Here is a 115,343-nt window from a genome sequence, read left to right on the forward strand (position 1 = left end):
ATGTCTGTAACTCGACCTTAGGGGTTTTTTTGTGTTTTGTCCAGATAAATACATCATTTAATTACATATTTAGGAATATATTCTAACGAAATATTCATGTTAGGTTTTTTGCAAAGCTTCTGGGTTACCACGGTAGTAGCGGAACTACAGTACCTTATTTCCTCGGAAAGCGCTGAATTCCCCCCGAAAACAGCAAAATAGCGAACTCTAGTTCCCTCCGCCTCGCGATATGGACACTTTTAGTTGGAATAGGGAACTGTAGTTCCCTCAACCTCGCCACAATGACACCTTTTGATAGAATCAGCGTCCCGGCTTGACGTTCCCCTAACTCCGCGCAAGGCAGCTAGGTCATCTACAATAATGAGCAAGGAGATTGAACAAGCAAGCTAAATGTGCTTATTCCCCTGCCACTTTAACGCATCCCATAATGCAGCAAAACATTCCCTGACTCAAACCCTCTCGAAGCAAGAAGCTTTAGATTCATTTTCTCAACTTGGTCAAACAACCCTCTTCCCGTACCCAAAACAACCGGAGTGACCACAATCAATAACTCATCAATCAAGCCCGCAGCCGCGAGCTGCTGAACGATAGTGCCACTGCCAAATACAGTAATATCCGCGCCATCGCCTTGCTTCAAAGTCCTAACTTCTTCCGCAAGATGATCTTTTACCAATCTACTGTTCACCCATGTTACTTCTTCCAAGCTGTTGGAGAAGACGACTTTCGTCATCTGATTTAGCTCTTCCGCCAACGCTCGGGCCTGTTCAGGTGCATTCGGGTTCGTCGCTACATGCGGCCAATAACTCACGAACATCTGATAAGTCAATTTGCCAAATAATAATGTGTCTGCATGCATATATTCATGCGCAGCTTTATCCACTTCCGGATCATGCAGGAACCAATCAATCTCCCCATTCAGTCCAGTAAAAAAACCATCCAGTGATATTCGATTAAACACGATTACTTTTCTCATAACTGCCTCCAATTTGATAGAGATTAATCGTTCCTACTTATACAGACATTATAACAAACAAAAGCTGCAAAACTTTCTTATAGATGGCTAATGTAAAAAAACTCATCCCCACTGATTAGCAACAGAAGGAATGAGGTTCTATGTTTTTGCTATACGGCTTTAAGCCAAAATCTCTTCGATCTTCTGAACAACATCAGCGGGCAATACCACACCAGCTGCTTTCACGTTTTCTTCCAGCTGCTCAATCCGGGTCGCACCGACGAGCGCACTTGCTACATGCGGTGAAAAGACGACTTGAGAGACGCCATTTCGCTCACTCAGCGGAATAATTTCAGACTCAATCGTGCGATTGAACATATTGTATTGCGGCTGATTCACAACAATTCGATCGAGCAAGTAGCGATCCGCCACAGACAGCCCTTCCTGAATTTGCGAAGCAGTCCACTCACTAACGCCAACATTCAGGACCTTGCCTTGACGAACCATATCTTCAATCGTGAGCAAAGTTTCATCAACCGGTGTCTCAGGGTCATAACGGTGGCAGTAAAAAATATCGATGTAGTCTGTTTGCAGACGTTATAAGCTGGCATGAACATTCGCTGTATCCAAAAAGTTAATCCCTAAATCAAAAGCCCGCTGTGTCAGCTTGGCAACCGTTTCTTCTACAACAGAATTACCGTACGCGTGTTCAGTCTATTAGATCACTTCGCAGATTCAGAGGAAAACTTCTCCAGAAACGATTGATTTTTTATCGCTTTCGATTTATACTACATATCAATATTCATACATGATCGTGCCTAGGAAGAGAATCCAACTCGGAGGCGTTATCGCCAAGATATGACCGCTGCTGAAGCTGTCAATCTAAGTTAACCGGCACCGCCCGTTACCGCGGAACCAAGTGGAGAAGCATTCACCGGAATGTTTCTTAAATTGGGTGGCACCGCGAGCAAACGCTCCTCGTCCCAATCGGATGAGGGCGTTTTTTGTCGTTTTTCAAAGTCACAACGTTCGACAAACCACTAACGGGAGGTAACAAGCCATGACGAAACGATTGTACAATTTCAACCCAGGACCCGCAGCTCTGCCTTTGGAGGTGCTCGAAGAAGCTCAAGCAACCTTCGTGGACTTTCAGGGAAATGGCATTTCTTTGCTCGAGATGTCCCATCGCAGCCGCGGGGTTGAAGAACTGAATCACGAGACACAACAGTTGCTGCTTCAATTATTAAATTTGCCAACAAGCGAATATGACGTGCTTTTCATGGGCGGTGGGGCAAGCGCACAATTCGCTCTGCTTCCTATGAATTTTCTTCACGCCAATCAGACCGCACACTACGTGCTAACCGGCAGCTTCGCCGAAAAGGCCTATAAAGAAGCGACATATATCGGGCAAGCAGCGATTGCGGCAAGCTCCAGAAGTCAGAACTGGAGCCATATCCCAATCTTGGATGAGATCCAACTAAGTGGAAACCCCGCCTATCTTCATCTCACCCTAAACAACACAATTGAAGGCTCCCGGTTTAATTCGATTCCGAATGTCGGAAGCACACCACTCGTTGCCGATATGACTAGTGACATTTTGAGCAGAAAGCTTGATCTTCAGCCTTTTTCCATGATCTATGCCGGTGCTCAAAAAAATCTGGGACCTGCCGGAGTCACAGTAGCCATTATACGCAAAGATTGGCTGCTGCAAGGCTCCAAGTTGATCCCAGAAATTATGCGTTATGAGACATTTGCCAAACACCAATCGCTGTTCAACACACCACCGGTGCATGCTATTTATATGATGAATCTTATGCTGAAATGGGTGCTGCAACAAGGCGGTGTTGCGGCACTCGAACAACAGAATGCAGGCAAAGCCAAGCTGATTTACGATGTGATCGATAACAGCAGCGGCTTTTACACAGGAATCATCGCACATAAGGATCGTTCTGATATGAATATCACATGGCGCATGGCAAATGAAGCTTTAGAGAAAGCCTTTATTCAAGAATCATTGGCACATGGTTTCGAAGGCTTAGCAGGCCACCGCAGTGTCGGCGGCTTGCGAGCATCGGGCTACAATGCCGTGCCAGTGGAAGCTTGCCAAGCATTAGCTGAGTTCATGACTGCTTTTGCTGAGCAACACGTTTCCGCATAAATAAAAGAGTCCCGTAGAGCGGCCTAGGCCAAACTCTCGGGACTTTTTATCTAAAGGTAGTAGAAACCAGGGAATAACGTTAAGTTACTTATTTACCCAATTGGTGAATAGGGTGTCCAAGGGCACCTTCTGCTGCATCCATAATCATTTCAGTCAAGGTAGGATGTGCATGAATGGTAAGCGCAATGTCTTCCAGATTAGCGCCCATCTCAACCGCAAGAGCAAGCTCTCCGATCAAGTTCGAAGCTTCTGGACCAACGATTTGACCACCAAGCAGTTGTCCTGTTTCTTTGTCGCCTACAAGCTTCACAAAGCCTTGTCCTGCGTTCAAAGAATTGGCGCGGCCGTTAGCTGCATAAGGGAACTTACCGATTGTTACATTGATTCCTTGCGCTTTGGCTTCTGTTTCGCTCAGTCCTACTCCGGCAATTTCCGGATCTGAGAAGACAACAGCTGGCATAGCTTTGTAATCTACGATACTGGAGTGGCCTGCAATAGCTTCAGCAGCGACTTTAGCTTCATAAGAAGCTTTGTGCGCCAAGGAAAGACCTGGTACAACATCCCCGATAGCGAAGATATGAGGAATGCTTGTTCTGCCTTGGTTATCAACTTCGATCAGACCACGGTCCGTCAATTTCAAGTTAATAAGATCAAGACCAAGCTCGCCATCTGTATTTGGACGACGACCAACCGTTACGAGCACATAGTCCGCAGTAACTTGTTTCTCTTCACCTTTGACAGTGAAAGTAACCGTTACATCGTTGTCTGTTTTCGTGCAGGATTGCGCCAACGCTTCGGTATGAACCTCAACGCCAACTTTCTCCAGGTTGCGGGCAACAAGCTTCGTCAATTCTTTCTCGAAGCCTGGAAGCACATGGTCTGAGCCTTCAAGCACAGTGACTTTCGTACCGAATTTCGCATACGTTTGGCCAAGCTCGATTCCGATGTAGCCGCCGCCGATAACGATCATGCTCTTCGGAATTTCAGGCAAGTTCAGCGCCTCGGTGGAAGAAATAATTCTTCCGCCGTAAGGGAACGCCTTAAGTTCAATCGGACGTGAACCCGTCGCGATAATACAGTGCTTGAAGCGGTAGCGAGGAGCTTCTGCATCATTGAACACACGTGCTTCGTGCTCATTGATGAACATCACTTCGCCTTGGAACGTTTGGATCTTGTTGCCTTTGAGCAGCGCGCTAACGCCGCCTGTTTGCTTAGCAACAATACTATTTTTCCACGCTTGCACTTTCGCGAAGTCAACCTTCACGTTTTCCACGGAAATTCCCATGCTATCTGCATGTTGGGCATGCTCGTAGGTGTGAGCCGCAGAGATCAAAGCTTTGGAAGGGATACAGCCGCGGTTCAAACATACGCCGCCCCAATCCGATTTATCAACAATCAGAACGTTTTCTCCAAGTTGGGCAGCGCGAATTGCCGCTACGTACCCACCTGGACCAGCACCGATGACCAACAAGTCAATATCTAAAGAAGCATCTCCTACTACCATGCTGTTACACCTCCAAGACGAGAAGCTCTGGATCAGCCAGAAGCTGTTTGATGTAGTTCAAGAAGCTTTGTGCTGTCGCTCCATCCACGATACGGTGGTCGAAGCTCAAGGAAAGCGCCATAACCGATGCGGCAACGATTTGTCCGTTTTTCACAACAGGCTTTTCAGTGATACGTCCAGCGCCCAGAATCGCAACTTCAGGGAAGTTGATAACTGGCGTGAAGAACATACCGCCTACAGAACCAATGTTAGTAATGGAGATCGTGCTGCCTTTAAGCTCGTTAGGTGCCAATTTGCCTTCGCGTCCGCGAACAGCCAAATCTTTAATTGAAGAGGCGATGGACCATACGTTTTTGCGGTCAGCATCATGGATAACAGGAACGAGCAAGCCATTCTCTGTATCTGTTGCGATACCGATATTGTAGTACTTTTTGTAGACGATTTCTTGCTTCTCTTCGTCGATCATGGCGTTCATAACCGGGAATTGACGGCAAGCGGCAACCAAGGCTTTTACGATGAAAGGCAAGTAAGTCAACTTCACGCCTTTTTTCTCGGCAAGCGGCTTCGTACGCTCGCGTAGAGCGACTAACGCGCTCACGTCGATTTCGTCCATCAGTGTCACATGCGGTGCAGTGTACACGGATTTCACCATAGCGTTCGCGATGATTTTCCGGATTCCTTTGAATGGAATCCGCTCTTCGACGCGATCGCCCACGACAACCTGCTGCGGAGTCGCCGCAGGTGCCGCTGCACCAGCTGCTGCTACGGCAGCTGGATCAGCTTCCGGAGCCGCGGCTGCGCCCGCTCCGCTAAAGCCAAGCACGTCCTCGCGCGTTACGCGGCCGTGCTTCCCTGTAGGCGTCACCTCTGCGAGTGTGATGCCTTTTTCTCTTGCAAGCTTGCGGATGCTAGGCGTCGCAAGCACTTCGCGGCCCGCGCTTGGCGCGGCCGCAGGCGCTGCTGCAGGAGCCGGTGCTGCCGCCGCTGGGGCAGCAGGAGCCGCTGCAGGCGCAGCGTGGCTGTCGCTCTTGTGATGCATGGATTCCGCAGGCAGTTCGCCCGTCACTTCAATCGTCATCACAAGCTCGCCGATGTTGCACACTTGTCCTTCTTTTACGGAAACAGCAACGACTTTTCCTTCAACCGGACAAGGTACTTCGACAACCGCTTTATCGTTTTGTACTTCCATAAGGATCGTTTCGTCTGTTACGGTGTCACCCGCTTTAACCAACAGTTTGACGATCTCGCCTTCATGTATGCCTTCACCAAGCTCTGGGAACTTGTATTCAAACAATGCCACGTGAACTACCTCCTATTACCTTCGACTGTGATTAGAATTCGAGTACTTGGTTAATCCCTGCAATGACACTTGCTGGACTAGGCAACCAAGCGTCTTCAATTTGAGCGAACGGATAGACGGTATCTGGCGGTGAAATACGCAGAACCGGAGCTTCCAGGTGTAGAATTGCTTTTTCATTAATTTGTGCAATGACTTCTGCGGCAACACCGGAAGTTTTTTGCGCTTCTTGCACGATAATCGCACGATTCGTTTTCTTGATGGAAGTAACAATCGTATCGATATCAAGCGGAAGCAGCGTACGAAGATCGATCACTTCGACTTTCACGCCTTGTGTTTTTTCGATTTCTTCTGCTGCTTTCACAGAAGTGTGAACCATAGCACCGTAAGTGATAATCGTAACGTCAGAACCTTCGCGAACGACATTCGCTTTCCCCAGTTCAACCGTGTACTCACCTTCTGGTACTTCTGCGCGGAATGCGCGGTATAAATTCAGATGCTCCATGAAGAAGACAGGGTCATTATCGCGAATAGCCGCGATAAGCAGTCCTTTGGCATCATAAGGGTTGGAAGGTACAACAACTTTAATCCCAGGCGTTTGAACTAATAAGCCTTCAAGAGCATCGGTATGCAGCTCAGCCGCTTTTACGCCACCGCCAAAAGGTGTACGGAAAACGATCGGTGAGTTATAACGTCCGCCGGAACGGTAACGCATACGAGCAGCTTGGACGCAAATTTGGTCAAGAGCTTCATAGATAAAACCGACGAATTGAATTTCTGCGATCGGGCGGAAGCCTTGAATACCAAGACCAACCGCAAGGCCGCCAATAGCGGACTCAGCAAGCGGTGTATCAAATACGCGGTCTTCGCCGAATTCTTTTTGCAAACCTTCTGTCGCACGGAACACGCCGCCAACATGGCCAACGTCTTCACCGAACAAAATTACATTTGGATCTCTTTCCAATTCAACGCGCATAGCGTCTTTTATCGCTTGAATCATCGTCATTTGTGCCATGACTTCTCCGTGCCTCCTAATTGTTTTCGTGAGAAAACTTGCATCGTAAGCTGATTATTTATTTAAACGCTTGCTTCTGTTCTTCGAGATGTGCTGGTGTTACTTCGAACATGGAATCAATTAAGCCGGAAACGGTCATTTTCTCAGTTTCTTCCGCTTTTTTAATATGCTCAGCAACGGTTGCTTTCGCTTCTTCTTTTACTTGCGCTTCTATTTCTTCGTTCCATAGACCTTTTTTGGTCAGGAACAAACGCATGCGCGTAAGCGGATCTTTTGGCTCCCAATCGGTCTCTTCATCTTTGGTACGATATTTCGTCGTATCATCAGCCAAGGAATGCGGACGGTAACGGTATGTCAATGCTTCGATTAACGTAGCGCCTTCGCCTCTGCGTCCTCTTTCAGCAGCTTCCGTTACAGCTTGAACAACAGCCAATATGTCCATGCCGTCAACTTGAACGCCTTTGATACCGGCAGCAAGTGCTTTATGGGCAACAGAAAGTGCTCCTGTTTGCTTAGAATAAGGAGTTGTAATGGCATACCCATTATTTTGCACAAAATAAATGACAGGCAATTTGAACGCACCTGCAAAGTTCATGCCTTCATAGAAATCGCCTTCGGAACTACCGCCGTCACCCGTATAAGTGATCGCTACACGCGGTTGGTTACGCTTTTTGAATGCCATGGCTACACCAGTAGCATGCAAAATTTGTGCACCAATAATGATTTGCGGCATTAGGACGTGCACGTCTTGCGGAATTTGACCGCCATGTTGATGACCGCGGGAATATAGGAATGCTTGGTAAAGCGGAAGTCCGTGCCATACGAGCTGCGGCATATCGCGGTAACCTGGGCAAATAAAATCATCTTTATTTAAAGCAAATTCACTACCGATCATGGAAGCTTCTTGTCCGGATACCGGTGCGTAGAAACCAAGACGTCCTTGACGACCGAGATTGACAGCTCTTTCGTCCCATACACGAGTGAATACCATTCTTCTCATTAATTCTTTTAATTGGTCATCGCTAAGATTAGGCATTTTGTCGGAATTAACAATTGTGCCGTCTGGAGCCAGAACTTGTAAAGGCTCAACCTTTTCTGTGGTCACTTCATAATTTGCTTGGCTGACAAGTGGCTTACTCATACCATTTCACCTCTTATATGATTTTGATGCCTGCTAGCTACACTTCTGTTATAGTATTATTATAAACCTGTTTTTGTGAATTGTACACCAGTATCCTTGTGGTATATGACCTTTATTCAGGGAATTGAATAGTACAGTTTCGGAAAATATATAATACAGTTAACATAAAATTTACAACTGCTATAATACACCTTACCCTTTTCCAAATAGACTTACGCTTTAATTTCCAAAACTAGCCAAGCGCAATTCAAAGGAGCCTACACATGTCAGATGACTCTCGCTTTTATAAACGGACCATTATCAAAGATGAACTATCCTCGATTCATCTTCAAGAAAATCGTTCACTTCGCATCTATTTGCCTCCTGGTTACAACGAACTGCTGTCCTACCCTGTCATTTACTGCCAAGACGGTGAGCAGTTCTTTAATTTCGGGCGAATTGCCACGACCCTCACGCGCTGCATCTTAGATGAAGATCTAGAGCCCACCATCGTGGTCGGTGTGGATGTGAATAACGTCAACCGAACTTCCGAATATGCGCCTGAAGGAGACCGTCATGATGCCTATTGCCGCTTTTTCGCAGAGGAGCTCCTCCCTTATGTAGAAAGCCGTTATCCTGTCCGCACCGAACGAACAGAACGTATTGTTGCAGGAGACTCACTGGGAGGGACTGTATCCTTGCATCTCGCCTTAGATTATCCTAGCCTTTTTTGCCGCGTTATATCCTTGTCAGGCGCATTTTTCGACATCACGCGAGAACGGATCAAAGCTGAGGATGATTTATCTTGGCTAGAAGTGTACATGTTGATAGGATTGGATGAAACGGATGTAAAGACAGAGCGTGGCACTTTTGATTTTGTCCGCGAAAATCGGTTAGCCAAAGAGGAAATGGACAGCAAGGATGTCAAACTTCATTATATTGAAAAACCAGGCAAGCATCTGTGGGGATTTTGGCAGGGGGAGCTGGACGCAGCGCTGCATTATTTCCTCGCTTAAATAAAACGGCCCAACCCTCAACAGAGAGGTTGGGCCGTTTTGTTTCAAACTTTGATCGCATAACGATTCTTCAACAGTTCCATCATTTCTTGAATTTGTTGTTCTTCAGGATACCCGGGGATTTCCTCCCGTTTCTTCACTTGCCCCCCTTTGGCTGCCATAGCCTCAAGTAGATTAGCTATGAAAAGCTCAGACGTCAAAGGAATCGCCAGGCACTCCGATAAACTGGCCATACTGCCTGGCGCCACTATTGGATAATCCGTAGAGGAATCTTCACCCGCGGCTCTCTCATAGAAATTTCTAGCCAGCGATGCCTTGTCCTCGCCAGTCCCTTCTACGATTATGAAGGCTTGCACTGAAATAGCCCGCTGCTGCCTGCGTTGCGCAATCCCGCAAAACTTCCGTCCTTTGACACTAAGATCAAACTCACCAGGACAAAAGGACCCCAGTACTTCTCCTTGTTCAATCTGATCAGTCAGAGAGCCCATAACTTCGCGAATCAAGGCTACCATGGAATCAAAATCTTTGCGATGTTCCATATCACCTGCCTCTTTGGGCATTAGCAGGGAGATATTCACGACGCCCAAATCAAGCGGTACCGCGGCGCCTCCAGAGTTTCTAACCGCTGTTTCGTAGCCCATCTCAGTCAGCCAAGTGCGGGCTGCTGCAGCTTCTGGAAGCCGGCTGTCTCTGAGTCCCATTACAAAAGACCTAGGGTGCCTCCAAATGTGCAAAATAGGCGGAGTCGCCTGTCCAATGGCCCTGCATAGAAGTTCCTCCAGCGCAAAAGCATATAAAATAGGTTTCGGTTCCATTGCTCCGGACCGATCCAAAACAATCATAGATGAGGTAGAAATAGGTATTTGGGTCATATTTTTATTCTCCTGAACCAGTAAATTAAGTACTCCTAGAGAATTGTATGCTATCCTAGACCTAGTCGCAATGCATATCTGGGCTATCCATGTCATAAAACATCAAAATTTTGGAAAGAATCAAAGGATTTTCATATTTACTGTCGAAATAAAAACTAAGCAATCAAATTTTTTATTAAGTAGGCGAGATCATTGAATGTAATTGACGACTTACTACTCAATATTTTGGTACTAACCTCACCGATCTTACTCTGTCACATCCTATGGCTCGATCGGCCCAATCCCTTCAATTTCAGAAGATTAGGCCGCCCATTAATTGGTCTGAGCTGCTCCATTGCCGCGATATTTTGTATGTCGCATCCATTTTTCACAATAACAGGTGACGACTTTGATTTGCGCATTATCCCTGTTCTTGTCGCCTTTCTCTACGGAGGCATTCGATCTGGCCTTACAGTATCCACGATCATCTTAGCCTACGCTTTCTACATGGATGGGTCCAATTTTATCTCGATCATTACTTTGTCCGCTCTTCTTGTACCCTTCATCTTGGCTTTCATCGCATTAAGTAATTGGAAGCACTTAACCCCCAAAGTCATGTTTCCCAGTCTTCTTGCCTTCATCAGCGCCATAGCTACCTTCTGTATAACCATGCTTTATCGGATCGGTTCATTCGTCGCTATAGATAAGCCCTTTCTTCTTTATGGCTTATTATTTTGTCTCGTACATATGCTCACGATGTGGCTGTTAACTTATCTGATCGTTCGTATTCGAGAAAACAGTGCTATGCGCCTAGAAGTTCAACGATCAGAGAAGCTGAATGTACTAAGTGAACTAGCCGCTTCTGTTGCCCACGAAATTAGAAATCCCATGACCGTCGCCCGTGGTTTTATGCAAATTCTCAGTCAATCTACGGTTACGGAAGAAAAGAAACTGATTTATACCTCCATGGTTATCGAAGAAATCGACCGCGCACAGAACATTATTACCGATTATTTATCTTTTGCCAAACCACAGGCTGAGAAGCTCGAAGAGCTGGATGTGTCGAGTTTATCGCACAAACTCATCAATCTCATTAATCCGTACGCTGCCATGCGCGGAGTAGAAGTCAGTATCGACATGGAGCCTGCGCTCGTAGTCAAAGCCAACAGCGAGAAGCTGATACAATGCCTGGTTAATTTAACGAAAAACGGCATCGAAGCCATGCCTAGCGGCGGTCTGCTGCAAGTCTCCGGCTTCCGCGACAAAGCGAAGATCATCCTACAAATCAAGGATAACGGTATCGGTATGACAGAGGAGCAAGTAGACCGTCTGGGAACGCCATTTTATTCAACGAAAAATAAAGGCACAGGGCTTGGTCTCATGGTCTCTTATCGGATCATCAAAACATTCGGCGGACTCATTGATGTGACGAGTGAACCTGATCATGGCACATGTTTCACCATTTCTTTACCGGCCGCTTGATCCCTCGCTGCTGGCCAAAATATCCATAACACCTTTAAACAAGGGAATGGACTTGTTGCTTTCGGATGCATTCAAGTTCTTAACGACGACAGACACCGCGTACTTTGGCGTCGCAACAGGTCCATATCCAATAAACCATTGATTCACTTTCTCCTGCTTCCCGTTCTGAATCTGAGCTGTTCCTGACTTACCCGCCAATTTCCACTTGGCATCCTGCAGACCTTTCCCCGTGCCGTCAGTCACAACTTCTCTCATCCAGTTTAGCAGCGTTTTGCTGGTAGCAGCCGACACACGTCCCGCTTCAACCTGCTGCAACTTGGGGGCATAGCTTTCCATCAGGCGATCTGTCTGATAACGAACTTCTTGGACAACCCTAGGTGAATATCCTTTGCCGCCATGCAGTAAAGTGATGATCATATTCGAAGCTTGCAGCGGAGTCAGCATCACATCTCTTTGGCCAATAGCTGTTTGCATCAGAACACCTTCGTCATCGTGCGGGGTATGCGCGCCAAATAGCTGACCACTCTCCTCAGCATCCAATTGATGAAGGATAGGCTGGGTATCCGTTTTCCCCGTCCATCCCACTTCATCCAGAACCCCAAGTTTGTGGGCATAAGTCTCCAACTGACTGGCTGTAAGGCGCTGCATTACTTTGGCAAATACAATATTGCAGGACTGCGCGAAGCCCTGTTCTAAAGTTAGCGGCCCATGCCCTGCTCTTAACCAGCAAGTAAAGCCATATTTGCCAAGAGCCCCTTCACAGTTAAATGTCTCCTTAGGATCAACAGCACCTTCATCCAGCGCCGCAGCGGCAACTACTGTTTTGAAAATAGATCCTGGCGCTGTCGCTTTTACTGCGTAATTACTCCAGTTATTGCTTGCCAGATCAACTTGCGTCGGATCATAATTGGGCCTGCTCGCCATGGCAACAATATCACCTTGCTTCACTTCCTGTACGACTACGGCGCCATCTCGAATGTGCATGTTATCCATCAACGCTTCAATTCTCTGTTGTATACTGCCATCCAGTGTGGTGACTAGCTTAACCGGATAGAACGTATTATCAGGGGCAATCATACGAGCATCCAACCCAGCCAGCGGCCGTTTCCCTGCATCCGTGAAATAAGAGATAGAGGTCTCTCCTATGCCGCGGAGCCACAAGTCAAAGGTCTTTTCAAGGCCGGATCCACCAATTTTGGAAGTAAGTGTCAGCTTACCCTTTTCCAAATCCTCCCCATACAAACGCATCACGCGATCCGGGTTTTGCCCGATAAACCCAATCAACTGACGAGCCGTCATCCCAGTGGGATAGCGATCTTCCATCTCAGTCACCTTCACATTCGGCAAGGTCAAAGTCTGTATCTGGGTCTCCTGCCCAGCACTCAAGGCAAAGGGTTTCCCTGTATCTGTTACACTCCAGACCTGTGGTTCTTTCAATTGACTGGAGAATGCAAGCCAGCGTTCCTTGGTTGTCTGCAAGATCCCAACAAGCTGATTAACCCGCTGCGGATCAACGCTGACTTCCTTGCTCATAGGGAAAACAACCAGTGATTTTATCATTTTCCCTGTCAATGGCTTAAGATTGCGATCCAGAATTTCACCGCGGCCGCTGTCGAGCACCAAAGCTCTCTGCCTTTGAATGACCGAGTTTTTGAGCAAATTAACACCTCGGGATGAATAATTCTCTGTTGCCGCAATTTGTATCCAAAAAAGCTTGCCTATGATCCCTATAAACAGAAGAAGGATAGCGAAAAGCACAAGAAAGATCCGACGTTTTTCAAGAGCCGACAATTGGCTTGGTTTCATCTCTTTACTCCTAACTAAAAGTTGGTATAACTTTCAGTATCGTCATTCCTGACCCTAGTCAAACGGTTTGCTAAGCGCCCCTAACATAAAAAATCCACCCTCCGCTTAGGAGAGTGGACTATGTATGAGAAGAAGGATAGCTTAAACTTCAAATTTGGAAAGTGTGTCATTGAGTGACTTGGACAGCAGGTCCAGCTTGTCTGACAATTTCACCAGACCATCGCTGATGCTAAGCTGTTCAGAGCTCAATGAAGCAACTTCCTCAGAGGTAGCAAGAGATTCCTCAGCTACTGCACTTACATTCGTCATGGCGTCGGACAGAACCACTTGGGACTGTTCCAGCGTAGAGATTGAATCGCTCACAGTGCTCAATTGCTCAATGAAACCACCCATATGATTCGTAACTTGTTTGAAAATAATATCTGCTTCTTTGACCGCCAGAATTTGTTCTTGGAAAATCGGCGTTGCTGTCGACAGTACCTTCACCGTCTCGTCAATTTCCTTCTGGATCGTCTCTGTAATCTGACCTACCACATCAATGGATTGTCTGGATTGGTCCGCAAGTTTACGGATTTCGTCAGCAACAACCATGAACCCTTTACCAGCAGCGCCGGCACGGGCAGCCTCAATCGTTGCGTTTAAAGACAAGATGTTGGTCTGCTTCGTCATATTATTGAGCAAATCGAGAATTTTACGAATAGAGCGCGTGCTGTCTTTCAAATTATCAACTTTGTCTGCCATGGATCGAATCATTTCTTCGGTCAGATTCGTTTTGGAAATCAACTCGGACATATATTTCGTTCCTTGCTCACTGGAGCTTTGAACATCTGCCGCTGCTGTACCCATTTCCAGATTGGCTTCGATAACTTGTTTCATCTGAATACCAATGTGATACGTCAACTCGTTGCCTCTTTCGGATTCCGTCGCCAAACCGCCGGCACCGTTAGAAATTTCGTCTGTGGCTACGGCAATTTCTCTTGCTGCTGTAGCTGTGACTTTGGATGAGTTCGTTAATTCTTGGGCTGTTTCGAATACGGATTGAGCAGAAGCACTCGTCTGCGAAACAAGGTTTGTAATCTGCTGCATCATGACGTCAAAGCTTGCGCCCAGTTGGCCGATTTCATCTTGTGTCTTGTAGTTCGCTCGTACGGTTAACTTCCCTTTGGCACCTTGCTGCATCAGGTTGCGAAGATTAACCAGAGGACGACCGATCATTCTAGCCACGAATAATCCAATCATTACCGCTGCAATCGCCGCAAACAAGGCAATCAGAAGGGTATAATTAAATATTTTCTTAGCATCTTTCACCAAGCTGCTTACCGGGATATCGCCAACAAGGTTCCACCCGGAGATGGAAGATTTATAATACGCAACGAGATGATCGTCTTTGGTAATAAACGAACCATGCTCTTCTTCAAGCTGCTCTTTGCTTAATTGAATCGCTGACTCTTTCTCAATATCCGTCAAATTTTTGGCTGCGATATTTTTATTCTCATGATTCGTGATCGCAACTGCGCTGTCATCGCCTAGAGAAATACCATTCAGTTCTTTCGCGAGAATATCTGCGTTCAATTCTAATACTAGAATGCCGGAAGTGCTGTTGGTCAATGTATTTCTCATAACACGACCAACGGCAAACGTATTTGCCGAACTGCTGGAATACCCTTTGCTTTTACTATCCAACCAGGCCACTTTACCGCCTGCATCAACGATCTTTTTAAACCAATCGGTCGATCCTGTGTTGTCAGACAACGAACTTCCGCCAGCACCGGTAATCACGATCAATTTGCCGTCCGGTCTATACAAATGAAGCGTTTTAATCGATTTGTTCGAGAACGTCACAACATTTAATTTCTCGGTCAATTGACGAATAACTTCAAGTGATTCATAAGAGGATGTATCTAATTTCGGAATTTTATCAAGTAAATCCTGCAATTCCTTATTCAACATAATCTGTAACGAGACGTCATCAAAGGTTTGATAAAGAAAATCTAATTTCTGACCTGCTTGCGTAACGGTTTGAAGACTGGATTCTGATACTTTGTTTTTAATAACGCTTTTGGAAATGGAGTAAGAAATCATCCCTACAATAAGTACGAAAAAAAGAATACTGGCAAAAAACATTAAAAACAACTTCATACCTACAGATTTCACGGGATTCTCCATTTTAACTTGCCTCAATTCCTTAAATGCAACCGTGCCCATTTGTTTAGATGTTTTACCTGCGACACCTACCATACGACCCCATGGCACATTTTGAATTGCTTTTGCGAGAGATTGAAGTGCTTTGTTAAGAAAAGCGAGAATACTTTGCAGCTTGTTATTCATTCTGTTCACCGCCATTGGTTTCTACTTCTTAAGGGGCCCCTTACTTTTGAACTATAATGAAAAGGGTTACACAAGAAGTTGGTTAATAAATTCGACACACTTTAACATTTTCCTTTAATATTCGATCCACATTTAAATAAAAAAATAGAAACTTTCTCCAATATACCCCAGTCTGGAGAAAGCTTCCATGGTACTATTTACCTGTTTTTTTACGCATCATATCCCATTGCTTCACAGGTTGATCTGTTTTTAGTTTAATAAGTTGCAGCGGATGTCTGGCAGCATCCAATTCTTGATCCTGCTCATTCCAGATCAAATCGACCTTTTGTTTGAATTGTGTCCCCTGCGGTCCGAAAAATTCAATTTCCTGCCCTGGCTTGAAATGATTTCTCTGCTGAATGACAGCCGTACCTGATTCTTCCTCATAAGACATCACAAGCCCTACAAAATCAAAGCCAACTACCTTATCCTCAGGCTCAAAAATATGATCTTCATGTCCAGGGGCCTCATAGAAAAAGCCGCTATTTAATGGCCTGTTGGCTGCTTTATGAATTTCATCCTGCCAGACTTGACTGATAGCGAATTGCTCCGGATCAGCAAAATAGGCATCTATCGCTTGCCGATAGGCATTCACTACCGTTGCCACATAATGAATACTCTTCATGCGGCCTTCGATTTTAAAGCTGTCTACGCCAGACTCAATCATTTCAGCAATGTGGTCGATCATGCTCAAATCCTTCGAACCCATGGTAAAAGCATCATCCTCTTCACCAAACATAGGCAGGTCAGTTGCTAGAGGAGCTGAAAGCGGCTGATCCTTGGCGAACAGATCATATTTCCAACGGCAAGATTGCGAACAGCCTCCACGATTGGAATCGCGGTCCGTAAAATGGTTGGAAAGCACACAGCGCCCTGAATAGGAGCTGCACATGGCACCATGAATGAAAGCCTCTATCTCCACATCGACATGCGCCTTGATTTGATCAATTTCGTGCATGCTGACTTCGCGGGCCAGAACAACGCGTTCAATGCCTTGATCTTTCCAAAATTTAACCGTTTGCCAGTTCATAACCGACTGCTGTGTACTGACATGTACCTCTAGCTTAGGCGCGACTCGCCGGCAGGTCTCCATAATGATCGGATCCGCGGCAATGATCGCCGAAATCCCTACCTCTTGTAGCCCGCGCAAATAGTCATCCAAGCCCTCGATGTCCTCATTATGAGCGTATATATTCGTTGCCACGAACACTTTGGCTCCATATTGATTGGCAAACTCGACACCTTCCCGCATTTCTTCCAGAGAGAAGTTGTCCGCATTGGACCTCAGTCCATATTTCTGCCCGCCTATATATACCGCATCGGCTCCATAATGGATCGCAAACTTCAATTTCTCCAGACTGCCCGCTGGAGCCAGCAGCTCCGGCTTATCCAGTCTTACCCGTTTGCCTCTTGCTCGTGCTTCTAATGCTGTCGTCATCTCGGAGAGCACCTTCTTTCATTCATATATCAATAAACCTGTTCTTTGTAGAAAAATCCATATGACAATTCACGTTCAGGGTCTTGCAGGCCAGCTATGGCATCCAGCCATTCCTGCCTGAACTCGTACCCTTGTGGATCTGCAGCATAAGCATCGATAGCTGCCCGATATCCTCTTACCACGGTTTCATTATACGCCTCAGACTTCAATAAACCTTCAATTTTCAAGCTATCTACTTGACCATCCATGAGCTCTGGCAGGTTTTCCAGCATACAGATATCCTCAGAACTCATAATGTGGGTGCCGTTGCCGTCTTCATAAATAGGGTACCGCTGATCACGGCGTTCGTGCTCGATCAGGAATAGCCCCCGCTCTATCGAACGATCTTGTGTAGAAGCATCATTGCCCTGATGCTCGATATAATTTTTGACAAGCTCGCGCTTGGAGTGATAGATATTCGTAATTCCATGAACTTGAACCTCAACCGCCAGTTCCGTCTGCTGCTTAAAGGCCAGAACCTGTTCCATGTTCAACTCTCTGGCCAGCACAACACGTGTTGCTCCTTGCCTGCCCCAATAATTCGCTGTTGCGTAATTCGTCGACGTCATTTCCGCGTTCCAGTGCAACGCTAACGGTTTAGCCAAACTGCGAGCAGCCATTAAGACGGACGGATCACCAAAAATAACAGCATCCACGCCATATTCCTGCAATTTGTTCAAATATTCGAACAAGCCGTCCAACGAAGCATTATCGAAAACTTTGTTTACAGCCACATAAACTTTAGCCTGTTTCTCATGCGCCCAAGCGACTGCCTGCTGGATTTCCTCGAGCTTGATCTCTCCCGGAAGGCGCATGCCATATTGCTCTTCCCCGATGATTACAGCATCAGCGCCCGCTTCAATTAATCGTTGCAGCTCAGCGACACTGCTGCAGCTTACTACTAGTTCTGGTTTCTTCACTTGCTTACCCTACCTTCTATCAGCTTCCTAGCCTACAATTAATTTCCAGCCTTTTTACTTTCAGCAATATTCTTCTTATGCGCTTCAAAGGTTTCTGCAAACAGATGTCCCTTCGTGCCGTCCTTTTTCGTAACATAGAACAAATACTTCGTTTCTTCGGGATAAATAGCCGCTTTCATCGAAGCGAGACTTGGACTCGCAATCGGCCCTGGCGGCAAACCAACGTTTAAATACGTATTATAAGGACTTTGGATCTGCAGATCCTTCTCCAGCAGTCTGTCTTTGGACTTATCAAATAAGTATTGGACCGTTGCATCAATTTGCAAAGGCATATTCTTTTTCAGACGATTCTGGATCACGCCTGAGACAAGCGCGCGTTCTTCGTCGACCACGACTTCCCGCTCTATCAAAGAAGCAATCGTCAGCATCTGGTGAATGCTAAGCCCACGCTCCTTGAGCTTGTCCTTCCAATCAGGAGGAAGCGTTGCTAGCTTCTTATCCAACTGCTGCAAAGTACGCTCTATGAACTCTTGTTCGCTCGAGCCTTTCTTGAATTCATAAGTCTCAGGGAACAAATAGCCTTCTAGCCGATGCTTGAGATTCTTATTATCGGGAATCGATGCAGTCGCCTCTGTTTTAACATCAATTGGCGCATCAGCTATCTGTAGAAAAGCTTCCTTTTTCCAAGGTGTCTGCTCACTAATTTTGGCGGCGATTTGATCAATCGTATAGCCTTCAGGAATGGTGATGCGTATCATATCTTCCTTGACGATATCGCCTCTATTCAGCTTGTCAATCATCTCATCGAACGTCATACCTGGCTTCATGCTATATTCGCCTGCCTGAAATTTCGAGCCTTGTTTGTGCCATTTCAAATAATACGTGAAAATCGATGAATTCTTAATAAGTCCTTTGGTTTCCAATTCTTTGGCGATTAACGTAGATCCCGAACCTGGTTGTATCGAAACTCGTACTTCCTGTTCAGCGGCATCGACAGGCTGCAAAGCATTCGCAATATACAGGCCTATACCGCCTGCTGTGCCAATAATAATGAGCAGCAATAAACCAATCACAAGAAGGGCGACTTTCACCTTGCTTCGTTTGGGCTTATTCTGTTCATTCTCTTGCTCAAGCAAGTTATTCACTTTAATCCTCCTAAGAGCTTTCATGAAGAAAGCTATCTTCGTAAACAAACAAAAACGAGCGGATGCAATCCGCTCGGTGGTCATCTTTACACATCATCCTGATCTGGAAATACCATCTCGTCGTAGAGTTCTGAGACGGTTTCCCACTCATCGTCATCTTCAATGGTTTCCAATTCGTACTGCCCATCTGCATCCGTAATCACTCGGAAAACAGCTACATCGTCTTCCTTCTTGAGCGCATCGGATTGCAAAACAGCGTACGTGTAATCTCCATACACAAACTCTTTCAGCAGATGATACACCGTTGACTCATTTTGCTCGTCAAACAAGATAATATCATCCCCGTAAGCTTTGCGCAATACGTCGGAAGGCGTCGTGCTCATGCTTCTTCTTCCTCGTCGAATTCCGCCATAAGCGTGTTGAACGTTTCTTCAACAATATTCCACTCTTCTTCATCTTCGATGGTGAACAGTTTCAAATCTTCGCCATCATCATCTTCTTCATAACGGAAAGCATACACTTCATCGGATTCTTCGTCTCCGCCGTCTGTTGGAACAACCATCATGTATTTCTTGTCGGAACCGTCCACTTCGAATTTCATGATAACCTCGAACTCTTCTTCGTTGCCTTCGTCGTCCGGGATGTAAATGATTTCTGGTTCTTCTTCACGCAATTCTTCTTTGGACATGTTCGTTCACCTCTTCATATTAGCATCCATGTACCCTTGCAGGATGAGCTGTGCAGCCATTTTATCAATGACTAACTTCCGTTTCTTCCGACTAACATCTGCTTCTAGCAGTGTGCGTGTCGCAGCAACAGTCGTTAAGCGTTCATCCCACAAGTGTACAGGCACACTTAATTTCTGTTCCAGTTCTTTGGAGAACTCAATCGCTAGCTCCCCGCGAGGACCTATCGTATTGTTCATATTTTTGGGCAAGCCAACAATAATCTGAGTTACGCCATACTCTTTGACAATGGCTTCCAGCCTATTGATGTCTTCCCCAGGCTTGCGGCGATGGATGACTTCCAGCCCTTGAGCGGTCCAACCAAGCTCATCGCTCATCGCGACACCAATCGTTTTGTCCCCATAATCCAAGCCTATCCATCTCATGCCGGTTCTCAATTCCTTCTATTTGTGTTGACCCAGATATGCACGAACCAACTCTTCAATCAGTTCGTCGCGTTCCCGTTTGCGAATGAGGCTCCGGGCATTGTTATGCCGCGGAATGTAAGCAGGATCTCCGGAAAGCAAGTATCCGACAATTTGGTTGATCGGATTATACCCTTTTTCCTGAAGAGCGTCGTACACCGCTAGTAAAACATCTTTGGGCGACGTCTCAATTTCTTCTGCCTTCACGTTGAACTTCATCGTTTTGTCCATGGAACTCATCAGGAGCACCCCACTTTCCTTGTGTAACCTTGTCATATATTTGAAAAATGTTCCGTGTATACTGGTTATATTCTCTATGGGTTTAAAAATTCCTGTCCCGTCAAAAAATAATTATCCAAATAGGGACAGAAGTCCTTCCACACTGGACAATGCTGCCGGCAATTTGGAAGCATCTTTACCGCCTGCCTGCGCCATATCCGGACGACCGCCGCCGCTTCCGCCTACAGCCAGTGCTACCTCTTTAATAATTTTACCAGCATGGAAACCTTTGGCAACCAAATCAGGTGTGACCGCAGCAACCAAATTAACTTTATCATCCGCTACAGCGCCAAGCACGATAACCGCAGAGCCCAGCTTCACTTTCATCTCATCGACGATGTTGCGAAGTGAATCCATATCCGCTGCATTGACTTGTGCGGCCAATACAGATACGCCTGCTGCTTGCTTCACTTGGTCCGTCAGGGAGCCAGCCTCGATGCGCCCAAGCTTGCCGCGCAGCGATTCATTTTCGCGTGCCAGTTCCTTCACTTGCTGAAGCGTCGCTTCTAGCCGTTTAGGAACATCCTGCACATTCGACTTAAGCAGATTAGCTGATTCCTTCAGCAATTGCAATTGCTGGTCTAGATATTCGTAGGCACTGCGACCGGATACGGCCTCGATCCGACGTACGCCAGATCCAATCCCGGACTCGCTGACAATTTTGAACAAACCGATTTGACCGGTATTCGTGACATGACAACCTCCGCACAACTCCAAGCTGTAATCACCGACTTGCACGACACGCACAATATCGCCATACTTTTCACCGAACAAGGCCATAGCTCCCATTGCTTTCGCATCTGCGATTGCTTTGAGTGAAATATCCACGTTGATGTTATTCCATATTTGACGATTGACACGCTGCTCCACATCCTGCAGCTCTTCGCTGGTGATGCTTCCGAAGTGGGAGAAGTCAAAACGCAAGCGATCCGGTTCTACAAGGGAACCCGCTTGATTGACGTGAGTACCTAATACTTCCTTCAAAGCTTTGTGCAGCAAATGGGTTGCTGTATGATTCTTGATGATGTCTCCACGCTGAGCCGCGGCTACGATCGCTTCGACCGAATCCCCGATACGCAGAACACCGGATTCCACGATCACTTTGTGGACATGCTGCCCATGAGGCGCTTTGCTAACATCTTCCACTTTCAAAGTCACTTGATTGCTGCGAATAATTCCGTAGTCGCTTACTTGGCCACCGCTTTCTGCATAGAACGGCGTACGGTCCAAAACAACTTGGCAAGTCTCGCCTACACCCACGATGTCTACTAGCGTATTTTCATGAACAATAGCTGCAATATTAGCACTAACTACCAATTCATTATAACCAACAAATTCGCTTTTAATCGTCAATTCAGATAGCGGACCGCCTTGAATCTTCATTCCGCCTTCTTTGTGACTAGCTGCTCTTGCGCGGTCCCGCTGCTCCTGCATGGAGGCGTCGAATCCAGCACGATCAACGGTCAATCCCTTCTCGGAAGCGAAGTCCTCTGTTAAATCAAATGGGAAGCCGTAAGTATCATACAATTTAAAAGCATCCGGACCGCTGATTTGGTTCGTGCCCGCTTGACGCGTTTTCTCAACCATCTCTGCAAGAATGATCAAACCATCGCTTAGCGTTTCATGGAAACGCTCCTCTTCCGTGCGGATAACCTTTTCGATAAATTCACGCTTGTCTACAACTTCTGTATAGTAAACTCCCATGATATCGCCCACAGTGGGTACAAGCTTGTGAAGGAACGGCTTATCCAAACCTAGTACCTTCCCATAGCGCACAGCGCGGCGAAGCAAACGGCGAATGACGTAACCACGACCTTCATTAGAAGGAAGCACACCGTCACCAACAGAGAAAGCAACCGTACGAATGTGGTCAGCAATGACTTTCAATGCTACATCATGCTCATCATTGACATGATACTGCACACCGGTTAGCTCACAAGCTTTATCAATAATCGGTTTGAACAAATCCGTATCAAAGTTTGAGTCAACATCCTGAAGAATGGAAGCAAAGCGCTCCAAGCCTGCGCCTGTATCAATGTTCTTGTTAGGAAGCGGTGTATAGCTGCCGTCTTTGTTATGGTTGAACTGGGTAAACACAAGGTTCCATACTTCCAGGAAACGCTCGTTCTCCCCGCCAGGCCAGCATTCTGGATCCGATAAATCACCGTATTGATCTCCGCGATCATAGAAAATTTCTGTACAAGGCCCACAGGGTCCTTCGCCGATATCCCAGAAATTATCTTCTTTCAACTTATAGATACGATCTTCCGGTAAGCCGATTTCTTTGTTCCAAATAAGAAAAGCTTCTTCATCATCTTCATGGACAGTAACCGAGATCCGATTCGGATCAAAGCCGATCCATTGCGGATCGGTTAAGAACTCCCACGCCCAAGGAATAACTTCTTTCTTGAAATAGTCACCGATGGAGAAGTTCCCCAACATCTCAAAAAACGTATGATGACGACGCGTCTTCCCTACATTCTCAATATCATTGGTACGAATACATTTCTGTGCATTCGTGATCCGCGGATTTTCGGGAATTTCACGGCCATCCAGATAAGGCTTAAGGGGAGCAATCCCCGCATTAATCCAAAGCAGTGATGGATCATTGTGCGGAACGAGCGATGAGCTTGGTTCTACTTTATGCCCTTTACTAGCAAAGAACTGCAACCACTTGGAACGAATTTCACTTGCCTTCATCTCTCTCAAGCCTCCATATATATGCATGATCTTCAAAAAAAACAAAAAACGCCCCTGTAACATACAGGGACGAATCATCGCGGTACCACCCTGGTTATTGAAGCCGATTCTTCCTGCCGAAGCAAGAGGAAACGAAACCCAATCTCCTTGTGCGGATCTGTAACGGGTCCAACCGGTGAAGTTCTTCCACACTCCGAAACGAGCTTTGGGCCATCCTAACATCGAAAGGTTCTTTCAGCCGGTAACTAAGCAGCTTATGCTTGCTTCCCGGAACCTTCTCTCTGACAATGGGTCATGGCTTACTAAAGTTTCATCAACGTTTTCATGTTAGATATAGATAAGCCAAATTATAACTTTACGACGCAATGCTGTCAATATTCAGCTTAATAAATGAAACCTTTCCTCTTTGGGAAACGTAAGTAAGATAAAGTTGTTTCCCATTCTTTTACCAAACCTAGGAGGTCTTGTAACTGGATTTCTCTTCGCTTACGCTGCTTGCTTTAATCTCGCCGATTTTTATCATTGTCATCTACATCATGGTCAAAACACTTATAAAAAAAGAAATCCCGGATAGCCGCTACAATCCCTTTGACTATATAACAGGGCAGAGCCGGATCGAATTTCAAGAGCAAAAGGAAGAAAAGGAAGAGGCAGATGACCAAGGAGACGATAAAAATAAGCATTTAATAAAACTAAAAATACACAGTTGACAATCGTTCTCAATGGAAGTATACTAAGTTTATTGATAATGATTTTCATTATCGAATAAGAAATACAAGAATTCAGCATACTTATTCCGTATCCCATTCGATGGTTTACGCATTGCCACACCCTTTCATATCCTCAACCCTCGTGCAGAACCCCTATGTTCCATGATCCCGCAAGTCATGGTTCACAGGGGTTTTGTGCGTCTTCTGAGCCGTTCTCCCTAGGTGGTTGGCTTATGAACATAATGCAGGAACACATGCTGCAGAATAACTTTCATGACGGCAAAGAAAGGCACAGCCAATATTAACCCCACAATACCCGCTACCTCCCCGCCTACAAGCAGCGCGAAGATGATAAACAAAGGATGCATATGCAGCGTTCGGCCTACTACCTGAGGTGAAATCACATTTCCTTCCAAAATTTGAATCGTTAAATTTACGAGCGCTACGAACAGTACCATTTTCAAAGAAATCGTTGAAGCCATGATAATGGCTGGCGCCGCGCCAAAGAAAGGACCTAAGTAAGGAATAATATTGAAAATGGCGACCACGCTCGCTAAGAGCAGCGCATACTGCATGCCAATCAGCCAATAGCCCAAGTACGCAAGTCCGCCGATAATCACGCAAACTAACAATTGTCCGCGAATATAATTGCCGAGTGCGGTGTCAATATCAATTAGCAGCTTGACCGTTTTTTTGCGATGCTCTCGCGGCACGATAGCTAATGCTGTTTTTTCGATGATTCGAAAATCTTTCATAATGTAAAAAGCCATGAACGGGACAATGAAGGCAATGAACAGCATATTGATCGTGTTGCCGATTTGATTCATATAATTCGAAATAGCTAGGGAAATACTGCTTTCCAGCTTGGCCAGTGAATGATTAAATCCGCTGCGCACACTATCAGGCAGCAATTGATTCTGATTAAAGCCATCCACAAGCGATTGCGCGCGCATGGCCATTTGCGGCATATGTTCGTTCAATTCAGCAATTTGCGTCATAAACACAGGCGTCATATTCATGATAATGACCGTAAGCGATGAAATAAACACACTATAAATCAGCAAAACGGCAATTGTTCTTGGCACTTTGCGCTTGTTGAGAAGATTAACAACGGGATTCAAAATGTAGGAAATGATCACCGCAATAAAAAACGGGGTCACAATCGCTTTGATAAATGTGATAACACTAAACAGAATCGGTTTTATTTGCAACAGCATATACAAGGTCATCAAGGCCAGCAGCGTGTACACCAGCCCGATAAACCATCTATTTTTCCAAAATCGTTCCATGTCATTCACCTCGGGACTGTCAGATAAGTTTTCGCTCATACAGTATATGTACAACTCGTCCAAATTAATCCTAAAGCTGACATCCGCGCAACAAAAAAACGCCATTCTCATGCAGTTATCTGCTTGACAATAGACGTTTCGTTATGATCATTATTGATTAATTGGCATGTTCTTGGACTTGAGGCATTTCTTCCTCAAAAAACAAATCATCCAGAGAACTCAGTGTACCGTCTTCCTCAACCTGATACACGGACATTTTCTCTCCGTTAACGCTGAGTTCTATAAAGCAACCCCAGCAGTAAAATTGATGGGAACCGATCTTTCCAATATCTTTGGAATTACAGTTTGGACAACGCATCTCGCTCACCCTATTCTTCTTTGGATACGAAGAGTTCTTCCATTTCCTGAGCGCAATGTACAGGCACTATAATGGCGTCTTCCCCCTTGGTTGCCGATTCCGGCATGGGTAGCCATTTACGCCCTTCCTTTAAATCAGAAATAAACCCTTCGGACAATTCATAACCTACTATTTGTTTACCCCAATCTTGGTTTAAATAAACATCCTCCACCACGCCTAATTTATGTCCGCCTACGGTTATGACCGGAAGTCCTTTAATTTTGCGGCTTCCTTCAAGGAAAGCATGACACTCATCCACATGCTCGAGCTCTTGCATAACCGTTTCGTTCGGTATGGTAACGGCATCTTCTCCCACAGCAGTAATTCCCTCCCAAGGTACGTAGCGTAAGGAGGTGAACCATACTTTCACTTCAAGAACGATACCTCGTATGTTCCAATCAGGGTCAATCAACAGATCTTTCACTTGACCAATCTGCTTACCGGAATCTACCGTGATGACAGGAAGTCCGATCACATCATGCGCTTTGCGCAAGTTCAATTCCTCCTAGAACCACCCGGTACTAATTCATACGCAACCGTTGGATAATGGTTGCAACTTTCTGGGCAGCTGTTTCGATTTGCTCTTTAGAGTTCCCCATTCCAAAGCTAAACCGAACCGCGGAGGCTGTAACATTTTCTGGAAGTTTCATAGCTTTTAGAACATGCGACACTTCAAGGGAACCTGATGTGCAAGCAGAACCGCTTGCCGCAGCCACATTGTCGAGATCTAAATTCATAAGGAGTGTTTCTGTAGAAATACCTGGAAAGCTGATGTTCAGAATATGCGGGACTGACTGTTCCGTGTGGCCATTAATCGTAAAACCTTCGCTGCCTAATTGCTGCTCCAAGACATCGATCATCACTTGGCGCAGTTCTGCAGCCTGCTGCTGCATGCTGATCTGCTGGGGTAGAAACAGCTCCACCGCTTTGGCGAAGCCGGCGATAGCCGCCACATTCTCCGTTCCAGCGCGGCGCTTTCTTTCCTGGGATCCCCCGTAAACGTGAGGTATTAATTTCGTATGCTTCGAAACATACAAAGCTCCGACACCCTTGGGGCCGTATAACTTGTGTGCGGAGAAGCTCACTAAATCGACAGGAAGCTCATGCAGGTTAATCGGCAATTTCCCCAGAGCTTGAACCGCATCCACATGAAAAGGAATCTGCCTTGCCCGTGCAAGTTGACCTATAGACTCAATGGGCTGAATCGTCCCTACTTCGTTATTCACATACATCACTGAAATAAGCGCTGTATCAGGGCGAATCGCTGCTTCGACATCCTCGATTTGAGTAAGACCAGTCGGACCTACTGGCAGGTAGGTCACCTCGAATCCGAGGCTCTCTAATCGCTCACAAGGATGTATGACAGCATGATGCTCGATTTGAGTTGTAAGGATGTGCTTCTTCTCTTCTTTGTTCGCATTCAGAAGGCCAAATATCGCCATATTATTGCTTTCGGTTCCACCGCTTGTGAAAATCAGCTCAGCAGGCAGACAGCCCAAGGACTTCGCCATCGCATCACGAAACCGATTAAGTGCTGTCCTCGTTGCTCTGCCGAAGCTGTGTGTACTCGAAGGATTGCCATAAAAGGCTGTATAGAAAGGAAGCATCGCTTCCAATACGTCGGGATGCACTGGCGTGGTTGCCGCGTAATCAAGATAAATAGGATTCATTAGACACCTTTAAATGTAGAACATGTAGTTGTCACTTGAGCCTTGGTCTTCGTAAGAGATCAGGTTTGCAAGTGTAGTTGAATCCAAGACATCCGCAATGCTGTCGCGGATACGTATCCACAGGTCACGCTTAGCCGGATCATCTTCTTCTGTAAAATCAACAGGGCTGATCGGCCCTTCCAGAACGCGAATAACCTCGCCTGCCGTCACTTGATCCGCAGCTTTGGAGAGAATATATCCACCGTAAGCTCCGCGAATACTTTTCACCAATCCTGCATTGCGCAGGGGAGCCACGAGCTGCTCCAAATAGTGCTCGGATAGTTGATGTTTCTCAGCAATACTTTTCAGTGAAGTCGGTCCTTCACCAACGCGATTGGCCAGCTCCATCATGATCGTTAGACCATAGCGGCCTTTTGTAGAAATTTTCAAAATCACACCTCATTCAACATTTATGCCATCAGGAAGTCGGATCAATATTTTATGAATCTTATGTTCTGTTTGGTCCACATGCAGATACTGGGGTCGTCCCTATCTAGGTAAACAGCGTTTCCAATTTTCGCAAAAACATTCCTAAACATCCGTATATCGTATATATGTTATCATAGTTTCCTTGATTTGTGTGGGAAAATCCATGACATTCTCATGAAATATTTTAATTTTTCGAGGTAGAGTTGTATAATAGTGAAAGCTTTATTTCTGATATATCAAATTAGACTCACAAGATAGAAAAGAGGTTCATAGTTATGAGCAAAAAAACACGTGTCATTCTAGGTATGTCCGGTGGTGTCGATTCCTCCGTAGCAGCGCTGCTGCTCAAAGAGCAAGGTTATGAGGTCATCGGCATTTTCATGAAAAACTGGGACGATACAGACGAGTTTGGACACTGTACAGCCGAAGATGATGCAGAGGATGTCAGACGCGTTTGCGATCAGCTCGATATCCCTTTCTATACAGTTAATTTCGAGAAGCAATATTATGACAAAGTGTTCGCTTACTTCTTGGACGAGTATACCAAAGGACGTACGCCGAATCCGGATGTCATGTGCAACCGCGAAATCAAATTCGGCGAATTGCTGCAAAAAGTACTCGACCTGGGCGGCGATTATATCGCTACGGGTCATTATGCACAGGTGAAAGAGCAAGATGGCGAATATGTGCTTCTGCGAGGCAACGATTCGAATAAGGATCAAACTTATTTCCTGAATGTCTTGAATCAACAACAGCTCTCCAAAGCCATGTTCCCGATCGGCCACCTGCCGAAACCCAAAGTCCGTGAAATTGCCGAAGCAGCCGGACTTGCAACAGCCAAGAAGAAAGACAGCACAGGCATCTGCTTCATTGGAGAACGCGATTTCAAAGGCTTTCTCAGCCAATATCTGCCTGCCAAGCCCGGTAACATGGTCGATATTCGCAACAACGAAGTCAAAGGACGGCATGATGGTCTGATGTACTATACACTTGGTCAAAGACAAGGACTCGGCATTGGTGGTTCAGGTTCAGGCGAGCCTTGGTTCGTCGTTGACAAAAATCTGGAGAGCAACGAATTGCTCGTCGTGCAAGGCGAACAATACCCAGGCCTTTATTCCAAAGGACTTACAGCTACAGATGTCAACTGGATTTCATCCAACAAGCCGGAGGGTTCGTTCGCTTGCACAGCTAAATTCCGTTATCGTCAAGCCGATCAAGGCGTGGTTCTTACCTTTGCTGACAACGGGGCCTGTGAAGTTGTGTTTGATCAGCCGCAAAAAGCAGTCACACCAGGACAGTCCGTTGTTTTCTATGCAGGTGACGTGTGTTTGGGCGGCGGGGTCATCGATAAAGTGCATAAATAAGTTTGGACGCTTGAACCAGAGGAAGGATGAATCCAAATGTTCAAAACGAACGCAAGTACTTTAAAAATTGCAACTTATGAAGATGCCATAAGACTTGTCAAAGAGATTGGGATTCTCCCTCTCTCTTCCTTCATCCCTGATCATCCGTCACTGGATTCCGTGACCGAATTCAAAGATTGGCATACTGGCTTAGACACAGATCCTTGGTTATGGCGGGATCGTTTTCCCGGGGAAGGCATCGCTGTTTATGGCCGTTTTTTTGCTAAGAAGCCTTTATTGATTTCTGCTGAGCTTTTCCCTCTGGTCAAAAACTTGCTGGAAGATCCGTATTCCGTCGAAGAACGTTATGATGACGGCCTGCTTCCCAAGGCATCTGTCGAGATTTATCAGGCGATCGCCGATCAAGAAGGCATTGACGTTAAAACATTGCGGGCTAAAACAGGAATGAAAGGCAAAGAATCCAAAAGTGAATTCGATCGTGCGCTCATCGAACTGCAAAGCTCTGCGGACATTGTCATTGCCGGCATCGGTGAAAAACGTAATGCAGATGGCAATAAAAGCGGTTGGAACAGCACCTGCTATATGACCGCTTCACATTGGATGGAACTGTATAACCACGAGCCTAACACGCTGCCGACTCCGGAAGCCAAGAATAAAATGAGAGCTTGGATTGCAGAGAACTACAGTGAAGCCGCTGGTCTTTATTTGCGAAAGATTTTTAAGCTTTAAGTTTTGAAGAAGAGCCTATTCGGGCTCTTCTTTTGCGTTGTACCCAAATTTACCTGTGCCTCAGGAAGTATGCACGTGGAACTCTGGGCAAACGATAATGGCGAAAGGTGTGAGCGCATGTTTAAATTCTCAACCGCCCTTCTGCTTATGGGATTTGCTTGGAGTGACGATGTGCAGGCATGTGTAGGTGAAAGTGAACGATTCCTAGGCGCTGAAGTTATTGCGTATCAAGAACCCGACCCTGAATATGCCAAATGGAGCCGTTTAGCTTTTCACGAAGCTGGCAAGGTGTACACCTTGCTTGATTACAAATATCTAGGACGTTCTATCGTTGCCTCTGGGGTAGCCCAGCAGCAATTCCGATTCTGGGTCAGACATCACGGTGTTGAATTCCCTCTGATTGTCTCCATTCGGTATGATCCAATCTCGGAAAAAGTTTTTACGATTGAAATGGCGCAAGAAAAAAGAGGGAACTTACAGATATTATAGCTCTGTAGGCTTCCCTCTTCTTTTTTGTTGATTGAGCTTCATCTTCTCTTCCGTTCCTTGCTCACTGGCCTCGAAAATGATCTCCCTCTGAATTTCATCAGGCAAATATTGCTGGCGTACAAAGTGGCCGGGATAATTATGCGGATACATATAGCCTTTATGTCCTAACTGATCAGCGCCTTTGTAGTGTGTATCTCTCAAATGCAGCGGTACATTCGCCGATTTCACTTGATCCATCAATTGCTCTGCGCGCATGATCGCCAGCGGGATTGAATTGGATTTAGGACTTTCTACGGCGAATAAAATTGCCTGGGAAATGATGTACTTCGATTCTGGCCATCCAATCTTATGATAGGCATCCATAGCCGTCACAGACTGCACCATGGCCTGCGGGTTCGCCAGGCCAATATCTTCACTGCTGGCGACGATAAGGCGCCTCAGGAACGTCATAGGGTCCATGCCGAGCTTCTCAACGGCATAGAGGAACCAGAACAGCGCGGCGTCACTGGAGCCGCGTATGCTCTTGTGAAAGGCGGACAAGACGTCATACTGCGTCGACTCGTCCGCTTTCACGATGGGGCGGCGGATCGACTCCTCCGCCACCTCAAGCGTGATCCGAACCGTACCATCCGGTTCGGGCGAAGTCGTCAGCGCGGCGAGTTCCAGCGCGTTGAGGGACCTCCGGATGTCGCCGTTGGCCATCCGGGCAATATGTTCCAGCGCCTCCTCCTGGGCGTGGAGGCGCATGAATCCGAGCCCCTTCACGGGATCGGCAATCGCTCTTTGCATGGCGATGAGCGCATGCTCCGCCGTGAGCGGCTCGAGCTGAAACAGCGTCGAGCGCGACAGCAGAGCCCCGTTCACATGGTGAAACGGGTTCTCTGTGGTCGCCCCGATGAAGATGAGGATGCCCTGCTCGACCGCAGGCAGCAGAGCATCCTGCCGCGAGGTGTTGAAGCGATGCACCTCGTCCAGGAAGAGGATGGTCTTACGTCCGTACATCGCTTTATTCGTCTTCGCCAGCTCGATAATCTCTCTGACGTCCTTAACCGAAGCGTCGACCGCGTTCAGCTTCATGAACTCCCCTTGGGTGCGGTTGGCGATGATGTTCGCCAAGGTTGTCTTGCCAGTCCCTGGCGGACCATAAAGCAGGATCGAGGACACTTGGTCGGCTTCAATCGCTCTTCTTAGCAGCTTGCCTTTGCCGACGATTTGCTCCTGACCGATATATTCATCTAATGTCGTTGGCCGCATGCGGTCTGCGAGCAGCTTGCTGCTCGGCTCTTGAGATGAGGCATATGTAAATAAGTCCATTGAATGAGTTTCCTTTGCTTTCATTTCTTTGCAACCATGGCCTTCATTATAACTCGGAGAAGAAAACATGTCATTTTTTCTGGCGGAGGGATTTTCAATCCCCAATGCTCACAAAAAGTGTGCAAAAGGATGTCCCTGCGGATCGTTGTTCAACTATTTCGCTTTTTCGCTTTCAGAAAGAGCAGATTTACTGGAAATAGCGCCTCTACGATCCGCAGGAGCGCGAAATCGGCCAGTTTGTCACAAATAATGGATCGACGTTCCCCGAAAAAGAAAACGACTTCGCCGCCCTGAGAGATCACCCTCTTAGTAGCGACAAAACCTGTTAAGGGAACTAGAGGACGCTATATAGGCAAATAACAGGGATGCTGGGGTATTAGCGAAACTACAGGGTCTTATTTCCACGAAAAACACTGAATTTGCCTTGAAACAGCAAAATAGCGGACTGTAGTTCCCTCACCTCTGCGATATGGATACTTTTGGCTAGAATAGCGGACTGTAGCTCCCTCCAAAACATATAAACTCTTATATTTAAATTAAAATAACCTAGCCTGTGGCTAGGTTATCTACAATATTTGTGCGCTCGCTGATAAATAAACAAGCTAACGTCATCCTTGCTTTTTCAAACCAATTTCCAACAATTCTTTCACAGCTACGCTCACCATAATCAAACCCGCAACTGGCGGAACGAAAGCATTGCTCGCCGGAGGCTGCTTTGCTTTGCGAATTTCAGGCGCATTCGCCGGAACAATTTGTTGCGTGACATCTTCGCGCGGCTTCATTGGCTCTTCTGTCGAGAAGACGACTTTCACGCCTTTTTTGATGCCTTCTTTGCGCAATTTTTGTCGCACAACACGAGCGATAGGGTCCATGCTGGTTTTGGAAATATCCGCAACTTTGAACAGCGAAGGATCCATTTTATTCGCCGCTCCCATGCTCGAAACAATTGGAATCTTGCGCTCCAGACACTGCTTGATCAGATGAATTTTGTAGGAAATCGTGTCGCTGGCATCGAGCACATAGTCGATGTTGTGAGCGAAAACTTCTTCATACGTTTCCTCTGTATAGAACATCCTCAGCGCGATTACATCGCACTCCGGATTAATTAATTTGATTCGGTCCCGCATCAGATCAGCTTTGGGCTGACCAACAGTCGTCGTGAGGGCATGAATTTGTCGGTTGATATTAGTAATATCAACGACATCCTTGTCGATCAGAATTAGACGGCCAACGCCTGTACGCGCCAACGCTTCGGCAGCGATAGAACCTACGCCACCGATCCCTAGCACAGCGACCGTGCTGTTCTTCATGATTTCAAGGCCTTCAGGCCCAATGGCTAGTTCCGTCCGCGAAAATTGGTGAAGCATAGATACACTTCCTCTTCCGTGTTCTTAAGCTTTGGCAGCAGGCTGCTTAAGCGCTGTGCGAATGGACAGCTGCTCCAGCTGTTTGTCTTCTACCGTACTTGGGGCATCCATCAACAAGTCTGTTGCATTCGCTGTTTTCGGGAATGCAATCGTTTCGCGCAAGTTGGTGCGGCCTGTGATCAGCATGACCAAACGGTCAAAACCAAAAGCAAAACCACCGTGCGGAGGCGTGCCATATTCAAAAGCTTCCAGCAAGTATCCAAATTGCTTCGTAGCTTCTTCTTTGGAGAATCCGAGTGCTGTGAACATTTTCTCTTGCACTTCGCGTTGGTAAATCCGCATCGAGCCCCCGCCCACTTCGTAGCCGTTGAGCACAAGGTCGTATGCTTGCGCACGAATTTGACCGGGATCTGTATCGAAGAAATGAATATCTTCTTCACGTGGACGTGTGAACGGATGGTGTTCTGCTACATAGCGCTTCGCTTCTTCGTCATAGCCGAGAAGTGGGAAGTCTACAACCCACGCATATTTGAATTTGGAGTCATCGATCAGACCGAGTTGACGTCCGATTCTCAGACGAAGGTTACCGAGAACATCAGCCACAACTTTCTTCTTGTCAGCGGAGAACAGAAGCAAATCTCCTTCTTCCACGCCAAGACGCTCCGTTAACGCAGCAATTTCGGCTTCATTGAAGAATTTCACAATTGGCCCCTTGAATTCGCCGTCTTTCACTTGAATCCAAGCCAGACCTTTGGCACCATAACGTGCAGCAAATGGCAGCAGGTCATCAATTTCCTTACGGCTCCAAGTTCCGCAGCCTTTGGCGTTCAATGCTTTTACTTGCCCGCCGCCTTTAACTACATTCGCGAATACTTGAACGCCGGAAGTCTCAACGATATCCGATACATCTTCAAGCTCCAAACCAAAACGCAGATCCGGTTTATCAGAACCATATTTGGCCATCGCATCAGCATGCGTAATACGTTGGAATGGACGCGGGATTTCAACTTGCGCTGTTTCTTTCATAAGCTTCACGACAAGTTCTTCCAAAATCTCAAAAAGCTGATCCTGGGACAGGAAGGACGTCTCAATGTCGACTTGGGTGAATTCAGGTTGACGATCTGCGCGAAGATCCTCATCACGGAAACAACGTGCGATTTGGTAATAACGCTCTATTCCGCTTACCATCAACAACTGCTTGAAAATTTGCGGAGATTGCGGCAGCGCGAAAAATTCGCCCGGATGCACGCGGCTTGGCACCAAGTAATCACGAGCGCCTTCTGGTGAGCTTTTTGTCAAAATTGGTGTTTCCACATCGATGAAGCCTTGAGCATCCAAGAAGTTGCGGAAAATATTGGAAGCTTTGGAGCGCAGCATCAACGTTTTTTGCATTTCCGGACGACGCAGATCCAGATAACGATATTTCAAGCGAACCGCTTCATCAACATCAACCCCGTCTTCAATGAAGAACGGAGGCGTTTTGGCTGCATTCATGATTTCAATCTCGGTAACTTGAATTTCAATTTCACCTGTTGGGATGTTTTTGTTCACGGTCTCAGCGTCACGTTCAACGACTTTACCTTTGATCGCAAGCACGTACTCATTACGCGCGCGGTCAGCGATCGCAAGAGCATCCCCTGAGAAATCAGGGTTAAATACGGTTTGAACAAGTCCGCTGCGGTCGCGCAAATCAATGAATAGTACGCCGCCTAAATCACGTCTTCTTTGTACCCACCCGTTTAATGTAACTGTTTGTCCTACCTGATCTTTCGTAAGCTGCCCGCAATGATGTGTTTTTAGCATCATGATTGTTTCCTCCTAATATAGGGATCTTTGAGCGGAGCTCAAAGTCTCTCCTTTGTGGGATCTTTGAGCCAGAGCTCAAAGTCTCTCCTTTTGTGGGATCTTTGATCATCTATTGGAATAGTGTCTTAGCTGCGTTCGAACCAATATCCACTAAACTAACCGTTAATTGAGCGCCTGTATCCATTTTCTTCAGCGTAATTTCGCCGCGCGCTAACTCGTCATCTCCAAGGATGGCCACGTAGGTTGCTTGAAACCGGTCAGCCGATTTCATTTGCGCCTTCATTTTGCGCCCTTGGTAGTCCTTCTCAGCTTTGATTCCTTGTACTCTCAGCTGGTGCAGCAGCTTCGTAACTTCCTTCTCAGCCGCTTCCCCTAAACCAATCAAGTAGACGTCCAGCGGGTCCGGCTTCGGAATTTCTACACCTTGCGCCTGTAGAACGAGCAGTATACGCTCGAGTCCCAGACCCAAGCCAACGCCCGGCTGATCGTTGCCATGGCCGCCGATTTGCTCAACCAAGCCATTGTAGCGTCCGCCTCCGCCAATCGTATCAATTGCACCAATACCAGCTGCTTTGTACTCAAAAGCGGTATGTGTGTAATAATCCAAACCGCGAACAAGTCGAGGATTAATGCGGAATGGAATCTCCATAGCTGTCAAATGCTCTTTCACTTGATCGAAGTGAGTGCGGCATTCTTCGTCCAGAAATTCCAGAATATCAGGAGCGCCTTCGCCAAATTTCTGATCGATTTTACAATCCAGCAGACGCATTGGGTTGCGTTCGTAGCGAATTTGACAATCTTTGCACATCTGATCTTTCACAGGGGCAAAAAACGCCTGCAACTGCTCGCGGTAAGCCGCGCGGACAGAAGGTGTGCCGACCGAGTTAATTTCCACGGTAACTTCCTTCAGACCGATTTCTTTGTAGAAGGTGTAGCCCAGCGCTATGACTTCAGCATCTATACTAGGATCAACTGAACCAAACGCTTCGATACCGAATTGGTGGAACTGGCGGTATCGACCTGCTTGAGGCTGTTCGTAGCGGAACATGGGTCCCACATAATACAGCTTGGTAAGATCAGGTATTCCGTAAAGCTTATTTTCCACATACGCTCTAACAACCCCGGCAGTGCCCTCGGGACGAAGTGTCATGCTGCGGTTCCCCTTGTCGAGGAAAGTGTACATTTCTTTGCCTACGATATCCGTAGTTTCTCCGACACCTCTGATAAACAGTTCAGTCTCTTCGAAGATCGGGGAACGAATTTCTTTGTAATTAAAACGCTGGCACAACTCTCTTGCCTTGTTCTCCAGATACTGCCACTTCTCCACCTCGCCGGGAAGAAGATCTTGTGTGCCTTTTGGCTTTTGGATGCTCATATGGTCAACCTCCCTTTATCTCATGCAAATAGCAAAAAATCCCCCATCCCCGACAAACGTCAGGGACGAGAGATTTGATTAACAAATTCACCCGTGGTACCACCCACATTCAGAACGGCAAGATAGCTAGGCCATCCAACTCACATTCTGCTCTTGACGGTTAACGCCCGCTACACGCACAACAGCTACTAAGTTAGTCGACAAATGTCGATGCACGGTTCCCAGTTGGTCCTCAGGGAGGTCTTTTGGCTCGCTCATCATTAGGAAGCTTCCAGCCTAGGCTTCCTTCTCTGACAATGTGGGGGCGAATTACTTTGTCCCTTCAATGGATCACAAAAGTATCGAATTACAATATTGTTTATTGTAAACATTGGCAGAAGTAAAGTCAAGAGACAGACGTCTATTTACAAAACGACTACACTATATTAGTTAATGAGAGTCCGCCCACTTTTGCAACTCATCCATAACTGGCTTGAGCCCTTTGCCTTTGGGTGTCAACTCATATTCAATCCGAACCGGCGTTTCGGGGTATACGTGACGAATAATGATCTCAGCAGCCTCAAGCTCCTTGAATCTCTCCGAAAGCATCCGGTCGCTCATGCTGGGAATGAGAACGGATATATCTTTGAAACGCTTAGGTCCTGATAACAAGACATGCACGATAAGCCCTGTCCATCGCTTACCCAGAAGTTCAAACGCATTTTCGAATTTCGGGCATAGTTGATAGTCTTCCATATAAATCATCTCCTCAGAGTTTTCTTACGAAAACTTGCATCATAAGCTTATGATTAACAATTTTAACATAGTCGCTTGACAAAAGTAAGTGCTTCGTAATAATATACTAACATAAAGTAAGTTGTTAAACAAAATATATTTAAAGAGAAGTTGTTAGTAATGGCTTTAGGTCTTCTTATTATTCGTTTGGTCATAGGGTTAACATTCGCGGCGCACGGTACACAGAAATTATTTGGATGGTTCGGGGGCTATGGTCCAAAAGGAACTGGAGGCTTCTTTGATTCCATAGGTATTAAGCCGGGGGTCTTGATGGCTGTGCTTGCAGGTCTAGCGGAGCTTGGCGGAGGCCTTCTCTTCGCCGCAGGCCTTTGGACATGGTTAGGAGCCGCGCTCATGGCGTTGACTATGCTCATCGCCATGCTTAAAGTGCACGGTAAGAATGGTTTCTGGGTTACTTCCAATGGAATTGAGTACAATTTAGTATTGCTTGCAATCGCTGTTGGCGTTGCCCTCATCGGTGCCGGCGATTATTCCTTCGATGCTTTGATGTAAAGTAGATAAACGCCAAACGCGCGTGAACATGGTGAGGGAGTCACTCTCCAACACTACATTCGTGGTAAGCTTCGCTCACCCAAAACTAGAAAAAGGAGTTAAGCGGCTTGTACGCTTAGCTCCTTTTTTTGCATCCACGGGTGTTTTATACGCCGTCCTGCAGCTTTTGTACACCAGAAGCCCGCAAGCAAACAAAGTATGAGCACCAGGAACGGGCAAAGCTGAGTATCAGAGTCGCCCTTTCAGGTGAGATAAGGTTGAATTTCAGCGTTACTGCAGCGATTGAAGCTACAACGAGAGCTGTAACATTGAAAAACAGCGTTAACAGGCATAGCTGAGCACCAAAAACGACACATCGGGTGAGATAAGGTTGAAATTCAGCGTTACTGCAGCGTTTGAAGCCACATCAAGAGCTGTAACGTCGAAAAACAGCGTTAACAGGCAAGGCTGAGCACCACCAGCCGCCTCCCCATCAACTTGGCAATCTAATGAACAGTAGGAGGCTTATTGACGGGAAAATGGGCATCATTGGCAACCTAATGAACTGGATTGTCCTTATGGAGCAGCCTACAAGCGGAATGGTGTGCATTTGCATCAAATAACGCAGCGAGAATTCGTTAGATTTTCAAAATGAACCATTTTGATCATATAAAGGTTAATGAGTTCGTAAGAGGGCGACCTTCAGAATCAACGTCCACTTCGGTCATTAGCACAGCACTTTTTGACGTGTCCACAAAAGAAAATAGCCTGCAGCACAATGGCTGCAGGCCTCAAGTTACATTATATTTTAAAGGGGGTCATCTATAAGTATAGCCCTTAATCATTAAAACGAGATGAAAATTAAATTACAATTTCATTACAGCGATTTTTTAATATTTTCATTCACCTGTCCCCGTATATTCGGATAAAATCCACATATACATGTACAACAAGGCAGATGGCCTTGAATTTATCTTCAGGAGGCTGTAACAATGACAAAACAAAACGAGTTTCAAGATGATCGGCAAGACCTAGTGGTGCTCTTCTCTGAAGAATCTGAAACCGAAGCAGAAGTAGAAGATGATGCAGCTGAGGAAACAGCCGAGGATGAGGCCACTGAAGAGTCGGATGATGCCGTAGAAGCGGAAGAAGCCGCTGAAGAGGAAGAAGTAGAAGCTGAGGAAGAGGCTGAAGCTGAAGAAGCTGCGGATGAGGAAGCATCTGCCGAAGCAGAAGAGGATGCTGCAGAAGCTGACTGATATATGTAAGCGTGCACACTTTATTCTCATCCTGACTCAAACTTAGAGCCTTACCGCCACATTCATTGCGGCAGTAAGGCTCTTGTTTTTATTTATGGCTTTCCGGTCAAACCTGTCTTCACATCTCGAATGATCAAATAGGTATCTCCGTTGGTTAGCTTCGTCTTGTCCGCAATCAGCTTCAAAGTCGCGTCGGTCAGCAGCTTGTTCTCGACCAGCTTCGCTTGCGCTTCATTCTGGGAAGCTGTAATTCCAAGCGCTTGGGTGATCGTATAACTGGCTTGCTCCAAAGTCAATGATACTTTATCGGCGTTATCAAGCTTGTCGATCGCCTTCGCAACATCCCCTTTGAAAGCATCCGGTTTCATCTTCTTCGCGCCGCTCACAAGGTTCACCATCCGCTTAGGATTCGCGGCATCATCTAGACGGAAGTTATTGGTGTACGCGCCTGAGGCTAGTCCCAACATCAAAGCAGACTTTAGTCCCTCATAGGCTTTGTGCTCCATAAAAGGCTGCGGCTTGAGCGTCATCGGCGGTATTTCCATCCCTTGTTTCGTTAACTGAGCTTGCAGCTTTGCAATGGTTTCTTTGGATGCGGAGAGCTGACGGAACGTCATCTTCTCTTGCTTCGCCAGCATTGCAGCAGCACCTGCTGCTTCGCCTTCGGCCATCCCCGTAGGCATTACTCTCGCGCTTCCGTGCGGCAACGTATCGTAGCTGGCCGCTCGACCTACAACAAGCAGTCCATCCACTTTCTGCGGCACAATGCTGCGGAACGGAATTGCATACTGCTTCGGTTTGCACACGACATTGCCGGAGTCAGTAGGCGAAACCCTTTGAATATCGACAGCATAAGAGCCGAATCCAATACGGTCCCACTGATCATTGTTCGTACAAACATCAACAATACTCAAACGGTATTCACCCTGCATATGGCGTGTTTCCCTCACATAGAGTTCTGGCGCCGAACCATCGAGCTCGATAGTTGCGAATTCGGGGAACGTCTTTTTCATATAAGCGACTATATTAGGCAATTCTTTTTTTCCGATATCAAAAGCTTCTTGAACCGATTTGGGATCAAAGGTATCTACGCCAAAAATTTGCAGGGCATTAATAAGGACGGTATTATCATTCTGCCTGCCCATATTAAATCCTCTCATTTTGGCTTTTTCTTTGTTAAGCGCCGGATAGCTGCTCATTTCCCCATAACCAAAAACACTTACTTCGTTGACACCCGTGTCAGGACTATCATCATTGTTCAATCTTTTGGCCATCATATTCCAAACATCCTGCGTCACATTTTTGAGACGGAAGGCGAGCGTAACAGCCATTTTGGAATTAGGATCCCCAATATCTTCATGTCCGATTGTAAAAGGAACACCTGCCGCTGCGGCAAAATCCCCATCCTGCGTAGCATCGATCACAGAGGCAGCCTTCACCGTCTGCGTATCACCGTTTTGAAGCGTAATTTTGGCCCCTTGAACTAAGGTCTTATTATCATTAATGAGCGGCTCAATGGATTTCGTTTTAAGTAACAGATCAATATTCTTTTCGTTTTTGACCAAGTCATAGAACGCATTCGCGGCCGTATTCACATCAAAGGAATCACCTTCGATTTTGGCATACCATTCCGAGAAGAAACCCTTGTTAAATACATCATCTTTCCCTAATAGGGTTTTGCCTGGAGAATAGTTCATATCGAGGGAGTTAATCCATCCCAAGGTCATAAGCCCGCCTAGAATCTCGCGGTTGCGCCCGTCAACGAGCAAGGTTGTCATTCCGTTGCGAGCCGCTGAAACAGCCGCTGCGACACCCTCCGGATCTGTTCCCACGACAATAACATCGTAAGCCTCTTTCACTTTTTTAACCGATTTAACTTCTTCAATGCCCTGTTTGCTAACTTTATGCTCAGTTTCCGCCAGGTGTTTGTATTGATAATACAAGGATGAAGCTGCTGCTGCCACCGCGAGTAAAATCAAGATTCCCATCAACCAAACCCAGCCCTTGGATGAGGACGTATTACGATTTGAATTTGCCATTAAAACAAAAGCACCCGCCTTGTCTCCTGCTCTATGCTTACCTGAATGGATCGCAGGATAAGCCTTTTTGCGCAGTTGTTTGATTTGTTGCCTGAACATCACTTGTTAGTTTACCACAACTTGGAGGTCTAGAGAAATTCTGCGCATGCACAAATAAAGCCTCACCATGCGTTTTTAGGTGCATGCGAGGCTTTATGGTTACCGATAGGCTTTCTTGGGGATGCTTTTCATCTTCTCTTGATCAGACGTGAATTCACTGCTTATTTCCACATCAGCAAGCGCTGGTGCTTGGCTCATACGCTCAGCAAGGCTGGTGTGAAAGATCTGTTGCTCTGGTGCGGTCATGGCTTTGTGTTTGATCGATTGTCGCATCCGGATGCTCCTAACTGCATGAATATACCTATTCAGTATAACCAGTCAGTTAAAGCCTTATCCTTTGGCGTCCTGTCCAAGATAAGCCTATTTGCTGTCAATTACGAGAGTCACAGGTCCCCAATTGGTCAAAGAAACATCCATCATTTCACCAAATGCCCCCGTCTCCACTTGCAACCCTTGAGCTCTAAGCAGGTCATTGAACTTATCGTATAATGGCTCCGCTTGCTCCGGCCGCGCCGCTGCCATGAAATTAGGACGCTTCCCTTTGCGGCAATCCCCATACAAGGTAAACTGCGAAACCGACAAAATTTGGCCATCGGTCTCAAGGACAGAAAGATTCATTTTGCCAGTTTCATCTTCAAAAATACGCAGTCCGGCGATTTTCTCCGCCAAATATTTGGCATCCTGCTCCGTATCCTCATGGGTGACGCCTACAAGCAGCATGAGTCCCTTATCGATACGGCCAATGGATCTATGATTAACTGTAACCTCGGCGCGCTTGCAGCGCTGCACAACAACTCTCATCGCTTCTCCAAAACTCCTTACCCTCACAGCATCAATCCGCTAGCTCTGCATGATTCGCTGTACGGAATAAACATCTTTGACCCTTTTGATTTTCTCGACGACTGACTGCAAATGGTCGATATTTTTGATCAAAATCGTCATATGAACCGTCGCCATCTTATTTTTATCCGAACGTCCGGAAACGGCTGAAATCATCGTCTTGCTTTCGGAGACAGCTTGCAGTACTTCATTCAAGAAAGCGCGGCGATCATGTCCAGTGATCTCAATCTCCACGTTGAAGTTGGATTCCACGGCTTCCGCCCAGTCCACTTCAATGACGCGCTCTTCTTCTCCCATGCTGGAAGGAATGTTCGTGCAATCCGAGCGGTGAACTGACACCCCGCGACCGCGCGTGATATAACCGATAATCAAATCGCCAGGCACCGGATTACAGCAGCGGGCAAAACGAACCAGCAAGTTATCGACGCCTTTGACGCGCACGCCGTTCGTCGGCCGGCCTTTCCGCTCATTCTCCTTGGATTTAACTTCCTTAACCTCGCTGGTCAGCTGGAGCACTTGTGCTTCCTCAGCTTCTTTCCGCAGCTTCTCGGTTAGTTTCGTACAGATTTGGGCTGCTGTAATACCGCCAAACCCAACAGCGGACAGCATATCTTCGATATCATTGAAGTTGAATTTCCTGGCTGCTTCGAGCATTTTGTCATCGCTCATCAGCGTCGGAGGATCGATCGCCAACCGTTTGAGTTCGCGCTCAATCATATCCTTGCCTTTTTCAACGTTTTCTTCGCGTTTTTCTTTCTTGAACCACTGCTTGATTTTGCTGCGCGCATGAGAGGACTGCGCAATTTTCACCCAATCCTGACTAGGTCCGTAGGAATGCTTGGACGTCAGAATTTCGATAATATCCCCCGTTTTGAGTTTGTGGTCAAGCGGAACAATCCGCGAATTGACCTTGGCGCCAATCGTGCGATTGCCGACTTCCGTATGAATGCGGTAAGCAAAATCCAGGGGTACGGAACCGGCAGGAAGCTCGATCACTTCACCTTTTGGCGTAAATACGAAAACAAGGTCTGAGAAGAAATCCATTTTCATGGATTCCATGAATTCGGAAGCATCGTTCGTTTCATGCTGCAGCTCCAGAATTTCACGGAACCAGCTCATTTTATCTTCAAATGTGCCGGAAGGGACGACTGTTCCCCCCTCTTTGTAGGCCCAATGAGCAGCGATACCGAACTCTGAGGTTCTGTGCATCTCCCAAGTCCGAATCTGAACCTCCAAGGGCTCTCCCTTAGGCCCGATGACAGTCGTATGCAGGGATTGGTACATATTCGGCTTAGGCATCGCAATATAGTCCTTGAAACGCCCTGGCATCGGCTTCCACAACGTATGAATAATGCCCAAAGAAGCATAGCAATCTTTGATTCCATCGACAATGACGCGCAGCGCCATGAGATCATAAATCTCATTGAACTGCTTGCCGCGGGAACTCATTTTTTTGTAAATACTGTACAAATGTTTGGGTCTTCCAGAAATATCTCCTTGAATACCCATCTCATCCAATTTCTCTTTGATGCTGTGAATAACATCCTCAATATACTGCTCGCGCTCGATCCGCTTCTTCTGCATGAGATTCACGATTCGGTAGTATTGCTGTGGATTCAAATAACGGAGGGCAATGTCCTCCATCTCCCACTTGATCGTAGAAATACCAAGGCGATGCGCAATTGGACAGAAGATTTCCAAGGTTTCTTCCGCGATACGCCGCTGGCTTTCTTCCGACTGGTACTTCAATGTGCGCATATTATGCAAGCGGTCAGCCAGTTTAATCAGAATAACCCGGATGTCCTGCGCCATCGCGACGAACATTTTACGATAATTCTCGTTCTGCTGCTCTTCCTTGGACTTGAATTTAATCCGTTCCAACTTCGTCAAGCCATCAACAAGCATTGCGCATGTTTTCCCAAACTTATCTAAAACAGTTTCCAGTGAAACTGTTGTATCTTCAACGACATCATGCAGAAGTGCCGCAATGATGGATGTCACATCCATCTGCATATTCACCAATATATCTGCAACAGCGAGTGGATGCAGAATATAGGGCTCCCCCGATTTGCGAACTTGGCCATGATGGGCTTCATCCGCGAATTCATAGGCCTCCCGAATCCTCTGCAAATCATTCTCTTTCAGATAGGTGGCGGCCTTCTCTAGAAGCTGCTCTATACCCATGCATCTACCCATTCCCTTTAATCGATTTTTATCCATTATGCCTGCAAGGCAGGCTCCGCGTCAACTATTCGCTCCTACACTTTCGACAAATTGCATCATTTTATCGCAATCCTTTGGTGGTTTCTCAAAATGTTAGGAAAACACCCCACGGTTGCCTAGGCAATCATGAGGTGTTTCGGTGTCATTAATATTGAACTAGGGATACCACATCGATGCCGTCAAACTTGCTTCTTCCGTCCAGGTAGTTGAGCTCAATCAAGAATGCGGCCCCGACAATATCGCCGCCCAACTGTTTGATCAAATCGATGGAAGTTTGAATCGTCCCGCCTGTGGCCAGCAAATCATCAGCGATCAGAACCTTTTGACCTGGTTTAATCGCATCTTTATGCATCGCCAATTTATCTTTGCCGTATTCCAGCGCATAATCCGCTTCGATCGTTTCACCAGGCAGCTTGCCGCTCTTGCGAATCGGAATAAAACCAACCCCAAGGGAGTAAGCAAGCGGAGCGCCAATCACGAACCCGCGGGCTTCAGGGCCGGCAATTACATCGATTTGCTTCTCTTTGATCAATTCTTTCAACTGGTCAATAGCTTCTTTGTACACAGGACCATTTTGGAGCAACGTTGTAATGTCCTTGAATCGAATGCCTGGTTGTGGAAAGTCCGGGATTACGCGAATATATTCTTTGAAATTCATATGATTTCCTCCAATAAGTGATTTTCTCTTTGTAATTGTTCAGCAATCCATTGTTCAAGCTCTTTGGCTGAGGAATACATAACAATGGACTCCACTTCCTGACGATGCAATCTATGTTGATACAAGCGGGATGCTGTAAGATCTTTTTTGGCCGGTGACGCCTGCAATCTAACATGAGGACCTTGCCGCTCAACAAAGCCCAACTCTTCAAACACCGATAAAATGAATTGAATCATCGCAGGTGAAAGTCCGGAACGTTTGCTAAATGAGGTCATGATACGCACATCTTGCACGTTCAGCGAACCGTCCTTCTGCAAAGTGCCATAAAGCATTTTGAACATCTCGCGAGACGGCATCGTACTGCCGCTATCAGGTCCCAGTTCCGCAAAAACTGGGTAGCAGCGCATCATACCGCTCGCTTGTTCAAGCACGCTTTGCAAGCTGGCGATGCTTCTTGGAATCGTATAAAGAATGATGTCCTGCATATGGGCAAAATCATTAAGCCTCGCTGCTTCGTTCCCCGGTCGAATCTGCTCGTCATCTTGAACAACCCAGTAAGGCACGGCGTCGCCTAACTGAAAAGCGGTTGATGTGAATCTGCTCACATCCGCCTCATCGAACAGAACAATGGCTGGCGTCATCACACTTTTTTGGTTGCTTGAAGCCAAATTATTCTCAAGCACTTGCAGCTTAGCGCTCAGTTGTCCGGCTCCGCGCCAATCAAAAAGCTGCATATGCGTAATCCGCAAATCCTGCATCACAATTTGCGGCTTGCGTACGCCATTCCATTCATTGATGGAGAGTTCACCCAACACATCGACTTTGGCAGCTGGCGCCATCAAAGTCGCGAGATTGCCTTTGCCAAAGCCCACCGCTTCTACTGCGCAGCTGACTTCCTCTTTGGCCTGCGACAGCGCGAGCTTCAAGTGCTGTTTCTCTTTGCCCATGGTGCGAATCTCACCTAACAGCAGATCCGTAAACATAAATTTCGGTGCCGGATTCCCCATACCGAAGGGCGCGAGCTTCTCTAACTGCTCAATGCTGGCTATCGGCACATCTGGCAAGCTGCATACAGCATCTGCTTTGAACAGCGGAATATAATCCTGTTCCGTCAGCGTAGCTGCGGCCAGCTCATTGAGCTTCTGCGTGAAAGCATCGAGATGAATCTGATTTAAGCTCATGCCCGCTGCTGCTTGATGGCCGCCATAGTGATCCAGCCATTCGTCACAAGCTGTCAAAGCTTTGTGCAGGTCGAACCCTGCAATTGAGCGGGCAGAGCCTTTGGCTATCCCCGTTGCAGGATCAAGACTGAGTACCAGGGTCGGCCGATAAAATTTCTCCACAATTTTGGAAGCGACAATACCGACTACACCCACGTTCCACTGTTCTTTGACAACCACGATGACTTTATCCAACCCTTTGGCCATCTGTTGTTCGGCAAGCACGAATGCTTCCTTCACCATCTCTTCAACGATAAGTTGACGTTCTTTATTCAGCTCATCCAGTTCATAAGCAATCTGCTCGGCTTCTTGGTCATCGGTCGTTGTCAGCAGCTTAACCGCAATGTCAGCGGCTTCCAATCGACCGCTTGCATTAATTCTCGGAGCCAACGAGAAACCAATATGAGACGCGGTGACTTCCTTGTTATCGATGCCCGATACCCCGATCAGAGCACGAAAGCCCGCATACGCCGAATCCTGCATACGCTGCAAACCTTGCTTCACAATCAGCCTGTTTTCCCCCGTCAGAGGCATCAAGTCTGCCACTGTGCCCAGTGCGGCAAATTCGAGCAGCTCCTCTGGCAAGCGCTCCAGAAGGGCGTGCGCCAACTTCAAGGCAACACCGACCCCTGCAAGATGTTTATACGGATACGGGCAGCCAGGCTTCTTCGGATTGATGACGGCAAGAGCTTGCGGCAGCTCATCTGGCGGCTCATGGTGATCCGTTACAATCACATCTAGGCCGAGCTCCTGACAATACGCGATTTCTTGCACGGCGCTAATGCCTGTATCAACGGTGATCAATAAATCGACGCCTTGTTCCTTCGCTAAATCGATGGCACCTCGATTCAGGCCATAGCCTTCTCGAATCCGATGAGGGATGTACGTGTCAAAGCGAGCGCCCAAGCCTTTTAGCAAATGAGCCATTAAGGAAGTACTGCTTACGCCATCCGCATCATAGTCCCCATATACACGAATAAATTGCTCATTCTTAATCGCTAAACGGATGCGTTCCACTGCGGGAAGCATCCCATCTAACAGATACGGGTCAAGATAATACTGGACTCCACCATGCATATATTGTTCGGCATCCGGCACGGTGCGTATATCTCGCAGAACAAGCAATCTGGCGACAAGCGGGTCAACCTGCAGCTCACGCACAAACGTCTCTACGATCATTTCATCCGCATTTCCTATGCTCCATCTTGCCTTAGGTGCTAGCACTTGGTGTGTCCTCCTTCTTTTTTAATGAACTACAGACGGAAACTCACTATGCTCTGTATCCACATTATGTTTATAGGGAAAGCCCGCATCATAGGGGGCCACATGGACAAGAACATCTGAAACATGTTGGAACCGTTTCATAAGCAGTTGCTTGACCCTTTTGGAAAGCTCATGCCCCTCCCATACAGATGCTCTTGGATTTACACTAATTTTAATATCAATGATAACATAGTGGCCCTGCTCGCGTGCTTTCAAGTCGTCAACCGTTATAATTCCTTTTATGGCCTGCACGGCTGCGATGAAATCTGCCGCATCTTCTTGCTGCCAAGCCTCACTAGGAGGGGTGTGTAACGCGTCTTTCACAAACAGATAACCTTTGCGAATCACCAATATGGATATCACCAGCCCTGCTAATGGATCCAAGTAATAAAGAAATGAAAGACCTGCATACTGACCGAGCAAAGCCCCTGTTACACCAATCAAAGCCACAAGAGTAGAGTATATCTCGGAACGATGTCCTCTTGCATTGGCAATTAATTCCTTATCTTTTAAACGCTTGCCCAGCCTGTAAGTATATTGAAAAAAGAGTTCTTTCGCCAGGAGCGCAACACCGACAGCAGCCAGTGCATAAACTTCCGGAGCCTGATTGCCCCCTGTCCATAGCGACTTCGCGGATGAGAATCCCATCTCAACGCCTAAGAGCAAGATGACCAGGGAGAGCAGAATGGTCGAGATGGATAACATCTTATTGGATTTGCGAGAACTCCGTATGGCTTCCGATGCTGAATGTGCTGCGTCAGCAAGCAGCGCGGTGCTCTGCGCCATAAAGCCGACGATCCCCTTGAGGAGCGCCAGTCCTACATTTCCTGCAATTCCGAGCCCCACTATGAGTTCGGCCCTTTGAAAACGCTCATCAGTCACCTTGACACTCCCCCTGAACGGATACAAAGGCCGCGCAACATACACGCGGCCGGTTTATTATGGTTATTACGCTGCAGCTTTCTTTTTAGAACTACGCAAGGATTTTCTTTTCAACAAGTACCAAAGCGAACAAGCGATAAAGATGGAGGAGTAAGCTCCGCTTGTCAACCCGATTAACTTCGCCAAAGCGAAAAGCTTAATGGATTCACTACCGAAAATGTATAAACATCCTGCTGCAATCAAGACAACGAGAACCGTGTTGATATTCCGTGCCATCGTTTGCCAGATACTATCATTCACCAGTGCAACCAAGTCTTCGTCCGTTTTGAGCTTAGCAAATCTTAAATTCTCACGAATACGGTCAAAGATAACGATTTTATCATTGATCGAATAACCAATCGTGGTTAAGACTGCCGCCAGAAACGGCAAGTTCACTTCAAATCTGAAAATCGCGAACATTGCGATAACCATGAAAGCATCATGTAAGATAGCGATAATCGCCGCTATGGCAAAGCGCCATTCGAAACGAATGCTTACATATAGACAAATTAGTACGCTTGAAATGGCAACCGCATATACGGCTTTAAGCAGCAATTCTTTTGCCAGTTGTGGATCAACCGTATTAATTTCTTTGGAAACTTCCGCACTATAGGCCGTTGCAAATGCCTTCTGAATCTTATTTACTACATCGTCAGTCAACACATCGTCGAAGCGAATTGAAACGCGGTCACTATTGTTGCCGCCAATCGTAGGATCAGCAAATTTGGAATTCACATCGCCGCTTGAAGTCAGTGTATGCAAGATTTCTTCCACTTTTGCTTTATCCAGCTGTTTACCAACCACGAGGTCAATATTCGTGCCTGCTTTGAAATCGACACCGAAATTCATGCCGGAGAACAGCATCACAGCTAAGCCAATGATGAGAAGAGCTGCAGAAACGATAAAGAATTTATTGCGGTTTTTGACAAAATCAAACTTTTGTTTAGAGCCCACGAATGTCTGCCTCCTTCACACCAAAATAACTTGGCTTCTTCAGCAAGTTGCCTCGTATGATAAGATGCAGCAGCCATCTGGAGAACAGGACGTTCGTTAAGATACTGATAATAATACTCATCATCGTAATAACCGCGAATCCGCGGATTGCACCGTTCCCTACATAATACAGGACAATACCGGCAATTAAGTTTGTTACGTTAGCATCCATAATGGTACGGAACGAATGCTTGGTTCCTGCTTTTAAAGAGGAAAGAATGCTTTTGCCCGCGCGAATTTCCTCACGGATTCTTTCGTATGTAATGATGTTCGCATCCACCGCCATACCCGCTCCTAACACAAGGGCAGCAATACCTGGCAAGGTCAGCGTCGCATTCATAAAGTCGAAAATAGCGAGAAGCACCCATACGTAGGTAATGAGCGTAAATGCTGCTACCAGACCAGGAACGCGGTAATAAATCACCATGAATAAGAAGATTAAGATCGAAGCAATCAGACCTGCTCTTGCTGTTTCATGCAGGGAAGCTTTACCTAACGTTGCATCTACACGTTGAATATATTTCTCAGTTAACTTCAAAGGCATCGCGCCCAAGTTAATCATTTTGGCTACTTTCGTGGCTTCTGCTACATTGGTTTGTGTAATGATCGCAGAGTCGCTGTCAATCGGGAAATTAACGGAAGCCGTGGACTGAACAACATCATCCAAGTAAATGGACAGGGTGCTGCCTACCAGCTTTGTTGTAACTTCCTTGAATTTCTCTCTGCTCTTCATTTTGATCTCAACGATCGGCTGTTTCGTGTTCGGATCGTAGCTTAATTTCGCTGCGTTCTCTACGAAATCCGTTCCGTTCATGTAAATCGTTCCATCCGGTCCTCTGAAGGTTAGAACAGAAGGTTTGGACATCAGGGTTCTGACTTCCTCTTCGTTCTCCACACCGGCTAGACGAACACGAATGCGGTCTGATCCTTCCGGATAGACCTCAGGTTCAGCTACACCAAGGGTATCGGCACGTTTGGCCAAACTTTCTGCCGCTTGCGTAAGCGTTTCCTTCGTCAGAGGTTGTCCAGCCGACAAAGGCTCAGCGGTGTACAAAATTTCAAACCCGCCTTTTAAATCCAATCCAAGCTTGATTCGTTCTACTAGTCTAGGACTTGTTGCCCCAATGGCTCCGAGCACAATTATGACCGTAAGAAAAAAGAACGAAATTCTTTTCCAATCCAGCATCTCTTGCTTGTCTCCCTTCGATACTCAATATGCCTATTATACTCAGGTCTGAAAATCGAGTCAATTTAAGTCGATAACTATCCTTATCATTTCACATTCACAGAAAAATAAGCCCTATTCTTAGAATTGGGCTCCTCTATACATGCTAATCGTCATCCAGTTCATAAACTGAGTCGATTTCAGTGATAAAATGTCATTCACGATTTGATGAAGCGAAGGAACACCGGTCTTCCGATATTTATCACTCACACAATCCCATATATCCTTGCCGCTCACATGATCGTAGCCGAGCAAGATGAATTCCTCCACTTTGCTTAAACATAAGCTCTCAATAACTTCATTGAGTTCTGTGTCAGAAAGGCCATTCTCCTCTTCCTCTTCAACGCTCACCGAAGCGTCTTCTTCTGCTGCCTGTTCGTTCTCTGTATCCTCAGGATGATGAGGGACTTGATCGTTATCTTCTCCGTTCATGGGGAGATCCTCCTAAGGTGTGATTTACCTTCTGCTCTATCTCATTCGCTAGCCATCCATGATTTTCCTGCCTAGCAGGTACCTGTCCCCAAAATGTTAGCATGAGCTTGACCAACTCCTGCATATTCATAAGGTATGTCAAGTATCGGAAGAGGGAGTGGCATTGACCAAGCAGTCATTTATCAGAGGCACGATGATCCTGTTAGCCGCAGGGATTTTGAACCGCATATTAGGATTCATTCCGAGAATTACTTTACCGCGTGTCATCGGTGCGGAAGGCATCGGTATTTACCATATGGGCTGGCCCTTCTTGTCTGTTATCCTGACCATCATTACGGGCGGAATCCCTATTGCGATTGCCAAATTAATCGCTGAAGCGGAAGCTGAGCAGAATGAAACAAGAATTCGCAGTATTTTGCGCATATCCCTAGCCACCACTATCGCCTTAAGCATCCTGTTTACAGCAGCTTGCGTGGCCGGAGCTTCCTGGATTACTTCTCATTTATTAACCGACTCGCGGGTCTATTACACATTTCTGTGCATGAGTCCCATGATTCCGATTATTGGGATTTCCGCGGTGTACCGCGGCTATTTCCAAGGCAGGCAGAATATGATTCCAACCGCTACTTCGCAGATTATGGAAACATTAATTCGTATCGTTATGGTGCTTGTCTGCTCGTATGTCATGATTCCTTATGGCATCGAATATGCGGCTGCCGGGGCGATGATAGGTGTGCTTGCCGGTGAAATAGGCGGTTTGGTTGTCCTGGCCATCCATTTCAGATATGACAAAAAAACATCCCCCAAAGTTCCTAACGCTCACATTGGTTCCACAAAAGGGAAAGGAAGATTAGCCAACTTTCGCCGAATTATGCGAATTGCCGTCCCCATTACAGGCAGCAAATTAATCGGCGCCAGCTCTTATCTCTTCGAATCGATCTTGATCGCGCAAAGCTTGGCTATTGCAGGCATCTCTACCTCTCTCGCAACGGCGCAATACGGCGCTCTGCAAGGCATGATTATTCCCATTATTCTTTTGCCCAGCGCACTCACCATGTCCTTGTCCGTATCGCTCGTTCCCTCATTAAGCGAAGCCGCTGCTCGCAAGGATATGAAAACCATTCATATGCGTCTGCATCAATCATTGAGATTAGCTCTGGTGACAGGGGCTCCCTTCACCGTTCTCATGTTCGTGCTTGCCGAACCCATTTGTACGTATATGTACAATCAACCGGATGTCGGTGTGATGCTGAAAATGATGGCTCCAATCGCCATATTCATCTATTTCCAAGCTCCCTTGCAGTCCACTTTGCAAGCTTTGAACAAGCCAGGAGCTGCTTTGATTAATACGTTAATCGGTTCCATCGTTAAGCTTGTGCTGATCTATTGGTTGGCCAGCAAACCGGAAATGGGCATTCACGGCGCTGTCTTCGCGATTAACGTCAACATCGTATTAGTGACTCTTCTGCATTGGAACAGTGTTGTACGCTTGCTGAAATTCCGTATGGAAGGAAGCGATTTCGGCAAAATAGGAGCAGCGATGGCCCTATCCGGGCTTTGCAGTTACTTCGTCATGTATACAGCTTGGACATCTGCCGATTGGCTTCGTTTTGTTACCTCTCTCATCATTGGGTTCCTGACCTACATGATGCTTATCACGCTTTTCCGACTGATCAGCCTGAAGGATATCAGCCGCTTAATGAATATGGGCAAGAAAATGATTCGCTAATCGCGGGTAAGGTAGCACCATGAATGGGCTGCCTTATCTTTTGCGATCCAAAAAGATCCGTCCTCTGTGATCAATTGAGCAGTAAAATACCTCTTTGAAATCACGAACCCCTTTGACTTGAATTTGATTTTTCAACCAAAACCTCGTTTTCCCGATCTTTTCTAAATTCTGATCCTGCACCTTACTATCCATAATAAGTGGCAGCGGAAGTCCTTCATATCGGAAAGTGCCTTTCGTCGCTTCTACCGGTTCTGACTCTTTCACCGCTTTTTCTACTACACTCAATTTCCCCGACGGCTCGAGCACCGCAAACTCCACATCGGCGACATTCATGATCTTATTTTGCCGCAATTGGAGCATCAAATCATCCAGGTTATACCGATGTTTCTTCATCTCATCGCGATCGATCATGCCTTTGCTGATAATGACGCTTGGCTTTCCGTCGAAAAGAAGCCGCAGGGTTCTGCTTTTTAGCGTTAGGTAAGCGATGAAAATTTGGATAATGACCAGTGTCCCCATAGGGATAAGGCCATCCAAGAGCGGCTTTCCTGAATCCTCTAAAACGAAAACAGCAATTTCCGCAATCATGATTGAAATCACCAAATCGAACAGTGACAGTTTGCCGATTTCCCGTTTCCCCATCAGGCGAAGCATAAGAAAAACGACAAAGTAAATCAGCACAGTGCGCAAAAAAATGGTCAGAATATCCATCGTCGGCCTCCCCTGATCTAAGCTCTTGCTCGTTCTCGGAGTTCAATGGTATTCTGACCGCGGATGTACTTCATCATGCAGAATTTACGTATTCAATTGTTGGCAATTACAGCAGAAACAAGTTGAAATAAATCGTCGCGATGATGCATAAAAGCAGAGAAATTGGCGCTGCCACCAGAAAGTAATTGCGCTGTGTCAATCCTCCGCCTTCCTGATCTGACAATACGGCCGCATACATGCTGGTTGTAGAGCTCAGCAAAGTTACCCCGCTTCCTATCGCAGTTCCAATCAGTAAAGACCACCATAGCGGCATAGCCGTGGTAAAGGAAGAATAACTGAGAATTACATTGCTCATGTCTTTGACAACTGGAATCATTGCAGCCGTATAAGGGATGTAGTCCATCATGGCAGATCCAAAGGCGGTAAGCCATAAGAGAAGATTCGTTAAGAAAGGCACATTGCCTTGACTTAACTCCAAGCCTTTGACAGCGATTAAACCGGTGAAACCCGCATGGATTAGCCCACCCACCATCACAAACAATCCGAAGAAAAATAATAATTGCGAGTCCTTTATAGTGATCCACGCTGCCAGCCAATCCTTTTGCTTCGCAAGCCCAACGATAGATTTGTAATTGAGCAAGGAGAAGAGAATAGCCCCGCTTGCTGCAATATAGGAAGCGTGCCACCCCAAGAGATTCTGCAGCAAAAGCGCGAGTAGCGTTAGACTGGCAATGAGGCTGCCGCCTATCAAGTACGTGCGATCATCCGTTAAATAAGAGGCAGGCTGCAAGCTGAGCAGTTCCCTTTTCCCCGTCTCCGCAATGATCATCCGCTTGCCGTACAAAAACCACATAACGATGTAAACGAATGCCAGTAAAATAAGGCTAAGCGGCCCAATGTTAAGCAGCATATCCGCGGCCGATATGTCGACAGCTTCGCCAATCAACCGATTCGGCAGATTGCCCATTAAGGTTGACGCTCCGCCGATATGAGCAGATAACAGGACGGAAATCAGAAAAGGAACAGGTGATACTTTCATCATCTTTGCTGTTTTCATCACAATCGGGACGATGACTGCTATGGCTACTAAGCTATCCCATAAGGCTGAGGAAATCGCCGTTAGTAGGGATAAACCAACTAAAATGGTAAAAGGCTGCAAGCGAAACTTGCGAATCATACGGCTTGCCCCATAAGAAATAAGTCCTGTCTTCTGAAAAAGTCCAGCAATTATGAATAAGCTGGCGAGCAGCATAAGAACTCGCCAATTCGCGTAAGTCGTAAGGGCTTTGCCTATGGGCACAATGCCCAAAACAATCATTAGCACGGCTCCGCCTAACGCTGTATACATGCGTTCCCATCGCTCAATCAAGATGAAGATATACGCCGCTGCAAAGATAACAACAGCCGCGATGGCTTGCCACAGAACAGGACCTTGCGAAAATTCCATCATATTTATTCACTTCCCCCTTAAACAGTCTGTACTAATTCTATGTGCTTGGCCATACAATGATGTTAATGAAAAGAACGAATATAAGAAAGGACTGGTGTCTGTGAACCCTATGAAAACGGTCAGTCAGGTTCGAATAACGTCTCCTTTATTTTCCGGACTCACGTATTCATTAAGTATGATGACAATTGGAACCATAGTAACGTCCTTGTTTCTGCTATTAACCAGCACACAAGAAAGCTCCTTACATACGTTAACGACAATTATTCATGCGGCATCATTATTTATTGGAGGCTGGGTTTCAGGCAAAAGAGCCGGCACCCGCGGCTGGTACCACGGAGGCATCGTTGGATTTGTTTATTTCATCCTTATTTTCCTCGTTGGGTTCCTGGCTTTCGATGCAGGTCTGAACCTGCAATCCCTGCAGTTGCTTGGCATTTTGTTCGTTTCTGGCGCTCTTGGCGGCATGCTTGGCGTCAACACTAAAAAATAAGACGTTTCCGTGAAAATATCACTTTCCCCCTCAGATTGTGGTATAATATCAAAGTTATTGCCGCAATATATTTCCAATATTAGGGGGAAAACACCATGAGTCCGTTTCAGTCCATGACGCATGCAACGGTCTATATAGTTATTACCATCTTTGTCTTTCTGATTGCTGCAACACGTTCAAGCCCGTTTAATATTGCCGGCAGCTTTGTGCAAGAAGTGTTTACTTCACGTAAATATGTCCTTCATTTCGCTGCACTCATTACCATTTTATTTTTCAATAAAGTTGAAATGATCATCGAAAAAAAAATGCACTTTGGCGCTGATTTCACCAAATCGATTTATGGGATTGAAGGCAATTTCGTACCTGCGATCCAGAACTTCTTCCATAATGATATCCTAACCTATGTCAGCAGTTATTTCTATGTCGTCGTCTTTCCGGCCGTTATGATTGCCTCTATCGCACTTTATACGTATCAGAAAAATTATAAGCTGTTTTACGCCATTTGCTATGCTTTAATGTTCAATTATATGGTTGCTATTCCCTTTTATCTGTTCTTCCCAGTGAATGAAGTGTGGTCCTTCCATCCTAATGTCAAATTGTTGATTCTGGATGCGTTCCCTACCTTCGAACAAGACTACCGTCCACTATCTGGACTGGACAATTGTTTTCCAAGCTTGCACACGTCGATCTCTGTCTCCATGGCTGTAATCGCGGTGAAGAGCCGCAATACATTTTGGAAAATCTTCGTGCCTATCTCTTCAGCCTTTATCATTTTCACCATCTTCTACCTCGGTATCCACTGGTTATCGGATATGTGCGCAGGTGTTGTACTCGGTGTTGTCGCCGCGAGAGTCGGGTTACGCATCGCCGAAGGCCGACTGGTGCTTGGCGAGCAAGCACTGCTCAAGCCACTCAAGAATAATGAGCTTTAACTGCCTCTGATAAAAAAAGCCAAACAAAAAGCGAGAGCCTGATTGAAGGTTCTCGCTTTTTTATTTTATTCCTTTGCTGCCGATTTGGAGATCGCATTGACGGCGGAACGGTCAAACGTCATTTTCGTTGCATCATTGACACGAAGTACACAAATGTCATCCGTAATTTCCATAATCGTTCCGTGTAAACCACCAATCGTAACGACCTTATCCCCTTTTTTCAATCCGCCAAGCATTTGACTGCGTGTTTTCTGTCTTTTTTGTTGTGGACGAATAAGTAAGAAGTAAAGTACGACAAACATGAGCACTAAAGGTCCGTATGTATACAAATACCCAACTGCACCTGTATTGGCAGTATCTGCTGCTAGTAACATAGGTATCCTCCTTTCTTAAAATCCTCTTTCATTATCATTCAGCCCATAAGCGGCAAAGAATTCATCCCGGAAATCAAGCAAACGATCTTCCTGGATAGCTCCTCTTACATCACGCATGAGCTGTAGTAGAAAGTGAAGGTTATGAATCGTTGTTAAGCGAATACCGAACGTTTCGTCCGCTTTAATCAAGTGGCGAATATAAGCTCTACTGTAATTCTTGCAGGTATAGCAAGAACATTTGGGATCCAATGGTCCGAAGTCAGTCGCGTGCTTCGCATTGCGAATCACCAGACGTCCCTCGCTCGTCATACATGTCCCATTCCGTGCAATCCTTGTCGGCAAAACGCAATCGAACATATCGATTCCACGGATAGCGCCTTCAATTAGAGCATCGGGTGAACCTACCCCCATCAGATAACGCGGTTTGTTCGCAGGCATAAGAGGTGTTGTATAATCCAGCACATCATACATCAAGTGCTTAGGTTCGCCAACACTCAGTCCACCAATAGCATACCCCGGGAAATCCATGGAAGTCAACTGCTCCGCGCTTAACCTGCGCAGATCCTCGTGCATGCCACCTTGGATGATGGCGAACAAGCCCTGATCCTGCGGTCGGCTGTGGCTTTGCAGGCAGCGCTCGGCCCAGCGTGTCGTGCGTTCTAGCGATTTCTTCACATAGTCATACTCAGCTGGGAAAGGCGGACATTCATCAAAAGCCATCATAATATCAGAACCCAGGGCATTCTGAATCTCCATCGCCACTTCTGGAGAAAGGAACAATTTATCTCCGTTCAAATGCGACTTGAACTGAACGCCTTCTTCTGTAATTTTACGCATATTACTCAAACTAAATACTTGGAACCCGCCGCTATCGGTCAAAATCGGACGATCCCAATTCATGAATTTATGCAAACCGCCTGCGGCTTTCACGATTTCATGTCCAGGACGAATGAATAAATGATACGTATTGCTCAAAATAATTTGTGCGTCCATCGTCTTTAATTCCTCAGGACTCATCGTCTTAACGGTCGCTTGTGTGCCAACCGGCATGAAAGCAGGAGTCTCAATGACGCCGTGAGGCGTGTGAACTTTTCCTAGTCGTGCCCCCGATTGCTTGCAAGTTTTAATTGCTTCATACGTAACTGCTGCTGCCAATACATCCACTTCCTATTCTGAGCTTCATCTTTGTTTGAATCTTAATAGATCAACATGGCATCGCCAAAACTGAAAAAGCGATATTGTTCCCGAACAGCTTCCTCATAGGCTTGTAATACGTTTTCTTTCCCAGCTAGAGCACTAATCAACATAAGCAGCGTTGATTTAGGCAGATGGAAATTAGTCAACAAGGCATCTACGACGCCGAACTGGTATCCGGGATAAATAAAAATACTCGTCCAGCCCTGAGAAGGCTCGATATATACAGGCTCATTGCCGCTAGTTCCCGCCTGCTCACGACTGATTCCTGCTGCTGTCTCCAGGGTGCGTGCCGATGTGGTCCCTACGGCGATAACGCGTTTGCCCGTTGACTTGGTTTCATTGATGAGAGCCGCTGTCTCGGGAGACAGCACATAATATTCCGCGTGCATCTGATGTTCTTCAATCGTATCCACGGAAACAGGACGGAATGTTCCTAGCCCCACATGCAGCGTAACAAAAGCAATACGAACCCCTTTTGCTTGAAGCTTATTGAGATAGGCTTCCGTAAAATGGAGTCCTGCCGTTGGAGCGGCCGCTGAGCCTTCATGCTTCGCATAAACGGTTTGATAACGTTCCCGTTCTGATAGCTGCTCCTTGATATAAGGAGGCAGCGGCATTTCACCCAACCGATCGAGGATTTCATTGAAAATACCCGTATAGTTGAATTTCAGCACACGACCTCCCATGTCGCTCGATTCCACCACTTCTGCGGTCAACAGCGGTTCATCGGGATTTGCCGGATTTGTGCCAAAGACAGCAACCGCCCCAAGCTTCATCCGTTTGCCCGGTTTAACCAGAGCTTCCCATCGATCGTCGCCAAGCGGCTTCAGAAGCAGCAGTTCCACCTTGGCCCCCGTGTCTTTCTTCGCACCAAAAAGCCGGGCTGGAATGACCCGTGTATCGTTCATCACGAGCAAATCGCCGGCTTCTGCATAATCAATCAATTGCTCAAATGTTTGGTGGTTGATGTCGCCTGTTCGTTTGTTCAACGCAAGCAGCCTAGACGCGGTGCGGTTCAGCAGCGGCGTCTGGGCAATTAAATTTTCGGGTAAATCAAAATCAAAAGATTGTACATCCATGAAGTAGTTTCATTCCTTAGTTATGTTAATTCCAGCATAATAAGACTGGAGTATTTTCTTATAATCATAGCCGATTTCGGCGTAGCCTCTTGCGCCCCATTGCGACATGCCCATGCCGTGGCCGTAGCCTGTCCCGCGAAAGACAAACTGCTGCCCTTGTCCAATCGGCACCACAGCGCTTGGATTGCTGCCTGTGGTTGCAGCCGGTTTGGATACCCCGGATGTGCTGATAGCCGTCAAATCTGTTTTCTTTAAGGTCACAGGTTGGGACTGCCCACCCGATAGGACATAGATTGTATCAGCACTAGCGCTGCTTGTCTCCGTCGTGGTTGCTCCCGCGATCGCCAGACCTGACGAATTTGGCGTATTAGGCGTATTACCAGTATAACTGCCAGCAGGTTCAATTTCAAACAGGGTACTCGGCAGCCCTCCAAGCACAGTTCTTAAAGCATCCGGATAAGGCACCTTCACGACAACTCCGTTGGCTTTCATCTCCGTCACGCGACCCGACGGACCACGTTTGGATATTTCCAGCGTTTTCAAGTCCCCACTAACCGTTATGCCCGCAGCCGTTAGTTTGCTTTTCATGTCACTGGCGGTAAAAGGACCACGGATCCAGGAATAAGCGTTTGATTCCTTTTCCTGACCAATAACAAGCACCTTTTCTTTGTTTGCAAGCTGTGCAACGGAAGAATTGGCCGTATTGTCCACGTAAGGGGCCAAACGTACATTTACACCTTGCTCCGTCGCCTCATAGTAAGATTTGCCATCCTTAGCTTTCTGACCGCTATCTTTGAGATACATAGAATGAACATATCCTGCTCGTCCGTCTGCTAATTGAATCCTGTACCAGACAGCTTTGCCTTTCTCTGCGCCCTGATCGGGGCTCGTGACGCTGCGCAAATAAGCAACCGGATTTCCCCATACCTCCGAAGGATCTGCCGTCACACCACCGGAATTGGAAGAAAACACAGGGGATATAAGGCCATTTTTATCCGATAGCACTTCATCCTTCGTTGCCTCTACCGCTTGGTTGCCTGCCGGGAATTCCTTCAGAATCCCATAATAAGCCTGATCCAACGTCGTATCTGTCACTTGCGCGATCTCATATTTATTCCCTTGATTGATGGCAAAAGTCCTTGCAGCAACCGCTTGCGCCTTGAGTGCCTCAACAGGCCAGCCTGCGCTTAGCTCTGATCCTAGCACTCCATACAAATAGGACTCCATGGCGACTTCATTCACTAACGCTAATTTGTCATGGTACGTGCTAATTTCCATATCCCCACGATATTTGCGATCTCCCCGCTCCTTGATCGTTATTCCTTCGCTTTTGGGATGAACCAGCGTCCTTTGTTCACTTGCAGCTGAAGCATAGTGCGGCACAGAGGTCGCGCCATTAACAGAAGTCGTAGCTTCCGATTTGCGAATGAGATATGCGCTCTTCGGATTTACCGCTTGCAAAATGACATTAGGCACTGCCTTTAATACGGCCTGTTTAACTGTTTCCAACTGGCCCGCCGTTGCCTCGCTCCCAACAAAAACACTATAAGCCAACTGCCCCGATGCATCCTCCTGAAGTGCAAGATCCGCTTGAATTCCCGCTTGGGCAAACAAGTTTAATTGCTGCTGAGCCGCTGCTTCTGAAGCATAACTCCCCGCATTCCAATGCAGAGGCCCCGTTACTGCGGGAGCTGCCGATTTCATCAAGGCCGCAACCGTTGCATCTTTCAGCGCTTGCGCTGCCGTTCCTTCGGCTGCTTCTTTGGTGGGATAGCTTCCGTAGTACACTTGATAAACGGTTTTCCCTAGTTTCACTCGACTTATTATGTATCCGTCTGCGGGCAGAGTAGCAAGTTTTCCATATAGCGCCTTGGCAGCAGTAAAGTCCGTCGTTTCCAGCATCAGAGCACTATATTGATCCAGAGACATGCGGATGGAAGCATCCGCAATCGAGATCCATGGCCTAACAGCTGCACTCGCTGCGGAACGAACGCCAATATCTAGCCCTCCGGCCACTGATAGCGTAACAACAGGCTCTATCAATTTATATTTCGCTGAATCTATGAACAGAGCAACACGAATTTGATCTAGATGCTTAATTTCCGCTGCATTCGCGGTGGACTCCTCCAAAGGGTATGTTCCCAAAGTCAAAGCGGCTGTTGTAATGACAATCAATATCTTAGGGGCAAGCAGCTTTTTTCTCCAATTCATTCGACAATAGTTCCTTTCTTTCGATGCATTCTAGTAGGTTAGACTCTAAGAATCGGAAGAAGTTTTGTTTACTAGTGTCGATATTGGCAAAAAGTCGGATTTTCAGTGGCGGTGAGGAGTGCGGATAACCCAAGCCCCCTAACGAACTCAATACCCTTTATTCGGTCAAAATCGCTCATTCTGAAAAACTAATGAATCCCAGAAGCTCTATTACAACCAAATGATCACCTTTCCGCCAATAAAGTGCCGGGTAGCGCCAACTCCGTTCATTAAATCTCAAAAGCAGCCATTTTCCGGTCTATAAGCATCTTACAGTTCATTAGATACACTTTGAGACCGAAAAGCCCTAAAGCGAAGAAGTCTGCTTTGGACGTCAGTAAGAAAACCCTAGCCTGCGGCTAGGTCACCCAGTCAAAGGACCTTGAGGCAAACCCAAGCCCCCTAACGAACTCAATACCCTTTATTCGCCCAAAGTCGCTCATACTGAAAATCTAATGAATCCCAGAAGCTCTATTTCAACCAAATGATCACCTTTCCACCAATAAAGTGCCGGGTAGCGCCAACTCCGTTCATTAAATCTCAAAAGCAGCCATTTTCCGGTCTATAAGCATCCTACAGTTCATTAGATGCACTTTGAGACCGAAAAGCCCTAAAGCTAAGAAGTCTGCTTTGGACGTAAGTAAGAAAACCCCAGCCTGCGGTTAGGTCACCCATTCCATGGACCTTGAGGCAAACCCAAGCCCCCTAACGAACTCAATACCCTTTATTCGCCCAAAGTCGCTCATACTGAAAAACTAATGAATTCCAGAAGCTCTATTACAACCAAATGATCACCTTTCCGCCAATAAAGTGCCGGGTAGCGCCAACTCCGTTCATTAAATCTCAAAAGCAGCCATTTTCCGGTCTATAAGCATCCTACAGTTCATTAGATGAACTTTGAGACCGAAATCCGTCGTAGCAAAGAAGTCTCCGGTGGACGCCAACTAAGAAAACCCTAGCCTGCGGCTAGGTCACCCAGTCAAAGGACCTTGAGGCAAACCCAAGCCCCCTAGCGAACTCAATACCCTTTATTCGGCCAAAATCGCTCATTCTGAAAATCTAATGAATCCCAGAAGCTCTATTTCAACCAAATGATCACCTTTCCGCCTAAAATTTGCTCGATAGCGTTAATCTAGTTCATTATATCGCCAAAGTAGCTATTTTCCGGGTCTATAAGCATCCTACAGTTCATTAGATGCACGTTGAGACCGAAATCCGCCGTAGCAAAGATGTCTCCGGTGGACGCCAACAATAAATGGTAAGCTTCGCTCACCCCCAAACCCAAAAAAATCTTTCGCCCCACCTTCCGGTACGGGCAAAAGATCTATTTCTGTTCCGGTACCGGCAGGCCCAGATGGTGATAAGCCGCAGGCGTGACGGTTCGGCCGCGCGGTGTTCGCTGCAAAAAACCGATTTGCAGCAAATAGGGCTCATATACATCTTCGATCGTCTGGCTCTCCTCGCCGATCGTCGCTGCAATGGTCTCCAGCCCGACAGGGCCGCCCTGGAAGCTCTGAATGATCGCTCGCAGCATTTTGTGGTCAATCTCATCCAAACCTAAGTCATCGACCTGAATGAGCTTCAGCGCCTCTCTGGAGATGTCTAGCGTGATGATGCCATCGCCTTTGACCTGGGCGAAGTCGCGTACCCGCTTCAGCAAGCGATTGGCAATCCGCGGTGTTCCGCGGGAGCGCATGCCAATCTCGCGCGCAGCTTCGCCGACAATGCCGACCTGCAGGATGTCGGCTGTCCGGCTGACGATGTAGGTGAGCTCCTCCACCGTGTAGAACTCCAGCCGGCTGACGACCCCGAAGCGGTCGCGCAGCGGCGCAGACAGCAGTCCGACGCGCGTCGTCGCGCCGATCAGCGTAAACGCCGGCAAGTCCAGACGCACCGAGCGCGCGCTCGGCCCCTTGCCGATGATAATGTCAAGGGCAAAGTCCTCCATCGCCGGATACAACACCTCTTCCACCGTCCGGTGGAGACGGTGAATCTCGTCGATGAAGAGCACGTCCCCCTCCTGTAGATTCGTCAGGATGGCAGCAAGATCTCCCGGCCGCTCAATAGCGGGACCGGAGGTTGTTCGTATGCTTACGCCAAGCTCATTGGCGATAATGTTTGACAATGTCGTTTTACCTAAGCCTGGAGGGCCGTAGAGGAGCACATGATCCAGTGCTTCTTTCCGCATCTTCGCGGCTTCGATATAAATTTTGAGGTTCTCCTTCGCCTGCTTCTGGCCGATATATTCGGCCAAATAACGAGGACGCAGACTATATTCAATGACATTGTCCTCCATCATCAAATTAGCCGATATAATCCGGTCATTATCCATGGTGATCCTCCTAAGAGCTTTCCACAGGAAAGCTGACTTCGTTTGCTCGTTTGCTTCTGTTGCTTCTGTTGCTTCTGTTGCACTTGCCTCGTTTACTTCGTTGCACTTACTGGTTTGCTTCAGCAAGCGTTACTTCGCAAGCATTCACTTCCCCTCAAAACAAGCCCTTACTACATCGTATACAAAGCCTGCAAAGCAAGCTTCACCAACACATCCACCGAATCCCCCGGAGTCGTTTTGGGCTTCACTTGCAGCCAAGCTCGGTCTGCTTCTGCTTCCGTATAACCCAGCGTCATCAGCGCTTCCTTCGCTTCGCTCCAGGCATGGCCGCCTTCTGTCAATTGCGCAGAACCTACTACACTCAGAGCAACAGCCGCTTCCGGACTGGAGAAACTCACAGAACCTAATTTGTCCTTAAGATCCAGAATAATCCGTTGCGCCGTCTTCTTACCAATGCCTGGAAGTTTCGTCAAGAAAGCTAAATTCTCCTGGCTAATCGCCAAAATAACAGCCTCTGGCCTCCCGCCAGCTGCAAGAATGCCCAGTGCAACCTTAGGTCCTATGCCGGTGACATCCAGCAGCAAGCGAAACAAGGATTGCTCATCCCGTGAAATAAAACCAAATAACAAGTGGGCATCTTCACGCACATGATAATGTATGAACATCGTCACATCCTCATCTTCCTTGTGAGGCAAGGCATAAGGATTGGGACAAAATACACGGTATCCTACGCCGTTAACGTCCAGCACCGCATAATCGCTATCGCGAAACGCAACTTTCCCTCTTAAGAAATCTATCATCGTTTCCTAACCTCATTTATCCTGGATTGCAAAGCTGATGAGTGTGCATGACAAATAGCAATCGCAAGGGCATCGGCCACATCATCTGGTTTAGGTATCTGCGAAAGTTTAAGTAAAATTTTGACCATTTCCTGCACTTGGCGCTTCTCCGCATTGCCATAGCCAACAACGGATTGCTTCACTTGCAGAGGGGTATACTCAGCTACGGGCAGCCCGGCTTGAACACCTGCAAGAATCATGACACCTCGCGCTTGCCCTACCGTAAATGCCGTTGTTACATTCCTATTAAAAAATAATTTCTCAATCGACATCGCGTCGGGTTTATATTTCTCTATTAATTGCACCGTAGCATCATAGACATCCTTGAGCCTGATGCCAGGGTCCGTATGTGCCTCGGTTTGAATGGAGCCATACTGCACAGGAACGAGCTTGCTGCCAATCTTATCAATAAAGCCAAAACCTACAATCGCGATCCCCGGATCAATCCCCAGAATACGCACAGCATTTCTCTCCCATCTAAAAAAAGCGAACATATGTAGTCATTTCTCATTATAGCAGATAACAAAAAAAAGAGATAGACTCGGGAATCCCCTTATCCATCTCTTCTTTTCACCTTATTTTAAGGCCTTGTCATCGCCCGTTCTGTCTCCTCAACGGCATAATCGCTGAATGTAGATAATACGCTATTATACTCCTCTATATCCGATACACGTATTCCCTCATGCAGCTGCTGAACCGTATCGCGAGGTAAACTGCTTTCCAAATACTGAATATTCAACTGGAAAAATGTCCGAATCACATTGTCCTTGGTCGGCGTCCCGTTAAAAAGCGAGAGATTGCTGCTGCCATCGATCCCGAATACCGCTTTCTCTTTGCAGGCAGGCGATAAATCCTCGATATTTTCGGTGAATGTCACCTCACCGCCAGCGTTCAGGCTGAACACCCACTCAGGATGTTTGAGCTGCATAGCCAGCAGTTGTTCTGAGGTTTGGAGGCCTAGTTGACTTTTTTCTTCGCCACAGACATAAGATTTCAGCAAATAACTTTCTCTGCTATCAGTTATTCGTTTCAGGGTTTCCATCGCTTCTTTTAACCGTTCATTGTCTACTGGCGTTAATTGCGCCATAGCCGACCTAACGTCTGCGCCCGAACGTCCTGCATTTAAACCCATATTAGAAGCATACAACTGCCAACCCGCAATTCCGGCAAGAAAGAACATCCCTAACGTCAACAAACTGCGTTTTCGCCGCAGCTTTCTTTTCCAATGCTTCAAAAAGCGTTGTACATTCACTGATATCCCCTTCTATCTCTTTTTTCCGTATTGTTTCCATTTGCATCAAACGCTATACATCATTTACCATAGAGAGAGAAGCATGAAAACAATCAAGACGGACGGTGAGCCCTATCATGAAAAGTAAAAAACGGATCAAACGTACAACACTCCTAATCATAGGAGTTGTCCTGTTATGGGGGTCAGTCGCCATTTGGAATGAAGTACAAAAAAGCAGGTCATCTGTAACCACACCACGTTCAACATCAGCCTCACATCCTTCACCTAGTCAAAAAAGTAACCAAACCTCCATAAATTCTGTCACAAATGGGTATAAAATCAGCTCTCAATAGCTTACAATTTGACTGTAGCCACAGAAATGATATAGTCAGAAGTAGATGAAATACTCTCATACTTATTCAGGAAAAACGATATAAATGGAATTAGGAAAAAATGACTAAATTTTATGCTTTCGAAGCCAGTTTTCTAACGAAAACTCTAAGGAGGGGAACCATCATGAATGTGGCAGAACTGCAATTGATCCAATTATCCAGACGTGGCGATCGCAACGCTTTCGTGGAATTAGTCGAGCTGTACCGCAACAAAATACAAAAGCTGGCTTTCCGAATGCTGCACAATCGACCAGATTCGGAGGACATTGTCCAAGAAACTTTTATCCGTGTCTATCTGAACTTAAATCATTATGATGAAAGCCAGAATTTTTCTACATGGATTTATCGCATCGGCAAAAATGTGGCTATTGATTTGCTCCGCAAAAAAAGACCTGTTCAATCCCTTGACGCCGAGCTTAACGATCATGACGATGACTACAGCTACTACAGCAAGCTGGCCAGTCAAGACCAATCTCCGGAGCATGCCGTGCTGCAAACCGAGATTCAGGATCACGTGCATACGTCGATTAATAAATTAGCTGATAAATACAAAAGTGTCATCACACTTTACTATCTTGAAGAGCTGTCACTGCAAGAAATCAGTTCAAAGCTGAATTTGCCCATTACAACGGTGAAAACCCGCTTGCATCGCGGACGTGAGCTGCTCCGCAAGAAATGGGGCATGAATTTCGTCGTTGGATTAATGGTGTTTTTTACGATCGGCATGATTGCCTAAGATTGAACAAAAGCAAAAAGCCTCCTAACCCACAGCCGTGGTTAGGAGGCTTTTTATTCGCTCAGTAATTAATCCAAGGTCCAACAGGTTTGGTATCCTCTTCCTGCCTGTCAACAGCTCTCTGTTGACGTCTCAAGAAGGCATTCAAAGCTGAGTTGCCTGATAGTCTCACTTTTTTGGTGGATCTGCTGCTTTTGGATTTTGCTGGCTTCTCCGAACGGATGTCAATTTCGACCACTTCTTCCGTATCCTTTTCTTTGGCTAATTCATGTGTATGGACTTGCGGCATCATAGGAGCCTCGTAAGGAGCCTGATAGTGCGCACCGGCAAAAGGGATCCCGTACGGATCCTCCGCATAGCCATAAGGGTTATGACCCGCTTGAGCGTGATGCATGTCGTAAGGCGATGCCAGTGGAGGATACAGACCAGGAATGGTCGGCAAACCTTGTTGAAAGCTATCCCATGGCATTCCTACGGAACCGGTTGGATAACTGGCCGGGAAGGCTGACCAAGGCTGCTCCATCATTGAAGGACCGCCACAACCGCATCCTTCTTCGCTGGCAAGATTGGCTTGCGGCATCCCTCCATAAGGATGCTGCTCCCACGGAGGCTGCTGATACGATGAAAAAGCTGGATAAGTCGCAGCTTCCGGCTGCTCATTGGCGGGCTGCGCGAATACCTCTGTTGCCTTAATATGAAATTGGTGAAAAGGATGAACCGCTTGCTCATACGGACTTTCCAAACCGATAACACCAGGTTCAGGTTGCGGTATCACCGGAACCGACGCTATTGGTGCTGCCGCAATTGGTTGTTCTGCAACCGGGGCTTCTTCCACTTCCGGCGCTGGTACTATTGCAGGTTCAGGCGTTTGAGCAACTGGAGGTGCTGCCTGCTGCCCGCTTGTATCCATATTCGGCCAAGGCTGTAAATTCGGCACTTGTTCGAATGGCATGGTCGAAGGCTTCGCAGAATTTATAGGCTTAATCCCCGCATGGTCTTGACCCTGATGATGTTGATGATTGGCTTTGGGAACATAAACGATTTCCCCTGTCATAAGTACATTGGGATTCTTAAGCTGTGGATTCGCTTGAATCATCGCCTGCAGCGGTACATCCCACGCTTTGCCCAATTTCCATAAGCTATCTCCCTGCGCCACGACATGCTTATACGCATACTCCTCAGGCGGCGCAATATGACTCGGTTTCGAAGGTATCTTCACCTTCATCCCGATGTCAAGATGATTCGGGTCTGCCAGCTGCGGATTGAGTGCGATAATCTGGTCCAGCGTGGTGTGATACTTGGTTGCAAGCTCGTACAGGGAGTCTCCCTTTTTGACAATATGGATTTTCAACACCATACCTCCTTTGAGTTTTTCGTCAGAAAAACTGGCTTCGTAAGCATAATCTTCAAGACTCCTCACCAAACCTGCTGTGCGTCTTATGCTTATTCACATTGATATTACAGTTTATGCACGTTCCTAGGCTTTTGCCCCTTTTGGACAAAAAAATTCCCATGCGCTTATAACGCATGGGAATAGCTGAATCAACTTATATACGAATAGCTTGGGTAACTGCCCAAAATTCGGACCTGACAACCAATGGCTTCAATTTCTTGAATCGCTGATGGCAGAAGCACGGAATCCAATGAATCTGCGATGTCGATATAAAAGTAGTAAGTGCCTAATTTCTTCTTTGTCGGCTTGGACTCAATCTTGGACAGATTGATTCGGCGCCAAGCAAACGCGGACAGCACTTGATGAAGAGCTCCCGGGTAGTCTTCAGGCAACGTCACCAATATCGTTGTTTTCCTATCTGCCGATGTCGGAAGCTCAGGAGCCTCTTCGCCCACCAATAGAAAGCGAGTCATATTGTCTTTATGATCCTGTATTTCCTTCTCCAGCATGGGTACGCCATAATTGGTTGAAGCAATCGCCGTTCCGATCGCAGCGACCGCAGGGTCCTGCAAAGCGGACACCAGCCTTACCCCTTCAGCTGTAGAACTCACCTGCTCAAACTCGGCTCCGCTCAAATATTTCTTCATAAATCGGCTGCACTGCGCAGGAACGACATGATGAGACAATACCTTACGAATATGCTGATACGGATTCGATCCCTCATCTTGGCCTTCCTTATTGGCAAAACCAATCAGATTCATATCAATGGGGAATACCCACTCCGCGCGTATCGGTAAATTCACTTCATGCACCAGCCAGTCAACGTGCAAATGTACTGAGCCTTCCAAAGTGTTCTCAATCGGAATCACACTGAGATCTGTTTCCCCCGCTACCGTCGCATTAAAAACTTCGGAAATCAATTTATAAGAGATATAAATAAAGTCATCTTTCAAGAAATGACGGGTAGCTTCTTCCGAGAAGGTACTCGGCCCTAGAATAGCCACTTTCTTCATGCGAGAACCTCGCTTTCAACGAGTGACTGCAGATCTTCGTCACCTTCGAGAAGCTCGATAACTGAAACACCTTCTTGGCTTGGCTTGAGCCACAGCGTTTGAGCCTCAATACCTTCTTTCGCCAAGGTATCTTTAAGGAAAGCCTCAAGCTCGGCCTTCTGACCACTGCGCGCGTCCACAAGAGCGAGCATCGTCGGCCCTGCTCCGCTAAGGGCAACCCCCAGCGCGCCGTGATTCTCGGCTTGTTCAAGCAGTGTCGTCATGCCCGGAATAAGCGCAGCACGATAGGGCTGGTGCAGCGCATCTTTCATGGCATGACGGATCATACCCAAGTTGCCGGTGCTTAACGCGGCAACGAGCAGTGATGAATGGCTGAGGTTGTACACCGCATCCTTCATCGAAACCTGCTTCGGCATGACGCCTCGCGCCTTCTCAGTGGACAGCTGGAACGCCGGTATGGCTACCAGTACTTCCAGATTGCTGTCTGGCTCGATGCGAATCGATTCAGCGCGCTCGCCATCCCAGAAAGCCACGACAATACCGCCATACAAACTTGCTCCGACATTATCAGGGTGTTTCTCGAGACGGCTAGCCAGTTGGAACAACGCGTAAGGCGTAAGCTTGTTCCCGATCAGCGCATTGGCTCCTGCCAATGCGCCCACGATAGCCGAAGCGCTGCTGCCTAAGCCGCGTGTCAGTGGGATATCACTATACATGGTAATCTCTAGCTCTGGGTGAGAGACACCCGCTTCTTCGAAAACCATTTGGGCCACTTTATAGATTAAATTGGACTTGTCCGTTGGAATGCCATGCATCTGATCACCGATTAAATGAATCGTCGTTTGATTCGAAATGGCCAGATCGATCCAGGCGTACAGATTCAGGGCCATCCCCAGTGAGTCAAAGCCAGGACCTAAGTTAGCCGTACTTGCCGGCACCTTCACTCTTACCTTTTGTACTGCCTTATAACTCATTTCGAAATAGCGCCTCTTTTCAATAATTTAGCTTTATGCTTCGTTGCTATTAACCTTCTACACGGTAGACACTTTTGATGGCATGGATAACATCCATCGATTCAAATTGCCGCAGCACATTTTTCATGCTAGCTTGGTTCGCATCATGCGTGATAATGATGATTTCAGCTTTCGGATTGCTTTGGTTCGGATGTTGAAAAACGGATTCCAAGCTTACTTCATGGTGAGCAAAAATTTGAGTAATTTGCGCTAACACCCCAGCTTTATCCTCCACATGCAGAAGAATAAAGTTTTTGGACGCGATTTGCTCATCCGTTTTGAGCTTCTTCTCTTTGTAAGGTGCAAGCACCGTACGTCCGTTCACACCCAACTTCAAGTTGCGAACAACCGCGACCAAGTCAGCCACGACGGAAGTTGCCGTTGGCAATTCACCCGCGCCAGCTCCATAAAACATCGTTTCTCCAACAGCTTCACCTGTTACATAAACGGCATTGAAAACGCCATTTACGGAAGCTAGCGGATGAGAGTTTTTGACCATTGTTGGCTGTACACTTACGGAAATGTGTCCATCATGGTTTTCAGCGATGCCCAGAAGTTTTACTTCGTAGCCTAACTTTTTACCGTATTGAATATCTTCCTTCGTTACATTCGAAATCCCTTTCGCTTCAACGTCACTCAAAGCAACATTAGCATGGAAACCTAGTGTAGAAAGAATCGTCATTTTGCGAGCCGCGTCCAAACCTTCGACATCCGAAGTCGGGTCTGCTTCTGCATAGCCCAGCTCTTGCGCTTCTTTTAAAACATCGGCATATGCCGCGCCTTCTTGGCTCATTTTTGTTAAAATGTAATTCGTCGTTCCGTTCACGATACCCATAATCTTCGTAATCCGGTCGGATGAGAAGCCCTCTACGAGCGCGCGGATAATTGGAATACCGCCAGCAACACTGGCTTCATAGAATACGTCACAGCCATGCTCTGCGGCTTTCGCCAAAATTTCAGCACCGTGCATAGCCATAAGGTCTTTGTTAGCTGTAACGATATGTTTGCCATTGCCTAACGCAGTCAAAATGTGATCCTTTGTCGCAGCAACGCCACCCATAACCTCAATAACGATATCAATCTCACTATCGCCGATGACATCCCATACGTTTTCAGTAAGTTTATCTGCATCAACGCTGATGTTGCGGAGCTTCGATTTATCTTGCACCAAAATTTTGGCAATTTCAATCACAGAACCCGTTTGGCGCTGTAAATCTTCCTGATGCTTTTCGACAATACGAACAACACCTGTTCCTACTGTTCCTAGTCCGAGTAATCCAACCTTGATGGGTTTCATTTTATTTACCTCCAGTTTAATGTTCCTGATCAGCTGCCCTGACCGATAATAGTAGCACGTTTGACGCCATCCTGCGCCTGAAGTCGATCCATAATTTGACGAATTTCTTCCCCCATGGAAGACGTTTCTACGGAAATAACCACATTCGCCATGCCTTGCAGAGGAATCGTTTGATGAATCGTCAGGACATTTCCATCCAAATTAGCAATGAGTGCCAGCACGCGGGACAGGATCCCGGACCGATGCTCCAAATCCATCGATATTGTAATAATGCGTTCTCTTTCCAGCTTGCTGAGAGGATGAATGCCATCCTTATACTTGTAGAATGCGCTCCGGCTGAGCCCTACTTGTTCAACAGCCTCATGAATCGTCTTCACTTCGCCTCTTGCCAGCAATTCCTTCGCCTGCGCCGTCTTGAGCACACCTTCCGGCAAAATATCTTCCCGGACTAAATAGTACCTCTCAGGGCCGGTGTGCTTGATCGTTTGTAAAAACTCTTTGCTTTCCGGCACTGCGCTACCGTCCTCTCTAGAAAGACCATTGTTTCTCTATAGAGGACATTATATCGAATCAAGCGAGTAGATGCAATAGGCATCGCTCGTCTTATTCTTGCATTCTTTGCAGCTATGCTCCAACCTATGATAAGCTGAGTTTACTAGATCAGAAGGGAACCTTTCCATGATTACATTGCGCATGATTTCAACGGCTCTCTTATGGAACAGCCAGAACGAATTACTGATGATGAAACGATCCCTGTCACGTACCGTGTCGCCGGGACTTTGGGCTGCTGTAGGCGGTCATTTGGAACCAAATGAATTAAACAACCCGCGCGAAGCCTGCTTACGAGAAATTTGGGAAGAAACAGGCATCGAGCACGACGAAATTCAAGGATTACGCTTGCAGTATATACTGCTGCGTTTAAATGGACAAGAAGTCCGGCAACAATTTTTCTATATCGGAACCACCGATGTCAGCCCACGCATAGTCACCAACGAAGGAGATCTACACTGGATCGCAAAGGATCAAGTTTTGGATCGACCTGTCCCTTTTATCTTCCGCAGTTTGCTAGAACATTATTTCACAGTTGGCCTTACACCACATCCATGGATCGGATCGGCCGGCGTGATTGCAGGCACAGAGGAGCCAACGATTCACTGGAACCCTTTGATCGATCCTTTACAGGCTTAGCATTTTAAAATACGCAAAAAAGAGGCTTTCCTCAAAAGGTTGATACCCTAGAGAAAGCCTCTTCTTTTGTTATCGTAACGTCTATAGGAATTCCCTCAGCAAAAGCCTAGAGCGCGCTTCCCCCAAATAAGAACCGATACTCCCAATGCTTATTGGCAATGGAGTCAATGCGTACCCCGCCGCTTTCCTTGGAGTAAGTCGACAAGATCTGGCCATTGCCCAAGTAGATGGCAACATGTGTTATCTTCTGCGTAGATTTATTGATGCCATTGTAGTTGGATTTGCTTGTCCCTTTATAATCCATGAAAAACATCAGATCTCCCGCCTTCAGATCATGCCAGTCCGTTTGGGCATGTCCCAGAGATTTCACATAACTGCCTTGACCTCGGGAGTCACTTGGAAGCGTTACGCCAATCCCATCCAAGAAAGCTTGCCGAACAAAGTCGGAACAGTCGAATGTCGCTGTATTATTGCGGCTTGAGCCGTATTCATAAGGTGTGCCTAAATACTTTTTGCCTGCTGCTATAATTTTCTGTACCTTTGCACTGGTTGAACCGCTTTCCGTTCCGCCATTTGTATCGCCTCCGGAGGATGATCCTCCCGATGTTTGTATGTATTTGGAACTCGTACTTATGTAACCTTCGCGTCCGTCCGATGCTTTAACTTTATACCACCAGCTGTTTACTTTAGATAAAATGGTGACTTGCTCACCTTGCTTCAGGTAGCGGATTCGAGTAGAATTCTCGTCCGCGCTTTGACGCATGCTGACACTGCTTACAATTTGAGCTGTAGCAGCCGAAGCTTGCTGTGGCATTGGGATCGCAGCTGCACCAAAAATGAGAGCAGGCAAAAGCGCAAGAGCCAAAAGTTGTTTTTTCATGATGTTAGCCTCCTAAGCATATCGCTTTTAGTCTATGAACATGGTACCCAAACATAGAGTTCGTAAGGACTGGCTAATTTCAGTCTATTCTGAGAAACATGGCTTCGCCGCCCTGAGAGATGAGCCTCTTATAAGCGATAGATCCTGTTAAGGGAACTACGATGACTCAGAACGCAGTGTGAAAAGGAACTATGATCCGCTAATTGGCGGAAACTGTGGTAAAAGCAGTATGAAAGGGAACTGAGGTATGCTATTTAAGCAGAACATGCTGATTCCGACGAGAAATGATGAAATAGCGGATCGTAGTTCCCGTTGGTGTGGAATTTGGCAGAACTCAGCATTATAGCTGATCGTAGTTCCCTTTGGTTTATGCGATGCTGAATTCCCAATTAAAAAGCAAAATAGCACCGCCCGACACTACACTCTAATCTATCAAAAAAGATCCCCCCTTACCTCATCAAACTGTGGCAAAGGTAGGATCTTATCCGATTTTTGTGGAAGAATCATTGGTATTCAGCTGGTCTTTTCGTGCATAGCGATGGCTCTGGTCCACCCACTTTTGCATGACTTTATGCGCTTCTTTCCTCTGTAAAAGTGATTCGGCCAACTGAAAGCCCTCTTCGTAGCTCCCCACTTTATCAAACCAAGTCAATCGCAAGCCTGCATTAAAAATAACATGGTCACGTTCCCGCTTCAATTCCTCTGAATTGTCTCCGGCAATGATTCGCTGCACAACAGCAACTTGCTCCTCTTTACTAAGCGGCAGCAAGGGCTCGCTCATAAAACCAAATTTCTGCGGCTCTACCACGCGCGACTCATCGCCCCATGGTGTAACGATCCGAATCGTGCTGTTCTGATAGAGGGGCAAATCCTCAGATCCGTCAATCCCATTTACAATATACACATTCTGCAGACCGGATCTCATGGTAATCGGAATCAATGACTCCATCATTCTCCGTTGATTGACGCCTATAATCATATTCATGGACTGCACGGGGTTCATCAATTTCTCAACGGTATTCATCACGGTTCGCAAACCAATTTGTTCACGTACCTGTTTCAACTTCCCCAAAGGGGGACAGAGCTGTTCCGTATGGAGAAATCCGATATGCAGATGAAATAGCATCGTTTCCCATGCTTTGATAGATACATCCAAAGCTATCCCAAAGCTTTCGAGCAGTTCTTTCATAGCCGTCCCCTGTCTAGGCGGAAATGTATCGCCACCATGCAGAACTTGCGAGAAGCCGACAGAAGCTAACAGCAAACTGACCGGAAGGGAGATGGGGAAAAATTGACGTCCCTCAGTAGGGCCAGCACAATTCAGCGAATCCGCAAAAGCATGGTAGTTCAAGGAATAGCTGCGAAAAACATCAACGAATGCGCGAAGCTCCTCATCGGCTTCTCCTTTCATGCAAAGGGCCATCAGGAAAGCTGCGCACTGCGCATCCGTTGAGTCTCCTCTAGCCATTTCATGTGCTGCCTCAACAGCTTCTTCGTAAGATAAATCTCTTGTGCCTTGCTGGCCAGAGCCTATGGCTTGAATCCATCTTTTCATCCTCACTCCTCCTTCCGCCATTAATCTTTATGTCATATTAACTAACAAATATAGAGGTTGTATTAAGAAAATCGTAAACCTTTTCCATACTTATGTCAAGTTTTATAACACAAAACAAAGATAACGAAAAAATGGCAGATTCAGGCTGTTGAGTCGAATTAAGTCCTTGAACTGTCCAATAAAGAAAAACCTAACCTGCGACTAGGTCACCCAGTCAATGAACCTTGTGGCAAACCCAACCCCCCCTAAAGAACTCAATACCCTTTATTCGGTCAAAATCGCTCATTCTGAAAATCTAATGAATCCCAGAAGCTCTATTACAACCAAATGATCACCTTTCCGCCAATAAAGTGCCAGGTAGCGCCAACTCAGTTCATTAAATCTCAAAAGTAGCCATTTTCCGGTCTATAAGCATCCTACGGTTCATTAGATGCCCTCTAAGACCAAAAACCTTAAAGCGAAGTAAGCGGTGGACGTCAGGAAATAAGGGAAAAGCTACGCTTACCCCAACACCCAAAAACATATAAATTCTAGCATGCGCACAAAAAAAACACCTATCCTCCTGCAAGGATAAGTGTTCCATTTCAATTACTGCTTTTCATCAAATTCAAAATCGAAGTCACCGATTTGAATCGTCTGTCCGTGAACAGCTCCACGACTACGCAAATCTTGATCAATCCCCATGTTGCGCAAAATACGTGCAAATCGGGAGACGCCGTCTTGCGTACTGAAATTCGTCCGTTTGATCAGCTTTTCAATGGAAGGACTTTCAATAACGAAGACATCATTATCACGACGAATTGTGTAGTCATTTTCTTCGCGCTTCTCAAAGCGATATACTTTACGCTCTTCTTTAGCCGAAACGCCTTCCACTTCAGGCGCATTCGGAATGCTTTCAACGATGTCCGAAATCTTGTAAAGCAGTTCCTGAATGCCGCCACGCGTCAAAGCCGAAATCGCATACACGTCCACTTCTTTGCCATCCGCTGCCAATTGCTCCTTGAACAAGGTCAAATTGTCCTCGGAATCAGGCATGTCCATCTTGTTCGCAACTACGATCTGCGGGCGCTGTTCCAGCTTCGCATTGTAGAGCTTGATTTCCTCATTGATTTTGAGGAAATCTTCGTAAGGGTCGCGACCGTCCGCAGCGGACATGTCCACGACGTGCACGATCACTCTCGTCCGTTCTACGTGACGCAGGAATTCATGTCCGAGCCCCACGCCTTCGTGGGCGCCTTCGATCAGACCCGGAAGGTCCGCCATCACGAAGCTGCGTCCATCGCCAACATCCACCACCCCAAGGTTCGGGGTAAGGGTTGTGAAATGATAGGCCGCAATCTTTGGCTTCGCGGCAGAGACGACCGACAATAGCGTTGATTTCCCAACGCTAGGGAAGCCCACTAAGCCGACGTCGGCCATCACCTTCATCTCAAGCACAACCCAGCGTTCCACGCCCTCTTCGCCATTCTCGGCGATCTCAGGGGCTGTAACGCGCGCTGTCGCAAACCGTGTGTTGCCTCGTCCGCCTCGGCCACCCTTAGCAACCACGACTTCTTGACCGTGACGCGTCAAGTCGGCGATGACTTCTTGCGTGTCATCGTTAATAATCGTCGTTCCTGGCGGAATGCGCACAACCATATCGTCGGCGTTAGCGCCGTGCATGGACTTATTGCGGCCTTTCTCGCCGCGCTCCGCTTTGAAGTGCTTCTGATAGCGGAAATCCATCAGTGTACGGAGACCCTCGTCGACTCGGAAAACGACATCGCCGCCATTGCCTCCATCACCACCGGCCGGTCCACCCTCCGGTACATATTTCTCACGACGGAAAGCAACTAACCCATCGCCGCCGTCGCCGCCTTTTACAAAAATCTTCGCTTTATCAACAAACATTCCTACACCTCAACTAAGGAGAGACTTTAGCCCACGGCCAAAGATCCCTTCTGTTCTATTTGAAACGGCAGCCGCAAAGTCACAACAGCTTCTTCCTCTTGCCAATCATGCTGCTCGAGCGAGCAAGCATTGGCATTCAATCCCAGGCGTTCATTCAAAGCGTTCTCAAGTTGCTCCCTTTCATAGGGGCCTTGATATACAAAATCAAGCAGTAAGCTATCTTCTTGAACATCGAGCTCCAAGCTAAGCGTGCCATACTCACCTTCACCCGTAGCCGCATGCTGTTGAACGCATTCCACCGTTTGACGGACCACTCTCTCGATCAGTCCGCTGCGCAGAGGAAGTTCAGCCAGGTTTATTTCCTGATCTAATTCAACCACGAACTCGAGTGACTTCGATTCGACTCGGAACAGCAACAAGAAAGCAATAAAGGAGGGAAGGCCTAGCTTGGATAGATTACTTTCCTGCTGCATATTCAATTTTATTTTTTCCATATAAGGCTGCAAATTATCAAACTTCTTCATTTGAATGTATCCAAATATAATTTGAGTATCATTCATCCAATCATGCCGCAAACGATTCATCACTTGAATCAGCTTGCGATGGCTTGTCTGTTCCTGCTCGTGAAGGGTTTGGCTCCACGCCTCTTGCACTCTGCTTGTTTCCAACTTGAAAGCTGTATATCCACATAACACAATAATAATCAGTAATGCGCCTCTGACTAACCAAGGTTCTACAAACATCATCCCTGTTAGCCCGATGAGCACAAGTGCCAATAAGTAAATCTGCGCGCTGCCCACTCGCTTCATTCCCCGTCCGCTCCGTTCTCCCTGCTTTGTAAATGTTCATCCAGTATACCATGATGTACTAGCAAACTTCACCAAACAAATGAGAAAACCTCCGCCCTCGGCCATCGGAAACCGTGACCGCGTTTAGAGGTTTGTTTCGTACTTGAGAAAAAATCCCTGAGCGAACTTACGCTCGCCAGGGATTCTTATTACGCTTCTAAAGCTGCAGCTACAGGAGCTACATCAACTGGGTATACGCTCACTTTTTTGCGATCGCGGCCCCAACGTTCGAATTTCACTACGCCTTGTACCAAAGCGAAAAGTGTATCATCCGAACCAATGCCTACGTTCGTTCCTGGGTGAATTTTCGTACCGCGTTGGCGATAGAGAATGCTTCCCGCAGTAACAGTTTGACCGTCAGCACGTTTAGCGCCAAGGCGCTTGGAATGCGAGTCACGTCCGTTCTTCGTGGAACCTACTCCCTTTTTGGAAGCGAATAACTGGAGATCCAATTTCAACATGGTGTTTATCCTCCTTTGTGATAGATTGTTTCAATCGTTATATAGTCACCGTAGTTTTGTTCAATCGTTTGCAGCATAACGACCATCGATTCCAGAATCAACTGAACTTGATTCCACGTTTCCACCATGTTCCGCGTGCTCTCCGGGATTGTAACATCCAGAAGGCCTCGTTCCATTTCGTGAATAGGAATCACACCGGTTAAAGATTCTATAGAATTGAAGGTACCAACGGAAACCGCCGATACCGCAGCACAGACTAAGTCTTTGCCGGGCACGTCATACTCAGCATGGCCTTCCACTACATAAGATAAGATCTGAGGCGAATCCGGTTCAAGACGCTTTATGGTCACGTAGATCATAAGTCAGCCTATTACGCTTGGATTTTCTCAACAACTACTCTTGTGTACGGTTGACGATGACCTTGCTTTTTGTGATAGTTCTTTTTCGGTTTGTACTTATAAACGATGACTTTAGCGCCTTTGCCGTGTTTCTCCACTTTCGCGGAAACTGAAGCACCAGCTACCAATGGAGCACCTACTACTAAGCCACTCTCTTTGGAAACCAGGAACACACGATCAAAAGAAACAACTTCACCTTCAGCAGCGTTCAATTTCTCGATGTAAAGAACATCGCCCTCTTGAACTTTGTACTGTTTACCACCTGTTTCAATAATTGCGTACATTTTCATTACCTCCTCATGTCTCAGACTCGCCTTGTCCAGGTGACGGTCAGGATCGAAATCCGTTCCGTGCTTAAACCCGATTCGTGCGGTTACAGCATGCCTAAACAACACACTCCGAGTATTGTATCACAGAAACATTTTGATATGCAAATCTTTATTTGCGTTTGCGCGTCATTTCCAGCAAGCCTAACTTCGTCCAACCAACAATAATCGTTTTGGAGCGATCCTTGCGTACCGCTTGCGTCATGGTGTCCATAACAGCCGCGCGGTTTAATTCTGAGATCATATCGATGAAATCCACAATAATAATCCCCCTGATATTGCGAAGACGCAGCAGTCTTGGAATTTCTCCAGCTGCTTCTCGATTAATATCTGTGACCGTCTGCTCCAAATTAATGGATCCGGTATATCTGCCTGTATTCACATCAATAACTGTCAGCGCTTCGGTTTGATCAATAATTAAATAACCTCCGCTAGGCAGCCAAATCTTTCGTCGGAAACTAACATTAAGTTCTTCCGTCACGCCAAACTGATCAAAAAGCGGGGTTTTGCGGTCATAATAAGCAACTCTTCCTCGCCAATTGGGGTGCTGCTTGCGAAGCAGCTGCCTCATTTCTTCATACACTTTGGCCTCGTTGAGCCATACTTCATTCACGTCATCCGAGATGACATCTCGCGTTAGTCTAGGAAGAAGTTCTAAATCTTGATACAACTGAGCGGGCGCATGCGCTCCCTCCATTTTGGAGCAGATCGTTTGCCATAAGTCCCGTAAATTTTGCAAATCATCGCGAATGGATTCTTCACTTTGACCGATGGATCCGGTTCGAAGAATGACGCCTTCACCAGGGAGCAGACTGCCTTCAGCCAATTGTTTGAGCCGCTGTCTTTCCGCTTCCAAATCAATTTTGCGGGAAATAGCAATATAATCAGCATCCGGCATATACACAATCCAACGACCAGGAATGGAAATATGTGTCGTTACTCTTGCACCTTTGGTACCTTGGGGATCCTTGGTAACTTGCACCATCAGCGTCTGTCCAACTTCAGCGAGCTCCGTTATGGAGGGTTTAATCTTAGGTTGCTTGTCCAAATGGACAGGGAGGAGATCGTCTATATATAGAAAGGCATTCTTCGCAAGTCCGATATCGACGAATGCCGCCTGCATGCCGGGAAGAACATTGACGATGCGACCCATGTAGATGCTGCCTGCTCTTTGGGAATCAAGCGGATACTGCGTATCATACTCAACAAGACGACCGTCTTCCAGCAATGCCGCCTGTGTAAGTTCGGGTGCGCAGTGAATTATAAGTTGCTTCATACACGTTCACCTCAACAGTTATTTTACATGAAAAGATCGGAAACTGCACTCCCCGGTTTTTTCCCATCCAAATAACCGCTCACAATTTGCTGCTCTGGCAGCACAGCTTGTATGCGCCCAACTTCGTTGACAACATAGATTAAATGGTATTTTTCGCGCATAAAAAGCTTAAGCGTTTCAGCCATCGTTCGATGTTTGGTAATGACAATCGGCTGTGCCAGGGTGCCGCGGCTTACCAATTGACTCATCCGGGTTCCGCGGCCGATCAAGAAGCGGACAAAATGATATGGCAGCTGCCGATAGGCATACCAATTGGAAACGAGCAGGAAAATGCCGATGACCATGACATTTAGCGGAAGATGCCCGCTGATCAGCTGCGTGATGGCCGTAACAATAATCGCAAGACTAAGCATCATGCTGATCCAAACCGTATACAAAATCGTGGTGTGATACGGCATCAAGTATCCCAGCAAAGACTGCAGCACTTTCCCTCCATCAAGAGGCATGACCGGGATCAGATTGAATAATCCAATCATCAGATTGGCTTGAATAAAGTAGTCCCACCACGTGTCAACGCCTACCCCCAGCCACTTCATGAGCAGCGCCAAGACGATCATCCAGACATGCTGTATGGGACCAGCCAACGATACAACCAGTTCTTCCCATGTTGGTGCAGTTCCCAGTTCGTCGACTACCAGAACTCCGCCAAAAGGCAGTAATTGCACTTCTTTCACTCGCCAGCCTAGGCCGTTGGCGGCAGCCAAATGTCCCAGTTCGTGGACAAGCACGATGCCAAATAACGTAACAGCTTCAAGAAAATAACCCGTTAGGGCAGAACCGATCATGATGAGCGTAAATAAAGGATGAAAGCGGTACGTTGTCCCGGCCCATTTAATCAAAGTTCGTCACATCCAACGGGTTAACGGGATGCCCATCCCTCGTCAAAGCCACGTATAAGGTTCCTTTGGCCGGGTCCTTCTTGGAAGCTTTGCCGATGGACTCACCTACTTTCATCCAGTCACCGACTTCCACTGCCGCCTCACTTAACCCGCCGTATAAGGATTGCAGCCCGCCCGGATGGCGAATAATGATCGTTAGCCCCGTATCCGTGGCTACCCCGGAGAAAATCACCTGTCCGGTGTCCAGGGCATAGACCGGTGCGAACTCGGCCGTATTGACATAAACGCCCAGATGGGTCGTCCCATCATAGGGCAGAATAATATGACCTTTGGCTGGAGAATAGAAGGACCGTTTGGTTGTGCTCACTTTAACGGCTTCATCCCCCTCCTTGCTAAAACTGGGAATAAACGAGGGAGAACCGCCAAACTGATTCGTATACCATGCGGAAAGAGCCGAGAAATCATAAGAAGTCGTTAGCGAGGCGGTGATGAACTGTTTCCCCTTGATCGCCCACGGCTGATTCAGCTGAAACATGCCGTAAGTCGCTGCAAACAACATACCGCTTATCAACAGCTTGACCGCAATTTTGCGGCTGGATGGAGGCGCTAGGAGCCCTCTATCTTCATCTACCCGATAATTCCGGCCGTGTAACGATTTTTCCAGCAGCATTTTTTGCTGCCAAGCGTATTCAGGATCCTCCATCCGTCGTTTCCAATCGGTATCCGCATAGAGCGGTGGTTCCTCCATATGCCTCGAAGGCAGCAGCGGCTCGTGAATTCGTGAAGGTCGGGGTGGTCCTCCGCTTCCATTCAGGGGCTCTGGCGTTTCGCGCAGATTCCGAAGTCGTTCCAATCGTCTTTGTTTCACTTTATCTTTGACTTCCATGGAAGCCCCTCCTAAACAGTACTAGCTAGGTATGCTTAGTACAGCCTATGAGGAGAAGGACAAGATTATGTGAATAAGAAAAAAGCCCCACGACCAAGGGTCAGGGGCTTGTAGGCAGCAAATCGTTAAAACAATTCCGGTTCTCGATCCTGATGCAGCTTTACGCTCATGACTAACCCTAAGGAAAGCATGTTAATCAGCAGCGAGGTGCCTCCGTAACTGACGAAAGGAAGGGTGATGCCTGTCAAGGGCATGATGCCGATCATCATACCTACATTTTCAAAAATTTGAAAAACGAACATGGACACTACGCCAACAACGATATAGGCGCCACCCAGATGCGAGCTTTGAATGGAGATGAGAATCATCCGGTAAATTAACAAGAAATAGATGAGCAAGAGAACTGCCGATCCGCGAAAACCGAACTCTTCTCCAACCACAACGAAGATGGAATCGGAATACGCGAATGGGATAAAGTTACTGTGCACAGAAGTTCCCTTGAGGAAACCTTCTCCCTCTAATCCTCCTGAACCAATCGCTCTTACCGCGTTCTTCACTTGATAGTTATCGTCAGCGGATACTTCTGTAGGATACAGGAACGTATCGATCCGATCCATCCAGTGGCTGAACCCGTACCCCTTGAGTGCTTCAAACAATGGCTGATGAAAATGCTTATATAAGGTCATCAGCAGGAACCCTGCCCCGACCAAGATCAAAATACTAAGAAGAACATGCGTATACTTGATATTGCCGATCCATAGCATCCCAATCAAAATAATGACAAAAATAATCGCATTCCCTAAATCAGGCTGAATAAGAACCAGAAAAAATGGCAGTGCGACAGCTGCTGCAACGGGGATAAGATCATTCTTTATTAACAGCAAGCTCCCACCTCGTCTGGCCAAGAGTGCCGTAATACAAATGATTAATATTAACTTTACCAATTCTGCCGGTTGAAAGGTTAATCCCCCGGGAAGCTCGAACCAGCCGCGCGCTCCGTGTATTTTTTTACCAAAGAAATACACCGCAACCAATGAAACAATGCCAATCCCATATAGGTAGGGCGCAATGCGAATAAGAACACGATAATCAAACAAGCTGCAAGCCAGGAAGGCTGCTAATCCAACTGCGTATAAGATGAGAATTTTGCTTATGCTGATCACAATCGACGGATGATCGACCGACGCGCTGTACACCATCATTGTGCTGATAACCATGAAAGCAAACAAAATAACTACAATAGGAATATCTATGTTTTTCAGTTTGGCAAGCACTGTCCAATCATCCTATTCCGATAAACTTTTTCATGCGCTTCACCCAACCCGTTTTGTCTTCCAACTGCATGAGTGGCACGGTGTCGCCCAAAATACGACGAGCGATATTCCGGTAAGCGATAGCGGCGCGCGATGATGGATTCATAACCGTCGGTTCCCCGAGGTTAGCGGCTTTGATGACATATTCATCATCAGGCACGATACCCAGCAAATCAATAGCAAGCACGGAACAGATTTCGTCAATATCCAGCATCTCGCCTTTTTTCATCATCAGTGGACGAATGCGATTGATAACGAGCTTAGGGGAGGAAATTTTCTCATTTTCCAAAAGTCCGATAATCCGGTCAGCATCACGCACAGCCGCATTCTCAGGTGTCGTCACGACAATCGCTTTATCTGCCCCGGCAACCGCATTTTTGAACCCTTGCTCAATACCAGCAGGGCAATCGATAATGACAAACTCGAAATCCTTTTTGAGCTCCAAAATAATATCCCTCACCTGCTCAGGCGATACGGCGTGTTTATCCTTCGTCTGAGCCGCTGGCAGCAAATACAACTCATCGAAACGCTTGTCTTTGATTAACGCTTGCGGCAAACGGCAGCGACCTTCTGCCACGTCCACGAGATCATAAATAATCCGGTTTTCGAGTCCCATCACGACGTCCAAGTTGCGAAGCCCAATGTCGGTATCTACCATGCATACCTTTTTGCCTAACAGCGCCAATGCTGTTCCAAGATTCGCAGAAGTTGTAGTCTTGCCAACGCCGCCTTTGCCTGAAGTGACAACGATTGCCTCTCCCATGTTTTCTCACCCCACACGCAATTTTTCTATATTTACGAACTAAGTTTTCATAGTGGTATTGGTATCTGGCCACAACCGATGCATTTGGTGCACCTTATCGATTTCCATTTTACCTTCTTTGACATAGGCAAATTCCATAAACGCCTCTTCGATCCCCCACTCATCCGGAGAGCGGCTAATAATACCGGCTATTCGCAATTGCGTCGGCCGCATATGAGAAGCTGCGATAATCGCTTTATCGTCGCCATCAATGCCTGCATGCGCCATTCCGCGCAAGGAACCCATAATATAAATGTTGCCCGTAGACGTAATCGTCCCGCCAGGGTTCACATCACCCAAATATAATAAATCACCCTCATGGTGGAGGGTTTGTCCCGATCGAATCATCCCTTTAATCGTTGTCATTGAAACCCTAGGTTCGTCAGCGACAGCCTCCTTGCGGGGCTCATTATCGATTGATTGAATAAGCAGATTGCCTTTTTGCTTAATGACAGATCTAATCTCATCTCTCATCTCGTCCGTCACTTCACGACTGCCTAATTTCACATGTACATGAATAATCGGTCCGGTCAATATCTGTTGATGCGTTTTCTCAAGCTTATGCTGCAGCTCGCTCAGCAAATCTTGCCATTCGCATGCATCGTTTAGTAAAAAAACTAGGCCATCTTTGACCCCTTTTATCATCACATGGTGTTTCGCTACGGACATAATAGTATGACAACCTCCCAACCTATACATTTCGGTTCATGTCCTGAGTTCTCCTGCTGAGCGCCCAGAAAATTAATCTTCGTTACCAGTTGGCGCTAACCGCTTTCCTTCAAGCAGCTTGCGTATAGGCACGTAGAAAATCAGGGCAAATAACAGATTAAACAGCACACTTGGAAGCATGTAATGGGTGAGAGCAAATTTCAAATCAATGTCAATAAGCTTGAACAACCGATTGATGCCGTAATTGAGAAACTCAAACAAAAGCAATCCCAATCCCGTAATCAACAAATTATAGAATATTAAATTAGGCTGCCTGCGCTGTGCCAAACCGGCCAAATAGCCTGTAAGTCCCATACCGAAGGAATACACACCAAGCATAGATCCATAATAATTGAAATCATGCAAAAGCCCAAACAGCAGCCCATAAATGAGAGCGGTATGACGATGATGAAAAAGTCCGATAAACAAAATAAAAACCAATGTGAAATGGGGAGTTACATGTACCGTCCCTTGCCAAGCCGAAGGGATCAGCCAAATAACAATACTGCCTTGCAGAATAAAAATGCCAAGTAAAATGAGCCACAGCAGATGTCGATTCACTTCACGGCTCACCTCATTTCACTTCTGGGACTTCGACCACAAACACTTCGCGAATATGGCTGAACGAAGCTTTGGGCTTCACCATAACCTTGTAAGTGATGCCGAATTCCCCAGGGCCGATGGAGGCAATGGTTCCAACCTCAATGCCTTTAGGAAACACTTGACCCATGCCTGATGTAATAATCGTGTCTCCAACTTTCATATCGTCCGCATGCTCAACCTTGTTCATCACGAGCTCCCCAGTATCGGCATACGACTCAATGATCCCGAACGGCTGATTCTCATTTCCCTTAACCGTAACGGCGATGGCCTTGGAGTTATTGTCAGAATCATTGATTTCGTTGAGCAATTGCACATTCGAGTGAAAGCCGAACACTTTGCTTACTCTGCCTATCAAACCGTCCACGGTCATGACGGCCATATTTTCCTTGATCCCGTCTTTATCGCCTAAATTAATCGTTACCGTTGTGTTGTATGGATCTGTATCCATCGTGACCACTTCAGCAATGCGATACGTATAGACGTTGGCTTGACGCTGTCGTTCTGTGAAGCCAAGCGCTTCCATCAACCGTTTGTTTTGGGCCTCTAGATCGTTCAGACGCTGTGTATCTCTGGCGTACTGCGTCAGCGTCAACTTGAGTGTCTTATTTTCTGTGTAGATGACTCTTAGTTGCCGGATATCTTCGAAGAAACCCGCTACCTGCGCAGCGGGCTTATAGAAGAGTCCTTGCGTCCATGAAACCGAGTCTTTCACGAATTTCTCCGGCCACGTCATCGGACCCCGATTTCCTAGTGTCAATCCCATCAAAATGAAGAAGCAGACAAGTCCGAACATCAGGAAAAATAGCCTCTTGTTTCCCATAAATTTAAACAACATGAGCACCTTCTAACGAATATTAACGCTGCTTATATCGCGAGCCTGATCCAGACTTGTTTTTGAACAAATGAATATTTTCTAAAGCACGGCCAGTACCGATCGCCACGCAATCCAGCGGGTTCTCTGCCACGAGTACAGGCATTCCTGTCTCTCTGGCAAGCAAGCGGTCCAGATTGCGGAGCAAGGCGCCGCCGCCCGTCAGGACGATCCCGCGATCCATAATATCCGCTGACAATTCTGGCGGACATTTCTCAAGCGTGACTTTGACCGCTTCCACGATCGCATTGACCGTGTCCTGAAGCGAATCTGTGATTTCATCCGACGATACGCTCATCGTTTTGGGCAATCCCGAAACAAGATCACGTCCACGGATTTCAAGCGTTTCTGGCTTCTCCATCGGAAGCGCAGAGCCAATTTCCATTTTGAGCGTTTCGGATGTGCGTTCCCCAATCATCAAATTGTATGTACGCTTAATGTATTGAATGATAGCTTCGTCCATTTCATCCCCGGCGATGCGGATCGAGCGGCTGGTCACGATGCCCCCGAGAGAAATAACCGCGACTTCTGTCGTTCCGCCCCCGATGTCGACGACCATACTGCCTGTTGGTTCCCAAACAGGGAGATCGGCTCCAATCGCTGCGGCGAACGGCTCTTCAATCGTATACGCTTCGCGCGCTCCGGCTTGCTTGGTTGCATCCTCTACGGCACGTTTCTCTACCGCCGTAATCCCGGAAGGTACACAAACCATGACATTCGGGTGACGTTGGAACAACCAACGCTGCTTCTGAGCTTGTCTTAAAAAGTAGCGAATCATCGTCGCTGTTGTCTCAAAATCGGCGATAACGCCATCTTTCATCGGACGAATCGCTCGGATATTGCCCGGTGTGCGTCCGATCATTTTTTTGGCCGCGTCTCCGACAGCCTCGATTGTTTTCGTATCCGTACGTAGAGCAACCACGGATGGCTCTCTAACGATAATTCCTCTGCCTTTTACATAAACCAGCGTATTCGCTGTACCCAAATCAATACCCAAATCTTTCGTAAAACCGCCAAACATGGCAAAGCTCCTTTCCTGTTGCCAATCTATTATATTACATAAAGCCTTGTTCCTTCAAACTAATGAATCGCTGATCACCAATGATAACATGATCCAGTACTTCAATACCAATGATTGTTCCAGCCTCTATCAATCGATGAGTAATTTGGATATCTTCCGGACTTGGCGTAGGATCGCCACTTGGATGATTATGAACACAGACGATCGAAGCGCTGCTGCGTTTGATCGCTGCACGAAACACCTCTCTGGGGTGAACAATCGATGCATTCAAGCTGCCCATCGACAACGTCTCCTGTCCAAGCAGATGATTCTTCGTATTCAGAAACAAACAAACGAAATGTTCTTTCTGCAAGTACCGAAGATCTTCGCTCATGAAATCAGCGATATCCTTAGGTGATCGAATCGTCACCCGCTCGGAATGTTTACTCTTGGCAAGCCGGCGTCCGAGCTCGATTCCTGCCAGAATCTGCAATGCTTTGGCATCTCCAATCCCCTTGATCTGCGTGAGCTGATCTTTGCTCATATCAACTAGACTGCGCAACCCACCACTTTCGTTCAATATTCTTGCAGCCAAATGCACGGCAGATTCAGATACCGTCCCGGTTCGCAGAATAATCGCCAGAAGCTCGACATGACTCAAGGCCCCGGCGCCGTATTGCAGCATTCTCTCTCTCGGTCTTTCCTCGGATGGTACTTCTCGCAGCATCAAGCTGATGGCTTCCATGAATTCCCCTCTTCCATCTTATAGGTTATGTTACTTCGTTGTATCCCATTCATCTCTCTATATGTGCATAAAAAGACATAAAACCCCCGGAATCATAAGATCCGAGGGCTTCTAGGACAATAGCTCATTATTCGTTTGTGGGCATTCGAACGCTTTAATTCGTTCCAACATACTGCCGATGGTATGACCATTGAAGTAAAGTTCCATCTGCTTTTCCGCGTCTGCGAACATATCTCCCATCAATTTATCCATCTTGGATGAAATCATGCAGGGTTTATTCTCATCTCCGGAACACCAACTTGGTTTCAAGGATCCTTGGCAAGTCAATCGATATATTTCACCGAGTGTCACTTCTTCCGGCTTGCGGCTAAGGATAAAACCCCCGCCAATTCCTTCTTTCGTTGAAACGTAACCAGCTTTGCGCAGGAAGCCCATCACTTTGCGAATACGAGCAGAATGTGTGGATACATTCACCGCTATTTCTTCACTTGTTGCCATATGATCAGGCAAATTCGCTAGAAAAACGAGACTGTGGACGGCTATCGTAAATTCGCTGTTCATGGTTGGATCCCCCCGGTAGAATGCGATGTTATGTCGCTTACTGTCATTGTAACCGTTACAGATTACACAGTCAATGGATGGGCCCTTTTCGGGAGGAACAACCGTGAACATTTAGAGAACTTCGATATCAAACGCGAGAAGCAAGTCGCTTAGCTTGGAAAGCGGCAAGCCAACCACGGTAAAATAGTCGCCTTCAATCGCTTGCACAATCGTTGCCCCAATCCCTTGGATCGCATAAGAACCTGCTTTATCCTTGGGCTCGCCTGTTGCAATATAACGCAGAATCTGCGCATCCGACATCGGCTTCATGGTCACATGGGTCACACTGTGCGAAACGACATGCTTCCCATTAGAAGCATCTATGCAAGCGATACCGCTGTACACCTGATGAGTGCTGCCTTGCAGCGATTGAAGCATGCGATAGGCATCCTGCTCGTCCACAGGTTTCCCCAAAATTTCATCCTTATAAACAACTACCGTATCAGAGCCGATAATAATACCATGCTTCTCTTCGGCTTCTAGCATTTCACGGACCATCGAGGCTTTGCGTACAGATAATACTTCTACCAATTCAGATGGCGTAATTTTTCCTTCGACGGTCTCATCTGCGTCACTGACCCGAATGATATAGGGTAGTCCAAGTGCTTGAATCAGTTCTTGTCTTCGCGGTGAAGAGGAAGCAAGAATCAGTCGTTGATTAAAGTTCGTGCTCGTGCTCAAATGAAACAACTCCCAGCTCATTATAATATCGGACGAATGTCGGATAATGCTTTTTACACCTTGCGATACAGGAGGAATGCGCCCACCAATCCAAGAATGCTGCATAAGTTTAGTTTCACCAACAGATGGAACTCATATTTCACAACTTGCAGATCGGCTTTAGGCTCCCAAGTAATTTGCGCTGATTTGGTCAAAAAAGCGAGGGCAGGGACCGGAGCCAGCAACTGGCCTATGATAATCCCGGCAATGAGACCGACGATTAAAAAAACGATTAATGTGAAGGTGTTTTTCTTCATGCCCGACATCCTCTCTCCTATGTACAAGCCCTATTATACTTGCACACACCCCTTTTTTCCATGAGAAATGTGGGCGTATGGTGATTGTTACCTGCTTACATCCCATACCGATCCTAGTAAGATAGTTACCGGAGGTATTTCAACCATGACGCTACTTAAAAGACTTGTTCTGTTTACATTACTGTTAACTTGCGCCTTTCCGTATCAAGCTTTTGCCTACAAAGTTGTGCTGGATGCCGGACATGGCGGAAGTGACCCCGGTGCATCCGGCGTGAATGGACTCCGCGAAAAAGATGTCAATTGGGACATCACCCAGAAGGTACGAGACGAGCTGACAGCACTAGGCTATGAGGTTGTACTGACAAGAACGGATGATTCCTACTGGTCTCTTGCGCAGCGGGTCGAATTCACGAATACGCTGCAAGCGGATTTGTTCGTATCCATTCATGCGAATGCACATCCCGATGGCAAAACCAAAGGTTCTATGGTGCTCTACTACGACAATGCCTACCCGCAGGAGGATTATCCTGCCAGTGAAACGATGAAACAATTAACACCCTATAGCAAAGACCTCGCACAGCATGTTCTGGATTCACTCGTTTCCGCAGCGGGCACCAAGAACTTGGGACTAGTGCCAAGCGCCGTATATGTCGCCAGAATGGGCACCATTCCCAGCATCCTTGTAGAAACAGCATTTCTGAGTCAATCCAGCGATGCCGCTTTACTCGCCAATGATGCCGTTCGCGCCAAAATGGCCAAAGGGATTGCGAGTGGGATTGCTGCCTATACACCGCCGCTTTTTACTGACACATTAGTACACTGGGCCAGAGATCCGATCTTGCGTATGAAAAACAAAGGCGTTATCGAAGGTATCGCCAACCGTTATGAACCAGATCGCGCTCTGACCAGAGCGGAATTTCTCACCTTGATGGATCGCGTCTTCACCTTCAGCGGCCTGAAATCATCCTGTGACCCTGGTAGGAACGGAACCGTCACCTCGATTGTGTACGGCTGCCAATCCGTGACTGAGCAAGACTACAAAGATTTGCCCGCTTCTCATTGGGCCAGCGCCGTGTTTGCCAAAGCCAAGAAGCTGAATCTACTGCAAGGCTATTCGGATGGAACAATTCGTCCCAATCAATCGATTACAAGAGGTGAAGTCGCTTTTCTCTTTGATCGCCTCTTGCAGCTTTCTTCCAACAACAGCATTCAGGCAACTTTACCGTCAACCGATAAATTTGACGATGTGCCTTCCGACTTATGGAGTGCCAAAGCTATCTACGCTTTGAAAAAAAAGGGCATCATCAATGGGATCACCGACACAACCTTCAAACCGGATCAAACGATTACGCGTGCCGAGATGGCCGCCCTGTTGGATCGTTATTATGTCAAATAAACAAAGAGCGTGTCTGAACCCTCTAGAGGTTTGGACACGCTCTTCCTGTTAGTTAGCGCTGATTTTTTTAAGCAGTTCCTTCTGCGCAATAATATATTGCATCAACGACGACTGGGTTTGCCATAGCATCGCCGCGGAAGGCGTTTTCTTGTACTCATCCATCGATTGGACAGCGCTGTTCATGGCTGAGACCATTTTTTGCACGATCGCTTTGGAGTCATCGGCTAAGCCTTCAATCATCGTCGTCGACAACGTCGTCAACTGTTGATGCGAGGCATGAATCGTCTGCACAGAGGCATCGGCCAAAGCTCCTGGCTTCGTCTCTGCCAAATGCACAAGCGTCAAACCTGTCATCGTATTTAAAAGTTTGTCCCCTTCCGCTAGAAACGCGGGAACTGCTTCCGGTTTCTGTCCCCCCCAACGAATCCCTGTCGCGGCCGGGATCTCCAAGCTTTTCATATAAACTTCGATCGATTTATCCGCAGACTGAACCTCTCCCCTTAATGTGAGCGCGTCATATTTGGTTTTGGCAAAACCAACGAAAACCGTCAGCTTATCCATGGTATCCAGCGCCGAGGCCAAACCTTTCTTTTTCAGCGTATCCTGGGTGGCTTGAGCTCCTTGCAAGCTGCTAAACACCCCATTTTGCAAAAAGGTATAGGATTTGGCTGGAATTTGTACCGCGGTGACGACACCTGCGTTTGCCGTTGCGGCAATCGCCGTCCCCTGATCGGGCGTGACTTTGGTAGCTCCAGTCGGCGCTTTCGAAGGTACGACTGCTTGCGCCTTAGGCGACGATACCGCCACCGTATTTTTAACAGCTGCCGGATCACCGCTTTTGGGATCAGATGAAAACATGGAGAGTACGAAAAAACCAAAGGCGATGCCCGTCACGACCGCCCCAGCCACTGAAGTCGCAATTCGCATCCACGGCGTCCCTGACGATTTGGCATATCGAGCACCTGTCTCAGGCTCTACATATGGCCCCTTAGGCGTCCAGCTTGACCACTCATCCTGATTTCGCTCTAAGCTAGGCTCTAATCTATCTAAGGGCTCTTCTCTTCCACCTTGACGCTCCTTGGCCTCCTGAGAATCGCGAATGATCCGTTCCACACGATCGCTTTCCGTTTCTATTTGGCTGTGCCAATTTCCAAAATCCGTTGTGAACGTATTCAGCGCATGAGGCTCGAACAAATGCTCGACTTGCTCCCTCTCCGCCTGTTGGTAGGGAGTAACCTGATCGGGTACGACATGTGTTTGTTCTTCGGGGATTATTTTAAATTCTTCTTGATAGAGAGGAATTACTTTCTCCTCTTGATCCGGTACGCGTGAAGCTTTGCGGGTCGATTCTGCGGCTTCTTTTGGATCGAAACGATAAGTAATTCTGGCTTTATTCATTCTCTTCACTCCCTCGCAAAATGTATTTGGAATCGGGCGAAGCGCCGCGTTGTCTTGTCCAAATCTTCTGATACTAGATTATGATTGAGAGAGTTGAATTATGTTCCTTTCTACAAAAAAAGACCGCCTTAGCCAAATTGGCTAACAGCGATCTTCATCCTAAGCTTTCGTTTCGTACGTTTTGCGCAGCGATTTTGCTAGTCCATCCGCCGCTTTCCAAATGTCTCCTGCACCCATTGTTAAGACAAGATCCCCAGGCTGCACACGCTCGATCAGATCGGCAAGCACTTCTTCCCTGGTTGCAATGTGTCTCACATTGGGGTTGCTGTTGCTTCGGATCAATTCAACGAGTTTGACGGAATCTACGCCCTCGATGCGCTGCTCCCCTGCAGGTGAGTAAATATCTGTAATAATCACTTCATCCGCTTCATCGAATGATCGGCTGAATTGTTCAAACAAATAATAGGTTCGTGTGTACCGTTGTGGCTGAAAAACCGCAATGATACGCTTTCCTGTTGCTTTCGCCGCCGATATCGTAGCTTGAATTTCTGTTGGATGATGCGCATAATCATCGATCACCAACATATTTTCAACTTCGCCCAACACTTGGAATCTACGTTTTGCGCCACGAAACTCTTGAATCGCATCGGCGATTTTATCGAAAGGCAGTCCCGCTTCCAAGCAAGTGATTAAGGTTGCCAATGCATTGTATACATTGTGCTTGCCTGGCACTGACAAACTGACCTGGCCTAAGGATTTGCCGCGGAAGTCCACCGTGAAGCTAACCTTACGATCGCCTAACGTGATGTCCTTGGCTACATAATCAGCCTCTTGATCAATCCCATACGAAATGACTTCACTTTGGATATCTGGAATCATTTCCTGCAAGAACGTATCATCCTGACAAACAATCGCTTTGCCGCCCGGTCTGACCTGGCTCAAGAATTGCTTGTATGCCTTTTTCAAATTCTCGAAATCACCATTATAGTTTTCCAAATGATCGGCTTCGATATTATTCACCAAGGCAAGGGTTGGATGATATTGCAGGAACGTGCCATCACTCTCATCCGCTTCAGCTACAACGAACTCGCCTTTCCCCGCTTTGGCATTGCTGCCGACATTCATGATCTCTCCACCAATAATATACGTTGGGTCTAGTCCGCAAATCTCCATGACCAAAGCAATCATCGAAGAAGTCGTTGTTTTGCCATGAGCGCCTGCAATAGCAATCCCTTTGCGTTCGTTCATCAGTCTGGCCAGCATCTGTGAGCGATGAATGACGGGAATATTCAATTCCTCCGCTGCCTGCATCTCCACATTATCCTTGGATAGGGCTGTTGAATAAACAACCAGATCAGCACCGGATACATTCCCGGCTTCATGACCTATGAACACTTGTGCACCTTTTGCGATTAGCTTTTCTGTTAGTTCTTGCTGTGCTAGATCGGAACCGGAAATTCGATATCCCATTTCAAGCATGACTTTGGCAATAGCACTCATGCCGTATCCGCCGATGCCAATAAAATGTACGTGTTCTGCTTGACTCACGCCGTTCTCACCATCCTTTTTCAGAATCGGTTTGATAGGTAATCCAAGAACGAACATCAGAAATTAAATACAGCGTGCCGGATACGACCGCCAAATCATCCTGCTCAGTTCTGCTTGTAAGGACTTCTAATGCTCGCTTCCAATCGCGCTCCACCACGATCTCCACAGTTCGATTCATTTCCTGGAGCAGTTCGTTGGCAAGCTCGGCAAGCTTGGAAGCATCACCTTTTTTATGAAAATCAGGTTCCGTAAGAATAAGAGTATCCACCAATGGTAGTATATGCCTGAGGTAGCCTGTATGATTCTTTGTCGAAAGCATTCCCATCATCAGATGCAGCTTTCGATACGAATAAACACTTTGAAGCGCTGCAGCCAGTGTCGCGGCTCCTTCGGGATTGTGCGCGCCGTCAAGCAAAATGCGCGGCTCCTGCGATATCATCTCAAGGCGTCCCGGCCAACGCGTTTCCTTGAGGCCTTTGAACAAATCCTCATCATCCACGATGCAGGCATAATATTGACGAAGTACTTCCAGCGTCATAACCGCCACTGCGGCGTTCGTCAGCTGGTGTTCCCCATTCAGCGTGATTGGCACGCCTTCGATGCTGCGGAAAGGTCCGCTGAAATCAAAGGTTTGTTGATCCAATTTACTCGACGCATTGGCATAGTTGAATTGCTGTCCCAGCGAGTAAAGCGTCGCTTTCTTCGCCTTGGCCGTCTGTTCGATCACATGCCAGCCTTGTTCCGGGCTAACAGCAGTGATAATAGGCACGCCAGCTTTAATGATACCCGCTTTCTCAGCAGCTACCAAATCCAGCGTGTCACCTAGAATATCCATGTGGTCATGGCCAACATTCGTAATAACGGTCACAACTGGATTGACAATATTCGTGCTATCCAGCCTTCCCCCTAGGCCTGTTTCCCATACCACATAATCCGGATAGGCGACTTTGCCAAAGAACAGAATCGCTAACGCCGTGGAAATTTCGAACATGGACGGCGCACCCAGCTCCGTCTCCCCAATTTCATCGACAATGGGCTTCATCTGATTAACTAGACGAAGCAGCACTTCGTCCTCAATGTCGACCCCATTGACTTGCATACGGTTCGTATATTTCTCCAAATAAGGAGAAGTAAAGGTACCCACATCATACCCGCAGGCCTGGAGTACTGATGATAAATAGGCGCAAGTGGAGCCCTTCCCATTCGTTCCAGCCACATGGATGAACTTCAACCTGCGCTCGGGATGTCCGAGCTTTTCCATGAGCAACTGCATGCGTTGAAGTCCTGGTTTGATGCCAAGTTTCTCCATTCGGCCAACAATCCAAGCAATCGCTTCTTGCGCTGTTTGAAATTCAGCCGAACGGTTATCTTTTATATCAGTCATTGATCTCATCCTCATTTACTATATGAATCAACTTGTCTCTGTAACTAGGCAATTGCGTATTTACCAGAATTATCCTTTTAATTCCGCTAATCGTACAATTACTTTGTCACGTTTATCCGCATAGTCAGCTAGTTTCGCTTTCTCTTCTTCAATAACCTTGGCAGGCGCCTTCGCTACGAAGCCTTCATTGCCCAACTTCTTCTCAATACGTTCTACTTCACCATGCAAGGATTGAAGCTCCTTATCCAGTCGAGCAAGCTCTTGCGCAATATCAATGAGACCTGCTAACGGCAAGAATAGTTCAGCTCCTGTAAGGATAGCCGTCATAGCTTTCTCAGGCGCTGGCATCTCGGCATCGATTTGCAGCAGTGACGTGTTGCAGAAACGCTTCAAGTACTCTTCATTGCTGCGAAGGATGCTTAGGGATTCAGTGGTCGCCGGTTTCACCAGAAGCTCAATCTTCTTGCTCATCGGCACATTCACTTCAGCACGAATGTTGCGAACAGAACGAATCGCGTCCATCAGAAGCTCCATCTCTCGAACAGCATCAGGCGATTCGAAAGCCGCCTGCTCCACTGGCCATGAAGCCAATGTAATCGTCTCGCCTTCGTGAGGCAAATGCTGCCAAATTTCTTCTGAAATAAACGGCATGAACGGATGGATCAATCGTTGTGTTTGGTCAAGTACATAGGCCAGAACGGATTGCGTTTGCTTCTTAGCTGCCGGATCTGCCCCATACAAACTAAGCTTGCTGAACTCAATATACCAGTCGCAGAGATCATCCCAGATAAAGTTGTACAGAAGTCGGCCCGTTTCACCGAACTCATAACTATCAATGAGACGGGTAACATCACGAACAGTTTCATTCAGACGGTGCAAAATCCAACGATCCGCTGTTCCCAGTTTCCCTGACAGATCGATATCCGCTGCGCTTACACCTTCCAGGTTCATCAAGGCAAAGCGGGAGGCATTCCAGATCTTATTGGCAAAATTCCGCGCCTGTTCCACACGTTCCCAACGGAAACGAAGATCTTGACCTGGTGTGCTGCTGGTCGAAATCATATAGCGCATCGCATCAGCGCCATACTTCTCGATAACTTCCAACGGATCGACGCCGTTGCCTAGGGATTTGGACATTTTGCGGCCTTCCGAATCACGTACAAGTCCATGCATCAATACATCTTTAAACGGAATTTGCTTGGTGAATTCCAGCCCTGTGAAGATCATCCGGGATACCCAGAAATAGATGATATCATAGCCGGTTACGAGCACATTGGTCGGATAGAAGCGTTTCAAATCCTCAGCTTCTTCATTGGGCCAACCGAGCGTTGAGAACGGCCACAAAGCCGAGCTAAACCAGGTATCCAGCACATCGTTATCTTGGTTCAGGTTGGTGCTTTGGCAGTGCGAGCACGAGGTCGCATCTTCACGAGTTACTGTGATTTGACCACAATCCGCACAGTGCCAAGCTGGGATGCGGTGTCCCCACCATAACTGACGGGAGATACACCAATCACGTACATTTTCGATCCAATTCAAATAAATTTTCTCGAAGCGATCGGGAACAAAATTAACGCCATTGCCTGATTTCTGAGCATCAATGGCTTTCTCGGCAAGCGGCTGCATCTTCACAAACCATTGTGTCGATAAATACGGCTCGATAACCGCGCCACTGCGCTCACTGTGACCAACTTGATGAACGTGTTCTTCAATTTTGATAAGAACGCCTTGCTCCTTCAGATCAGCAATGATTTGCTTGCGGCATTCAAAGCGATCTTGCCCTTGGTAAGGGCCTGCGTTGGCATTCATCGTGCCGGTTTCATCCATTACGAGTATTTGCGGGAGATCATGACGTTTGCCTACTTCGAAATCGTTCGGATCATGCGCAGGCGTAATTTTAACCGCACCGCTTCCGAATTCTTTCTCTACATACTCATCGGCAATGATCGGAATTTCGCGATTAACAATCGGCAGCAGCAAAGTTTTACCGATAAGGTGCTGATAGCGCTCATCTTTGGGATGTACAGCAACAGCGGTATCTCCGAGCATTGTTTCCGGTCTTGTCGTTGCCACGACGATAGAATCTGTTCCGTCAGCGGTTCTATAAGAAAGATGATAGAGGGCGCCTTGCACCTCTTTGTACTCTACTTCAATATCAGACAAGGCCGTGCGTGCAGCTGGATCCCAGTTAATAATATAATTGCCGCGATAGATAAGCCCTTTCTCATACAAGCTTACGAATACTTCGCGTACCGCTTGGGAAAGTCCCTCATCCAGTGTAAACCGTTCTCGGGAATAATCGAGCGAGAAGCCCATTTTAGCCCATTGCTCACGAATCGTATTGGCGTAAAGTTCTTTCCATTCCCATACTTTCTCCAGGAATTTCTCGCGGCCTAGATCATAACGCGTCTGGCCATCTTCACGAAGCTTCTGTTCCACTTTGGTTTGCGTCGCAATACCCGCATGGTCAGAACCTGGCAGCCATAGCGTGTCGAATCCTTGCATCCTCTTGGTACGCACCAGAATATCCTGCAAAGTGAAATCAAGCGCATGCCCGATATGCAGCATACCGGTAACATTCGGAGGCGGAATGACAATTGTATACGTTTCGGCATCCGGACGGTTGCCCGCTTTGAAAAACTCATTCTTAATCCAGTAATCATACCACTTACGTTCCGCTTCTTTCGGATCATACGTTGTTGGCATTTGTAACTGCTCTTTGGTTTCGTTAGCTTCAGTCATTGGACTACCTCCATTACTAGGATCTCTGTTTATAGGCTTCGTGAGCCTGCAATTCATCGTAACCAGCTAAATTCAAACAAAAAAAGCCCTCCGCCCGCAAAGGACGAAAGGCTTGCGCTTCCGTGGTACCACCTTCATTCCGCGCAGCTTCAACTAAGGAAGCGCGTGGCTCTCAAACAGATAACGGCTGCGGCCGGCAAATGCTATTACAGCGATTCCGAATATACGGATGCTGCAGTCACATTTACAACTCCAGGGCGACTTCGTTCGGTTGCTTCCTATGGAACCTTTCAGCGCTACCAGTTCCACTCTCTGAAGGGCTTACCGCCTACTACTCCCTATCAACGTTTCCATTATTACTCAAAATGGTTTACATCATATGATAACCAACATTTGAAACAGAGTCAATATATCATTCCAGTATTACCGATTATCCATAAAATATGCTTCTTTTTTGCAAGATGTTACAGCATGCCATAAAAGCCCCCAGCCGCAAAAAGCAGCCAGAGGCTCTTGCCTATGTATCTTGTTACTTACCTTGGTAGATAAATAACTTGACCAATGGAAATATCCTGATCGTTCAAACGATTCAAAAGTTGAAGCTCTCGCGGATTAAGCTCATATCGCTTAGCGATCGACTCGAGCGTATCTTCCTTTTGAACAATACACAGCTTGAGCTTTCTGAATTCCTGGGAATTCGTGCTGCTGGAGAGGAACAGACGACGCCATTCTACCGGATCTGCTCGCGACTCCTCAGCAAGCGCAGCCTGCGCCGCTTCCTCCGCTTTCCTTTTATCAGTGAGATATGAGCCCGCCTTGGATAGTAGCGATTTGATGCCGTAGGGATTGAGGTCAGTCGCCTCATTGGCTTTCTTGCCAAATGCGACTTTAAGATCCTTCTTCTCTTCCGTAACAACCGTGTTTTCAGGATGGGGAGTCACCTTCAATTCTGTTTGTTCAATGTCAATGACCATCGCGCCCTCAGTATCGTCATCTTGCGGCATCTCTTCCTGTACGAAAGGAGCTGCCGGATTCGCAGTTGGTGCTTCCGCTATCGGCCCTAAATCTTTAAACTCAGGTACAGGCTGCATAGCGGGCGGTTCCTGATAGGTCTGCGCCGGAACGGGCGGCGGCTCTTGGGCGTTCTGCACTGGCATAGGCACAGGCTGTACAGGAGCTGGAGGCTGGACGGGCGCAGGCGGCTCGTACCGCGGTATGCCAACTTCGTGCACGAAAGTTACCTCTTCTTCCTCTCGCCAGCTTTCTTGTGGAACAGAAACAATTTCGATCCCTTGCAGGGAAAGCACACCGGTCACATTCAAACTTCGCGCAGACAACAGATCGATATCAAAGTTCTCAATCTCAACCTGAATATCTTCTACACGATGGATACGGTTCAGCGGCAATGTGATTTCCACTGGAATCAAGTGCTCGAGAGAACGAGGCGTTCCTCCGTCCTCACCATTGTAATTGCCTGTGAGAAGTAAATTCCCCTTGAGGATGGCCTGATCATCCAACGTAAGCACTTGAATATGAGGAAGCAATTCAACATCATTTAATTCTTGAATCCCCGCCAAATCCTCCTGCAAATGAACCCGCTCATAGATATCAAATCGTAAACCTGGTTGTTGTTCAGACACCGAATGAATCCTCCCTTCCATCAAATCCGGCAGCTTATCAGCATTCGGATTGTTTGGCCATTTACTTGTTTGTCTCTAAAAGTATATGGATAGGAAGGGCCAGGCATGACTACATTTTTATGGGTTTGAGACTTTACTCAAGAGCAATTGCATATCTTGCGGCAATGCCGCATGCACTTCGATCTGTTTGCGGCTAATCGGATGCTCAAATAACAGCCGTTCTCCATGGAGTGCCTGCCTGTGAAATAATCGCGTCGAACCGCCATACAGCGTATCCCCGACAAGCGGATGACCCAGATAGCTAAGATGAACGCGAATTTGGTGCGTTCGCCCCGTTTCCAGCTCTAGCTCCACCAGAGCAGCTCTCTTCATTTGCTGAAGCACTCGGTAGTGGGTAACAGCCTGATCCCCGCCTGATGCCACCCTGCGCTTGCCTGCCAGATGGCGATCCTTGCCGATGGGTTCATCAATGGTTCCCTTGTTCGAGCCAAATACACCTTCAGCAATTGCCACATAACGGCGGTCAATCCGCTTTTCACGCATAGCCTCATCCAACAGGACATGAGCCCACTCATTTTTGGCATAAAGGACAGCACCGGTCGTATCTTGATCTAGACGATGAATATGCCTGACACCGCAGGCCTGGCCTGTCGAAACATAATGATGAGCTACAGCAGAAGCTAATGTGCCCATCTGTCCCTTCTCAGAGGGATGAACAGACATGCCTGCCGGTTTATTCACAACGAGGCAGAAATCATCCTCATAGAGGATCTCAAGATCATGCGCCTCTGGTTGGAATGCAGCCTGCTCTTTGGGAAAGAGATGAATTCGAATCGTATCGTCCTGAACGCGAATCAGACCTTGCGAAGCCAAACGCAGAAAAAACTTGCGCGGGACGGGCAGCAATACGGCCAGTTCTTCTATAGCACCAGGTTTCAATGGCTTCCATTGCGCATTAGGCAATGGAAGCTCTAACCACTCGCCGCTGCGCGTGCCTGCCATCATGAGCGCATTCCTTTGCGAAAGGCAAGAACGATAACGACTAGGAGAATTAGAAACACACAAACAACCGCCATTAAATCTATCGGAAAATCAAAAAAGTAATATCGCTTCATTCGTTTCAAAAACTCCTTACAGGAATAGGGATTATGTACACTTTATTTTAACAATTACCAATAACAATTGCATGCGAAAATATGATAATATAAGTCTTGTATTGATTTTTTTCGACATTAACACATCAAAATAGAATAATAGAGCAGGAGAGGAACATCTTTGGGTAGTTCAATCGTAGAGCATTTCCGCAATTATAGTTGGCTTAAACGTATTTTTCTCGTCATAGCAGTTTGCACATTTCTAAGTTCAAGCTTTTTATTTCTTACGCCGCCAGGCGAATTTATTCGTGAGTACTTGGCCAAAACGGTCATTACGACACAGCATCGGGATTGGGCTTGGATTTTCGTAGGTGCTCAGCGAAGAGATCAAATGGTGCTTGAAATGCAAAATTTAACCGAAGTTAACTCTGTTGAGAAACAGGATTTGCATGCGGTTCAATTTAACAAGAATCGTCCCCTAGAAAGTCTAGTGAAAGTAGAAGATATATCCGGACAGTTCTGGAAAGGCAAGAAAATGTATGTGTATGACCCACGAACCATTCGTGTTGTCGTTCCTGCCAAACAAGGCGAGGGCGAGCGAATTACGGCGATGGTTCAGCGTACAGGAGCTGTTGCAGGCGTTAACGGCGGTGGATTTAATGATCCTGACGGACTTGGAAACGGATTTGCGCCAATTGGTGTTATTATGTCCGGCGGCGAAATTCTGTATACCGACCAAGAAGGCAGCATCGCGCAGCAAATTGTCGGCTTCACCAAAGAAGGCACGCTCATCATCGGGAAATATACGATTAATGAACTCCTGAGACTTGGTGTTTCAGATGCCGTTTCCTTCTACCCTCGCGTAATTGCCAACGGCAAACCGCTCATTACTAGCGGCGACGGAGGCTGGGGCCGTGCTCCGCGTACAGCAGTAGGTCAAAAAGCCGATGGAACGGTCATCTTCATCGTGATTGACGGCCGACAAACGAGCAGTGTAGGGGCAACGCTGAAAGAAGTCCAAGATATTTTCTTAGAGGACGGTGTTATTAATGCCGGCTTCCTGGACGGAGGAGCTTCCTCCGAAATGGTTTACAACGATGAATTGATTACGAAGCCATCCAGCCGTTACGGAGAGCGTCGTCTGCCTTCTGCTTTCTTGGTTTTCGATCATCCGGATGAAGTAAAGGTCAAGAATGTTTGGGAAGGTCTTAAAACGATTGATCCGGGTGGTGCCTATGACCATCCTGATTTCTTGAAAGAACAGCAGGAGAAGAAAAACAATCCGCCAAAAGCAACACCAAAACCTTCAGCAACAACAACAGCAACACCTACGGCAACACATAAACCGGAATCCAGCAGTGAAGCTGGCAAGAACGGCGCAACACCCAATCCAGAATCAACGGAAAATGGGACAACAGGCAAACCAACTTCTTCTGCGAAGCCAGAAACTTCGCCTACGACACCGGTTAACCCTACGCCTACCCCAACTCCGAATACGAATGGCGGTACTACGGGAACAGGAGGCTCCACTTCAGGAGCTTCCAACACCGTCAAGCCAAACGGAACGCCAACACCAAGTGCAACACCTGCTCTTCCAGTGAATAATGGCAATTCCGTAGCGCCGACACCTACACCATCACCAGTGATCAAAACTAATTGATTACATAACTTGAAAGCAAAAAAGGCAGCACCACAAGGTTGATAACCTTGAGGGCTGCCTATTTTTTTCGACCTGTGACCTGTTATATTTTAAATCTCTTAACCAACCGATTCATATTATCCGACATTTCACTCAGCCTGTTTGCGGATTTTGAAATTTCTTCAATGGATGCCAATTGCTCTTCCGTAGCCGCCGACACAGTCTGTGATGCTCCCGCGGTATTGGAGGACAGCTTCTCCATTTCTTGAAGCGCAGCGGCAATTTCTTGCGAGCTTGCAGACATCTGCTCAGCTGCAGCGGAGGCTTCTTCAACTTGATCAACAACATTGCGAGTTGCTTCCAGGATCCGCGCGAACGCAGCACCTGTCTCCTTGATTGAAGCAACACCAGATTCAACTTCATGCTCTCCTTTGAGCATAGAAGCAACTGCATAATCAATGTCATTCTGTATCGTTTCAATCAACTCAGCTACTTGGCCGGCAGAATCGTTAGACCGCTCAGCTAGTTTCCTTATTTCACTAGCGACAACCGCAAACCCTTTCCCCTGTTCACCAGCGCGTGCGGCTTCAATTGATGCATTAAGAGCTAGCAGATTCGTCTGCGCTGATATTTCCCTAATCACTTCTGCAATATGGCCAATTTGCTGCGAACGATCGCCAAGCTGTTTAACGACCGCGCTCAGGTCGCCTACCGTATCACTTACCGCTGTCATTTGCGATCCGGATTGCGTAATTAATTGGCTGCCGTTCTCTGCTTCCTTCAGCGTACCAAGCGAAGCTTCAAAAGCTTGGCTGGATGTAACGGCAATCCGTTGAATGCCAGTCGTCATTTCTTCCATGGCTCTGGACGTCTCCCCGATACTGGCAGCCTGCGTTTCATTATTGGCAGCAACTTCAGTAATAGCTTCTGAGGTTTGATGAACCGATTGAACTGTGTCCGTAATGACTGTTGATAACGTCCCTGAAGAAGAAGCCAACGCATTGGCGCTTAGCAATTGATTCCCTGCAAGCTCTCTCAAACTGCTTAACAAGGAATTGAACGAATCGGCTAATAGTCCTGTTTCATCGCGGTTGGAAACCTTGACTTCTTCGCCGGTCAAATCACCACTAGCCATAAGCTTCGCCTGATTAGCTACTCGTGTAATTGGCCTGGAGATATGCAGAGCAAACAAAGTTAATAGCGTTGTCCCAATAACCAAACAAATGCCTAACGTTAGCAGCATAGCTGACAAGATATGTCGTTGGCCTGCATTATAGTCCTGAACATAGGAGCCTGCGGATACAACCCAGCCCCATGAAGGAAATAGCTCGCTGTAGGCTACTTTGCTAGCTTCTTTGGTTGAATTCGGCAGCGGCCAATCGTAGTAAGTGAAGCCGCCCCCTGATTGCGCAGTTTTGACCATATCCCGTATGTAGAACGTGCCATCCGATGTTTGCTTATCCCAAATACTCTGGCCTTCCAGCAGCGGATGCGCAAGCAAATTGCCTTTTTCATCAAGAACAAAGAAATAGCCATTATCCCCCAAATCAATTTTCTTATTGATCGACCTTGTGTTGTCTGACTTCTTTTCTCCGAGCAAAATAAGGCGAAGTTTGTCCTGCGCTTGCTCTTTGCTGATGGTACCTTTCTGTACGTCTTTATCCAGTGAATCTAGCATTTCGCCTACCATTCTCACATTATTCTTCAATCCACTTTCGATGAGTGCTCGATTAGAGTCGTCTGTCACTTGATAAGTGACAATCCCCAACGTAATGATAGGTACAACTAGTAATAGGATGGATACGTATAACAGCTTTTTACGGATTGTAAGCCTAAACACGGTCCTCACACCTTTCGACAAAATACTCATTTAGGGAAATATATTTAGGTATATATCCCCCTTAAGAGTAATCCTATAGAACTACAAATACAAATTTTTCCGCCCCTTTCACAGTTAAAATCAGATATCTTTTGGCAATTCAGTGAACTTGCTGAATGAGAAGCCCCAGCATCAACTATGAAAACCTAATCTGCGGCTAGATTCTCTTCCATATGCAGCTAGGAGATGGTTAGGCAAGCTAAACGTGCTTATTCCTGCGACTCCGCTTTACTTCGTGAGATAAGTACCGCAGCGCGTGCCTATTTACTGCATTTCCTTGCATTCGCAGCACATGAACGACCAATAAGTATTCCTGCCTTGCTTATGTCTTACTCCTAAGGAAATCCTCCTAAGGAAATCCCATGAAGGGGAACTGTAGTACGCTATTTAGGCATATGGCAGGGTTGTTAGGACAGTAGCGGAACTACAGGACCTTATTTCCACCAAAAGAGCCAAATTTCTCATCAAACTTCAAAATAGCGCACTCTAGTTCCCTCACCCTTGCTATATTGACACTTTCAGCTATAATAGCGCCCTGTAGTTCCCTCAGCCACGCTATCAGGACACCTTTTGCTAGAATAGCGGCCTGACGCTTACTTATCTCCTTGCGAGCCCGCCGAAGGAAACTCCTGGATCACGCCAAATCTCGCAAAAAAAGGACCTAACGGTTATTAACCGCCAAGTCCTTGAACAATACTCTATAATCGGTTCAACGCTTCACGATGCGCTGCGATCGTTGCGTCAATGTCCTCATCCGTATGAACAGTGGATACGAACATCCCTTCGAATTGGGAAGGAGCTACCGACACACCGAGATCCAGCAGATGACCAAAATAAGCATTGAACTTCGCTAAATCCGATGTTTTTGCTGAGTCATAGTTCGTTACCTTCTGCTCCGTAAAGAACGGGCAAATCATCGATCCGACCCGGTTTATCGTGCTTGCCACACCAAGTTCTGAAGCGTTCCGCGTGAACCCGGCTTCCAGCTTGGCTGATTTACGTTCCAGCTCCTCATACACATTGGCTTCACCAAGTAGAGAGAGCGTCGCAATGCCAGCCGCCATGGCCAGTGGATTTCCGGACAAGGTACCCGCTTGATAGATCGGCCCAGCAGGCGCCATATGCTCCATGATCTCCAGCTTGCCGCCATAAGCACCGACTGGAAGACCTCCTCCGATCACCTTACCGAGGCAGGTTAAATCCGGTGTAACCCCATATAAGCCCTGTGCGCAATGCTTATGGACGCGGAAGCCTGTCATCACTTCATCGAAGATCAAGAGGGAGCCATACTGCTTCGTAACCGCACGCAAACCTTCCAAGAAACCAGGCGCAGGAGGCACAACTCCCATATTACCGGCAATCGGTTCAACAATTAAAGCTGCGATTTCTTCACCAAACTTTTCAAATACCAGGTTCACTGATGCTATATCATTATAAGGCACTGTTATTGTATTGGAGGCTACGCTAGCCGGTACGCCTGGACTATCGGGCAATCCCAGCGTCGCGACACCTGATCCCGCTTTAATCAGCAAGGCGTCCGCATGACCATGATAGCTGCCTTCGAACTTGACGATTTTATCACGTTTGGTGTAGCCGCGGGCTAGCCGCAAAGCACTCATGGTCGCTTCGGTTCCTGAGTTAACCATCCGTACCATCTCAATAGATGGGACTCGCTCAATAACCAGCTTGGCCATTTCTGTTTCCAGCAGCGTAGGCGCACCGAAGCTCGTCCCCTTCTCGGCAGTAACTTTGATAGCCTCCAGCACGACTGGGTGACAATGCCCAACGATGAGGGGCCCCCATGAGCCCACGTAGTCAATGAATGTGTTGCCATCGATGTCCGTAACTCTTGAGCCTGCCCCTTTATCCATAAACATTGGCGTCAGTCCAACTGATTTGAACGCACGGACAGGACTGTTCACACCACCAGGAATCAGCTTCTTAGCTTCTTGAAAAGCTGCCGATGAGCGCGTGTCGATTCTGCTCGAATTTTCCATAATTTCATACCCCCGTTAAGCTTTATATGATAAAATGAGTTGAAATCATTCCAAAAAAGGCGGTACCTTCTATGTTGGAATTCATCAAAAAAGTCCCTTTATTTTCTCAGTTGAATCCAGATCAATTGAACGCGCTTGCCCAAATTTGCACCAGACGTTCCTACAAAGGGAATACCATTCTTTTTGCCGAAAAAGAAAGCGGTTCTGTCTTTTACATGGTCCTCAGCGGCTCTGTCAAAATTTACACAACCGGCATCACTGGCGAAGAAAAAATACTATCCATCTGCAAAGCAGGAGAAAGTTTTGGCGAGCTTTCCTTGATAGATGGCAAACCTCGCTCGGCATCAGCCCAAACCTTAGAGGATTGTGTGCTGCTTACCTTAACGGGACCGAACTTTCTTGAACTGCTGCGCAACCATTTTGACATTACGATAGCCATTATGCAAGAACTTAGCAACCGCCTGCGCGATACGAATCAACATGTGTTTGATTTGACCTTCCTGGACGCCAGAACACGCGTAATCAAGAGTTTGATCACAATGGCTAACAAGCATGGCTTGCGCAGCGGAAATATCATCACAATTAAGCTAGTTTTGAACTTTGACGAAATTTCTCAACTAGCCGGCGTACAGAAAACAACGCTCATGCAGGTTATTCGGGATTTGGAAGAGAAGCAAATCTTGACCATCTCGCCTTCGGACTTCAAATTGGATTTGATCAAGCTTCGTTAAGATCAGCCAGCTGCCATGCTGCTTCCTTCCCTTGCCGAATACAGTCCGGCAGACCTACACCATGGAACCCAGCCCCCGTGACGAATACGCCAGGCAGGGATACGGCAAGCGCATCGCGGAACTGCGCAAGCTGCTCCAGATGGCCTACAGGATATTGCGGCATTGAATGCATCAGACGCGTGACTTCCGCGAAGAGCGGCTTTGCTTCTAGACCAAGCAGTTTCCGAATATCCTCGCGTGCCTTGCTAATGAGTTCGTCATCCGACAATTTTGGCCACTCCTGCTCGCCGGAACGCCCGATATAACAACGCAGCAGCACTTTCCCGTCTGGGGCCGTATGAAGCCACTTAGCGGAGGTTAGCGTGCAAGCGGTAATCGTCAATCCCTCGCTTCTAGGCACCAGAAAGCCTGATGCATCCAGTTCAAAAGGAATATCCTTCCGATCAAAAGCCATAATCACATTCGCCACAGAAATATAATCGATATTTTGAAGTACGCTTGCCGCAGGTACATGCGCCAGCATCCGCGCAGACTGATGGGTGGGTGTTGTCAGAATAAGGCCATCCACGATTTCACTATGCCCATCCTCGAAAGTAATCTCTGTTTGTCGGCCTGCTTTCTTAATCCCTGCAACTCCTTCACCACTTCGTAAATCAACGGCTTGCAAAGCCTCAAGCAGCCCTGAGACGAGCGTCTGCAGCCCTTTTTTGAACGTCACAAAAACCGAATTCCGCACATGTGCAGGCAAATGAGCACTCTCTTCACTGACATTTTTGCGGCTTGCCATCATCCCGAGAATTAAACTGCGATGCTTTTGTTCCATCGTCCCGAATTGGGGAAATGTTGCTTTAAGGCTAAGCTTAAACGTGTCTCCGGCATATATGCCAGCAAGCAAAGGCTCCACGATGCGCTCCAGCACTTCTTTACCTAAGCGGCGTTCAAGGAAGTGTCCAAGCGACTCATCCGTCACTGCCTCACGCTTGGGCTTCATTAGATCCATAGCAGCTCTAACTTTTCCCCAAGGCGAAATGAGACCCGTCTTCATAAATGGCGTCATTTGGGTGGGAATCCCTAATACGAGACCTGGCGGCATACGATGCAGCTTCCCCTGACGAACAATGTAGGTTTTTTTGGCCGCCGGATTCGTACCGGTAAGCTCATTTTCCAACCCCAAATCGTAAGCCAAATCAATAATAGGACGCTTGCGCGCTAGAAAAGAGTCCGGTCCTTTTTCAATAACGAAACCGTCACGCTCTAATGTGTGAATTTTCCCGCCAAATATGGGGGATTTCTCAACGATGGAAAGTCGAAAGGATTTCCCTTCCGACTCCAATCTTTTCTTCAAATAATAAGCAGCGCTTAACCCCGTAATACCCCCGCCAACAATCATGTAGTGAGGAGTCTGGGTACTCATGATGATATCGCAGCCTTTGCCCATTGCTGATAAACAACATCGCTCAAGGTTTCCATATACAAAGGGTCCGTATTCAGCGATTCCGTCCGCTCCAGATGGAGCCCCAACTCTTTGGCCAGAGCCTGTGCTTCAATATCAATATCGTAAAGAACTTCAAGGTGATCGGACACAAATCCAATCGGACAAAGCAAGACGTTCTTCACGCCTTCTTCTGTGTTAATCGTTCGCAACACATCCAAAATATCAGGGCCAAGCCATGGCATTGCCGTTTGTCCGGCACTTTGCCAACCAAACTGCCAATTCGTCAAGCCCACCCGCTCTGCGATGACTTTGGAAGTAGCCAGCAATTGATCGGGGTACGGATCTTTCAACTCGAGAATTTTCTCCGGCAAACTGTGCGCCGTGAAAATAACACGAACATCATTCCGCTCCACACCAGAGAACTTCTCCAAAGCTTTGTCTACTCGCAGGCTAAGTGCATCCAAGAGCTTAGGATGAAGATGATAGTCCAGAACAAAATCGATCTTAAGGCCAAGCGCATCCGCTTTATCCTTCGCTCTCTTTACATAACCGCCAACACTCATAGTTGAATAGTGAGGTGCCAACACAACGCCTACAGCTTCTGTAAGGCCATCCTTAACCATTTGTTCCACGCCGTCCTCAACATACGGTTGTGCATGTTTGAGGCCCTGATAGCAGACGAACTCCACTTCAGGATGCTCTTGGCGCAATGTTTCTTCAAGTCCTTTGACTTGTTTATTCGTATTTTCACGCAGAGGGAAGAACCCTCCGACAATCGCTTCATAGCGCGCCGTCAACTCGTGCAGCTGCTCAGGCGTTGGCGGATTTCCGCGCCTGATATGGGTGTAGTAAGCTTCAACTTGATCCAAACTTTCCGGCGTACCGTAAGACATGACTAAGACACCAATGCGACGTTTCGTCATCTTAAACACCACTCTTTTCTGCTTGCTGTGTTAACACCGAATGGGAATAGGTATGAATGAACGTTGTCAGCTCTTTCAACTTCTCCAGCGATGCTTCCGGGAATAAACCATGACCAAGGTTGAAAATGTAGCCTGGCTTCTGGATGCCCTCATCGATGATAGCTTTCGCCTGTTTCTCAATAACAGACATGGGCGCTGTTAGAATATAAGGATCCAAATTACCTTGCACGGCATAACGTTCACCGACTCGCTCGCGACCTACCGAAATCGGCACACGCCAATCCAGGCCAATTACATCCGCTTGAATGCCTCTCAGATAAGGCAGCAGCTCACCGGAGCTTACGCCTGGGAAATAAATCTTAGGCTCTTGGAGATTCGAGAGCTCTTGGAAAATCCGCATCATCGTTGGCAGCACATACACCTGGAAATCAGCAGGAGAAAGCGCGCCGACCCAGCTGTCAAATACCTGGACAGCTTTGGCGCCTGCGGCAATATGAGCGCGCAAATAGGTAATAACCATGTCGCCAAGCTTATCCATAAGTAGGAACCAAACGGTTGGTTCGGAGTACATAAGCTGCTTCGTGCGAATATAGCTTTTGGACGGTCTGCCTTCAATTAGGTAGCTCGCAATCGTGAATGGCGCTCCGGCAAAAGAAATCAACGGAACCTCAAGCTCCTTGTCCAAAATACGAATGGTTTGAATGATGTGCGATAAATCTTTCTCCACATCAATCGGACGCAGATTGGCAACATCCTGCGCTGTCCGAATCGGTGTATGTATGACAGGCCCCACATCTTTGACAATATCAAAGTCAATCCCAAGTGAAGCGACGGGATTCATAATGTCTGAATATAAAATTGCTGCATCTACACCTAGCTTCTTGATAGGCATCATCGTAACTTCTGCAGCGAGTTCCGGTTGCTGGCATATTTCGAGGAGTGAATACTTTTCTTTAATTTTGCGATAATCCGGGTCATACCGTCCAGCTTGGCGCATATACCAAACAGGCAGTGTATCCACCTGCTCCTGGCGGCAGGCTTTAATAAAATTGTCGTTGTAGCTCATGAGGCACCTTCCTCTTTGTTTCCATCTATTCTCATTCATTATGCCCTAATTATACCCCTGTCACAACTCAAGTAAGCTTGCGTTTTGCGACAAAAGTATGACAATAGAAACCTGCAAAAGAACCATTCACGTCTAGAAACGGCCGGCTTGTCAATTTCTTAACGAAACTGCGCGCTGATACCTTCTAGGGTGAATGGTTCGCATCTTGATTAGCTATTCTTGAGATAACGAGCGATATCTTTGGCAAAATACGTCAGGATAATGTCAGCGCCCGCACGCTTGAAGCTTACCATGGTTTCCATAACGATGGCTTCTTCGTTAATCCAGCCTTGACTTGCGGCAGCTTTCACCATCGCGTATTCGGCACTTACGTTGTAGGCAACGACAGGTAAATCAAAGTTGTCTTTCAACATGCGAATAATGTCCATGTAAGCAAGCGCAGGCTTCACCATCAGGAAGTCAGCCCCTTCGCTTACATCGCTTTCCGCTTCACGCAGCGCTTCACGGCCATTGGCCGGATCCATTTGATACGTTTTGCGATCGCCGAATTGCGGAGTCGAATGCGCCGCATCACGGAACGGACCGTAGTAGGCCGAAGCATATTTAACGGAATAAGCCATAATCGGCGTATTCTCGAAGCCCGCTTCATCCAGCCCTGAACGAATCGCATGGACATACCCGTCCATCATGTTCGATGGCGCAATGATATCCGCTCCTGCTTTGGCTTGCGAAACCGCCGTGCGAACCAGCAGTTCCAGAGAAGGATCATTAGCTACATCAGCAGCTCCGGTAACCGGGTGATGATGAATCACGCCGCAATGGCCTGTATCCGTAAACTGGCAAAGGCACGTGTCTGCGATAATCAGCAAATTCGGGTTCAATTCTTTGATAAACCGCGTGGCTTGCTGGACAATGCCATCATCCATATAAGCAGATGTCCCTGTTGGATCTTTGTAATCCGGAACTCCGAACAAAAGGATTGCTTGGATGCCTAACTGCGTAATTTCGTCAATTTCTTCCTTCACACGGTCCAAGGAGAAATGATACACACCAGGCATGGAAGCAATTTCTGACTTGACATTCGTACCGTGGGTAACAAAAATAGGTTGTACAACATCATGAACGGTGACTTGATTTTCACGAACCAAATTACGAATAGCAGCATTACCGCGCAAACGGCGGTTGCGAACGATGGGAAAACTCATGAGGAATTCCGCCTCCTTATTGACCTGATAGACTTCGAACGAGTGACGCAACGGTTGCCTCTTCGGCCAAGTAGGTAATCGGTAGTCCGAATTGACTGACCGTTTCTGCCGTTTTGGGACCGATACAGGCGATTTCAACACCTTGCAGCAAAGATAAAGGATCTTCTACGCCTAACTTGCGCAGAGCCTCAATTAAATTAGTTACGGTAGATGAACTTGTAAAAGTTATGATATGAATGCTTTGATTTTGCAAAAGATGAATAATTTCATCGCCATCATCTGTCGTTAGTACATTCTCATAGACATCGACTTCAGCGACTTCAAGACCCAGTTCTCTCAGCTTAACGGGTAAATAGTCGCGAGCGAGATCCGCCGTTGGGAGCAGAACTTTCTGCCCTGCCTTCAAATCAGCTTGAATCGCCTCCAGGATGCCTTCCCCATGATATCTGGCTGGAAGTACATCAGCAAGAATGCCTCGCTCTGCCAGCGCTTCTGCGGTCTTAGGGCCGACTGCCGCTATGCGAGCATTCCCCATTTTACGTACATCTATTCTTTTCTCGCGCAATCGTTGAAAGAAAAATTCAACCCCATTAACGCTCGTCAATACGATCCAATCGAATTGTTGAAGCTCATCCAAAGCCTGATCCAGAGCCGCCAACGCTTCCGGACGACTTGGCGACTGCAAGCGAATGACAGGAAACTCGACAGCTTCTCCGCCTAAATCATCAATTAAATCGACGAGTTCGCTTGCTTGGCTTCTTGCTCTTGTAACGAGTATGCGGCGCCCGAACAACGGTTTCTTCTCCACCCAAGCCAGCTTCTCACGCAGTTTAACGACCTCACCGACAATAATAACCGCTGGCGATTTGAAATCAGCTGCTCTGACTTTCTCCGTGATATCACCGAGGGTTCCAGTGATCGTCGCTTGATCTGCCCAGGTTCCCCACCGAACAAGCGCAACCGGCATGTCCGGCGACTTGCCGCAGCGAATCAATTCACGGCATATCTGTTCGAGATTAGCTACACCCATCAAGAAAACCATGGTGCCAATCGCTTTGGCAAGATGCTCCCAGTCCAAGCTGGAATAGGTTTTGTTCGGGTATTCATGCCCTGTAATAATCGCAAAGGAAGAAGTGAAATCTCGGTGTGTCACAGGAATACCCGCATAGGCCGGTACGGCAATGGAAGAGGTAATGCCCGGAATGATATCAAAAGTCACATCATGATCGGCGAGCAATTCCGCTTCCTCCCCGACCCGACCGAAAACACTGGGATCACCGCCTTTGAGACGGGTAACGATCTTCCCTTGCAGCGCAAGATCCACGAGCAATTGATTGATTTCTTCTTGTTTTAGAATATGTTTATCCGGCAGCTTGCCAACAAAGATCAGCTCTGCTTCCGATCTGCGATGCTTGAGTAAACGAGGATTCGCCAGCCTGTCGTACACGATGACATCCGCTTTCTGAATGGCCTCCATACCACGAACCGAAATCAGCTTGGGATCTCCAGGACCTGCTCCAACGAGATAAACTCTGCCTTTGCCCACATGGCTCACTCCCTTACCTCAGCAAGGATTCGTTCTGCTCCTTGTGCAATCAACTGATCGGCGACAAGGAGCCCTAGCGCTTCCGGATCACGCCCGGAAGCCGATTCCTTCAGCATGGTTACGCCGTCTGGCGTCCCCACCATGCCTGTGAGGGTGAGCAGCGGCCCAGCTTCCCCGCTGCTGTCTTCGCTGACGCTCGCGTAGGCGCCGAGCGGCACCTGGCAGCCTCCATTGAGTCTGCCCAGGAAAGCCCGCTCCGCTCGCACCGCGAGCGCAGTAGGCTCATGCTGGAATCTGCCCAGCAGGTCCAGCATGAAGGCGTCGCCGCCCCGGCACTCGATGCACAGCGCCCCCTGCCCTACGGCAGGGAGGCAGATCTCGGGCGGCAAGTACGCGCTGATGCGATCCTGCCAGCCGATCCGGTGCAAACCGGCAGCGGCCAGCATAATCGCATCGAAGTTCTCTTCTTCGAGCTTGCGCAGCCTCGAATCGATATTGCCGCGGACCGACTCGATTCTCAGGTCCGGGCGGTAGTTCTGCAGCTGGCTGGCGCGGCGCAGCGAGCTTGTTCCGACGAGCGCGCCTTGCGGCAGCTCGTCCAAGGAGCGATAGCCGCGCGTGATGAGCGCATCGCGCGCATCTTCACGCTTGGGAATCGCTCCGACCACTAGCCCTTCGGGGAGCTCGAAGGGCATATCTTTCATACTGTGGACGGCCATGTCAATATCGCCATCTGTAAGCGCCTGTTCGATTTCCTTGACGAACAGCCCTTTGCCGCCAACTTTCGACAATGTCACATCCAGAATACGGTCACCTTTGGTCACGATTTTCTTAATTTCGAATTGACAAGCAATGCCGTGCTCGGCAGCCAACTGTTTCAGAAGTTCCACAACTTGTCCTGTCTGGGTTAAAGCCAGAGCGCTTTGCCTTGTTCCTACAATAATGGTTTTCATCTCGATGCGCCTCCCTCTACTCTCTATTCGAAATCTCTGATCGCTGACCAAGCAGATGGACTGATTTCCGCTTCACCTGTTTGTTCATTCAACCGCATTTCTTTCTCTAAAGCATCGTAAAGCTTCTCTTTCCAGCGTTCAAATGTACCCTCACGAATGCGGGCAAGTATATCCCACGCCAGCATCTCTTTGAACATCCGCTGTCTCTCTTGCTTATCCATTACCTTCTTCTGGATGAACAAACGCAATTCACTCAGAAATTCAAGATAGAGCTCGTACTCTTCGCCGTAGCGCTCATCCAGCTCTTGAACGATTTTCCTAGCTGCCGAAGGACTAGCTCCGCCGGTTGACACCGCGATCACTAATTTTCCTCTGCGCACGACGGAAGGCACGATAAAAGAACTGAGCTGCGGCTGGTCAACCACATTGACTAATATGCCTTCACGCGAGGCCAAAGCTTCAATCTGCGCGTTTACCAGAGCATCATTCGTAGCAGCTACAACCAACGTATAACGGGAACCGTTTAAACTTGAGTTCAACCTAGCTGGATCGAAACTCTGCCGGCAGAGAACGATTTCCGAGCGGCTTCCCAAATCCATCAATGCCTCTGTAAAAGATAAGCTTATAACGGTAATAGCAGCTCCTGCTTGGAGCAAGGATTGGACTTTGCGCTGAGCGACAAGGCCGCCTCCAACAACCAAACATGTGCGGCCTGACAAATTAACCATAATCGGATACGGATGCTTCATCTCATTTAGCTCCATATCCAGTCATGGAAACCTGAGAAGAAATTCGAAACAACGAAATTCAACACAACGATGAAGAATGCCGCGAGATTCCAAGCTGCCAATTTATAACCAGAAATTCGCATCGACTTTTGTTGAAATAAATAGAACGCATAGGCAACTAGTACAAAAAAGGAATTGATCACTTTAGGATCGTACAACAAGTTCTTATTCCCTTGTAAGACGACCCAAACTACGCCCAAAGATAATGCCATTAAAAGCAGCGGCGCCCCAATGATGACCGAGAAATACGTGTAATGATCGATTTTCTCGAGCGATGGCAACCGCATCACGGTTTGCGAGAATTTCTTCGCCTTCAACATGTTATGCAGGAAAACATACATCCCCGAGAAAATAGCAGCTATGGAAAAAGCCGCGTAACTGCCAATGGCCAAAGTAATATGTATAAATAACAACTCATCGCTGATGTCCCAACCGGCTTTGATCGGCTTTACATGCGGGTTCCCAAAGATATTCAGGGCAAGAATGGCAAAACCAAGCACATTGGCGAAAAACACAAACAATTCAATACGGAAAAAACGATTTATCAACAATGAAACGGTGACTATCAACCAGGAGAACATAAAAAGCACGTCTGAGCGAGCAAAGGCCCCTTCGGTCAAATGACCGTATAAGTAAATTC

105 protein-coding genes, 1 pseudogene and 2 other annotated features (1 of these 108 running past the window's edge) are annotated in these 115,343 nt (G+C 47.1%); of the genes and pseudogenes, 17 read left to right on the plus strand and 89 right to left on the minus strand.

Annotation, left to right across the window (positions count from 1 at the left end; translation table 11 throughout):
- Positions 1–412: 412 nt before the first annotated feature.
- Positions 413–973 (minus strand): dihydrofolate reductase family protein, encoded by a 561-nt coding sequence (locus IEY34_RS17030; protein WP_189013300.1) that lies wholly within the window; start codon positions 971–973, stop codon positions 413–415.
- A 159-nt stretch (positions 974–1,132) separates the two neighbouring features.
- Positions 1,133–1,618 (minus strand): annotated as a pseudogene (locus IEY34_RS17035) (aldo/keto reductase).
- 394 nt (positions 1,619–2,012) lie between these two features.
- On the opposite strand from IEY34_RS17035, the gene serC reads away from it, so the two are divergent.
- Entirely contained in the window at positions 2,013–3,110 is a 1,098-nt protein-coding gene (gene serC / locus IEY34_RS17040) for a 3-phosphoserine/phosphohydroxythreonine transaminase (RefSeq protein ID WP_189013302.1), read from the plus strand.
- A gap of 88 nt (positions 3,111–3,198) precedes the next feature.
- Here the strand turns inward: serC and lpdA are convergent, their stop codons facing one another.
- The 4 genes from lpdA to pdhA are packed head-to-tail and all read right to left on the minus strand — an operon-like array spanning position 3,199 to position 8,067.
- Complete coding sequence (gene lpdA, locus IEY34_RS17045) at positions 3,199–4,614, minus strand: dihydrolipoyl dehydrogenase (RefSeq protein WP_189013304.1); 1,416 nt, start codon at positions 4,612–4,614, stop codon at positions 3,199–3,201.
- 4 nt (positions 4,615–4,618) lie between these two features.
- Positions 4,619–5,914: a dihydrolipoamide acetyltransferase family protein gene (locus tag IEY34_RS17050; RefSeq protein ID WP_189013306.1), complete on the minus strand. Its 1,296-nt coding sequence runs from the start codon at positions 5,912–5,914 to the stop codon at positions 4,619–4,621.
- Between the two features lie 31 nt (positions 5,915–5,945).
- On the minus strand, positions 5,946–6,926 hold the full coding sequence (locus tag IEY34_RS17055) for an alpha-ketoacid dehydrogenase subunit beta (RefSeq protein ID WP_189013308.1): 981 nt from the start codon (positions 6,924–6,926) through the stop codon (positions 5,946–5,948).
- 58 nt (positions 6,927–6,984) lie between these two features.
- Positions 6,985–8,067 (minus strand): pyruvate dehydrogenase (acetyl-transferring) E1 component subunit alpha, encoded by a 1,083-nt coding sequence (gene pdhA / locus IEY34_RS17060; RefSeq protein WP_189013310.1) that lies wholly within the window; start codon positions 8,065–8,067, stop codon positions 6,985–6,987.
- Between the two features lie 263 nt (positions 8,068–8,330).
- On the opposite strand from pdhA, the gene IEY34_RS17065 reads away from it, so the two are divergent.
- Positions 8,331–9,062, plus strand: a complete 732-nt coding sequence (locus IEY34_RS17065) for an alpha/beta hydrolase (RefSeq protein WP_189013312.1) — start codon at positions 8,331–8,333, stop codon at positions 9,060–9,062.
- A gap of 44 nt (positions 9,063–9,106) precedes the next feature.
- On the opposite strand, the gene IEY34_RS17070 is transcribed toward IEY34_RS17065, so the two are convergent.
- Positions 9,107–9,934 (minus strand): lipoate--protein ligase family protein, encoded by an 828-nt coding sequence (locus IEY34_RS17070; RefSeq protein ID WP_189013314.1) that lies wholly within the window; start codon positions 9,932–9,934, stop codon positions 9,107–9,109.
- 192 nt (positions 9,935–10,126) lie between these two features.
- Here IEY34_RS17070 and IEY34_RS17075 point away from each other — a divergent pair, with 192 nt between their 5' ends.
- On the plus strand, positions 10,127–11,395 hold the full coding sequence (locus tag IEY34_RS17075; protein WP_189013316.1) for an ATP-binding protein: 1,269 nt from the start codon (positions 10,127–10,129) through the stop codon (positions 11,393–11,395).
- Here IEY34_RS17075 and IEY34_RS17080 read toward each other — a convergent pair.
- From IEY34_RS17080 to alaS, 10 genes are all read right to left on the minus strand, one after another.
- On the minus strand, positions 11,381–13,201 hold the full coding sequence (locus tag IEY34_RS17080) for a peptidoglycan D,D-transpeptidase FtsI family protein (RefSeq protein WP_189013318.1): 1,821 nt from the start codon (positions 13,199–13,201) through the stop codon (positions 11,381–11,383). The two genes, IEY34_RS17075 and IEY34_RS17080, sit on opposite strands and share 15 nt — an antisense overlap.
- 141 nt (positions 13,202–13,342) lie before the next feature.
- Positions 13,343–15,544: a methyl-accepting chemotaxis protein gene (locus IEY34_RS17085; protein WP_229757694.1), complete on the minus strand. Its 2,202-nt coding sequence runs from the start codon at positions 15,542–15,544 to the stop codon at positions 13,343–13,345.
- A 178-nt stretch (positions 15,545–15,722) separates the two neighbouring features.
- Entirely contained in the window at positions 15,723–17,006 is a 1,284-nt protein-coding gene (locus tag IEY34_RS17090; RefSeq protein ID WP_189013320.1) for a peptidase U32 family protein, read from the minus strand.
- Positions 17,007–17,035: 29 nt separating this feature from the next.
- On the minus strand, positions 17,036–17,965 hold the full coding sequence (locus tag IEY34_RS17095) for a peptidase U32 family protein (RefSeq protein ID WP_189013322.1): 930 nt from the start codon (positions 17,963–17,965) through the stop codon (positions 17,036–17,038).
- Between the two features lie 38 nt (positions 17,966–18,003).
- Entirely contained in the window at positions 18,004–19,110 is a 1,107-nt protein-coding gene (gene mltG / locus IEY34_RS17100; protein WP_229757695.1) for an endolytic transglycosylase MltG, read from the minus strand.
- 86 nt (positions 19,111–19,196) lie between these two features.
- A complete protein-coding gene (locus IEY34_RS17105) occupies positions 19,197–19,493 on the minus strand; it encodes a DUF1292 domain-containing protein (protein ID WP_189013324.1) in 297 nt (98 codons plus the stop codon).
- A complete protein-coding gene (locus tag IEY34_RS17110; protein WP_167067890.1) occupies positions 19,490–19,798 on the minus strand; it encodes a DUF1292 domain-containing protein in 309 nt (102 codons plus the stop codon). Before IEY34_RS17110 ends, IEY34_RS17105 begins: the two co-directional genes overlap by 4 nt.
- A gap of 6 nt (positions 19,799–19,804) precedes the next feature.
- The gene (gene ruvX / locus IEY34_RS17115; RefSeq protein ID WP_189013326.1) at positions 19,805–20,221 is read right to left on the minus strand and encodes a Holliday junction resolvase RuvX; all 417 of its coding nucleotides are present in this window, start codon (positions 20,219–20,221) and stop codon (positions 19,805–19,807) included.
- Between the two features lie 18 nt (positions 20,222–20,239).
- Positions 20,240–20,500 (minus strand): IreB family regulatory phosphoprotein, encoded by a 261-nt coding sequence (locus IEY34_RS17120; protein WP_028555746.1) that lies wholly within the window; start codon positions 20,498–20,500, stop codon positions 20,240–20,242.
- A gap of 111 nt (positions 20,501–20,611) precedes the next feature.
- A complete protein-coding gene (gene alaS, locus IEY34_RS17125; RefSeq protein WP_308423029.1) occupies positions 20,612–23,239 on the minus strand; it encodes an alanine--tRNA ligase in 2,628 nt (875 codons plus the stop codon).
- Between the two features lie 470 nt (positions 23,240–23,709).
- Between alaS and IEY34_RS17130 the strand changes: the two genes are divergently transcribed.
- Entirely contained in the window at positions 23,710–23,949 is a 240-nt protein-coding gene (locus IEY34_RS17130; RefSeq protein ID WP_189013537.1) for a DUF3951 domain-containing protein, read from the plus strand.
- A gap of 218 nt (positions 23,950–24,167) precedes the next feature.
- Here IEY34_RS17130 and IEY34_RS17135 read toward each other — a convergent pair whose 3' ends face one another.
- The 5 genes from IEY34_RS17135 to cymR all read right to left on the minus strand — a co-directional run bounded on the left by IEY34_RS17135 (position 24,168) and on the right by cymR (position 27,734).
- Positions 24,168–25,238 carry an AI-2E family transporter gene (locus tag IEY34_RS17135; RefSeq protein WP_189013330.1) on the minus strand — a complete coding sequence of 357 codons (1,071 nt, stop codon included), beginning with the start codon at positions 25,236–25,238 and terminating at the stop codon, positions 24,168–24,170.
- 157 nt (positions 25,239–25,395) lie between these two features.
- A complete protein-coding gene (locus tag IEY34_RS17140) occupies positions 25,396–25,596 on the minus strand; it encodes a YrzR-like zinc ribbon domain (RefSeq protein WP_189013332.1) in 201 nt (66 codons plus the stop codon).
- A 10-nt stretch (positions 25,597–25,606) separates the two neighbouring features.
- The gene (locus IEY34_RS17145) at positions 25,607–26,128 is read right to left on the minus strand and encodes a PRC-barrel domain-containing protein (protein WP_189013334.1); all 522 of its coding nucleotides are present in this window, start codon (positions 26,126–26,128) and stop codon (positions 25,607–25,609) included.
- Between the two features lie 28 nt (positions 26,129–26,156).
- Positions 26,157–27,305: a cysteine desulfurase family protein gene (locus IEY34_RS17150; protein WP_189013336.1), complete on the minus strand. Its 1,149-nt coding sequence runs from the start codon at positions 27,303–27,305 to the stop codon at positions 26,157–26,159.
- A 9-nt stretch (positions 27,306–27,314) separates the two neighbouring features.
- Positions 27,315–27,734, minus strand: a complete 420-nt coding sequence (cymR, locus tag IEY34_RS17155; protein ID WP_189013338.1) for a cysteine metabolism transcriptional regulator CymR — start codon at positions 27,732–27,734, stop codon at positions 27,315–27,317.
- A gap of 314 nt (positions 27,735–28,048) precedes the next feature.
- Between cymR and mnmA the strand changes: the two genes are divergently transcribed.
- The 3 genes from mnmA to IEY34_RS17170 all read left to right on the plus strand — a co-directional run bounded on the left by mnmA (position 28,049) and on the right by IEY34_RS17170 (position 30,355).
- A complete protein-coding gene (gene mnmA, locus IEY34_RS17160) occupies positions 28,049–29,137 on the plus strand; it encodes a tRNA 2-thiouridine(34) synthase MnmA (RefSeq protein WP_189013340.1) in 1,089 nt (362 codons plus the stop codon).
- 36 nt (positions 29,138–29,173) lie between these two features.
- Positions 29,174–29,866 carry an AlkZ-related protein gene (locus tag IEY34_RS17165; protein WP_189013342.1) on the plus strand — a complete coding sequence of 231 codons (693 nt, stop codon included), beginning with the start codon at positions 29,174–29,176 and terminating at the stop codon, positions 29,864–29,866.
- A 75-nt stretch (positions 29,867–29,941) separates the two neighbouring features.
- On the plus strand, positions 29,942–30,355 hold the full coding sequence (locus IEY34_RS17170) for a DUF3889 domain-containing protein (protein WP_189013344.1): 414 nt from the start codon (positions 29,942–29,944) through the stop codon (positions 30,353–30,355).
- Here the strand turns inward: IEY34_RS17170 and IEY34_RS17175 are convergent.
- The 6 genes from IEY34_RS17175 to IEY34_RS17195 form a co-directional block, all read right to left on the minus strand.
- Positions 30,350–31,669: a replication-associated recombination protein A gene (locus IEY34_RS17175; protein WP_189013539.1), complete on the minus strand. Its 1,320-nt coding sequence runs from the start codon at positions 31,667–31,669 to the stop codon at positions 30,350–30,352. The two genes, IEY34_RS17170 and IEY34_RS17175, sit on opposite strands and share 6 nt — an antisense overlap.
- 608 nt (positions 31,670–32,277) lie before the next feature.
- Positions 32,278–33,036 (minus strand): tRNA threonylcarbamoyladenosine dehydratase, encoded by a 759-nt coding sequence (locus tag IEY34_RS17180; RefSeq protein WP_189013347.1) that lies wholly within the window; start codon positions 33,034–33,036, stop codon positions 32,278–32,280.
- 24 nt (positions 33,037–33,060) lie between these two features.
- Positions 33,061–34,842: an aspartate--tRNA ligase gene (aspS, locus tag IEY34_RS17185; RefSeq protein ID WP_189013349.1), complete on the minus strand. Its 1,782-nt coding sequence runs from the start codon at positions 34,840–34,842 to the stop codon at positions 33,061–33,063.
- Positions 34,843–34,951: 109 nt separating this feature from the next.
- Positions 34,952–36,217, minus strand: coding sequence for a histidine--tRNA ligase (gene hisS / locus IEY34_RS17190; RefSeq protein WP_189013351.1), 1,266 nt, complete (start codon positions 36,215–36,217; stop codon positions 34,952–34,954).
- Positions 36,218–36,343: 126 nt separating this feature from the next.
- The gene (locus IEY34_RS37310; protein WP_268240137.1) at positions 36,344–36,478 is read right to left on the minus strand and encodes a hypothetical protein; all 135 of its coding nucleotides are present in this window, start codon (positions 36,476–36,478) and stop codon (positions 36,344–36,346) included.
- Positions 36,479–36,646: 168 nt separating this feature from the next.
- The gene (locus IEY34_RS17195; RefSeq protein WP_189013353.1) at positions 36,647–36,952 is read right to left on the minus strand and encodes a winged helix-turn-helix transcriptional regulator; all 306 of its coding nucleotides are present in this window, start codon (positions 36,950–36,952) and stop codon (positions 36,647–36,649) included.
- A gap of 159 nt (positions 36,953–37,111) precedes the next feature.
- Between IEY34_RS17195 and IEY34_RS17200 the strand changes: the two genes are divergently transcribed.
- Together IEY34_RS17200 and IEY34_RS17205 are read left to right on the plus strand one after the other, a co-directional pair.
- A complete protein-coding gene (locus IEY34_RS17200; protein WP_189013355.1) occupies positions 37,112–37,504 on the plus strand; it encodes a DoxX family protein in 393 nt (130 codons plus the stop codon).
- A gap of 971 nt (positions 37,505–38,475) precedes the next feature.
- Positions 38,476–38,742 carry a hypothetical protein gene (locus IEY34_RS17205; protein WP_189013357.1) on the plus strand — a complete coding sequence of 89 codons (267 nt, stop codon included), beginning with the start codon at positions 38,476–38,478 and terminating at the stop codon, positions 38,740–38,742.
- A gap of 92 nt (positions 38,743–38,834) precedes the next feature.
- Here the strand turns inward: IEY34_RS17205 and IEY34_RS17210 are convergent, their stop codons facing one another.
- The 10 genes from IEY34_RS17210 to IEY34_RS17255 form a co-directional block, all read right to left on the minus strand.
- Positions 38,835–40,781, minus strand: a complete 1,947-nt coding sequence (locus IEY34_RS17210; protein WP_189013359.1) for an FAD-dependent oxidoreductase — start codon at positions 40,779–40,781, stop codon at positions 38,835–38,837.
- A 198-nt stretch (positions 40,782–40,979) separates the two neighbouring features.
- Positions 40,980–41,153, minus strand: coding sequence for a hypothetical protein (locus tag IEY34_RS17215; protein WP_189013361.1), 174 nt, complete (start codon positions 41,151–41,153; stop codon positions 40,980–40,982).
- An 87-nt stretch (positions 41,154–41,240) separates the two neighbouring features.
- Positions 41,241–41,681: a D-aminoacyl-tRNA deacylase gene (dtd, locus tag IEY34_RS17220; protein ID WP_189013363.1), complete on the minus strand. Its 441-nt coding sequence runs from the start codon at positions 41,679–41,681 to the stop codon at positions 41,241–41,243.
- Between the two features lie 39 nt (positions 41,682–41,720).
- On the minus strand, positions 41,721–43,904 hold the full coding sequence (locus IEY34_RS17225) for a RelA/SpoT family protein (protein WP_189013365.1): 2,184 nt from the start codon (positions 43,902–43,904) through the stop codon (positions 41,721–41,723).
- Positions 43,905–44,088: 184 nt separating this feature from the next.
- The gene (locus IEY34_RS17230; protein ID WP_189013367.1) at positions 44,089–44,601 is read right to left on the minus strand and encodes an adenine phosphoribosyltransferase; all 513 of its coding nucleotides are present in this window, start codon (positions 44,599–44,601) and stop codon (positions 44,089–44,091) included.
- On the minus strand, positions 44,598–47,045 hold the full coding sequence (recJ, locus tag IEY34_RS17235) for a single-stranded-DNA-specific exonuclease RecJ (RefSeq protein ID WP_189013369.1): 2,448 nt from the start codon (positions 47,043–47,045) through the stop codon (positions 44,598–44,600). The genes IEY34_RS17230 and recJ overlap by 4 nt, the downstream gene beginning before the upstream one ends.
- A 21-nt stretch (positions 47,046–47,066) precedes the next feature.
- A complete protein-coding gene (locus tag IEY34_RS17240; RefSeq protein WP_189013371.1) occupies positions 47,067–47,966 on the minus strand; it encodes a cation diffusion facilitator family transporter in 900 nt (299 codons plus the stop codon).
- A gap of 66 nt (positions 47,967–48,032) precedes the next feature.
- Complete coding sequence (gene secF, locus IEY34_RS17245) at positions 48,033–48,959, minus strand: protein translocase subunit SecF (protein ID WP_189013373.1); 927 nt, start codon at positions 48,957–48,959, stop codon at positions 48,033–48,035.
- Positions 48,949–50,181 (minus strand): protein translocase subunit SecD, encoded by a 1,233-nt coding sequence (gene secD, locus IEY34_RS17250; protein ID WP_189013541.1) that lies wholly within the window; start codon positions 50,179–50,181, stop codon positions 48,949–48,951. The genes secF and secD overlap by 11 nt, the downstream gene beginning before the upstream one ends.
- Positions 50,182–50,304: 123 nt before the next feature.
- Positions 50,305–50,655, minus strand: a complete 351-nt coding sequence (locus IEY34_RS17255) for a post-transcriptional regulator (protein WP_189013375.1) — start codon at positions 50,653–50,655, stop codon at positions 50,305–50,307.
- Positions 50,656–50,818: 163 nt separating this feature from the next.
- Between IEY34_RS17255 and spoVB the strand changes: the two genes are divergently transcribed.
- Positions 50,819–52,384 carry a stage V sporulation protein B gene (gene spoVB, locus IEY34_RS17260; protein WP_189013377.1) on the plus strand — a complete coding sequence of 522 codons (1,566 nt, stop codon included), beginning with the start codon at positions 50,819–50,821 and terminating at the stop codon, positions 52,382–52,384.
- Between the two features lie 33 nt (positions 52,385–52,417).
- Here spoVB and IEY34_RS17265 read toward each other — a convergent pair whose 3' ends face one another.
- Both IEY34_RS17265 and IEY34_RS17270 read right to left on the minus strand, forming a co-directional pair.
- Positions 52,418–53,095: a DUF421 domain-containing protein gene (locus IEY34_RS17265; RefSeq protein WP_189013379.1), complete on the minus strand. Its 678-nt coding sequence runs from the start codon at positions 53,093–53,095 to the stop codon at positions 52,418–52,420.
- A gap of 106 nt (positions 53,096–53,201) precedes the next feature.
- A complete protein-coding gene (locus tag IEY34_RS17270) occupies positions 53,202–54,545 on the minus strand; it encodes an ArsB/NhaD family transporter (protein ID WP_189013381.1) in 1,344 nt (447 codons plus the stop codon).
- Between the two features lie 109 nt (positions 54,546–54,654).
- Here IEY34_RS17270 and IEY34_RS17275 point away from each other — a divergent pair, with 109 nt between their 5' ends.
- On the plus strand, positions 54,655–55,035 hold the full coding sequence (locus tag IEY34_RS17275) for a TIGR04086 family membrane protein (protein ID WP_189013383.1): 381 nt from the start codon (positions 54,655–54,657) through the stop codon (positions 55,033–55,035).
- Between the two features lie 95 nt (positions 55,036–55,130).
- The gene (locus IEY34_RS17280; RefSeq protein WP_189013386.1) at positions 55,131–55,967 is read left to right on the plus strand and encodes a phosphatase PAP2 family protein; all 837 of its coding nucleotides are present in this window, start codon (positions 55,131–55,133) and stop codon (positions 55,965–55,967) included.
- A 65-nt stretch (positions 55,968–56,032) separates the two neighbouring features.
- On the opposite strand, the gene yajC is transcribed toward IEY34_RS17280, so the two are convergent.
- The 8 genes from yajC to IEY34_RS17320 all read right to left on the minus strand — a co-directional run bounded on the left by yajC (position 56,033) and on the right by IEY34_RS17320 (position 65,290).
- Positions 56,033–56,341 (minus strand): preprotein translocase subunit YajC, encoded by a 309-nt coding sequence (gene yajC, locus IEY34_RS17285; RefSeq protein ID WP_189013388.1) that lies wholly within the window; start codon positions 56,339–56,341, stop codon positions 56,033–56,035.
- A gap of 15 nt (positions 56,342–56,356) precedes the next feature.
- Entirely contained in the window at positions 56,357–57,496 is a 1,140-nt protein-coding gene (tgt, locus tag IEY34_RS17290) for a tRNA guanosine(34) transglycosylase Tgt (RefSeq protein ID WP_189013390.1), read from the minus strand.
- Positions 57,497–57,537: 41 nt separating this feature from the next.
- Positions 57,538–58,617 (minus strand): tRNA preQ1(34) S-adenosylmethionine ribosyltransferase-isomerase QueA, encoded by a 1,080-nt coding sequence (gene queA, locus IEY34_RS17295; protein WP_189013392.1) that lies wholly within the window; start codon positions 58,615–58,617, stop codon positions 57,538–57,540.
- A gap of 9 nt (positions 58,618–58,626) precedes the next feature.
- Entirely contained in the window at positions 58,627–60,828 is a 2,202-nt protein-coding gene (locus IEY34_RS17300; protein WP_229757697.1) for a SpoIID/LytB domain-containing protein, read from the minus strand.
- A 1,363-nt stretch (positions 60,829–62,191) separates the two neighbouring features.
- A complete protein-coding gene (ruvB, locus tag IEY34_RS17305) occupies positions 62,192–63,199 on the minus strand; it encodes a Holliday junction branch migration DNA helicase RuvB (RefSeq protein WP_189013394.1) in 1,008 nt (335 codons plus the stop codon).
- Between the two features lie 170 nt (positions 63,200–63,369).
- Positions 63,370–63,999 carry a Holliday junction branch migration protein RuvA gene (gene ruvA, locus IEY34_RS17310; protein ID WP_189013396.1) on the minus strand — a complete coding sequence of 210 codons (630 nt, stop codon included), beginning with the start codon at positions 63,997–63,999 and terminating at the stop codon, positions 63,370–63,372.
- Positions 63,996–64,499 (minus strand): crossover junction endodeoxyribonuclease RuvC, encoded by a 504-nt coding sequence (gene ruvC / locus IEY34_RS17315; RefSeq protein ID WP_189013398.1) that lies wholly within the window; start codon positions 64,497–64,499, stop codon positions 63,996–63,998. The genes ruvA and ruvC overlap by 4 nt, the downstream gene beginning before the upstream one ends.
- A 119-nt stretch (positions 64,500–64,618) precedes the next feature.
- The gene (locus IEY34_RS17320) at positions 64,619–65,290 is read right to left on the minus strand and encodes a BofC C-terminal domain-containing protein (RefSeq protein ID WP_229757698.1); all 672 of its coding nucleotides are present in this window, start codon (positions 65,288–65,290) and stop codon (positions 64,619–64,621) included.
- A gap of 495 nt (positions 65,291–65,785) precedes the next feature.
- Here IEY34_RS17320 and sigW point away from each other — a divergent pair, with 495 nt between their 5' ends.
- The gene (sigW, locus tag IEY34_RS17325; protein ID WP_189013399.1) at positions 65,786–66,397 is read left to right on the plus strand and encodes an RNA polymerase sigma factor SigW; all 612 of its coding nucleotides are present in this window, start codon (positions 65,786–65,788) and stop codon (positions 66,395–66,397) included.
- Positions 66,398–66,458: 61 nt separating this feature from the next.
- Here sigW and IEY34_RS17330 read toward each other — a convergent pair whose 3' ends face one another.
- From IEY34_RS17330 to thrR, 5 genes are all read right to left on the minus strand, one after another.
- Positions 66,459–67,748 (minus strand): LysM peptidoglycan-binding domain-containing protein, encoded by a 1,290-nt coding sequence (locus IEY34_RS17330; RefSeq protein WP_189013400.1) that lies wholly within the window; start codon positions 67,746–67,748, stop codon positions 66,459–66,461.
- A gap of 191 nt (positions 67,749–67,939) precedes the next feature.
- Positions 67,940–68,803, minus strand: a complete 864-nt coding sequence (pheA, locus tag IEY34_RS17335) for a prephenate dehydratase (RefSeq protein WP_189013401.1) — start codon at positions 68,801–68,803, stop codon at positions 67,940–67,942.
- On the minus strand, positions 68,800–69,777 hold the full coding sequence (gene thrB, locus IEY34_RS17340; RefSeq protein WP_189013402.1) for a homoserine kinase: 978 nt from the start codon (positions 69,775–69,777) through the stop codon (positions 68,800–68,802). Before thrB ends, pheA begins: the two co-directional genes overlap by 4 nt.
- Positions 69,778–69,826: 49 nt before the next feature.
- Positions 69,827–71,113 carry a homoserine dehydrogenase gene (locus IEY34_RS17345; protein WP_189013403.1) on the minus strand — a complete coding sequence of 429 codons (1,287 nt, stop codon included), beginning with the start codon at positions 71,111–71,113 and terminating at the stop codon, positions 69,827–69,829.
- 29 nt (positions 71,114–71,142) lie between these two features.
- Positions 71,143–71,625, minus strand: a complete 483-nt coding sequence (gene thrR, locus IEY34_RS17350; RefSeq protein ID WP_229757699.1) for a transcriptional regulator ThrR — start codon at positions 71,623–71,625, stop codon at positions 71,143–71,145.
- A 166-nt stretch (positions 71,626–71,791) separates the two neighbouring features.
- Here thrR and IEY34_RS17355 point away from each other — a divergent pair, with 166 nt between their 5' ends.
- A complete protein-coding gene (locus IEY34_RS17355; RefSeq protein WP_189013404.1) occupies positions 71,792–72,301 on the plus strand; it encodes an NUDIX domain-containing protein in 510 nt (169 codons plus the stop codon).
- 106 nt (positions 72,302–72,407) lie between these two features.
- Here IEY34_RS17355 and IEY34_RS17360 read toward each other — a convergent pair whose 3' ends face one another.
- The 20 genes from IEY34_RS17360 to IEY34_RS17455 all read right to left on the minus strand — a co-directional run bounded on the left by IEY34_RS17360 (position 72,408) and on the right by IEY34_RS17455 (position 89,339).
- Positions 72,408–73,181, minus strand: a complete 774-nt coding sequence (locus IEY34_RS17360) for a C40 family peptidase (RefSeq protein WP_189013405.1) — start codon at positions 73,179–73,181, stop codon at positions 72,408–72,410.
- Between the two features lie 481 nt (positions 73,182–73,662).
- Positions 73,663–74,736 carry an anthranilate phosphoribosyltransferase gene (locus IEY34_RS17365; RefSeq protein ID WP_189013407.1) on the minus strand — a complete coding sequence of 358 codons (1,074 nt, stop codon included), beginning with the start codon at positions 74,734–74,736 and terminating at the stop codon, positions 73,663–73,665.
- Between the two features lie 588 nt (positions 74,737–75,324).
- Complete coding sequence (gene obgE, locus IEY34_RS17370) at positions 75,325–76,626, minus strand: GTPase ObgE (RefSeq protein ID WP_189013409.1); 1,302 nt, start codon at positions 76,624–76,626, stop codon at positions 75,325–75,327.
- A 26-nt stretch (positions 76,627–76,652) separates the two neighbouring features.
- Positions 76,653–77,435 (minus strand): Spo0B domain-containing protein, encoded by a 783-nt coding sequence (locus IEY34_RS17375; protein ID WP_189013411.1) that lies wholly within the window; start codon positions 77,433–77,435, stop codon positions 76,653–76,655.
- Positions 77,436–77,623: 188 nt separating this feature from the next.
- Entirely contained in the window at positions 77,624–77,935 is a 312-nt protein-coding gene (gene rpmA / locus IEY34_RS17380) for a 50S ribosomal protein L27 (protein WP_147947051.1), read from the minus strand.
- A gap of 5 nt (positions 77,936–77,940) precedes the next feature.
- Positions 77,941–78,294, minus strand: coding sequence for a ribosomal-processing cysteine protease Prp (locus IEY34_RS17385; RefSeq protein WP_189013413.1), 354 nt, complete (start codon positions 78,292–78,294; stop codon positions 77,941–77,943).
- 11 nt (positions 78,295–78,305) lie between these two features.
- Positions 78,306–78,617: a 50S ribosomal protein L21 gene (gene rplU, locus IEY34_RS17390; RefSeq protein WP_029194673.1), complete on the minus strand. Its 312-nt coding sequence runs from the start codon at positions 78,615–78,617 to the stop codon at positions 78,306–78,308.
- 12 nt (positions 78,618–78,629) lie between these two features.
- Positions 78,630–78,718: a sequence feature (ribosomal protein L21 leader region), on the minus strand.
- A 53-nt stretch (positions 78,719–78,771) separates the two neighbouring features.
- Entirely contained in the window at positions 78,772–79,935 is a 1,164-nt protein-coding gene (locus IEY34_RS17395) for an Rne/Rng family ribonuclease (protein WP_189013415.1), read from the minus strand.
- A gap of 23 nt (positions 79,936–79,958) precedes the next feature.
- On the minus strand, positions 79,959–80,834 hold the full coding sequence (locus tag IEY34_RS17400) for a M50 family metallopeptidase (protein WP_189013417.1): 876 nt from the start codon (positions 80,832–80,834) through the stop codon (positions 79,959–79,961).
- Positions 80,827–81,720: a M23 family metallopeptidase gene (locus IEY34_RS17405; protein WP_189013419.1), complete on the minus strand. Its 894-nt coding sequence runs from the start codon at positions 81,718–81,720 to the stop codon at positions 80,827–80,829. The genes IEY34_RS17400 and IEY34_RS17405 overlap by 8 nt, the downstream gene beginning before the upstream one ends.
- A 125-nt stretch (positions 81,721–81,845) precedes the next feature.
- A complete protein-coding gene (locus IEY34_RS17410) occupies positions 81,846–82,994 on the minus strand; it encodes an FtsW/RodA/SpoVE family cell cycle protein (protein ID WP_189013421.1) in 1,149 nt (382 codons plus the stop codon).
- A gap of 7 nt (positions 82,995–83,001) precedes the next feature.
- Positions 83,002–83,796, minus strand: coding sequence for a septum site-determining protein MinD (minD, locus tag IEY34_RS17415; protein ID WP_189013423.1), 795 nt, complete (start codon positions 83,794–83,796; stop codon positions 83,002–83,004).
- 39 nt (positions 83,797–83,835) lie between these two features.
- Positions 83,836–84,504 carry a septum site-determining protein MinC gene (minC, locus tag IEY34_RS17420; protein ID WP_189013425.1) on the minus strand — a complete coding sequence of 223 codons (669 nt, stop codon included), beginning with the start codon at positions 84,502–84,504 and terminating at the stop codon, positions 83,836–83,838.
- 72 nt (positions 84,505–84,576) lie between these two features.
- On the minus strand, positions 84,577–85,104 hold the full coding sequence (gene mreD / locus IEY34_RS17425; RefSeq protein ID WP_189013427.1) for a rod shape-determining protein MreD: 528 nt from the start codon (positions 85,102–85,104) through the stop codon (positions 84,577–84,579).
- Positions 85,105–85,117: 13 nt separating this feature from the next.
- On the minus strand, positions 85,118–85,981 hold the full coding sequence (mreC, locus tag IEY34_RS17430) for a rod shape-determining protein MreC (protein ID WP_189013429.1): 864 nt from the start codon (positions 85,979–85,981) through the stop codon (positions 85,118–85,120).
- A 19-nt stretch (positions 85,982–86,000) separates the two neighbouring features.
- On the minus strand, positions 86,001–87,038 hold the full coding sequence (locus IEY34_RS17435; protein ID WP_189013431.1) for a rod shape-determining protein: 1,038 nt from the start codon (positions 87,036–87,038) through the stop codon (positions 86,001–86,003).
- Between the two features lie 34 nt (positions 87,039–87,072).
- Positions 87,073–87,762 carry a RadC family protein gene (gene radC, locus IEY34_RS17440; protein WP_189013433.1) on the minus strand — a complete coding sequence of 230 codons (690 nt, stop codon included), beginning with the start codon at positions 87,760–87,762 and terminating at the stop codon, positions 87,073–87,075.
- A gap of 111 nt (positions 87,763–87,873) precedes the next feature.
- Positions 87,874–88,323, minus strand: coding sequence for an RrF2 family transcriptional regulator (locus tag IEY34_RS17445; RefSeq protein WP_189013435.1), 450 nt, complete (start codon positions 88,321–88,323; stop codon positions 87,874–87,876).
- Between the two features lie 111 nt (positions 88,324–88,434).
- Positions 88,435–89,043, minus strand: coding sequence for a Maf family protein (locus IEY34_RS17450; protein WP_229757700.1), 609 nt, complete (start codon positions 89,041–89,043; stop codon positions 88,435–88,437).
- Between the two features lie 53 nt (positions 89,044–89,096).
- The gene (locus IEY34_RS17455) at positions 89,097–89,339 is read right to left on the minus strand and encodes a DUF4321 domain-containing protein (RefSeq protein WP_189013437.1); all 243 of its coding nucleotides are present in this window, start codon (positions 89,337–89,339) and stop codon (positions 89,097–89,099) included.
- Between the two features lie 145 nt (positions 89,340–89,484).
- Between IEY34_RS17455 and IEY34_RS17460 the strand changes: the two genes are divergently transcribed.
- Positions 89,485–90,735: an N-acetylmuramoyl-L-alanine amidase gene (locus IEY34_RS17460; protein WP_189013439.1), complete on the plus strand. Its 1,251-nt coding sequence runs from the start codon at positions 89,485–89,487 to the stop codon at positions 90,733–90,735.
- Between the two features lie 48 nt (positions 90,736–90,783).
- Here the strand turns inward: IEY34_RS17460 and IEY34_RS17465 are convergent, their stop codons facing one another.
- The 6 genes from IEY34_RS17465 to IEY34_RS17490 form a co-directional block, all read right to left on the minus strand.
- Positions 90,784–92,133 (minus strand): hypothetical protein, encoded by a 1,350-nt coding sequence (locus tag IEY34_RS17465; RefSeq protein WP_189013441.1) that lies wholly within the window; start codon positions 92,131–92,133, stop codon positions 90,784–90,786.
- A 159-nt stretch (positions 92,134–92,292) separates the two neighbouring features.
- Positions 92,293–93,681, minus strand: coding sequence for a UDP-N-acetylmuramate--L-alanine ligase (gene murC / locus IEY34_RS17470; protein ID WP_189013443.1), 1,389 nt, complete (start codon positions 93,679–93,681; stop codon positions 92,293–92,295).
- Between the two features lie 7 nt (positions 93,682–93,688).
- On the minus strand, positions 93,689–95,065 hold the full coding sequence (locus IEY34_RS17475; RefSeq protein ID WP_189013445.1) for a bifunctional folylpolyglutamate synthase/dihydrofolate synthase: 1,377 nt from the start codon (positions 95,063–95,065) through the stop codon (positions 93,689–93,691).
- A 69-nt stretch (positions 95,066–95,134) separates the two neighbouring features.
- A complete protein-coding gene (locus tag IEY34_RS17480; RefSeq protein WP_189013453.1) occupies positions 95,135–97,807 on the minus strand; it encodes a valine--tRNA ligase in 2,673 nt (890 codons plus the stop codon).
- Between the two features lie 96 nt (positions 97,808–97,903).
- Positions 97,904–98,161 (minus strand) — a binding site (T-box leader).
- Between the two features lie 179 nt (positions 98,162–98,340).
- Positions 98,341–99,447 (minus strand): LysM peptidoglycan-binding domain-containing protein, encoded by a 1,107-nt coding sequence (locus IEY34_RS17485; RefSeq protein ID WP_189013455.1) that lies wholly within the window; start codon positions 99,445–99,447, stop codon positions 98,341–98,343.
- A 117-nt stretch (positions 99,448–99,564) separates the two neighbouring features.
- Positions 99,565–100,452 carry an RluA family pseudouridine synthase gene (locus tag IEY34_RS17490; RefSeq protein ID WP_229757701.1) on the minus strand — a complete coding sequence of 296 codons (888 nt, stop codon included), beginning with the start codon at positions 100,450–100,452 and terminating at the stop codon, positions 99,565–99,567.
- A gap of 270 nt (positions 100,453–100,722) precedes the next feature.
- Between IEY34_RS17490 and IEY34_RS17495 the strand changes: the two genes are divergently transcribed.
- Positions 100,723–102,201: a phosphodiester glycosidase family protein gene (locus IEY34_RS17495; RefSeq protein WP_189013457.1), complete on the plus strand. Its 1,479-nt coding sequence runs from the start codon at positions 100,723–100,725 to the stop codon at positions 102,199–102,201.
- A gap of 82 nt (positions 102,202–102,283) precedes the next feature.
- Here IEY34_RS17495 and IEY34_RS17500 read toward each other — a convergent pair whose 3' ends face one another.
- Together IEY34_RS17500 and hemL are read right to left on the minus strand one after the other, a co-directional pair.
- On the minus strand, positions 102,284–104,020 hold the full coding sequence (locus tag IEY34_RS17500) for a methyl-accepting chemotaxis protein (protein WP_189013459.1): 1,737 nt from the start codon (positions 104,018–104,020) through the stop codon (positions 102,284–102,286).
- Between the two features lie 737 nt (positions 104,021–104,757).
- Positions 104,758–106,056, minus strand: a complete 1,299-nt coding sequence (gene hemL, locus IEY34_RS17505; protein ID WP_189013461.1) for a glutamate-1-semialdehyde 2,1-aminomutase — start codon at positions 106,054–106,056, stop codon at positions 104,758–104,760.
- A 71-nt stretch (positions 106,057–106,127) separates the two neighbouring features.
- On the opposite strand from hemL, the gene IEY34_RS17510 reads away from it, so the two are divergent.
- The gene (locus IEY34_RS17510) at positions 106,128–106,787 is read left to right on the plus strand and encodes a Crp/Fnr family transcriptional regulator (RefSeq protein ID WP_189013463.1); all 660 of its coding nucleotides are present in this window, start codon (positions 106,128–106,130) and stop codon (positions 106,785–106,787) included.
- Here the strand turns inward: IEY34_RS17510 and hemG are convergent.
- The 8 genes from hemG to IEY34_RS17550 form a co-directional block, all read right to left on the minus strand.
- Positions 106,774–108,201 carry a protoporphyrinogen oxidase gene (gene hemG / locus IEY34_RS17515; RefSeq protein WP_189013465.1) on the minus strand — a complete coding sequence of 476 codons (1,428 nt, stop codon included), beginning with the start codon at positions 108,199–108,201 and terminating at the stop codon, positions 106,774–106,776. The genes IEY34_RS17510 and hemG overlap by 14 nt on opposite strands.
- Positions 108,198–109,145 (minus strand): ferrochelatase, encoded by a 948-nt coding sequence (hemH, locus tag IEY34_RS17520; RefSeq protein WP_189013467.1) that lies wholly within the window; start codon positions 109,143–109,145, stop codon positions 108,198–108,200. The genes hemG and hemH overlap by 4 nt, the downstream gene beginning before the upstream one ends.
- 1 nt (position 109,146) lies before the next feature.
- On the minus strand, positions 109,147–110,211 hold the full coding sequence (gene hemE / locus IEY34_RS17525) for a uroporphyrinogen decarboxylase (RefSeq protein WP_189013469.1): 1,065 nt from the start codon (positions 110,209–110,211) through the stop codon (positions 109,147–109,149).
- Between the two features lie 209 nt (positions 110,212–110,420).
- Positions 110,421–111,416, minus strand: coding sequence for a porphobilinogen synthase (gene hemB, locus IEY34_RS17530; RefSeq protein WP_189013471.1), 996 nt, complete (start codon positions 111,414–111,416; stop codon positions 110,421–110,423).
- Between the two features lie 16 nt (positions 111,417–111,432).
- Positions 111,433–112,962: a uroporphyrinogen-III C-methyltransferase gene (gene cobA / locus IEY34_RS17535; RefSeq protein ID WP_189013473.1), complete on the minus strand. Its 1,530-nt coding sequence runs from the start codon at positions 112,960–112,962 to the stop codon at positions 111,433–111,435.
- Positions 112,963–112,967: 5 nt separating this feature from the next.
- Positions 112,968–113,915 (minus strand): hydroxymethylbilane synthase, encoded by a 948-nt coding sequence (hemC, locus tag IEY34_RS17540; protein ID WP_189013475.1) that lies wholly within the window; start codon positions 113,913–113,915, stop codon positions 112,968–112,970.
- 23 nt (positions 113,916–113,938) lie between these two features.
- A complete protein-coding gene (locus IEY34_RS17545) occupies positions 113,939–114,664 on the minus strand; it encodes a precorrin-2 dehydrogenase/sirohydrochlorin ferrochelatase family protein (RefSeq protein WP_189013477.1) in 726 nt (241 codons plus the stop codon).
- Between the two features lie 5 nt (positions 114,665–114,669).
- Positions 114,670–115,343 carry the 3' portion of a cytochrome C assembly family protein gene (locus IEY34_RS17550; RefSeq protein ID WP_189013485.1) on the minus strand. The gene runs 157 nt beyond the window's last position, so the window shows 674 of its 831 coding nt (coding positions 158–831); the start codon falls outside the window, past its right edge — the gene reads right to left on this strand; its stop codon occupies positions 114,670–114,672.

It is taken from the genome of Paenibacillus marchantiophytorum (assembly GCF_014640555.1).
Taxonomy (GTDB): Bacteria; Bacillota; Bacilli; order Paenibacillales; family NBRC-103111; genus Paenibacillus_E; species Paenibacillus_E marchantiophytorum.

What these genes read in the sequence shown, in the direction of transcription:
- IEY34_RS17030 (WP_189013300.1), bottom strand. Translation starts at nt 973, where the DNA reads ATGAGAAAAGTAATCGTGTTTAATCGAATATCACTGGATGGTTTTTTT.
- serC (WP_189013302.1), top strand. Translation starts at nt 2,013, where the DNA reads ATGACGAAACGATTGTACAATTTCAACCCAGGACCCGCAGCTCTGCCT.
- lpdA (WP_189013304.1), bottom strand. Translation starts at nt 4,614, where the DNA reads ATGGTAGTAGGAGATGCTTCTTTAGATATTGACTTGTTGGTCATCGGT.
- IEY34_RS17055 (WP_189013308.1), bottom strand. Translation starts at nt 6,926, where the DNA reads ATGGCACAAATGACGATGATTCAAGCGATAAAAGACGCTATGCGCGTT.
- pdhA (WP_189013310.1), bottom strand. Translation starts at nt 8,067, where the DNA reads ATGAGTAAGCCACTTGTCAGCCAAGCAAATTATGAAGTGACCACAGAA.
- IEY34_RS17065 (WP_189013312.1), top strand. Translation starts at nt 8,331, where the DNA reads ATGTCAGATGACTCTCGCTTTTATAAACGGACCATTATCAAAGATGAA.
- IEY34_RS17070 (WP_189013314.1), bottom strand. Translation starts at nt 9,934, where the DNA reads ATGACCCAAATACCTATTTCTACCTCATCTATGATTGTTTTGGATCGG.
- IEY34_RS17080 (WP_189013318.1), bottom strand. Translation starts at nt 13,201, where the DNA reads ATGAAACCAAGCCAATTGTCGGCTCTTGAAAAACGTCGGATCTTTCTT.
- IEY34_RS17085 (WP_229757694.1), bottom strand. Translation starts at nt 15,544, where the DNA reads ATGGCGGTGAACAGAATGAATAACAAGCTGCAAAGTATTCTCGCTTTT.
- IEY34_RS17090 (WP_189013320.1), bottom strand. Translation starts at nt 17,006, where the DNA reads ATGACGACAGCATTAGAAGCACGAGCAAGAGGCAAACGGGTAAGACTG.
- IEY34_RS17105 (WP_189013324.1), bottom strand. Translation starts at nt 19,493, where the DNA reads ATGAGCACGACGCCTTCCGACGTATTGCGCAAAGCTTACGGGGATGAT.
- IEY34_RS17110 (WP_167067890.1), bottom strand. Translation starts at nt 19,798, where the DNA reads ATGTCCAAAGAAGAATTGCGTGAAGAAGAACCAGAAATCATTTACATC.
- ruvX (WP_189013326.1), bottom strand. Translation starts at nt 20,221, where the DNA reads ATGAGATGGATAGGCTTGGATTATGGGGACAAAACGATTGGTGTCGCG.
- IEY34_RS17120 (WP_028555746.1), bottom strand. Translation starts at nt 20,500, where the DNA reads ATGAGTTCCATGGACAAAACGATGAAGTTCAACGTGAAGGCAGAAGAA.
- alaS (WP_308423029.1), bottom strand. Translation starts at nt 23,239, where the DNA reads ATGAAGGCAAGTGAAATTCGTTCCAAGTGGTTGCAGTTCTTTGCTAGT.
- IEY34_RS17135 (WP_189013330.1), bottom strand. Translation starts at nt 25,238, where the DNA reads ATGGAACGATTTTGGAAAAATAGATGGTTTATCGGGCTGGTGTACACG.
- IEY34_RS17140 (WP_189013332.1), bottom strand. Translation starts at nt 25,596, where the DNA reads ATGCGTTGTCCAAACTGTAATTCCAAAGATATTGGAAAGATCGGTTCC.
- IEY34_RS17150 (WP_189013336.1), bottom strand. Translation starts at nt 27,305, where the DNA reads ATGAATCCTATTTATCTTGATTACGCGGCAACCACGCCAGTGCATCCC.
- mnmA (WP_189013340.1), top strand. Translation starts at nt 28,049, where the DNA reads ATGAGCAAAAAAACACGTGTCATTCTAGGTATGTCCGGTGGTGTCGAT.
- IEY34_RS17165 (WP_189013342.1), top strand. Translation starts at nt 29,174, where the DNA reads ATGTTCAAAACGAACGCAAGTACTTTAAAAATTGCAACTTATGAAGAT.
- IEY34_RS17175 (WP_189013539.1), bottom strand. Translation starts at nt 31,669, where the DNA reads ATGGACTTATTTACATATGCCTCATCTCAAGAGCCGAGCAGCAAGCTG.
- IEY34_RS17180 (WP_189013347.1), bottom strand. Translation starts at nt 33,036, where the DNA reads ATGCTTCACCAATTTTCGCGGACGGAACTAGCCATTGGGCCTGAAGGC.
- aspS (WP_189013349.1), bottom strand. Translation starts at nt 34,842, where the DNA reads ATGATGCTAAAAACACATCATTGCGGGCAGCTTACGAAAGATCAGGTA.
- hisS (WP_189013351.1), bottom strand. Translation starts at nt 36,217, where the DNA reads ATGAGCATCCAAAAGCCAAAAGGCACACAAGATCTTCTTCCCGGCGAG.
- IEY34_RS37310 (WP_268240137.1), bottom strand. Translation starts at nt 36,478, where the DNA reads ATGATGAGCGAGCCAAAAGACCTCCCTGAGGACCAACTGGGAACCGTG.
- IEY34_RS17195 (WP_189013353.1), bottom strand. Translation starts at nt 36,952, where the DNA reads ATGGAAGACTATCAACTATGCCCGAAATTCGAAAATGCGTTTGAACTT.
- IEY34_RS17200 (WP_189013355.1), top strand. Translation starts at nt 37,112, where the DNA reads ATGGCTTTAGGTCTTCTTATTATTCGTTTGGTCATAGGGTTAACATTC.
- IEY34_RS17205 (WP_189013357.1), top strand. Translation starts at nt 38,476, where the DNA reads ATGACAAAACAAAACGAGTTTCAAGATGATCGGCAAGACCTAGTGGTG.
- IEY34_RS17210 (WP_189013359.1), bottom strand. Translation starts at nt 40,781, where the DNA reads ATGGCAAATTCAAATCGTAATACGTCCTCATCCAAGGGCTGGGTTTGG.
- IEY34_RS17215 (WP_189013361.1), bottom strand. Translation starts at nt 41,153, where the DNA reads ATGCGACAATCGATCAAACACAAAGCCATGACCGCACCAGAGCAACAG.
- dtd (WP_189013363.1), bottom strand. Translation starts at nt 41,681, where the DNA reads ATGAGAGTTGTTGTGCAGCGCTGCAAGCGCGCCGAGGTTACAGTTAAT.
- IEY34_RS17225 (WP_189013365.1), bottom strand. Translation starts at nt 43,904, where the DNA reads ATGGGTATAGAGCAGCTTCTAGAGAAGGCCGCCACCTATCTGAAAGAG.
- IEY34_RS17230 (WP_189013367.1), bottom strand. Translation starts at nt 44,601, where the DNA reads ATGAATTTCAAAGAATATATTCGCGTAATCCCGGACTTTCCACAACCA.
- IEY34_RS17255 (WP_189013375.1), bottom strand. Translation starts at nt 50,655, where the DNA reads ATGAACGGAGAAGATAACGATCAAGTCCCTCATCATCCTGAGGATACA.
- IEY34_RS17265 (WP_189013379.1), bottom strand. Translation starts at nt 53,095, where the DNA reads ATGGATATTCTGACCATTTTTTTGCGCACTGTGCTGATTTACTTTGTC.
- IEY34_RS17270 (WP_189013381.1), bottom strand. Translation starts at nt 54,545, where the DNA reads ATGATGGAATTTTCGCAAGGTCCTGTTCTGTGGCAAGCCATCGCGGCT.
- IEY34_RS17275 (WP_189013383.1), top strand. Translation starts at nt 54,655, where the DNA reads ATGAAAACGGTCAGTCAGGTTCGAATAACGTCTCCTTTATTTTCCGGA.
- IEY34_RS17280 (WP_189013386.1), top strand. Translation starts at nt 55,131, where the DNA reads ATGAGTCCGTTTCAGTCCATGACGCATGCAACGGTCTATATAGTTATT.
- yajC (WP_189013388.1), bottom strand. Translation starts at nt 56,341, where the DNA reads ATGTTACTAGCAGCAGATACTGCCAATACAGGTGCAGTTGGGTATTTG.
- queA (WP_189013392.1), bottom strand. Translation starts at nt 58,617, where the DNA reads ATGGATGTACAATCTTTTGATTTTGATTTACCCGAAAATTTAATTGCC.
- IEY34_RS17300 (WP_229757697.1), bottom strand. Translation starts at nt 60,828, where the DNA reads ATGAATTGGAGAAAAAAGCTGCTTGCCCCTAAGATATTGATTGTCATT.
- ruvB (WP_189013394.1), bottom strand. Translation starts at nt 63,199, where the DNA reads ATGGATAATGACCGGATTATATCGGCTAATTTGATGATGGAGGACAAT.
- ruvA (WP_189013396.1), bottom strand. Translation starts at nt 63,999, where the DNA reads ATGATAGATTTCTTAAGAGGGAAAGTTGCGTTTCGCGATAGCGATTAT.
- sigW (WP_189013399.1), top strand. Translation starts at nt 65,786, where the DNA reads ATGAATGTGGCAGAACTGCAATTGATCCAATTATCCAGACGTGGCGAT.
- pheA (WP_189013401.1), bottom strand. Translation starts at nt 68,803, where the DNA reads ATGAAGAAAGTGGCTATTCTAGGGCCGAGTACCTTCTCGGAAGAAGCT.
- thrB (WP_189013402.1), bottom strand. Translation starts at nt 69,777, where the DNA reads ATGAGTTATAAGGCAGTACAAAAGGTAAGAGTGAAGGTGCCGGCAAGT.
- IEY34_RS17345 (WP_189013403.1), bottom strand. Translation starts at nt 71,113, where the DNA reads ATGAAACCCATCAAGGTTGGATTACTCGGACTAGGAACAGTAGGAACA.
- IEY34_RS17355 (WP_189013404.1), top strand. Translation starts at nt 71,792, where the DNA reads ATGATTACATTGCGCATGATTTCAACGGCTCTCTTATGGAACAGCCAG.
- IEY34_RS17360 (WP_189013405.1), bottom strand. Translation starts at nt 73,181, where the DNA reads ATGAAAAAACAACTTTTGGCTCTTGCGCTTTTGCCTGCTCTCATTTTT.
- IEY34_RS17365 (WP_189013407.1), bottom strand. Translation starts at nt 74,736, where the DNA reads ATGAAAAGATGGATTCAAGCCATAGGCTCTGGCCAGCAAGGCACAAGA.
- obgE (WP_189013409.1), bottom strand. Translation starts at nt 76,626, where the DNA reads ATGTTTGTTGATAAAGCGAAGATTTTTGTAAAAGGCGGCGACGGCGGC.
- IEY34_RS17375 (WP_189013411.1), bottom strand. Translation starts at nt 77,435, where the DNA reads ATGAAGCGAGTGGGCAGCGCGCAGATTTACTTATTGGCACTTGTGCTC.
- rpmA (WP_147947051.1), bottom strand. Translation starts at nt 77,935, where the DNA reads ATGTTGAAATTGGATCTCCAGTTATTCGCTTCCAAAAAGGGAGTAGGT.
- IEY34_RS17385 (WP_189013413.1), bottom strand. Translation starts at nt 78,294, where the DNA reads ATGATCTACGTGACCATAAAGCGTCTTGAACCGGATTCGCCTCAGATC.
- rplU (WP_029194673.1), bottom strand. Translation starts at nt 78,617, where the DNA reads ATGTACGCAATTATTGAAACAGGTGGTAAACAGTACAAAGTTCAAGAG.
- IEY34_RS17395 (WP_189013415.1), bottom strand. Translation starts at nt 79,935, where the DNA reads ATGAAGCAACTTATAATTCACTGCGCACCCGAACTTACACAGGCGGCA.
- IEY34_RS17405 (WP_189013419.1), bottom strand. Translation starts at nt 81,720, where the DNA reads ATGGAAGTCAAAGATAAAGTGAAACAAAGACGATTGGAACGACTTCGG.
- minD (WP_189013423.1), bottom strand. Translation starts at nt 83,796, where the DNA reads ATGGGAGAGGCAATCGTTGTCACTTCAGGCAAAGGCGGCGTTGGCAAG.
- minC (WP_189013425.1), bottom strand. Translation starts at nt 84,504, where the DNA reads ATGTCCGTAGCGAAACACCATGTGATGATAAAAGGGGTCAAAGATGGC.
- mreC (WP_189013429.1), bottom strand. Translation starts at nt 85,981, where the DNA reads ATGTTGTTTAAATTTATGGGAAACAAGAGGCTATTTTTCCTGATGTTC.
- IEY34_RS17435 (WP_189013431.1), bottom strand. Translation starts at nt 87,038, where the DNA reads ATGTTTGGCGGTTTTACGAAAGATTTGGGTATTGATTTGGGTACAGCG.
- radC (WP_189013433.1), bottom strand. Translation starts at nt 87,762, where the DNA reads ATGGAAGCCATCAGCTTGATGCTGCGAGAAGTACCATCCGAGGAAAGA.
- IEY34_RS17445 (WP_189013435.1), bottom strand. Translation starts at nt 88,323, where the DNA reads ATGAACAGCGAATTTACGATAGCCGTCCACAGTCTCGTTTTTCTAGCG.
- IEY34_RS17455 (WP_189013437.1), bottom strand. Translation starts at nt 89,339, where the DNA reads ATGAAGAAAAACACCTTCACATTAATCGTTTTTTTAATCGTCGGTCTC.
- IEY34_RS17460 (WP_189013439.1), top strand. Translation starts at nt 89,485, where the DNA reads ATGACGCTACTTAAAAGACTTGTTCTGTTTACATTACTGTTAACTTGC.
- IEY34_RS17465 (WP_189013441.1), bottom strand. Translation starts at nt 92,133, where the DNA reads ATGAATAAAGCCAGAATTACTTATCGTTTCGATCCAAAAGAAGCCGCA.
- IEY34_RS17475 (WP_189013445.1), bottom strand. Translation starts at nt 95,065, where the DNA reads ATGACTGATATAAAAGATAACCGTTCGGCTGAATTTCAAACAGCGCAA.
- IEY34_RS17480 (WP_189013453.1), bottom strand. Translation starts at nt 97,807, where the DNA reads ATGACTGAAGCTAACGAAACCAAAGAGCAGTTACAAATGCCAACAACG.
- IEY34_RS17490 (WP_229757701.1), bottom strand. Translation starts at nt 100,452, where the DNA reads ATGATGGCAGGCACGCGCAGCGGCGAGTGGTTAGAGCTTCCATTGCCT.
- hemL (WP_189013461.1), bottom strand. Translation starts at nt 106,056, where the DNA reads ATGGAAAATTCGAGCAGAATCGACACGCGCTCATCGGCAGCTTTTCAA.
- IEY34_RS17510 (WP_189013463.1), top strand. Translation starts at nt 106,128, where the DNA reads ATGTTGGAATTCATCAAAAAAGTCCCTTTATTTTCTCAGTTGAATCCA.
- hemG (WP_189013465.1), bottom strand. Translation starts at nt 108,201, where the DNA reads ATGAGTACCCAGACTCCTCACTACATGATTGTTGGCGGGGGTATTACG.
- hemH (WP_189013467.1), bottom strand. Translation starts at nt 109,145, where the DNA reads ATGACGAAACGTCGCATTGGTGTCTTAGTCATGTCTTACGGTACGCCG.
- hemE (WP_189013469.1), bottom strand. Translation starts at nt 110,211, where the DNA reads ATGAGCTACAACGACAATTTTATTAAAGCCTGCCGCCAGGAGCAGGTG.
- hemB (WP_189013471.1), bottom strand. Translation starts at nt 111,416, where the DNA reads ATGAGTTTTCCCATCGTTCGCAACCGCCGTTTGCGCGGTAATGCTGCT.
- hemC (WP_189013475.1), bottom strand. Translation starts at nt 113,915, where the DNA reads ATGAAAACCATTATTGTAGGAACAAGGCAAAGCGCTCTGGCTTTAACC.
- IEY34_RS17545 (WP_189013477.1), bottom strand. Translation starts at nt 114,664, where the DNA reads ATGAAGCATCCGTATCCGATTATGGTTAATTTGTCAGGCCGCACATGT.